Raw genomic sequence first — 115,343 nt, 5'->3', positions numbered from 1 at the left:
GAGTCAGCATCATTTAATTTACCAAACATCAGCAACGAAATGCTCCGAAACCTCGAAGAGTACGGGCAGGAAGAGATCGACGAACTAGAAGAGCTCATCTCTACTGGAGCGACGACGGCGGAGACAGTCGAGCAGCTTGAGCTCGAAGTCGAAACCCTGAAAGGTTTGGAGAACTTGGCCTTGGCTGTGCTCAGTTCCGGCCAAGACACGAAGTGGCAGCAATTGGATCGCATTCTGGATGATGATCTAATGATGGATGCCGATGGACATCGCCGAAAGCTGATCATCTTCACTGAACCCAAAGACACGCTCGAGTACCTGAGACAGAGGGTGACCGCACGATTGGGCCGTCCAGAAGCAGTAGAGGTGATCCACGGCGGCGTAACACGAGAAGAACGACGAAAAGTTGTCGAGCGCTTTATGCAGGATCGCGATTTGTTGGTACTAATCGCCAATGACGCCGCTGGAGAAGGTGTGAATCTTCAACGGGGGCACCTGATGGTGAACTATGACCTGCCTTGGAATCCAAACAAGATTGAACAGCGTTTCGGCCGGATCCATCGTATCGGGCAAACTGAGGTTTGCCATCTTTGGAACCTCGTGGCCAATGACACCCGAGAGGGGGAGGTCTATGCCCGCCTGCTTGAAAAGCTCGAAGCCGCGCGAGAGGCTTTAGGTGGTCGCGTGTATGATGTTCTTGGTGAGCTATTTGAAGAGCGAGCCTTGAAAGACCTACTGTTCGAAGCGATCCAATACGGAGAGCAGGAAGAAGTCAAAGCTCGTCTATTCGAGACCGTCGATGGAGCTGTCGATCAAAGCCATTTGCTACACTTACTTCAGCAGCGGCAACTTACTAACGATACAATGCCGGAAGCCCGCGTTCAGGAGCTTCGCCTCCAGATGGAACTTGCCGAAGCGCAACGACTTCAACCACACCACGTTCAGAGCTTTTTCATTGAGTCCTTCCGACAACTTGGGGGGCAAATAAAGAGCCGTGAAGAAGGTCGCTGGGAGATATCCCATGTTCCTTTGGCGGTCAGAGAGCGGGATCGGCAGATCGGAATTGGCGCCCCATTACAAAAGAAATACGAACGGATCTGCTTTGAGAAAGACAAAATAAATCAGCAGCCTGTAGCCGCATTTGTGTATCCCGGGCATCCATTGCTTGAAGCAGTGATCAGCCTTGTTCGGGAACAGAACGAACACTTGATGAAACAAGGCGCCGTGCTTGTTGATGATACAGACGATGGCGCTGAGGTGTCGGCATTATTCCTGCTGGAACACAGCGTACAAGACGGTCGTATTACAAGCTCAGGAAACCCAAACGTTCTGTCGCAACGGCTACAGTTTGCTTCAATTGGAAAAGAAGACGTGGTCACGAACGCCGGGATAGCCCCGCACTTGAACCTCCGCGCAGCTAAGCCAGAAGAAATCGAACTGGCGAAGGACGCACTGAATGCCGACTGGCTAAGAAATGACCTTGAAAAAAGGGTTGTTCAGTTCGCTACCATCGAAATGGCACAAGACCACCTAGCTGAGGTTCGCAAGCGCCGAATTCCTGAAATCGAAAAAGTTGAACATGAAGTGAAGGCCCGGCTAAAGAAAGAGATAAACTACTGGGATTCGAGAGCATTCGAACTTCAGGAAGAAGAGAAAGCCGGGAAGAAGACACGCCTCAACTGGAAAAACGCTCAACGGAGGGCGGAAGACCTGGCTGAACGTCTCAAACGGCGTTTGCAAATTATTGAACAGGAGCGGTTCATCTCTGCTCAACCGCCAAGGATCCGGGGCGGAATGATCGTCGTACCTCGAGGCATGTTGTCTGAAATAAGCCATGGAGATTCGCCAACGGCAACGCCAACCGGTTTCTCTGAAGACCCAGTAGCTCGGCGAGAAATCGAACTCAAAGCCATGAACGCTGTAATGTCTGCGGAAATCGCTTTAGGCAATGAGCCGCAGGATGTCTCTGCCCAAAAGATCGGTTACGATATCGCGTCCTACGATCCCAAGACAGACCACATGCGTTTTATCGAGGTCAAAGGCCGTATCGATAGTGCCGACACTATAATGATCACTCGGCAAGAACTAATCACATCCCTGAATGAGCCAAAGAAATTCATTCTTGCCATTGTACAAATTGGTGATGGAGTTGTATCCGAACCACAGTACCTTCATGGTCCACTTGATACGCGCGAACCACCCTTCGAACAGAACGCCATTCAGTTCAAAATCAAGCATCTTCTCGAGCGGACGGAGGTGCCTTCTTGAAACTAGGCTATACTGAATTTTCCTTTGGTTATGCGTTCACCGAGAATTTGGTCCGTTCCACGGCGACTGGGCCTGCCGGAGCTCCAGTTTTTCCAAATCTAGTACAGGAGGCTCAGCTCGGATATGATGTTTCGATTGATTTGCCTGGTTTCCCCCTCTTTTTCCAATTCAAGCTGCCTGAGTTGATGGTTCGTGACACAGCAAAAGAGATTTCTGACTACGCGTTGCCGCGGCTGACCACACCGTTCTTTCGAATGCCTTTGATGCGAAGAGATCTTTCCAATCAGCACCAGTTGCTCATAGATCTAGAAAATGGTTCCCCCGGCTCCGTTTTCTACGTGACGCCCGTCATGCAGGATCAAGTTCAATTTAACACTGCTTATTGCGCACAAAGCGTCCACCAATCCTGCTTCTTTTTCTCTCCAACGGACATAGGCCCCTTGCCGGACGACCGGAAACACTCGATTGCGTATCAGCAAAATCCGAAGCTTGCGTGGTTCTGTTCCGAACCTAAGCCAGCAAAACCTCTCGACTATAGAGACATCTCAGGAAGGCTACGTGAACTTTTCTCGGATTCGAAGCAGACTGCTGACTTGAATGAGGCTGCCAGCAAAGCGAAGCAGCTCGTTTATAAATATCTCCCCGCCGGTATGCGGAACCAAGAAGACGCAATCAGGGCAAGGCTAGGTTTTTTGCGCTCCGCACTGCCTGAACAGCCAGATTTAGACGAGGACAGTATGGCGGTTTCCGACACATTGGTAGTAACAAGAGAACTTGCCCGTATCGGGTTGGGCGTTGACATGGTCATAGCGCAGCCGCGAGCGGAAAAACCCGACGAAAGCTGACGTTCTCATGGACCAAAACTACAAGAAAAAACTGATCGAAGTTGCTATCCCGCTTGAGGCGATCAATGCAGCGTCGGCGCGGGAGAAGTCCATCCGGCATGGGCATCCCTCGACGCTCCATCTGTGGTGGGCACGGCGGCCACTGGCGGCATGCCGGGCGGTGCTGTTTGCGCAACTGGTGGACGACCCGTCGAGCCATCCGGACAAGTTCCCAACGGAAGAAGCCGTGGAAACCGAGCGCAAGCGGCTGTTCCAAATCATCGAGGACCTGGTGAAGTGGGAGAACTCGACTAACGAAGAGGTGCTGGAACGGGCCCGTGCTGAAATCCGCGCCAGCTGTGACGGTGAACTGCCTCCGGTCTATGACCCGTTCTCCGGTGGCGGGTCGATCCCGCTGGAGGCGCAGCGGCTGGGCCTGCCTGCCTATGGGTCCGACCTGAACCCGGTTGCGGTGATGATTGGCAAGGCGATGATCGAGATACCGCCGAAGTTCAAGGACATGGAGCCGATCCATCCGGGAATGAAGGAGCGCAACCACTACCGTAACTCTGAGGGGTTGGCGGAGGACGTGAAGTACTATGGCGAGTGGATGCGTGAAAAGGCGTTTGAACGCATCGGGCACCTCTATCCGAAGGTTGACTTGCCGCAGGAGCACGGTGGCGGACAGGCAACTGTAATCGCCTGGATTTGGGCGCGCACGGTGCCAAGCCCGGACCCGGCCTTCGCCAATGTTCATGTACCGATTGCCTCTAGTTTCTTGCTTGGCTCCAAATCTGGTAAGGAAGCTTGGATCGAGCCGATAATCGACCGTGTAAGTAAAACTATTACTTACACGGTACGTCGGGGCGGCACGAAGGAAGAAATCAAGAACGCACGGGCTGGCACGAAATCTGCCCGCGCGAACTTTAGGTGCCTAATGTCGGGGGCGGCGATAACCTCGGATTACGTACGAGCCCAAGCCCAAGCCGGACAAATGGGCCAAGTGTTGATCGCAATAGCAGCCGAAGGCAAAGGTGGTCGTTACTACGCAGCGCCAAATCAACAGCATGAAATCTGCGCATCGGTCAAAGACTATCAGAATGAAGCAACGGACTTCCGAGAAACCCACTTAATGGGCCCCACTCCTGCCAGATTGACCGGAGGAACATGCCATGCGTTTGGATTGGAGAATTGGGGTAAACTCTTTACAGATCGCCAAGTCATTTCACTCAAAAATCTTACTTCTCTTCTGCCTGAAGTACGAGCGCAAGTTCTTTCTGACGCTCTATCGCAGGGCAGAAACGATGATCACATAGATCTTGCGGCAGGGGGAACGGATGCCTCAGCATACGCGGATGCGGTCTGCGTGTTCCTTGCCTTTGCGATCAACCGATCCGCGGATAGAGGATCGACTATATGTTCTTGGGACTCGTCTCCCAAGATGGAGGCTCTTCGGAACACATTTGCGCGCCAAGCGCTGCCAATGACTTGGGATTTTGCCGAAGGAAATCCGTTTTCCAGCGCGACTGGCAACTTTTTAGCTAATGTAGAGTGGGTCTACAAGGTTGTTGCACGTTTTCATCCGGGAAACTCGGGTGAAGAAGTCCAGTTCGACGCGCAGTCTGTTGAGATGCCGATTGGAGCCGTAATCTCAACAGACCCACCATACTATGACAATATTGGCTATGCGGACTTGTCTGACTTTTTCTTTTGTTGGATGCGCGTGTCTCTAAAACCATTTTTTCCTGATTTGTTTGGTGTTCTTGCTACTCCAAAAGCGGAAGAGCTGGTCGCAACGGCGTTCCGCCATGGTGGGCGGGAGGCTGCTGAAGCATTTTTCTTAGAAGGGATGGGGCGCGCAATTAAAAATATGTCAAATCAATCATCTAGCGACTCCCCCGCGACGATTTACTATGCATTTAAACAAAGTGAAGTAGCAGCGGAGGGCGTAAGTTCGACAGGCTGGGCAACATTCTTGGAAGCTATCGTGCAGGCCGGTTACGCGGTTGTCGGAACTTGGCCGATGCGCACCGAAATGGCAAATCGAATGGTGGCATCGGGAACGAACGCACTTGCAAATTCGGTTGTTTTGGTATGCCGCAAAAAGGAGGAGACAGCGGAGACAATTACTCGGGCTGAGTTCATCCGAGCATTGAAACGGGAATTGCCGCCCGCTATTGAAGAACTCCAAGCCGCCAACGTCTCCCCCGCCGACATGCCGCAATCAGCCATCGGTCCCGGCATGGGCGTGTTCTCGCGCTACAAGGCAGTGCTCGGGGCCGATGACAGCCCGATGACGGTCAAGACCGCGTTGCAACTGATCAATGCCGAGCTCGACGAGTTCCTGAACGACTTACATGGCGAATTTGACGCTGACACCCGATTTGCAGCGACCTGGTTCGAGCAACACGGCGCCGATGAGGGTGACTACGGCGCGGCTGATAACCTTGCCCGCGCTCGAGGCATTTCGGTCGAGAGCGTCAAACATGCCGGGATCGTCGACAGCTCTGCCGGCAAGGTCCGCATTCTCAAGCGAGAGGAGCTTGAAGATGGTTGGGATCCCGCCACTGACGACCATCCCACGATCTGGGAAGGCTGTCAGCACCTGATCCGGGTCATGGAAAATGAGGGAGAATACGCTGCTGCGGTTCTTCTGAAGAAGATTGGCAGCGATAAGGCCGAGGCGGTCAAGGATCTGGCCTATTACCTCTATGATGTCTGTTCGAACAAGCGACAGGACGCCAAAGAGGCGACCCATTACAACGCCTTGATCTCCGGCTGGACCGAGCTGACACGCCTGGCCGCCACTATCCACGATACCGATATGAATCGCCAATCGGCGATGGACCTCTGAGGACGAGCACATGGCAAAAAGCAATCGCCAGTATGTATTCGAAGGTATGGAGCACATGCAAAACGGGCTTCAGCCCTATGTCATGCGTTCATTGGAAGCTGGAATGGGCAAAGGATGGCCGCAAGAAGTGATCGCCAAGTTCCCGCACTGGCGCCCCCAGGGTAACAGGAAGTTCAGCCTAGACACCCAAAAGCTGCTCCAGATCATGGATCGTTGCTGGAACGAGGCATTCCGTTCGACATTGGACAAGGGACACCGTTCGATTGTTATCGAACTAACCGATGTTCGGAACAAGCTCGCGCATGATGAGAAGTTCTCCTACGACGACACGGAACGTGCGTTGGACAATATGCGCAGGCTTCTGGAAGCAGTGAGCGCGGGAGAGTCGGCGGCTGAAATCAGCAAGATGCGCGACAGTATCCTGCGGACGAAGTTTACAGAGATGGCGCGTTCCGAAGAGCGCAAGCAGTCGAGTGCGACAGCGATCTCAACCGAAACTGTTGCAGGCTTGCTGCCCTGGCGCGAGGTCGTTGAGCCTCATCAGGATGTTGCGACCGGTGAGTTCCAACAGGCCGAGTTTGCGGCTGATCTGGCCAAAGTGCATAACGGCAGCGCGCCTCCGGAATATCGCGATCCAAAGGAGTTCTATGGGCGGACTTACCTAACGGACGGATTAAGCACCTTGATCAAAGGAGCAGCCAAACGCCTTTCCGGAAAAGGGGGCGATCCTGTCGTCGAACTGCAAACCAACTTCGGCGGAGGCAAAACCCACTCGATGCTGGCTTTGTATCACATGGCCGGCGAAACACCTGCTCAGGACCTTCCTGGCTTGGACCAGCTTTTGTCCAAGGATGGCCAAAGCGTTCCAGAGAAAATCAACCGGGCCGTTCTCGTTGGGACCTCACGTGGTCCACATGACGTCGTCAAGCTCGAGGACGGTCAAGAGATCCGTACGACCTGGGGAGAACTGGCTTGGCAGCTGGGCGGAAAGAAAGCGTTTGACTTGGTTGCCGATCAGGACGCGAGCGGAATTGCCCCTGGCTCTGAGAAGCTGGAAGAGATTTTCAGGATGTGCGCCCCCAGTTTGATCTTGATCGATGAGTGGGTCGCCTATTTGCGGCAAATCTACAAAATCGAGGGCCTACCATCTGGCTCATTCGACGCAAACTTGTCATTCGTTCAAGCTCTAACAGAAGCAGTCAAAGCATCGCCCAACACTCTTTTGGTTGCGTCGCTCCCGGCCTCACAAATTGAGGTTGGCGGCGAAGGTGGTCAGGAAGCTCTGACCCGTCTCAAGCAAACATTCAGTCGGGTCGAAAGTTCATGGCGGCCGGCGTCGCAGGAGGAAAGCTATGAGATTGTGCGGCGGCGGCTGTTCAAAGAAATTCCTGGAGACAAATACAGACACCGGGACAACACGCTGAAGCAATTTGCCAAACTCTATCGGGAAAACCCGAACGAATTCCCCCAAGGCTGTGCTGATGAAGATTACCGTCGCAAGTTGGAGAAAGCGTACCCTATACACCCCGATCTGTTTGATCACTTGTACACGGCGTGGGGAACACTGGAAAAGTTTCAGCGCACCCGCGGCGTGCTTCGATTGATGGCTCAAGTCATCCATGAGCTTTGGATGTCCGACGACAGATCGGTGATGATAATGCCGGGCAGTGTGGCGATTGGGTCTGCCCGAGTAGAACCGGAGTTACTGCACTACCTCGATGTGTCATGGCAGTCGATCATCGCTGGTGACATCGATGGGATTAATTCAACTCCATACAAAATCGATCAGGCCGCTCCTAACTTGAACCGATATTCAGCTACACGCAGGGTGGCGCGTACAGTATTCATGGGCACTGCACCTCTCAGTGGGCAAGAAAATCAGGGAATAGACGACAAGCACATCAATCTGGGTGTTGTTCAGCCCGGCGAGAGGGTCGCGATTTTCGGAGATGCTCTCCGCCGCCTGACGAACCAGGCAAAGTTCATGCATAGCGATCTTGGCAGGCACTGGTTTTCAATGTCCGCAAGTTTGAACAGGGTCGCTGCGGACAGAGCCGGGCAGTTCGAGGACGCCTTGATCGACGTCGAAATTGACAAAGCACTGGCAACGTACATCAACGGTATTGCCGACAGAGGGCACTTCGATGCCGTACAGGTTGCACCAGATGGGTCGGGCTCTGTACCGGACGAAGCGGGAGGTGTTCGTGCCGTCGTTCTGGGCGTAAAACACCCGCACAATGGTCGCGATACTTCAGATGCTATGGTCGAAATCAAGGACGTGCTCCTTCAAAAGGGCACAACGCCTAGGGTTTATCGAAATACTCTTGTTTTCATCACAGCAGAAAATCGCCAGCTGGAAAACTTGAAGGATGCGTTTCGTACATCACTTGCTTGGGACGGAATCGTTCGCGATGCAGAAACGGGCCGTTTAAACCTGAGAACCAGCGATATTGCTTTGGCTAAAGAAAAAGCAAAAGAAGCCAGTGATACGGCTAAAACCCGTTTGAAGGACACTTGGTGCTATCTTGTCTACCCGTATCAGGAGGCAGCACCGGCTGACGTTGAATTTGCTTCCGCAAAAGTGGCCGCTCAGGATGGTGTGCTTTCCAGGGCAAGTAAAAAGCTCGTTAGCGACGAAGCGCTGCTGCCCGAGATTGGTCCAGAGCGGCTGAACAGAGAGCTAGAAAAGAACATATGGCATGAAAATGATCACCTAAAGCTGAAGGACCTTTGGGAATACTCGAACCGGTATATCTACTTGCCGCGTTTGAGAGGTCGAGAAACAATGACAAAAGCTGTGCAAGCGGCGGTTGGAGCGATTGTGCCGGGTCCTTTTGCATATGCAGAAGGATGGGATGACTCCAGCGGAAGCTATGTTGGCCTTTCTATCGAGGGTGCGTCTTTAACAGTCGTGAGCATTGATCAGCATTCTGTCATTGTGAGACCTGAGGTAGCCGAAGCACATCGCCAGCAGCCACAACCTTCTGACCCTGACATAGTTGATCCAAAACCCGGAACCCTACCGGATGACTCAGGGCAACCCAGACCACCTGGACTTGTAGACACACCGAACGCTCCGAAAAACGACCGCGACCCAACGCGGTTTGTGGGAACCGTGATGTTATCTGCCGAACGACCCGCCCGCGACATGCATCAAATCGTCGAAGCAATTGTTGAACAGCTTACAACTCTCCAAGGTGCTGAGGTATCATTGAAGCTAGAGATTGACGCTGAAGTTGAATCCGGGCTGGATCGCTCAAAGGTTCGAACGCTCTTGGAAAACGCGAATACAATTGGTTTTATTGACAAAAAGGTCGAGTGAGCACCTCCTGTTTTCTATACTACTAAGAGGCTTGAGACTCAAACCCGGTACTCATTGCCAAAGCGGATCGGTCTACACGCCAGTTTCACGCCTTCCGGCTTCATTCGTCTTGTAGCATCGAGCCCGCTTTGGGGCGGAGAAGTACAGACAATACTCGGCGGTGAATACGATCTAGATCGTAATCGGTTAGTTCTAAACCCTCAGTCATCCGCGCTTTGAATGATTGAAAGTCTCCGCGGGTAATCTCGTCACGGTTTTTGTCTTCTCCGGCAAGTAGCTGCGCGAGTTTTTCCTTTCGGAAGTCCAGCAGAAAACGGGAAAACCGAGCGTTCAATTCGGAGTATTGAGGGGACTCCTCGATAGGCGATTTGTTTTTCATCAATTCGGTATCCGATAGCCATGGAACTGCCCGAACGGTTATGCTGGGCAAGTACAACATTCTGGTCAGCTTTTGCGTGTGACGCGTATGAGACGATTTGGTTCCATGGCCACAGTCTTGAGATTTTCTGGTCTTGGTCAATAGCGCGAACGTTATCGATGGTCGCCCAACGCAGCACAATCTCAAAACTCCACAGGAATCTTTTTTATTTTATTTCAAGTCCTTAAGAATCTGTGGGCATTAAAGACCGTTCAAATGGGCGCAAAAACCAACCTTATGGGCTATTTATGCCCACCCACACAGGAACACGCTGAAATTCACGACATCAGCCACATTTTGAATGACCGCAGCTGCGGCAGGTCATGCAGCCCTCGATCATCACCATATCGTACTGGCCGCAGGATGGGCAGGCTTTGCCACGTGGTGCGTCCATGTTGACGACCTGCGCTTGGGGGTCGGATTTGAGCGCCATGCCCTCGCCCTCAAGAAAGCCAATATTGATCATGTGCTGTTCGATCACGCCACCAATTGCGGCCAAGATCGACGGGATATACTTGCCCTGAACCCAAGCACCACCGCGCGGGTCAAACACGGCCTTCAGTTCTTCGACCACAAAAGACACATCCCCACCCCGGCGGAACACGGCCGAGATCATGCGGGTCAGCGCCAGCGTCCAGGCGTAATGCTCCATATTCTTCGAGTTGATGAACACTTCGAACGGACGGCGACGGCCACCAATGACAATGTCATTGATCGTCAAGTAGATCGCGTGTTCGCTGTCGGGCCACTTCAGTTTGTAGGTCGACCCTTCCAGAGATTGTGGGCGATCCAGCGGCTCCGACATGTAGATCACGTCGCCACCGTCAATTTCATGCGGTGCGCTTGCACTTTCACCCGGCGCTTTGTCTTCGCTTTCTGACACGGTCAGGACGGACCCCGTCACATCGTTCGGACGATAGGTCGTGCACCCTTTGCACCCCTGATCCCAGGCCTGCATGTAGACATCTCTGAAAGCGTCAAAGCTGATGTCTTCGGGGCAGTTGATCGTCTTCGAGATCGAGCTGTCGATCCATTTCTGAGCCGCCGCTTGCATCTTAACGTGATCGGAGGGGGACAGCGTCTGCGCGTTGACGAAATAGTCTGGCAGTTCCTTGTCGCCAAATTTGTCGCGCCACATCTGCACGGCGTAGTCCACGACCTCTTCTTCAGTGCGCGAGCCATCCTTTTGCAGGACCTTCCGCGTATAGGCATAGGCAAAGACTGGTTCGATCCCTGACGACACATTCCCTGCATAGAGAGAAATCGTACCGGTCGGAGCAATCGAAGTCAGCAAAGCATTGCGGATGCCGTGTTCGCGGATCGCATCGCGCACGTCATCATCCATCTGCTGCATCGTGCCGCTTTCCAGGTATTTCTCGGCATCAAACAAGGGGAACGCCCCTTTTTCCTTCGCCAAGTCGACCGACGCCAGATACGCGGCGCGCGCAATCGCTTTCAACCAGAGCTCGGTCTGACGCGCGCCCTCGTCCGATCCATAGCGCAGACCCAGCATCAGCAGAGCATCCGCCAGTCCGGTCACGCCCAGCCCGATACGGCGCTTGGCCTGCGCCTCGGCGGCCTGTTCCGGCAGCGGGAACTTCGACGCGTCGACAACGTTGTCCATCATGCGGACGGCTGTCGCGACCAGCTCTTGCAGGGCAGCCTCATTCAGATGGGCCGCATCTTCGAACGGCTCTGCCACAAGACGGGCAAGGTTGATCGAACCCAGCAGGCACGCGCCATAAGGCGGCAAAGGCTGCTCGCCACACGGGTTTGTCGCCGCGATGGTTTCGGCATAGCTGAGGTTGTTGGCTTTGTTGATCCGGTCGATGAAAATCACACCCGGTTCGGCATAGTCATAGGTGGCCTGCATGATCTTGTTCCACAGATCACGCGCTTGAACTGTGTGGTAAACCTTGTCGTCGAACACCAGCTCCCACGGGCCATCGGCTTTGACAGCTTCCATAAAGGGATCGGTGACCAGCACAGACATGTTGAACATGCGCAGGCGTGCAGGGTCGGACTTAGCCGTGATGAACTGTTCGATATCCGGGTGGTCACAGCGCATGGTCGCCATCATCGCACCCCGGCGCGAACCTGCGGACATGATGGTGCGGCACATCGCGTCCCATACATCCATAAAGCTCAGAGGCCCGGATGCATCCGCCGCGACCCCATGCACATCCGCTCCGCGCGGGCGAATGGTCGAGAAATCATAGCCGATCCCCCCACCCTGCTGCATGGTCAGCGCGGCCTCTTTCAGCATATCGAAGATACCGCCCATGCTGTCCGGCACCGTGCCCATGACAAAGCAGTTAAACAGCGTCACACGTCGCGCAGTGCCTGCGCCAGCGGTGATACGGCCAGCAGGCAGGTATTTGAAATCTTCCAGCGCTTCGAAGAACTTCTGCTCCCAATGCGCCGGGTCTTTTTCGACCTGCGCAAGATCGCGAGCGATACGCCGCCAGCTGTCCTCAACCGTTTGGTCAATGGGAGTGCCATCGGCCTGTTTGAAACGATATTTCATGTTCCAGATCTGCTCGGCGATGGGGGCGGCAAAGCGGCTCATTGGTGATTCCCTGTTCTGAAAGAGGTATCCAGATTATCCCAGATCACACCTTAACCACAACACCTTGATGACAGGCTTTCTTGAGCTACAATGTATAGACGGTCTTGGGACGACTCTGTGGGAAAGCTGTGGATAAGTACATAAACCTCATAAAACTCTCCGTCGGATCGGAAAGCGTCGACACGCTGATGGAATGGCAGGATAGCCGCAAACCGCTTTATGAAGACGGCTTGCCGCGCCACGTCACCCGCATGTGGCCCAAGCGCGAGGCCGAGATTCTGAACGGCGGATCAATCTATTGGGTGATCAAGGGCGTCGTGCAATGTCGCCAAAAGATCCTGCGGCTGGACGAAGTGCGCGGCGAGGACGGTATCCGCCGCTGCGCCATCGTGCTGGACCCTGAGGTGCACCGCACACAGAACGCTCTGAAACGCCCGTTCCAAGGGTGGCGATACCTTAAACCCGAAGATACGCCTGCCGATCTTCCCGAAGGACGGGCCGAGGATGATTCTCTGCCCGACGATCTGAATCGCGCGTTGGCGGACATCGGCGTGCTGTAATCAGCTCAGCCGGTCAAGCAATTCGGAAAGAACCTCTTTTTCACCCACACCATAGCTGGCAACCCGACTACGCCACAGCGTGGCCTGTGATTGCAGGATCAGGCCGTCCGACAGGATTTTTAGGTGGTTTGCGCGCAATGTCTCACCTGTCGAGGTGATATCGGCAATCGCCTCGGCGGTTTCGTTCATCACAGTGCCTTCGGTTGCGCCCTGGCTGTCGACCAGAGTGTAATCTGCAACCCCAGCGTCCGTCAGAAACTCGCGCACCAATCGGTGGTATTTGGTCGCAATCCGCAACCGGTGCCCGTGGGTTTTGCGAAACGCTGCCGCCGCAGCATCGAGATCGTCCAGGGTTTCGACATCGACCCAACAGGCAGGGGTCGCAATGATCAGATCCGCTTTGCCGAAGCCCAACTCGGAGACTTCTTCAATCTGCTGTTCCCACCGTGGCAATTTTTCGTGCACCAGATCTGTTCCGGTGACACCCATATGAATGCGGCCAGCTGCCAGTTCGCGGGGGATTTCCCCGGCAGACAGCAGGATCAGCGAGACTCCGTCGATCCCTTCAACCTTACCGGCATATTCGCGGTCTGATCCGCTGCGCGACAATGTGATGCCGCGCTTTTCGAACCACGAAAAGGTCTTATCCATCAATCGGCCCTTCGAGGGCACGCCCAGTTTCAAGCTCATTGCGCGGCCTCCTCGATTTCCAGCATCAGGTCCGGGCGCAGTACGCCGCCAACAGCTGGAATTTCTGCCCCGTTGCCCAGTTGTCGCGTCAGCGCATCGTAACGCCCGCCGGTGGCAATCGGAGGCAAATCGGGGCGACCTTCGGCATAAAACCCAAAGACAAACCCGTCGTAATACTCCATCGACGTACGCCCATAGGCAGCCTCGAAATCCAACCGGCTCACGTCAACACCACGCGCCTGCAGGGCAGCAATTCTTGCCTCGAGCCTGTCCAGCGCCGGGGTGATCTGAGGCAGGTCAACGGCCACATCCCGCAACTGCTCCAAAGCAAAGGGCATGGTTTCCCGAACGGTCAGCAGAGATTCCAGGCCTGCAAGCTCGTTGTCCGAAATTGGCGGCGTCTCACGATCTTCGCGCAACGCGTCGATGCGGGCCTCAATCTCGGCAGCGCGGCGTTTTCCGATCATAGGAACGTCAAACCCCATCGGGTCTGCAGCCTCCAAAAGCATTGTGCGGTGATCCGGCTCGGGCTTTCGTCCGGCGAACCGGTCCAGCAAGACGCGGAACCGACGTGGACGCCACAGGTGGCGCATCAGCGCGGCCTTGCGCCGATCCGTAGTGCGCAGCCCCTGAACAGCCGCCGTCAGGACGCCGATGTCACCGGTTGCCGCGCGCAGGGGCAGCCCCCGCAATTGCAGGGCAAACAGGGAAAACACCTCTGCATCGGCCCCGGCGGGATCATTGCGATCGAAAACTTCATATCCGACCTGAATGTATTCGTTGGATCGATCCGGGTCATGCTCTTGCCGACGAAACACTTCACCTGAATAGGTATAGCGCGCGGGTTCAGCCCCTTCGGTCATGTGCATCTGCACCACCGGAAGGGTGAAATCCGGGCGCAGCATCTGTTCGCCACGCAACGCATCCGAAGTCACGTAAGCACGCGCGCGGATGTCTTCGCCATAAAGGTCCAGCAACGTTTCAGCCGGTTGCAGCAGGGGCGTATCCACAACCTGCGCCCCGGCGGCTTCGAACCGGACACGCATCATCGCGGCGCGGGCCTGTATCTGGGAACGATTGGGCATCGGTCAGTCCTGACTGTCCAGAATCTCGCGCACTTTGGCGACCAGATCACCACGTGACACTTCGAACTGGCTGGGGCGTTCTTTCCATTCCTCGAGCGTGGCGCTTTCGGCAATCTTCGCGCCCAGGATCAGATCCTTGATCTGCACGATCCCATTGGCTTTCTCGTCACCGCCCTCGATCACTGCAATCGGAGAGTTCCGTTTATCCGCATATTTCAGCTGATTACCGAAGTTCTTGGGGTTGCCCAAATAGACCTCGGCCCGAATACCGGCATTGCGCAGTTCCGCCACCATCGCCTGATAGTCGGCCATCCGGTCGCGATCCATAACGGTCACGACTACAGGACCCGTGGCTTGCGCGGCTATCCTGCCTTTTTCGCGCAGGGCAGCCAGCAGACGGTCGACACCGATGGAGACGCCGGTCGCCGGAACTTCCTGCCCGGTGAAGCGTTTGACCAGATCGTCATAGCGACCACCACCCGAGACCGATCCGAATTGCCGCTTGCGGCCTTTCTCATCGAAAATCTCAAAGGTCAGCTCGGCCTCATATACCGGCCCGGTATAATAACCCAGGCCGCGCACGACCGAAGGGTCAATCTCGATCCGGTCCGCGCCGTACCCGCCCGCATCCAACAGGGTTCCGATCTGTTCCAACTCGGCGATCCCATCCGCACCGATCTTGCTGTCGCCTACGGCGGCGCGCAGGTTGGCCAATGTTCCGGCGGTTTCGGCGGCCTTGGAGGTCAGAAACGCGATCACCGGCTCAGCCTGATCCTCGCTGAGGCCAACGCCGTCGATAAAAGCGCCAGAGGCGTCCAGACGGCCTTTGGTCAGCAGCTCTCGCACGCCCTGCTCGCCAACTTTGTCGAACTTGTCGATGGTGCGCAGAACGTTGTCGCGGGCAGCGACGTCTTCGCCAAGCCCCATGGCCTCAAGCACGCCATTCAGAACCTTGCGGTTGTTGACCCGCACCAGATAGTCGCCGCGCGGAATGCCCACGGTCTCCAACGTATCAGACAGCATCGCGCAAATCTCGGCGTCTGCGGCCATCGAGGCCGTACCCACCGTATCCGCATCGCATTGATAAAACTGACGATACCGCCCCGGCCCCGGCTTTTCGTTCCGCCAGACCGGCCCCATCGCATAGCGGCGATAAGGCGTTGGCAGATCGTTGCGGTGCTGCGCATAGACGCGGGCCAACGGCGCGGTCAGATCATAACGCAAGGCCATCCAGTCGCCCTTGTCATTCTCGTCGACTTCCTGCCACGCAAAGACGCCTTCATTCGGGCGATCTACGTCGGGCAGGAATTTGCCCAGCGCCTCGACAGTCTCAACCGCACTGCTTTCCAGGGCGTCAAAACCGTAGCGATGATAGACATCCGCAATAGCCCGCAGCATCTCGGTGCGCTGCGTGACTTCCTGGCCGAAATAGTCGCGGAACCCTTTTGGCGTAATTGCCTTGGGGCGGGGCTGTTTCTTGGGCTTGGCCATGTGGGGCGTCCTTGGGAGTTTCCTTGTTCCGCGCGCGGTCTATCCCATGGCCTGCATCGGGGCAAGGCGCGCTTTCGCTGGCCATGCGCTGTCCGGGTCGCTATGACCGGCCTAAGACACAGGAGTCCCCCATGCAGCATCTGGAAGAGCAGATCGCCCATCTTGCCCGTACGGTCGAAGACCTCAACTCGGTCGTCACCCGCCAACAGGACGAGATTGATCGTTTGACACGCCGTGTCGAAATGCTGATGCGCCGCGAAGGTGAACGGTCGCAGGAAGGCTCGGGCGGGATCGTTCTGGGCGACGAACGCCCGCCGCATTATTGAGGTTTGACTGATGGCGAAAGATGTGAACGGTGACCTCTGCGTCTGGATTTCCACAACAGTAAACAACATCAACGCAATTCAAGCGGTTCTCCGAAAGGAGTACGGAGACTGGCGTTTAAAGCAAACTCCGGAATTGGTTGAGTGGTCAAAGAGGATGGTGCGCGAGTCGGATCTCGGCTGGAAGCGTGGGGAAATTCTGACCAAAGAACAGGTTGGCGATATCTGGTATTACAATACACATCCAGAATATGAAGTACCGCCGTTTTTTTCCGGGGGTGGATATCCTTTGGTTTCCGAATCCGCCAAAGCTGTTCTGGAACAGTATGATCTTGGGGAGACCGTCTTTCACGCCTTAACTTTGATGGATTCAGCTGAAACGCGCCTTTCAACGCCCGAACCGTATTATTTGTTGAATGTGGGCAACATGCGGTCGATGGGTAACTACGAGGCGCTTGGGCCGGAGGGTGGGGTAAACACACCTCTTGTCAGTATCGCGAATGGTGCTGTCTATCTGCCAAGCCACCACCACGAAGACGAACTCGTCGTTGTTCCGGGCGCCTTGGATGGCCCAGATATCTGGCTGGACCCCATAGTCCCGTCTCTGTTGTTTCTATCCGATCGTCTTGTCACCGGCCTCAAGGAGGCTGGGATGGACAAGGGCTGGGGGCTTGTGCGCTGCGCTGTGGGCACGCTCTAACGTGCCTAAAACGAACGTGGGTCACAAACCCAGCGACGTTTTCACCGCCGTGTCGACCACGCCGCCCAAAAGGGCATCCTTATCCGCGGCGCATCCTTCCGACAGCGCCGCTATGAAGGCTTCGCGCAATTGGGCCTTTTCCTCATCTGTGGCCGCATGTTCTTCGATATTGATCTGGCGATTATGAAGAGATAGCGCCGTCATTTTTGCGACTACAGTCACAACAAATTCTTCGTCACCATCCGCCTCTTCAGCAATTGAGGCGCAGGTATAGTGCATCACAGGCAATGCGTCCTGCACCATCTGTTCAGCAGCCTCATCGGCAGATACCACGCACGGAGCCGCTAGAATTGCGGCGCAAACTGACATTCCAAGTTTGTTAAGCTGCATCACCATCACTTCCAGTTATGTCCAATAATGGCTCCGGCCACGCCACCAATCGCCGCGCCTTTTCCGTCACCGACAATCGCACCAACGCCCGCGCCGATCAGCGCGCCTTCGATGGTTTTCTTTTTCTTCTTGTCGTCTGCCATCGCGACCGAGGCTGCAACCAAAGCCAGCGATGCCGTCGCTCCAAACAAAACTCTTCTGAAATTGAGACCTGCAATTGTCATATCAACACCCTCCTGCGGCATGACCCAAAGACATCTCTGTCGGGTCAGCCTAGCGGGGTGCTAACTGTCTGGCAACAAAGAGAGGTCAGATCTCTTCGACGGACAGAATACCTTCCAGCGATTTTATCGCGCCTTTGATCTGCGGGTTGATCGGAAACTCAGCGCCGAGGTCCATTTCGACATCACCTGGCAGGCTTGGGTCCAGTAACAACAATTGGATCGGACCGCGCGCCGCGCCTTTGGCGGCAGTTGCGGCATCCTCAAGGACCTTTGCTACGGTTGGCACCGCTTGCGCTGCGTCAACAAAGATACGCAGGCCCGTCGCCCCGGCTTCTGCCACAACGGAATCCGCCGGGCCTACCGAGCGCCCCAGCAGCTTGAGTTGGTCAGCTTCCATCGTCGCCTCGACGGTCAGCACCACCTGTGCTCCGGTTTCCAGATACTCGCGTGACTTTTCGAGCGTTTCTGAAAACAGCGTTACTTCATATGCACCTGTCGGGTCGGACAACTGGGCAAAGGCGAACCGGTTGCCGCGTGCGGACTTTCGCTCTTGCCGTCCGGCAACAACTCCGGCCATTTTAGCGATCAAAGGGCCCGAACGCGCCTTTTCGGTCACTTCGTCCAACGTCAGAACCTGCTTACGCCTTAACGCGGGCATGTAGTCATCCAACGGGTGGCCTGACAAATAGAAACCAATAGCCTTAAATTCTTCGCTCAAACGTTCCGCCGGCAGCCAGTCTGGCGAAGGCGACAGGCGCGGTTCGGGCAGATCGTCTCCGGCTTCACCAAACAACGACACCTGGTTCGAGTTCTTCTGGTCATGGATTGCCGCCGAATATTGCACCAACGGATCGAGACTTTCGAACACGCGACGGCGGTTTTTGTCGAGCTGATCGAAGGCCCCTGCCCGCGCCATCATCTCCAGCGGGCGCTTGCCGACCCTCTTCAGATCAACCTTGCGGGCAAAGTCGAACAGGTTCACGAACGGCTTGCTTTCGCGCCCCGCGACCACAAGGTTCATCGCCTCGACGCCCACGTTCTTTAGTGCCCCCAATGCATAGACAAGATGGCCGTCGACCACATCGAAAGTCGACAGCGAGCGGTTTACGCAAGGCGGCACATAAGGCAATTCCAGCCCTTTGCGCACCTCCTCGAAGTATACAGCCAGCTTGTCGGTCAGGTGGATATCGCAATTCATGACACCGGCCATAAACTCGACCGGGTGGTTCGCCTTCAGCCAGCCTGTCTGGTAACTGACCACGGCATAGGCGGCTGCGTGGGATTTGTTGAAGCCGTAGTTGGCGAATTTTTCCAGCAAGTCGAAGACTTCGCTGGCCTTCTTGGCATCGACTCCATTCTCGCCCGCACCCTTTTCGAATTTCGGGCGCTCGGCATCCATCGCTTCTTTAATTTTCTTACCCATCGCGCGGCGCAGCAGGTCGGCACCACCAAGGCTGTACCCAGCCATAACCTGCGCGATCTGCATCACCTGTTCCTGATAGACGATGATGCCCTGGGTTTCCTCAAGGATATGGTCGATCAAGGGGTGTACGGATTCAATCTTGCGAAGCCCGTTCTTCACCTCGCAATAGGTCGGGATGTTCTCCATCGGACCGGGACGATAGAGCGCCACTAGGGCAACAATATCTTCGATACAGGTCGGCTTCATGCGCTTGAGCGCATCCATCATGCCCGAGGATTCCACCTGAAACACCGCTACCGTCTTGGCCGCGGAATAGAGTTTGTACGTTGCCTCATCATCCAGAGGGATGGCGTTGATCTGGTTCTCGGCCCCGTCGGCAGGCTCATAAAGCTCGGTTCCGTCGGCGGCGACGTGCAATGGACGGTTGGATTTGAAGATCAGATCCATCGCATTCTGGATCACAGTTAGCGTCTTCAGACCAAGAAAGTCGAACTTTACCAGCCCGGCCTGTTCCACCCATTTCATGTTGAACTGAGTGGCCGGCATGTCGGATCGCGGGTCCTGATACAGCGGCACAAGCGCGTCCAATGGACGATCCCCGATCACCACGCCTGCCGCGTGGGTCGAAGCGTTTCGCAGCAACCCCTCGACCTGCTGACCGTAAGTCAGCAGGCGGTCCACAACCTCCTCGTTACGCGCCTCTTCCCGTAGCCGGGGTTCGTCCTTCAACGCCTTTTCGATGGAAACGGGTTTGACGCCTTCCACCGGGATCATCTTGGACAGGCGATCCACCTGCCCGTATGGCATCTGCAGCACGCGACCAATATCCCGCACCGCAGCTTTCGACAGTAACGCGCCAAAGGTGATGATCTGCCCCACCTTGTCGCGACCGTATTTCTGCTGCACGTAACGGATCACCTCTTCCCGGCGATCCATGCAGAAGTCGATATCGAAGTCCGGCATCGAAACCCGTTCCGGGTTCAGGAACCGTTCGAAAAGCAGCGAATAGCGCAGCGGATCAAGGTCAGTAATCGTTAGCGCATAGGCCACCAGAGACCCCGCGCCCGAGCCACGACCTGGCCCCACCGGGATATCCTGATCCTTGGACCACTGAATAAAATCGGCAACAATCAGGAAGTAACCGGGGAATCCCATGCCTTCGATGATATCGAGTTCGAAGTCCAAGCGTTCCTGATATTCCTGTGGCGTTACCGCGTGCGGGATCACTGCCAGACGTTTTTGCAAACCATCATTCGCAATACGACGCAGTTCGGCAACCTCGTCATCAGCGAATTTCGGCAGGATCGGATCGCGGCGATAGGCCATGAACGCACAGCGTTTGGCAATCTCGACCGTATTCTCAATGGCCTCGGGCAAGTCGGCGAACAAGGTCGCCATCTCCTGCTGCGACTTGAAATAGTGCTGCGCGGTCAGGCGGCGGCGGCCTTCTTGCTGATCGACATAGGCCCCCTCCGAGATGCAAATCAGCGCATCGTGCGCTTCGTACATATCTGTGGTCGGGAAATAGACGTCATTGGTGGCGACTAGAGGAAGGTTTTTGGCATAGGCCATTTCCACATGGCCACGCTCGGTCAGACGTTCTGCCTCTGGCTGACCACCCTCACCCGGATGACGCTGGAGTTCGATATAGAGGCGATCGGGGAACATCGCTGACAACCGGTCCACCAAGGCCTCAGCTGCGGGGCGTTGACCCTGCTGCAACAACATCCCAACCGGTCCATCCGGCCCACCGGACAGGCAGATCAACCCGTCAGATCGTTCCGCAAGCTCTTCCAGAGTCACCTGCGGCAACTGCCCACCCTTGTCGACGTAAAGACACGAGCTGAGCTTCATCAGGTTCTCATACCCGACCTCGGACTGGGCAAGCAAAACCACCGGTGCGGGTGTTTTGGGCTTTTCGCCCGGTTGCGCCTGCACATAGGTCAGATCAACCTGACAACCCATGATCGGCTGCACACCGGCCCCGCTGGCGGTGACCGAAAATTCCAAAGCCGAGAACATGCTGTTGGTGTCCGTCACAGCGACGGCGGGCATCTCCATCTTCTCGCACAGACCCGGCAGCTTTTTCAGCCGCACGGCGCCTTCCAGAAGGGAATATTCGGTGTGAACACGAAGGTGAATGAATCGAGGAGTACTGCTCATGACCGCCACGCTATCCCAGCCGCGCGCCCAGCAAAAGCAGGAACCTTGGCTTTGGATTGCCAAAAAGATGGGCTTTGATTATTCGGCTTTTCCAGAAGGTGCTTCGGAGCCCGGCAGTAGCCAAAGACAAAAAACGCTTTAGTTTCAATCCAGTGATCTCTAAACGAAGATAACAATCATGCAGCGTCGGTGCTCAATGGTGTATCACATAGGTAGTTTTTCTTGCCAGACAACCTGCGCTGTTTCTAACATCAGATGGCAAGCTATCCGCCCGCTACTCTTTCTACGTCGCATCGAAGGGGGGCACGCAAGGGCGCAACCGGGTAAGGCGACGGGTTTCTCGAATGAATATCACGTTTCTTCTGAACGGAGAGACAGTGGAACTGGCGGATGTCGATCCGACAGCGACCCTGCTGGATTGGCTGCGTGAGGATCGCGGCCTGACCGGCACCAAGGAAGGCTGCAACGAAGGCGATTGCGGGGCATGCACTGTCATGGTGACGGATGAAAGTGGCCACAAGGCGCTGAATTCCTGCATCCTGTTTCTGCCTCAACTGCACGGAAAAGCGGTTCGCACGGTCGAAGGTGCCAGTGGCCCCAACGGCGAGGCGCACCCAGCCCAGCAGGCGATGGTTGATCTGCACGGCTCGCAATGTGGCTTCTGCACCCCCGGTTTCGTTATGTCGATGGTGGCAAGTCATGCAAATGGCGCGACGGATCACGACACCCAGCTTGCTGGCAACCTGTGCCGATGCACCGGCTACGCGCCGATCATTCGCGCCGCCAAGGCTGCCGAAGAAGTTCCCGTGCCGGTTTGGGTGAAAGACAAGCCAGTCGCGACGCGGGTCACATCGCAGATGTTGCCGGATTCATCGGATGAATTGGCCAAAATCTATGCGGAACACCCGGACGCCACTCTGGTCGCCGGCGCGACGGACGTCGGGCTTTGGGTGACCAAGCAACTGCGAGACCTCGACCCAGTGATTTTTCTGAACCGCTGCGATGATCTGAAAGAGATCACGCTCACAGATGACGAGGTTCGGTTCGGCGCGATGGTCGATATGAACCGGATGGGCGAAGCACTGGCGGACCTGCACCCGTCTTACGCCGAGATGATCCGCCGTTACGCCAGCGTTCAGGTGCGGCACGCGGCCACCGTGGGCGGAAATATCGCAAACGGCTCGCCCATCGGAGACAACCCGCCTGCACTGATCGCCCTGGGCGCAACGCTACATCTGCGCAAGGGCGACGAACGTCGCTCGGTCGCATTGGAGGATTTCTTTATCGACTACGGCAAACAAGACCGGACACCTGGCGAGTTTGTCGAATCCGTGAGCTTTCCGCGTCAGGCGGATCGTTTGAGGGCCTACAAACTCAGCAAACGGTTCGATCAGGATATCTCAGCCGTGTGTGGGTGTTTCAACATCACCGTATCGGACGGAATGGTTGCTGATGCGCGTATTGCCTTTGGTGGTATGGCCGGCACTCCAAAACGGGCTTCAAATGTCGAAGCCGCGCTGGTTGGCAAGCCATGGACGCATGAGACTGTTCGGTCCGCTATTCCGGCCTTCGATAGTGATTTCACCCCGATGACGGACATGCGCGCCTCGGCCAACTATCGGCTGCAGACCGCCAAAGCGATGCTCGAACGGTACTTCCTTGAGGATCAGGGCGAAGTGACAAATGTATTGGAGGTGTCCGCATGAGCGTGACCAAACCCCTCCCCCATGACGCGGCGCCACTACATGTCGCGGGAACCGCACGGTATGTGGATGACATTCCGACGCCTAAAGGGTCGTTGCATCTGGCCTTTGGAATTAGCCCGATAGCCAAGGGTAAGATAACCACGATGGACCTGTCGGCGGTGAAAGCAGCCGAAGGTGTCGTCATGGTTATGACAGCCGACGATCTGCCGTTTGCCAATGACGTCTCACCGTCGATCCATGATGAACCTCTGCTGTCTGATGGTAAGGTTCACTATATCGGGCAACCCGTTTTCCTCGTTATCGCGACCAGCCACCTTGCCGCGCGGAAAGCGGCGCGTTTGGGCCAGATCGATTATGCCGAAGAGACCCCGATCCTGACGGTTGAAGAGGCGCTTGCCGCGGACAGCCGGTTCGAGGACGGCCCGCGCATCTACGCCAAGGGCGATGCGGATGCGGCCATTGCGGGTTCGGCGCATGTGATCGAAGGTGGATTCGAGCTTGGCGGTCAGGAGCATTTCTATCTGGAAGGTCAGGCTGCACTGGCCGTGCCCAATGAGGGCGCGGATATGTTGGTGCATAGCTCGACCCAACACCCGACCGAGATTCAGCACAAAGTAGCGGACGCTCTGGGTGTTCCGATGCACGCGGTTCGCGTTGAAACGCGCCGTATGGGCGGCGGCTTTGGCGGCAAGGAAAGTCAGGGCAACGCTTTGGCTGTTTCCTGCGCTATCGCGGCACGTGCAACCGGCAAAGCCTGCAAGATGCGCTATGACCGCGATGATGACATGATCATAACCGGCAAGCGCCACGCGTTCCGGATTGCATATAAGGCCGGTTTTGATGAGAACGGCCACATCCAAGGCGTTTCCTTCCTGCATCATGCGATTTGTGGTTGGGCGCAGGATCTGTCCTTGCCGGTCGCGGACCGTGCGATGTTGCATTCGGACAATGCCTATCTGTTGCCGAATGCCCGGATCGAAAGCCACCGGCTGAAGACTAACACTCAATCCGCTACCGCCTATCGCGGGTTCGGCGGACCTCAGGGTATGGTCGGGATCGAACGCGTGATGGATCACGCCGCGTATGAACTGGGCATGGACCCGGTCGAGTTGCGTCGCCGGAACTATTATGAGGCAGCGCATGTTGTTGCGGATCCCGTGGTCGCTGAAAAGCCGCTGGGCCATCCTGACCCGCACGAAGACCTGACCAGCCGAGGTGCAGTGGAAATGGGCGACGCGCCAGTGCGTCCGTTGCCCGCAGGCGGCAATACCACGCCGTACGGGATGGAGGTCAGCGATTTCGAATTGCACGGCATGACCGCCAAGTTGCTACAATCCAGCGACTACACCGCACGCAAGGCTGCCATTGAGAAGTGGAACGCCGAGAACAGCGTGATCAAGAAAGGCATCGGCTTTTCTCCGGTTAAGTTCGGCATTTCGTTTACGTTGACCCACCTGAACCAGGCGGGCGCGTTGGTGCATGTGTATCAGGACGGCTCGGTCCACCTGAACCACGGCGGCACCGAGATGGGGCAAGGTCTTTTCCAAAAGGTCGCGCAAGTGGCCGCGTCCCGCTTTGGTATTCCGTTGGAGATGGTGAAAATCACCGCGACCGATACAGCCAAAGTGCCTAACACATCTGCCACGGCCGCGTCCTCGGGCAGTGACCTGAACGGCATGGCGGTCAAAGCGGCCTGCGACACGATCCGCGACCGGATGGCCGACTATCTGGCGCATCGACATCAGGCCGATCCCTCGACAGTGACGTTTTCGGATGGCTACGTCTCAGTTGGCGAAGAGCGCTATACATTCTCAGAAGCCGCTGCGCTGGTTTATCAGGGCCGGGTCAGCCTGTCTGCGACCGGGTTCTATAAGACACCCAAGATCGAATGGGACCGGATCAAAGGCCGGGGGCGTCCGTTCTTTTATTTCGCCTACGGCGCATCGATCACCGAAGTCGCGATCGATACACTGACCGGCGAGAACCGCATTTTGCGGACGGATATCCTGCATGATGCAGGCGCGTCGCTGAACCCGGCGCTGGATATTGGGCAGGTCGAAGGCGCATACGTACAGGGTGCCGGTTGGCTAACAACCGAAGAGCTGATTTGGGATGGCAAAGGGAACCTGCGCACGCATGCGCCGTCGACCTACAAGATCCCCGCTTGCTCGGACCGGCCTGACGTTTTCAATGTCGCGCTCTGGAGCGGTGAAAACCGCGAGGACACGATCTATCGTTCAAAAGCGGTCGGAGAGCCGCCGTTCATGCTGGGTATTTCCGCGTGGCTTGCCCTGTCGAATGCGGTGGCGGCGTGCGGTGACAACTACCCGGCACTGGATGCACCCGCCACGGCTGAAGAAGTCTGGAAGGGTGTCCAGCGGGTAAAGGGAGAGACCTGATGGGATTTGATCGAGAGGCTTTGAGGGAGGCGGTCAAAACCCACGGCAAGGTGACCCGGGTGGTTATCGCCGGGATCAAGGGGTCATCCCCCCGTGAAGTTGGCGCTGCAATGCTGGTTTGGGAGGACGGGCAGTCGGGCACAATCGGCGGCGGCACGTTGGAGTATCAGGCGTCTGAAGCAGCCCGATCCCAAGCAGCGCCCATGCGCCAAACGCACCACGCGCTCGGCCCGGATATGGGCCAGTGTTGTGGCGGTGCAGTAACTCTGCTGAGTGAAATCTATGACCTTGAGGCCGTCGACCGGCTGGATGATGCAGTCATTGCGCGCTCGGCTTCGGGCGGTGAGATGCCGCTTTCGGTCAAGCGACTGTTGTCGCAGGCCCGTGGTCAGGGCGTCGCGCCCGAACCGCAGCTGATTGACGACTGGATGGTCGAGCCCGTTCACGAACCCGCGCGCAATCTGTGGATATGGGGTGCTGGTCACGTTGGCCGGGCTCTGGTCGATGTCCTGTCACCGCTGCCCGATCTGTCGATCACCTGGGTCGATACCGGGCCTGAGCGTTTTCCCCAAGCGGTGCCCGCAGGCGTAACCGTCGTTCCAGCAACGAAACCGGCTGAACTGGTACGCCATGCGCCGCGCGATGCTGAACACCTTGTGCTGACTTATTCACACAATCTGGACCTGGAACTGTGCAACAGGTTGCTTTTGCACGATTTCCGCTTTGCGGGCCTGATTGGCTCGGCTACGAAATGGGCGCGGTTCCGATCCCGGCTGGCCGCTTTGGGACATGCGCCCGAGCGGATTGGCCGGATTACCTGCCCAATCGGAGATCCAGCCTTGGGCAAACACCCGCAGATGATCGCAGTTGGTGTCGCGGCGCAGATCCTGCGCCCTGCCCGGCAAAACGAAATAAAGAAGGACCTGAGCGCGTGACCACTCCACTTCTAAGCTTACAAGGGCTGACTAAAGCCTATCCCGGCGTCGTGGCCAATGATCAGGTGTCCTTTGACATCGGTGAGGGTGAGGTACACGCCTTGCTTGGCGAAAACGGCGCCGGCAAATCCACGTTGGTCAAAATGATCTACGGTTTGGTAAAGCCCGACAGCGGCACCATGCTGCTGCGCGGACAAGCCTTCGCGCCACCCGAACCCCGTGCCGCACGGGCGGACGGGATCGCGATGGTGTTCCAGCACTTCTCGTTGTTCGACGCATTGAACGTGGCCGAAAACATCGCCTTGGGGATGGAAAACCCGCCAGCCATGGGCGATCTGGCTGCGCGTATTCGCGAAGTTTCGGAAACTTACGGTCTGCCACTGGATCCTTATCGCACTGTCGGTGATCTGTCCGCGGGTGAGCGTCAGCGGGTCGAAATCATCCGTTGTCTGCTGCAGGACCCCAAGCTTCTGATCATGGACGAGCCGACATCGGTTCTGACACCCCAGGAAGTCGATATTCTGTTTGAAACGCTGAACAAATTACGGTCCGAGGGTACCTCGATCCTGTATATCTCGCACAAGTTGGAGGAAATCCGCACGCTGTGCGACCACGCCACGATCCTGCGTTTGGGTAAAAATGTCGGCGAATGCATTCCCGCTGAGACCTCAGCGCGCGACATGGCCGAGATGATGGTGGGTTCGACCCTGCAAACGCCCGAGCGTTCGGGGCGTGAGTTCGGTGAGGTCGCCCTGGATGTCAGCGGTTTGTCAGTTTCATCACCATCTGAATTCGGTACTGCGTTGAAGAATGTCCACATGACCGTCCGCAAGGGCGAGGTTCTGGGCGTTGGCGGTGTCGCTGGCAACGGACAGGACGAATTGCTGGGCGTTCTGTCAGGTGAAATCATCACAGCGCCCGACGCGATTAAGTTCAACGGCCAGCCAATCGGCAAGCTGGGACCGACCGCACGTCGCAAGCTGGGTGTTCTGACCGCTCCGGAAGAGCGGTTGGGACATGCGGCCGCCCCTGACATGAGCCTGACCGAAAACGCGTTGCTGACTGGTTCGGTCCGGGAAGGACTTGAGAACAACGGGTTTCTCAAATGGGCAGAAACCAAGAGCTTTGCGGAAAAGATCATTAGTGCTTTTGACGTCCGAACGCCCGGACCTGAAAACGCTGCGCGATCCTTGTCAGGCGGTAACCTGCAGAAATTCGTCATAGGACGCGAGGTCCTGCAAAACCCTGACGTGCTTGTTGTGAACCAACCAACATGGGGCGTGGATGCAGCCGCCGCGGCGTCCATTCGCCAAGCCATTCTGGATTTGGCGGCAAAAGGCACAGCGGTCATCTGCATATCTCAGGATCTGGATGAGCTGATGGAAATCTCGGACAGCTTTGCGGCGCTCAATGAAGGTCGGCTTAGCGCTCCGCGCACGACCACAGGTCTGACGGTCGACGAAATTGGCCTGATGATGGGCGGCGCGCATGGCATGGAGGTGGCCCATGTCTAAGACATATCAAAAAAGAAGTGAAAACAGGGGGATGAGCGGATGATTGTGTTGGAGAAACGGCCGCAGCCGTCCAAAGCGTGGTCTTACGCGACCCCTTTGGTGGCCGTGTTGGCAACCATGGTTTTCGGCGGCATCCTGTTCGCCATTCTGGGCAAGAACCCGATCCAAGCCATTGGCACCATCTTTTGGGAGCCTTTGTTCGGTGAATTCTCGTTCTACTATCGCCCGCAATTGCTGGTGAAAGGTGCTCCGCTAGTTCTGATCGCAATTGGTCTGTCTTTGGGTTTCCGTGCCGGCATTTGGAATATCGGAGCCGAAGGCCAATACATCATGGGCGCTATCTTTGGCGCAGGTACAGGTCTGGCCTTTTATCCGCTGGATGCCTGGTATGTCTTCCCGATCATGGTGATCGCCGGTGCATTTGGCGGTTGGATATGGGCAATGATTCCGGCCTTCCTGAAGGTGCGCTTTGGTACCAATGAAATCCTTGTCTCACTGATGCTGGTCTATGTGGCCGAGCAGTTTCTGGCCTCTGTTTCGCTGGGGTTGCTGAAAAACCCGGAGGGCCACGGTTTTCCCGGTTCACGCAATTTACAAGCTTACGACAGCGCACATAACGCCGAGCTGATCGCGGGATCGGGTATGCACTTGGGTGTTGTTGCGGCCTTTATTGCGGTAATCTTCGCCTATGTTCTGCTGAACCGACACATGCTGGGTTTTCACATTCGACTGACCGGAGAAGCACCCCGCGCGGCAAAGTTCGCCGGTGTGAACCCCGCACGGTTGATCCTGTTTTGCCTCGGTATGGCTGGTGCTTTGGCCGGATTGGCGGGCATGTTCGAAGTGTCCGGTCCCGCCGGCGTGGTCAGCATCGATTTCAATGTAGGATATGGTTTTACCGCGATCATCGTGGCCTTCTTGGGACGCTTGCATCCGCTGGGCATCTTGCTGGCCGGTGGCCTGATGGCACTGACCTATATCGGCGGCGAGATCGCTCAGTCTCAACTGGGCCTGCCTGCGGCCGCTATTCAGGTGTTTCAGGGAATGTTGCTGTTCTTCCTGCTCGCCTTCGACCTTTTGACCAACTACCGCATCCGTGCGGCCCGTAGCGAGGTAGCCTGAATCATGGACCTTTCAGCAATCAACCCAGTCCTTCTGGTGGCATCATTAATGGTCGCTGCAACCCCCTTGCTACTGGCCGCGATCGGAGAGCTGGTCGTCGAGAAAGCCGGTGTTCTTAACCTTGGCGTCGAAGGCATGATGATCGTCGGCGCAATCAGCGGATTTGCGATCTCGGTCGAGACAGGCTCACCCTGGCTGGGCTTCATTGCGGCTGCCATTGGTGGCGCGGTGCTGTCGCTGCTGTTTGTCCTCCTGACACAGGTCGCGCTTGCCAATCAGGTCGCCAGTGGCCTTGCCCTGACGCTGTTCGGCCTCGGTTTCAGCGCTCTGCTTGGGCAAAGTTATGTGGGTATCAAGCCGCCCAGCATGGGGGACATTCACATCCCTCTGATCAGCGACATACCGGTGATCGGCCCAATCCTGTTCCAGCATGACCCGATCCTGTATGTCGGTATTGCTCTGACCGCAGCCGTCTGGGCCACGTTGAAATACACTCGTGTCGGTCTGATCCTGCGCGCAGTGGGTGAAAACCACGACGCCGCACACGCCCTGGGCTACAAGGTTATCAAGATCCGTATCCTGGCGATCTTGTTCGGTGGCGCCTGCGCTGGCCTCGGTGGAGCCTATATCAGCCTGATCCGCGTTCCGCAGTGGACCGAGGGCATGACCGCCGGTGTTGGATGGATCGCTCTTGCGCTGGTGGTCTTTGCCAGCTGGAAACCATGGCGTGCATTGCTGGGTGCTTATTTGTTTGGCGGAATCACGGTGTTGCAGCTTAATCTGCAGGCAGCGGGCGTTGCCATCCCAGTCGAGTATCTGGCAATGTCGCCCTACATCATCACGATCCTTGTGCTTGTGATCCTTTCGGCCGACAAGAGCAGCGCACCTGCCTCACTGGGCCGGACCTTCCACGCCTCGCACTAGACGGGGCCAATTGAACCAACTTGGGGAGTAACCACATGAAATTCACTTCACTTCTTGCCAGCGCCGCGATGGTGCTGGGTCTGGCGACCGGCGCGGTCGCACAGGACAAAACAAAAGTAGGCTTTGTCTATGTCGGCCCGGTGGGCGACGGCGGCTGGACCTATGAACACGACAAAGGCCGTCTGGCGGTTGAGAAAGAATTCGGCGACAAAGTCGAGACCGTGTTTGTTGAATCCGTTCCCGAAGGCCCGGACGCGGAACGTGTGATGACCCAGATGGCACTGGAGGGTGCTGACCTGATCTTTACCACCTCGTTCGGGTATATGGACCCGACCATCAACGTGGCCAAGAAATTCCCGAATGTGAAGTTCGAGCACGCGACCGGCTACAAAACCGCCCCAAACGTGTCCGTCTATTCGGCCCGCTTCTACGAAGGCCGCGCCGTTCAGGGCCACATCGCGGGTAAAATGACCGAGTCGAACATCATCGGCTACATCGGGTCCTACCCGATCCCCGAAGTGATCCGCGGCATCAACTCGGCCTACATCCACGCCAAAAAGGTGAACCCGGATGTCGAGTTCAAGATCATCTGGGCCTACACTTGGTTCGACCCGGCGAAAGAGGCTGACGCTGCTTCCGTTCTGATCGAACAGGGCGCGGACGTGATCCTTCAACACACCGACTCGACGGCGCCGCAGGCAGCTGCGCAAGAGGCAGGCAACGTGATCACCTTCGGTCAGGCCTCGGACATGAGCGAATATGCCCCCAAGCCGCGCGTATCGTCGATCATCGACAACTGGGCGCCCTACTACATCGCACGCACCCAAGCGGTCATGGATGGGTCGTGGGAAACCGTGAACACATGGGACGGCATCAAGGAAGGCATGGTTGAGATCGGTGAGATCTCGGACGCCGTTCCAGCCGACATCAAAGAAGAAGCACTGGCGATGAAAGCCGCCATGGCCGCGGGTGAATACCACCCCTTCACCGGTCCGCTGAAAAAGCAGGACGGTAGCGACTGGCTGGCTGAAGGCGAAACCGCCGATGACGGCACGCTGGCCGGCATGAACTTCTATGTCGAAGGTTTGGAAGGCGAAATCCCGCAGTAAACCTTTACACGAACACGTTGAGGGGCTGGCCATTAGGCTGGCCCTTCTTCGTTTCTATGCGAGCACCTCGCCTAACCTTAACTAAATACTGTCTTGACGAGTGCCGGCACGACGGACCTGATGGGGTTAATGTTATACCTGTCTCAACACGAAACGTAAAAATCCCATGGAGATCAAAGCGCAAGACCACAGCCGCTGGTGGATACTCGGCGCAATGGGCGCCATCTTGGGTGTTATTCTGCTGGACGAAACGGTCGTCAGCGTCGCGCTTCCGACCATCCGGGATGAGCTTGGCCTGTCTCTGCTGGAAGCGCATTGGGTGGTGAATATCTATCTGCTGGTGTTGGCTTGTTTTGCGGGCGCAGCAGGACGATTGGGCGATGTTCTGGGCATTCGTGTTTTGCTCAGTGCGGGTTTATTGGTTTTCGGCTTATCCTCTGCGCTGGGAGGGTTTGCCGAAAGCGGATTTGAACTGCTAACAGCGCGCGCCGCACAGGGCATCGGTGCAGCACTGATTTTTCCGCTGTCGCTGGTGGTTCTGATCCAGTCTTTTGACGAAAAGGAACGCGGGCTGGCACTTGGTTTATATGGCGGGATCGGGACAGTGTTCCTGTCAATGGGTCCGCTGGTTGGAGGCGTTCTGACCGAATATCTGTCTTGGCGCTGGATCTTCTGGGTCAACCCCCCAATCGTGCTTGTGGTCGCTCTGGTCGCATGGGTTTTCTGGCGGGACCCGCCACACCAACGGGAGCGCGAGTTCGACCTGAAAGGGCTAATTCTACTGGTGACGGGGTTGGCGGCTATTGTGTTCGGTGTCATGGAGGGCCCGGACAGAGGCTGGGCACAGCCCGAAGTTCTTATGGCCCTGTCAGCGGGTCTTATTTTTTTGGTGTTATTTGTCCGCGTCGAACAGAGGGCAACATCGCCTCTGATTGCCATCTCCCTTTTTGCCGGCCCCGGGTTTGCTGCTTCAAACATGATCCTGTTCACCGCACAATTCGGCAAGATTACTCTGTTCGTGTTCGGCGCATCCTACTTTCAATCAAAGCTCGGGTTTTCACCGCTGACTGCTGGTGTCGCCCTGTTGCCGATTGCTTTTCCGCAGATTTTCATTGCCCCGATGGCGGGGAAAATTGCTGATAAATTTGGCTCTCGCGGCCCTTCTCTGACAGGTACAGCGCTGGGTGCGATTGCCATACTTATTGTCGCACTGGGAATGCATTTAGACGTCGCCGCGCTGATCTATGCTGGCTACTTCCTTTGGGGTTGTTGCGTGCCGTTTCTGTTTGTCCCCCCAAGGCGGGCCATCATGTCAACGGTACCACAAGCTCTGCACGGACAGGCAAGTGGCATCTCGATGACACTTCAGCTGCTGGGCGGTACGGTCGGGATGGCCCTGGGCAGTTCGGTTTTTGCCATAACCGGCTCGTTCACTCTGGTTTTCTGTTTTGTTGCGGCGTTCGCTGTCTGCGTTCTCGCGTTTGCTTACGCGTCCCTCGCCTTAGATAACAAACCCGGCCGCCCAGCGGTTTAAACCTCACACTGGCCGGATCTGAAATCAAAACGCGTGAATGGCTCAATGCCCGGTCAGCACCAACGTATTCACCGGCATCAGGATCAGACGCAGGCGCAAGCCCGCCGCGTGGACAACACCGATCGTGTCTATCACATGCAAGGCGGCGGTGTGCCAGAATCCCAGGTCTTCATGTTCCAGCCGTTCGTGGTTGTCGGTGTAGACATTCGCCAGACAATTGCTACCGGGCGGTATGTCATCGGCCATGTTTTTGTACAACGGCTCCATATAAACCAGAATCGAACCGGGTACCTTGTTGGCCTGCACATCGCGCAACTCATCCGAAGGGCGTATCTGACCTGACGGGATGACATCCTGCACCTCAACCACAACCATCGGGATCACGGTGAAGGGCTTGGTCATGCAGCCTAGCTCTCCGATCATGCCCGGCTTGATGACCTGAGCGGCCATCTGGTTGAATGCAGCCTGAAACCGGTTATGGCCCGAGCTTGACGGAACCAGAATGCCCGCAGGCCGCAGCAAGGGGCTGACATAGTCGCCCACCTGAAGGCCGAATTGTTCAACCCGACCGGTCACACCTGCGCTTACGACTGTTTTGTCCAGCTCGGTCAGCGCGGCGTCCAACTGGGCGTTGGCGCTGGCCAGTTGGGCCGGGATCAGTTCTTCGATCTGCTGCACCACGGCGGCACGGCGGGATCGCGATGCGGTAAGCTGCGCTTCACGCTCGGCAACAAGGTTTTCCAACCGGTCGATTTCGGCCAATCGTACGGCGCTGGAGCCTTCGTCCCGCAGGGTGGTGTTACGCTCCAAATCCTCAAGCGATTGATCCAATGCAGCGCGCGCGCCTGCGATGCCTGCGTCGGCCTCGGCCAGATCGGTTTCCGCCACTTTCAGCGAGGCCTGAACTTGCGCGATCTGCGCATGCGCGGCCTCAACCTGTGCGGTTTGGGTGAAATCCTCGATCCGGAAAATCGGCTGGCCCGCAGTGACCTGCTGGTTATTGGTGACATAAACCTCGGACACGCGACCGCCGAGCTGTGGAAGGATCGTGACCGTGCGGAAATATGACGCCGCCGTTTTGCTTGCAGGATGGAAGTAGAACAGCGTGGTGATCACCGTCAGCGCAAGAATGGCACAGGTGGTCAGGCCCCAGCGCAGTTCATACCACATGGTGAACAGTGTGATTTCATGGCCTATACGTTTGCCCTGTACGTAACGGCGGAACAGGTAATCCGGCAACACGGTGACCAGCGCGCACATCAGTGTCTCAAGCATCTCTTACTGCCCCTGCTGCGCGGTCGGTTGCGATGGGGCCGCAGGGGCAGGAACATCGTTGCCTTGATCGCCCAAGGATCGGATCGCGTCAGCAATGGCGCGCAAGGGGGCGGCGACATCCGGGAATTGGAACCCGGCCACCAGAATGGCCGCCACCCAGAACAGACCATTGTGGGTAAACAGAGCCAACAGCGCCAATATCCCCACAAGCTGAAACTGAGGGTGGTTGGATTCATGCGCGATTTTTTCCGGGATGGAGTGCAGGGTGAAATAGCCAACGCCAATCAGCACGATCACCAGAACGGTAAAAATAAACATGAAGGTTAGCAAAAAGTCACTGCCATCCGCCTGCGTGACGTAAGAGGGGATATGCCCCGTGGCCATTGGGTGTAGCTCTGCCGGTATCACGTTTTTCTCCGATTCCGATGTTGGCCGCACTAAAGACAGGCCAATCTCTATGGTTCAAGTTTACATTGCGGAAATTACGCCTCTTTTCCAATAGTGTTACGCATGCGAAGCTTAGCGCATGAATGAAAGCAGATCTCAAATCCACCCGTTTTGGGGTGATCCCGGGGCGGAGTTACTGACATGATCGATTTCCTGGTCATCGGCGGCGGCATCGCCGGGTTAAGCGCAGGTGCGCGTTTGTCTGAACATGGACATGTCGTCGTGCTCGAAGGCGAAGACGCGCTGGGATATCACACCTCTGGCCGGTCGGCGGCGTTGTTCGAAAAGGGGTATGGACCACCTTCCGTGAAGACCCTGAATGCAGCGAGCGAAGCTTATCTGAGGTCGAATGGCTATCTGTCGCCGCGCGGGTTGATGCTGATCGCCGGGCATGATCAACGAGACGCGTTTCTTCAGGATCAAGCTGACCTTCGTCTGTCAGAAATCTCGGTTGACGAGGCCATTTCGCGGGTTCCGATACTGAATCCACAGACTGTTGGGTTTGCCGCCGCCAGCAACGTTGCTTTTGACATTGATACCGACCGGATGATGCAAGATTTCGCACGTGTGATCCGGGCCAACGGTGGCTTGGTTCTGACCCGTCAGAAGGTCAACGGCATCATCAAAGCCCGACACTGGCTTGTCGAAGCGGCAGAAACCTTCGAGGCCCGAGCCCTTGTGAATGCCGCAGGCGCGTGGGTGGATGAGATCGCCATGATGGCTGGCGTTACACCGATCGGCATAGAACCGCGCCGGCGATCTGTGGCCCGTATTCCCGCCCCTGCCGGTCATGACGTGACCGGTTGGCCTTTGATGTTGGGCGCTGGCGAAGGCTGGTATGCGAAACCGGATGCCGGAAAGCTGATCGTTTCCCCTTGCGAGGCTGATCCGACCTTTCCCCATGATGCCTATGCGGACGACATGGTGTTGGCCGAGGGTCTGGCGCGGTACGAAGCGATGGTGACCGAGTCGGTCACAAGGGTCGAGGCGAACTGGGCCGGGCTTCGCAGCTTTGCGCCGGATGGTACGCTGGTCTTAGGACCCGACCCTGCCGAACCCACGTTTATCTGGTCGGCAGCGCAAGGTGGTTATGGATTTCAAACGGCACCGGCGGCCTCACAGCTGGTGGCAGATTTGACGACTGGTGCTCGTTCAGAATTGGAGGCGGCGAGCGTTTCCGCCCTAAGGCCAGAAAGGTTACGTGGATGACGAAACGCAAACTTCCCGCAAATGCCAGCGTGGCGACGGTATCCGATGGGCAAAAATTGGTCGCTCCGGCGGCCAGCAGGAATGCCGACGCGCTGTGTGATTTGCTGGCTCAGTTCGCCCCTGTGTCCGGTCGCGCGCTGGAACTGGCCAGTGGTACAGGGCAGCACGTCGTGGCTTTTGCAATTCGACTGCCCGGTCTGGATTGGCAACCCAGTGAGGTTGAACCTGAACGACGCGCTTCAATCGACGCGTATGCCGAAGGCGTAGAAAACATAGCCCCGGCGATAGAGCTCGATGCGGTCCAACCCGGTTGGCATTCTGTTCACGGGGCAAATGACCTGATCCTCTTGATCAACTTGCTGCATCTGATCAGCTGGTCGGAGGTGGAAGCCTTGGTGACCGAGGCCGCGCTGGCTCTGAACCCGGGCGGTCGGCTAATCCTCTACGGGCCATTCATGCGCTCCGGCCAGTTGACCAGTAACGGAGACCAGAACTTTCATGCTGCGCTGAGCCAACAAGACCCGGACATCGGATACAAGGATGACGCCGACATTCTGGGCCTGCTGCGTCGAGTTCAACTGAGTTTAATTGGTGCTGTTGAAATGCCGGCAAACAACCTGGCATTTGTCGCTGAAAGACCTGCAGTCTGATCAAGATCAAAGTCAGGCAGCTTCCATAAACATATTCACAAGGTGATATGTTTAAAGGAAGCCCACAAATGAACTGGCAAGACAAGCTCTCGGATACGCGCAACAATCTGCGCAACCTCAACGCTGCAATCCCTGATACCGCCCGTGCCTTCGGTGCGCTGGGAAAAACCGTCAAAGAAGGCGGTTCGCTGGATTACAAAACCAAAGAGCTGATCGCTTTGGGTATGTCCATCGCCGCCCGCTGCGAACCTTGCATAACGCTACACACCGAAGCTCTGATCAATGCCGGAGCAAGCCGCGAAGAAGTGTCAGACGTTCTGGCCATGGCCATTCAAATGGGCGGAGGACCGTCGATGATGTACGCGGCCAAGGCGTTGGAATGCTTTGACGAGCTATCAGTATGAAGAAAGGCCCCGGAGATCTCCGGGGCCTTTGCTTAGTCAGCCGTCCTTGCGGATGGTTTCGTTTTTCGGATCATAGGGGCTGTCGCATGTTACGACCGCATCCCACAATTTGTCCTGAAGCTTGACCTTCAGCTTGGTGCCTTCGACCGCCAGATCGGGCTTCACATAGCCCATGCCGATGGATTTCTCGAAGGCCACCGAATAACCGCCCGAGGTCAGACGACCGACGCGTTCACCTTCCGGCGTATACAGCACTTCACGGCCCCACGGATCGGCATCCTCCGGTCCGTCGATCAGCAGCGTGCAGCATTTCACGCGTACGCCAGTCTCTTCCAGCTTGGCCTTGCCATAGAAGTCCTTGGACAGGTCGACAAAGCGCGGCAGGTCGGCTTCCAGCGGGGTCGCGTCGCGGCCCAGCTCGGTGCCGAAGGCGCGATAGGATTTCTCCTGACGCAGCCAGTTCTGGGCGCGGGCACCGACCAGCTTCATACCGTGTTTCTCACCAGCTTTTTCCAGCAGGTCGAACAGGTAGTTCTGCATCTCGATCGGGTGGTGAAGTTCCCAACCCAGCTCACCGGTATAGGCCACGCGGATCGCGTTGACCGGGCACATGCCCAGTTCGATCTGACGGGCCGACAGCCATGGGAAGCGCTTGTTGGACAGTGCGGTTTCCGGATCGGCGTCTTTGATGACCTCTTTCAGAACGTCCCGCGATTTGGGTCCGGCGATGGCAAAAACGCCCCACTGAGTGGTCACGTCCTGGATCTCGATGTAACCGAACTCCTCCATCTTGTCCTCGGCCGCCTTGCGCAGGTAATCGGCGTCGTACTCAGTCCAGGCCCCGGCAGAGACAATGTAGTAGTTGTTCTCGCCGTTACGGACGATGGTGTATTCGGTGCGGGTGGTACCGTGCGAGGTCAGTGCGTAAGTCAGGTTGATACGACCGACCTTGGGCAGCTTGTTGCAGGTGAACCAATCCAGGAACTGGGTCGCACCGGGGCCTTTGACGACATGCTTTGTGAAGGCCGATGCGTCGATCAGGCCAACGCCTTCGCGGATCGCCTTGGCTTCGTCAACGGCATGCTGCCACCAGCCGCCGCGGCGGAACGAGCGGGCATCATGGTCGAAGTTTTCGGGTGCATCCAGCGGACCGAAATAGTTCGGACGCTCCCAGCCGTTAACCCAGCCAAACTGTGCGCCACGCGCTTTCTGACGGTCATAGGCCGGAACAGTCCGCAGCGGGCGGCAGGCAGCGCGTTCTTCATCGGGGTGGTGCAGGATATAGACGTGCTCATAGCACTCTTCATTCTTGCGTGCCGCAAACTCGGTGGTCATCCAGTTCGACGAGTAACGTTTGGGGTCCAGCGAAGCCATGTCGATCTCGGCTTCGCCGTCGACCATCATCTGCGCCAGATAATAGCCGGTGCCGCCTGCGGCGGTGATACCGAACGAAAATCCCTCGGCCAGCCACATGTTGCGCAAGCCAGGCGCGGGACCAACCAGCGGGTTGCCGTCGGGCGTGTAGCAGATCGGGCCGTTAAAATCGTCTTTCAGGCCGGATTCGGCACAGGACGGCACGCGCTCGGCCATTGCCATATACTGGTCTGCAATTCGGTCGAGATCGAGCGGGAACAGATCAGCACGGAAGCTGTCCGGTACACCATGTTCGAACTGCGCCGGCGCGCCATGTTCATAGATGCCAAGTATCCATCCGCCGCGTTCCTCGCGTGCATAAGATTCGTTGTCGGCATCACGGACAACTGGGTGTTCGGGGTTGCCCGCTTCACGCCATTTGACCAGCTCAGGGTCTTTGTCCATGACGATAAAGGTATGCTCGACTGGGATCGCGGGCATCTTGATGCCCAGCATCTTGGCCGTGCGCTGCGCGTGGTTGCCCGATGCGGTCACGACATGCTCGGCGGTAATCACAACTTGCTCGTCAGACGGGATGAGGTTACCGCCCTTCTCGACCATTTTGGTGCAGGTGACTTCCCAGTGAGTGCCGTTCCAATGGAAGGCATCGGCCTGCATTTTGCGCACGATGTCGACACCGCGCTGACGGGCGCCCTTGGCCATCGCCTGCGTTACGTCAGCGGGGTTAATATAACCGTCTTCGGTGTGATAGATCGCACCCTTCAGATCTGAAGTCTCGATCAGTGGCCAGCGTTCCTTGATTTGATCAGGGGTCAGCCATTCATATGCGACATCACAAGTCTCAGCCGTCGACGCATAGAGCATGTATTCATCCATGCGCTCTTGCGTCTGTGCCATGCGCAGATTGCCAACTACGGCAAAGCCCGCGTTCAAACCGGTTTCTTCCTCAAGCTGCTTGTAGAAGTCGACCGAGTACTTGTGGATGTGTGTCGTTGCATAGGACATGTTGAACAGCGGCAACAGCCCTGCTGCGTGCCATGTCGAGCCGGAAGTCAGCTCGTCCCGCTCAATCAACATCACATCGTCCCAGCCTGCCTTGGCCAAGTGATATGCAATCGAAGCGCCGACGGCACCACCGCCAACGACCAGTGCTTTGACTTGGGTTTTCATTACCGGGCGTCTCCCCTTGAATTCAGTTGACACCATATGGCGCATTTGAATGCCCCGGCGCGACATTCATCCGACCAGTGATATAAAGAAAACGACCCGTGCATGGCGCAGAGCGTCGATTTTTCAGGTGAAAGGTTTCAGTTGCCCCCGACAGAGCACCGTTTGCTACTGCCCAACGTTGCACAGGATGATTTGCCCAAACCACCCTTCCTGACTTTAACCTCACCCGATGGAGCAACCTGAGGCTGGGGTTCCTCCGCTTTTGCATCGGCGTGGGCCACTTTGCCCATCAATCCCTTAATGAACCCGCCGATACCACCTGTGCTGGCCACTTCGGTTTCCGCCTCGCTCAGCGCAGATTCAAGCAGCAAGTTCTGGGTGCGAATGTAAGATAATTGCGACAGTTCCTGATTTTCGAAGACTTCGCCGTTGGTGATGTCCATGACGCCTTCAGAGTTGAAGCCCGAACTACTTAGCGTGTTCGCCACCAAAGCCGCCGCATCCAGATTTTCCAGCTTTTCCTGACCCAACCTTAGCTGCGCGATTTGCATCGTTTCGTAAAGATCGTGCATTTCATCCGCTATTTCGGGCTGCCGGATCAGGGGAACTTCGATTCCCTTGCCGACAATCAGGGCCGGATGCGGCAGCAACGCGTTCAAGCCTGCGTAATCGACGCGGCCAAGAAACTCTCGGATCGTCGCATCGCTGGCATCTGCATGAAGGCGGATTACAACCTCTTGATCAAAGCCGATACGGCCTGTGAACGCGCGATAGTTGGTCTTTTTGGTATCATCCAGCAAATTTCCGGTTGTTTCGATGAAAGCGACGCCGTCAATCATCGCATACCCTTGTTCGGCCTTCATCCCATCCAGAAACGCATCCTGCGCACTCAGCGCTAATCCGGCCAAAGTGTTTCGTGCTGCTTGTGGTTTGAGGGTGATATCAAGCCAGATCAGTTCACCTTCTTTTGCGTAAACAGTGCCTGTCTCATCCAGCTTTCGAAGCGCGCCGTCTTTGCCGGCAGCGTTGAGCTGCAGCAATTCGGCTGGCCCGCTGATCGAACTGACAAGGGGCACTGGCCGCAACTCTGAAAGAACTCTGGAAACTGCCTTGGTGTCGGGCTCGGTCAGGGCATATTGCGTCCAACCCTCTGGAGGGGTCGGAAGAAAGGACTTTGCACCGGCATTCCATAGCTTTTGACGTTCTCGCGCCGCTTGTTTCACTTCCCGCTCTTTTTGGCTTTGATCGAACCGCACCGAGATGGTTTCAAAATATCCGCTAAGCGAAAGCGTACCGTCCGATTTTTTGTCTTGCTGAAAGTAATCTAGGCCCGCAACGACCAGACCAACTATCAACGCAAACCCAATGAACCTTAGCGCGCCCATTATGACCTCAAATTCAATTACTGCTTGTTTTCGCAATGGATAGCCGCAGAATTGGGCACCCTTGTGGCTCTGAGGCGGAATTCCCAAGGATGCGCCGTTTCTACGTGTTCGACAGGATCTTTCCGGGGTTCATGATGTTATCGGGGTCCAGTGCCTTTTTGATGGCAGTCATATACGTGACCGCTGGTCCAAGCTCTTTGACCAGGTAGGGCTGTTTGCCCTGTCCGATCCCATGTTCGCCCGTGCACGTGCCTTCCATCGAAATAGCCAGATCATTCAGCCAACCGACGAATTCGTCAGCTTTGCTGATTTCGTCCGCGTTTTCCATGTCGATCAGAAGCAAGGAATGAAAGTTGCCATCCCCGACATGCCCAACCACCGGGGCCATAAGTCCTAGCTCACGCGCTTTGTCCTGAGTCGCTGTGACGCACTCTGCCAAACGCGAGATCGGGACGCAGACATCCGTGGAAATTCCCCGCGCGCCCGGACGCAGTTGCAAGGAAGCCCAGTACATATCATGCCGGGCCTGCCAGAGTTTATTGCGTTCCTCAGTCGTTGAGGTCGCCGCAAAATCGGTGCCACCGAACTCTTCCGCGATCTGGTTGAAGGTTTCGGACTGTTCGACCGCACCGTTTTCCGATCCGTGGAACTCGAGCAAGAGCAATGGCGTTTCCGGCAGGCTCAGCCCGGAATAGGCATTAGCGGCCTGGACCGACATTTCATCCAGCAGCTCAATCCGCGCCACCGGAACACCATATTGGATCGTCATCATGACAGCCTGACAGGCCGCATCCACAGACGGAAATGAACAACGGGCCGAGGTGATCGCCTCGGGGATGCCCTGTAGGCGCAGGGTAAGTTCGGTGATGATTCCCAGCGTCCCTTCGGCCCCGATCAGCAGTCGGGTCAGGTCGTAACCCGCCGAGGATTTCTTGGCCCGGTGCCCGGTTCGGATGATCTGCCCATCCGGCATGACCACCTCAAGACTAAGGACATTGTCCTTCATCGTGCCATAGCGAACCGCGTTGGTCCCGGACGCCCGCGTCGCCGCCATTCCACCCAACGAGGCATTCGCGCCGGGGTCGATCGGAAAGAACAGGCCCTGATCCCGCAAATGGGTATTCAGGTCTTCGCGCGTCACACCCGGCTGTACGACGCAATCCAGATCACCCGGGTTCACAGCCAGCACCTTATTCATCTGCGTCAGGTCAACCGAGATACCACCAGCAGGGGCGTTCACGTGACCCTCCAACGATGTACCCGTACCAAATGCAATCACCGGTACCTTGTGCGTGGCGCAGGTTTTGACGATCTCGGAGACCTCTTCCGTGGAATGCGGAAAAACCACAGCATCCGGGGATTGGTTTTCGATCCAGGTGGTCGTGTGACCATGTTGTTCGCGGATTGCCTGACCGGTTTGCAACCGGTCTCCAAACTTTTGCTTCAGGATGCCGACAGCTGCCTCGATCCCCACTTCATTTCGCGGCAAAGCAACTGCCTGCACCATGGTCTTCCCCTTTGAAACGCCGGGCTATTCGCCCAGCGCAATTCCTTCACGACGCGGATCAGCACCGCCGACCAGCACATCCCCGATCTCAATCGCATGCAGGCCCGATGTCAGGTCGCGCGGGTTCACTTCAAAACCCAGCTCAATCAACGCATCCGAGAACCCTTCGGCAGCGGTTCCTTCTTCCACGTCATAGGTGCCAAAACGGTTGACGAGGTGCGGTAGCGACAGGGCCTGTTGCACATCCATGTCCCAATCCGCCCAGGCGATGATCGACTTGGCAACATAGCCGATGATACGGCTGCCGCCCGGCGATCCGATGGCCAGAACAGGCGCGCCGTCCTGCATCACAATTGTCGGGCTCATCGACGAGCGCGGACGTTTGCCTGGCTCCAACCGGTTGGCAATTGGAACGCCGTCACTGTGCGTTTTGAACGAGAAATCCGTCAATTCGTTGTTTAGCAAAAACCCGTTTGTCATCAGCCGTGAACCGAACCCGTTCTCAATCGTCGTCGTCATCGACAAAACGTTGCCATACTGATCAACGATCGATATATGCGAGGTCGAGGGTAACTCGATCGAGACATCGTCGGCCCAATTCGACGCATGATCGAACTCGGGGTTACCCGGTGCGACCTCTGTCAGGGCGGCTTCTCCGCCTAACAGAGAGCCACGGTCGGACAGATAAGATGGATCAACCAAGCCCTGCGTTGGCATGGGAACAAAATCATGATCGGCCATGTAGCGACCACGGTCGGCAAAAGCCAGACGAGAGGCATCACCGATCAGGCGCCATGCATTGGTGTCTTCGGGGCCCATTGCAGCCAGATCATAGCCGTCCAGCATGCCCAGAATCTGACCGACGGTCAGCGCGCCTGACGATGGCGGGCCCATGCCGCAGACCTCATAGGCGCGATAGGTTGCGCACACTGGTTCACGCTCGATCACCTGATACAGCGCCAGATCAATTCCCGACAAAACGCCCGGGTTGCCTTCGGCGTTGCGTACGGTGCTGACGATGCCAGCGGCAACCTCACCGCCGTAGAAACCGGCCGAGCCTTCCTCGGCCAAAATACGCAGAGTTTCGGCATATTCCGGGTTGGTCAGGCGTTGCCCCTGCTCAAGTGGCTTACCGTCGGGCAAGAAATATTCTGCGGTTGCAGGAAAGCGCGACAGGCGTTCGGCATCCTTTTCGACCAGGCCAGCAAGGCGCGGAGATACCAGAAAACCGTCGTCCGCCAGAGCGATGCCATCGGTAAACAGGCTTGGCCACGGACTGCGCCCCCATCGCCGATGCGCCTCTTCCAGCAGGGCCGGTGTCCCGGGTGTGCCCACCGACAATCCGCCGACAACCGCATCAAAGAACTTCAGCGGTTCGCCGTTTTCGTCATGGAACAGCCTGTGGTTCGCCTCAAGCGGGGCCGTTTCACGCCCATCCAATGTCGTCAGCTTGCCCGATGCAGCGTCATACCAAACCAAAAATGCACCGCCACCAAGGCCCGACGATTGCGGTTCGACCAACCCCAGCACAACCTGAACGGCGACCATTGCATCAGCCGCCGACCCGCCAGCGCGCAAAACCTTTGCGCCTGCTTCAACCGCCAATGGATTCGCAGCAGCGACCATCCAGTTTTCAGATGTGACCGGCTGCCCTGCCATCTTGGCCTCAAGCGCAGCGATCACCTCTTCGGTCAGGCCTTGCACCTGCCCCTCGGACGCGCCTTCGGGCGCAACGGCATCCGCCGTTTCCTGAGCAGTCAATGGTCCTGCCAGCACAACCGCCGACAGCAAAACTCCCGAAATCAGACTTCGTTTCATCGTATCCTCCTGAAAATATGCGTGTGTAAATTGGCACCGCCCGCATCAAAACACGGGAAACACCTGATCAAAGCATTGCGGGGACTACCTGATCCGGTGGGCGGTGACCGTCTTCGAAGGTCTTGATATTAATAATAACTTTCTCACCCATTTCGATCCGACCCTCTAACGTGGCCGACCCCATGTGGGGCAGCAGAACAACGTTCGGCAACTGTCGCAATCTTGGATTCACATCCGTCCCGTGCTCATAAACATCCAGGCCCGCGCCGGCGATTTCGCCCGAGCGTATCCGGCGTGTCAGAGCGTTTTCGTCGATCACCTCACCCCTTGATGTATTCACGATAACGGCTGTCGGCTTCATCAATTTCAGCCGCCGCGCATTCATCAAATGGAAGGTAGACGGTGTCGACGGGCAATGGACCGAAATCACATCCATCCGCGCCACCATCTGATCGAGGCTTTCCCAATAGGTCGCCTCCATCTCTTGCTCGGTTTCGGGGCGAAGTCTGCGGCGGTTATGGTAGTGCACCTGCATCCCAAAAGCACAGGCACGGCGGGCCACGGCCTGACCGATACGTCCCATGCCCAAAATGCCCAAACGCCGCCCTCCGATACGCCCGCCCAACAAGGCATTCGGCGCCCACCCGGTCCAATCGCCTTTTTGCATGACAGACAGACCCTCGGGAATTCGACGGGTCACAGCGAGAATCAGTGCCATGGTCATATCAGCGGTATCGTCGGTCAGCACGCCCGGGGTGTTCGACACCAGAATGCCCCTCTGACGCGCGGTCGAGACATCGATATTGTCGACCCCCGCCCCGTAATTCGCGATCAAGCGCAGGTTTTCACCCGCCTGCCCCAAAAGGCCACCGTCGATCGTATCGGTTACGGTTGGCACCAGAACATCGGCGGTTTTCACGGCCTCCACCAGTTCTTCACGGGTCATCGGGTTGTCATCGTCGCGCAATTGCACATCGAACAATTCGCTCAACCGGGTTTCAACCGCCTCGGGCAACCGTCGCGTAACGACAACACTCAGACGTTCTCTTGACACCTCTGCACTCCCACTGCTTTGCAAACCTTCGCGCGCCATGTCATCGTGGCGCAGGATAAGGCGGGGCACAAGAACCCCATAGGCATTGAGTCGACCTTTTTTTGAAGCAAGATCAACAGGCACAAGAGCAGACAGTAAGTGAGTGGTTTTCTACCCGTAAAACGCCCTGTTTCGGCGGCATTCGCTGTTTTCCTGACGGTGTTTGGTGGCTTGGCTGCCAGCGCGCAGGACAAGCGTGGCCAAGTCACCAACCTGCCCCTTCCACGGTTCGTTTCGATGAAAGCTGCTGAGGGCAATGTGCGCCGCGGCCCATCCCTGACTCACCGAATCGATTGGGTTTTCAAACGGCGCGGCATGCCACTGCAGATAACGGCAGAATACGGAAACTGGCGCAGAGTTCAGGACCGCGACGGAGCAGGAGGATGGGTGCACTATGCCCTGTTGTCCGGTGTTCGAACTGTGTTGGTCGACGCCGAATTGCTGACCGTTTACACAAGCCCCGATGCAAATGCGCCGATCAGCGCACAGTTTGAAACGGGCGTTGTGGCGCGCCTGGGAAGTTGTTCGCTGGACTGGTGCCAGATTTCTGCGGGCGGGTATCGCGGCTGGGCACAGAAAACGAACCTCTGGGGCGTCGACCCAGCCGAAATCCGAGAATAACCTAGTCGGATCGGGGTGTGCGCGCGATGAAATCGCAGGTCAACTTGACCAGTTCCGGACCAACGTCTTCTTGCAAAAAATGTCCCGCATTCGGCAAGATGACATGAGGCTGCCCCACAGCCCCCGGGCACATTTTCTGGAACACAGAATCAATCCCCGCCATGACCTGATCATCGGCCCCGAAAGCTGTGAGGACAGGCGTCTTTAGCCCTCGGATCACCTCCCACGCCTGCCGGTTCGGACCCGAGGACGGATCATCAGGCGTCGCTGGCACCAGCATGGGAAACTGCCGCGCCCCGGCTTTGTAGCTTTCATCTGGAAAAGGTGCATCATAGGCCGCGATAACGTCTTCTGACAGGGGCGAAACAGTTCCGCCTTTCAGAATTCCACCGGCCGGAAATACCGGGACCTCTTGGCTAAACCTGCGCCAGTTCTCGAACGCCTCGCCCATTGGCTGATCGCCGGTCGGCAGCGCCGTGTTGGCAATGACGATACGCGCGAACCTGTCGGGCATCTCTGCCCATAACCGCAGCCCGATCAACCCGCCCCAGTCCTGGCAAACCAGAGTGATGTTGCGCAGGTCCACCTTGCGCAGCCAATCACCCATCCAAGCCACGTGGCGTTCATAAGTGTAGTCACTTCGTTCAGTTGGTTTGTCGGATCGTCCGAACCCAATCAGGTCTGGCGCAACCGCGCGATGTCCCTGCGCGACGAATCCCGCAATCATGTGGCGGTAAAGGTAGGACCAGCTTGGCTCGCCATGCATCATCAATACGGGATCAGCCTCGGCTGGCCCTTCATCCACATAATGCATCCGCAACTGGCCGCCTTCGGTGTCATCCACCTGCGCGTAATTCGGTGCAAACGGGTATTCTGAGAGCCCGTCAAACCGGGTGTCTGGAGTACGTAGAAACTTCATTCTCTTCCCTTTCAGAGTTTCCAATCTTAGCGCCCTGCCATCAATGCGCGCATCCAGCTCTTCGCAAAACACTGGATTTCAAAACCCCGCCGTAAGATCAGGCCAATGGGCTACTCATTCCGCATACATTCTGCAGTGCTTTCCGACGACCCGATCTCAGCAAGATCGAACACCTTACCTATGAAAACAAGCCACTCTCAGATCTTCGATTAGCGCCTTCAGATTTTTTTTAATCCGCACTCATTTTTTTACCCGAAAGGTCTTGAACCCACCGATCAACAATCGTAGACAGCGCCTCACCGTTGGGGTGTAGCCAAGTGGTAAGGCAACTGTTTTTGGTACAGTGTACCGTAGGTTCGAATCCTACCACCCCAGCCACTTTCCATGAAAAATTCAATAAAATCAGTGAATCGGTTTAAAATCGATGCTGGCACGATTGCCCGGCTGTCGCGTGATTGCCAAACAGCTAACGTGAACCAAAGCCCCTTTGGGCAAACGAAAAAACAATCAAACCGGCTCTCGATCTCGTTTCTGTCCGAGCGAAGCAAGACTCACGTCCCTCCACACTTGCATTGGGGATCCCTGCTCCAGTGCCCGGGGAAGGAGAAAAGAAAATTTTCATCGAGCCTACAACGCCCTCAACGCTGGGAGCCATCCACGCCATTTCACGAGAGATTGTTCGAAGCCAATTCGAATTGTTACTCAGCAACTTCTCTGATCCAGCCTTCGTTGCTGAAGCACAAATCTCGCACCTGCGCGCCGAGCTCGAACACTTTCAAATCGAGGTACGGGGCAGAGACTTATCGCGCCCTGTTCGGATCGCAAGGGAAGTTGCAGCAAAGATTGGAGGGCAGGCTGTGCATCCTATGGATGCCGGGGCAGCAAGGCAATTTGCGACAACCCTTAGCCGGCGAAAAAAGAAAGATGTGTCCGCAATTGAATAATCTGAGTGACGCTAATTTAGTGTGGCATTGAGCCGTTAGAGACATATTCAGTTAAAACTGCTCGACTGCCACTCTGCCAGATCCCGGTTAGCCACCAGGCAAAGGCTTCAGAAAACTTTGTGCCGCGGCCAAATTCACCGCCATATTGGCTTTGTTCGAGCCAAAGCTGTGGGTCGGCTTTGGACGCCTTTGCGGTTTTATGTAGTTTCTCCCATTGGGGGTCATTCGGGGCGATTTCGGAGCCATCTTCACGAACACCTACGCACATCCGGCACCAGAATGCTTCGGCCAACGCGAGCCCATTTACCGAAGAGCCAGACGCAGTTGCTGCGCGGAGCGACGGTAGTAGGAACCCGGGATGTCGCGCCGACCCGTCAAATGCGACCCGACGTGTTGTATCGTGAATAGCAGTGTTGGCAAATCGCCTCTTAACCAACCCGAGGTACTCTTTTGCTGTCGTCCCGGGAACAGCTTCGACATGAGGCAAAATCTCTTCTGTCTGAACTTTTCCGAAAAACGCTACGATGTCCGGGTCCTGCATGCAGTCTGAAATCGTGGGCACATTCAGAATCTCCCCGACATTTGCGAGCAGTTGGTGACCTCCATTCAATATGCGCAGTTTCATCGCTTCGTAGCTGTGGACGTCCTGCGTCAGTGTTACTCCGACCTCTTCGAGGGGCGGTCGCCCGGCGCAGAAATCGTCCTCAATCACCCATTGGCGAAAGTTCTCATGCGTGACTGGTACGCGGTCGTCGACGCCCAGTGTGCGGCATTGCAATACGACCTGCTCGGTCGTTGCGGGCACGATGCAGTCAACCATCGAGTTTGGGAACGCGCCATTCTGATCGATCCAATCGGCCAGATCCGGGTCGGATAGACGCGCCAAACCAACAACACAGTTTCGCAAAATCCCACCGTTGCCTTGAAGGTTATCGCAGCTGAGTGCGGTAAAGGGCTTCAAGCCATTTGTGCGCCGTTGCCTGAGCGCCGCGACTATAGCGCCGAAAGCCGTACGCGGCTGGTTTGGGTTCTCGGCATCGTGCAGAATATCTGCGTGATCCGTATCGAACGCGTCAGTGTTGGCGTCCGGAAAGTACCCGCCTTCGGTTACAGTCAGCGACACAATCCGAATGGCAGGGTCGGCCATCGTCCGGATAAGCGCGGCATTGTCGTCTTCGATCGGCAAGTAGTCGATCATCGGACCAATCACTTCGGCGGACATTCCTTTTGGGTCCAGTTCGATCAGCGTTGTCAGGCAGTCCTGCGCCAGCAGTCGTTCTCGCATGTCGGCGTCATAGCTTCGGACACCGGCCCCGATGATTGCCCAGTCATGGGCCTGGCCCAACTGCATCAACTGGTGAACATACCAAGCCTGATGCGCGCGATGAAAATTGCCAAGTCCGATATGGACAATGCCGGGCGTCAGATCCGAACACTCATACACCGGGGTTCTGACCGTCGCAGGCAGGTCTGAAAGGGTATTTCGCCGTAACCATATCGGAGGGTTTGCATTCGCCACAGGATCCATCAGCTCATCCAGTTTCCGCCGTCGACATTGTAGGTTTGTGCGACGATGTACTTGGCATCGTCAGAAGCCAGAAACACGGCCATCCCGGTCAGATCTTCGGCGCGGCCCATTCGGCCATAAGGAACTGCTGCAGCCACTTCGCGTTTCTTCTGACCCAGTGGTTTGCCTTCGTGCTTTGCGAAAAACGCATCAACACCATCCCAGTGCTCGCCATCGACAACACCAGGTGCAATGGCGTTTACGTTGATCCCGTGAGAGATCAGGTTCAGCCCGGCCGATTGGGTCAAGGATATGATCGCGGCTTTGCTGGCACAGTACACGGCGACCAACGGCTCGCCCCTGCGCCCGGCCTGCGACGCCATGTTGATGATCCGACCATTGTTTCCGTGATCAATCATGTGGCGCGCAACAGCCTGCATCGTAAACAGCGCGCCGGCAACGTTGATGTCAAAAACGCGATTGTAGTCAGCGCGCTCAATTTCAACGATTGGAGCGGCGGAGAAGATGGCCGCATTGTTGATCAGAACGTCAATTGGGCCAAAATGTGCCGCCGTTCGAGCAACGGCGTCTTCAATGCTTTGTTGGCTGGTCACGTCCATCTCGACGGCCAACGCGGCTGCGCCGATCTCAGTTGCAGCGCTCTGTGCGCGCTGCATGTCTATATCGGCGATGGCGACGCGTGCGCCCTCAGCCACATAAGCCTTGGCAAACGCCAGTCCAATGCCTCTCGCTGCCCCGGTGATCAGGGCGGTTTTGCCTGCCAGGCGCGTCATTCGATCCGCAAGCCTTTCGCGTCAAACCGGTGGATGACATCCGGTCGTGGTGTCAGATGGATTCGGTCACCGTGGCGAAAGTTAACCTCGCCATCTGCACGGACGGTGATGGTCTCGGCCAACCCTGTTTCGTGGACGTGGAAGAAAGTGTCCGAACCAAGGTGCTCAGAAACGCTTACGACGCCGGACCAGTCTCCTTCAGATTCAGACACCGCAATGTGTTCAGGGCGAATTCCGATGGTTTGGGCACCGAGCTTTTCCGCCTCTGGGCCTTCGATGAAGTTCATCTTGGGCGAACCGATGAAGCCTGCAACAAACAGGTTGCGCGGCGTACGGTACAGCTCCAACGGGCTGCCAACCTGTTCGATCACACCTGCCTGAAGCACAACGATCTTGTCGGCCATAGTCATGGCCTCGACCTGGTCGTGGGTGACGTAGATCATCGTAGTCGCCAGACGCTCGTGCAGTTCGCTGATTTCCAGCCGCATGCCAACGCGCAAGGCGGCGTCCAGGTTCGACAGCGGTTCATCAAATAGGAACGCAGCCGGTTCGCGTACAATGGCCCGACCGATGGCCACCCTTTGACGTTGCCCGCCAGACAATTGGCCGGGACGACGATCCAGGTAGTCGGTCAGGTTCAGAACGCTCGCCGCACCTTCAACCCGCTTGTCGATCTCAGCCTGATCCAGTTTCGCCATGCGCAGCGGAAATGCGATGTTCTTGCGAACGGTCATGTGCGGATACAAGGCGTAGGATTGGAACACCATCGCCAGCCCGCGTTTGGCAGGCGGCACGTCTGTTGCGTCGGCGCCGTCAATGTCGATGGAGCCAGAAGTCATGTCTTCCAGTCCCGCAATCAGGCGCAGCAAAGTGGACTTGCCGCAACCCGAGGGGCCGACAAATACGGTGAACTCGCCATCTTCGATGGTCAGATCCAGCGGGGGAATGACCTCTACGTCGCCGAAGCTTTTGGTCACGGACTTGAGTTGTATACGTCCCATACGAAGTCTTCCTTATTTCACAGCGCCGAAAGTCAGGCCGCGGACAAGTTGTTTCTGGCTGAACCAGCCAAGGATCAGGATGGGTGCAATCGCCATGGTCGAGGCCGCGCTAAGCTTGGCAAAGAACAGGCCTTCGGGGCTGGAATAGCTGGCGATGAATGCAGTGAGTGGGGCCGCGTCGACGGCCGTCAGGTTTAGGGTCCAGAACGCCTCGTTCCAGGCTAAGATAAAGTTCAACAGAACGGTCGATGCGATGCCGGGGATGGCCATGGGTGTCAGGATATAAAGGATTTCCTCTTTCAGCGTCGCACCGTCCATCCTTGCCGCTTCAAGGATTTCCCCCGGAATTTCGCGGAAATAGGTGTAGAGCATCCAGACGATGATCGGCAGGTTGATCAGCATCAGCACCACGACCAGCCCGCCGCGACTGTCCAGCAAACCCAGCTGAATGAACAGCAAGTAAATCGGGTACAGAACACCAACTGCGGGCAACATCTTTGTGGACAGCATCCACAACAGAATGTCCTTGGTGCGTCTGGACGGAACAAACGCCATCGCCCAGGCTGCGGGTATCGCGACGATTACACCCAAAAGTGTTGATCCGCCTGCGATGATGACTGAATTCCACAGGAATCGCATATAGTCAGAGCGTTCCTGCACGATGGCGTAATTTTCGAGCGTCCAGTCGAAGTTGAGGAAGATCGGTGGGCTTGCAATCGCCTGTGCCTCGGTCTTGAAGCTGGTCAGGATCGTCCAGAGGATCGGGAAAAAGATCAGCAGACCTACGGCCCAGGCAAGGGCGGTGTTTAGTGTTTTGCGTTGTGTCGTGACGGTGCGGGCCATGGTTTGTCTCCTCACGCGTCCAGGTTTTTGCCAACGATGCGCATCAGGAAGATGGCAACGATATTGGCAAGGATGATTGCATAGACACCACCGGCTGATCCGAGGCCAACGTTCTGGCTTTCCAACACGCGCTGGAAGATCATGTAGGTCAGTGTACGGGTGCCGAAGGCGCCGCCGGTGGTCACGAAAATCTCGGCGAAGATCGACAGTAGAAAAATCGTCTGAATCAGGATCACAATCGTAATGGCGCGACCAAGATGCGGCAGAATGATGTGATAGAAGCGTTTTAGCACCGGCGCGCCGTCCATCTCGGCCGCTTCCAGCTGTTCACTGTCCAGAGACTGGATAGCCGTCAGCAGGATCAGCGTCGCAAAGGGAAGCCACTGCCAGGAAACGATCATAACGATCGAGGTCATCGAAGCCTCGGACAGCCACGAAATCGGCTCGGCCCCGAAAAAGCGCCATAGATGGGCCAGCAAACCGTTCACCGGGTCCATGAACATGTTCTTCCAGACCAGCGCTGATACGGTCGGCATGACAAAGAATGGCGCGATCACAAGGATGCGGACAACGCCCTGCCCCCACATGGGCTGATCCAGCAGCATGGCCAGCAGAATGCCCAGAATGACCGTAATCACCAGCACGCCGCCAACGATTACTAATGTTGCTTGGACCGCGGGCCAGAAGGAACTGGAGGATACGAAACGAACGTAGTTGTCGAACCCGACCCAACCCAGATCGCCTCCACGCAGCGGAAGGTACTTCTTGAAAGAAAAATACAGCGTCATCGTCAGAGGCACGAGCATCCAGCCAAGCAGCAGGACCACTGCGGGTGCCATCATCAGGCGGGCAACTGATCGAGAATGTTGAGTAGCCATAACGCAAACCCTCTCTGTTCAGGCGTAACTCAGCCTGCGAGAAAAACGCGAATTGTGGAAGGGTTGAACGGGGGGGCAGACCTCTGCCCACCCGTTGGGAGGATGCCTCAGTAACCGGCGGCTTCCATTTCTTCAGCTGTGAAAGCCTGCGCTTTGGCAAGTGCCTCCTCAACCGTTTGCTGTCCGGCATATACCGCCGAGAACTCCTGGCTCACCTGTGTGGCGATGCCTGCGAATTCCGGGATTGCGGCGAACTGGATGCCAACGTACGGGACGGGTTTCACCGTCGGGCTGTTCGGATCAGCTGACAGGATTGAGTCCAGTGTCATCTTGGCGAACGGAACCTTTTGGTATTCCGGATTCTCGTACAGAGACGTACGTGCACCCGGGGGAACGTTTGCCCATCCTTCGCTTTCGGCCACTAGCTCAATGTAGTCCTTTGAGGTCGCCCATTCGATGAATTGCTTGGCAGCATCTTCTTGCTGTGTGCCAGCAGGAATAGCCAGTGCCCACGCCCAAAGCCAGTTGGACCGCTTGCCCAATCCTGTGTCAGGTGCCAGCGCAAATCCTACGTGATCCGCGACCGTAGAGTCGTCAGGGTTGGTTACGAAAGACGCCGCAACTGTCGCGTCGATCCACATGCCGCATTTGCCCTGCTGGAACAGCGACAGGTTTTCGTTAAACCCATTGGTGGCATAGCCGGCAGGACCGGATTCGTTCATCATTTCAACGTAGAAATTCAGTGTATCTGCCCACTCGGGCTGATCGAACTGAGGCTTCCATTCTTCGTCGAACCAGCGGGCACCGAATGAATTGGACATCGCAGTGATAAAGGCTCCACCTTCACCCCAACCGGCTTTGCCACGAAGGCAGATGCCGTTGATCTCGGCGTCGCGGTCGGTCATCGCGGCGGCGGCCTCTTTGATGAACTGCCAGGACGGCGCCTCAGGCATTTCCATGCCCGCCTTTTCCATAAGGTCAGTGCGGTACATGATCATCGAGCTTTCACCATAGAACGGTGCCGCGAAAAGCGTTCCGTCATGGCTCAACCCACCTGCCATCGCTGGCAGAATGTCACCAACGTCATATTCTTCGGACAGGCCATCCAGCGGCACCAGCCAGCCATTCGCGCCCCAGATCGGCGTCTCATACATGCCGATTGTCATGATGTCGAACGTACCGCCTTTGGTCGTGATGTCGGTCGTTACGCGCTGACGCAGCACGTTTTCTTCCAACGTCACCCATTCGACGTCAATGCCGGTCGCCTCGGTGAATTTATCGGTATAGCCCTGCATCCGGATCATGTCGCCGTTGTTTACGGTCGCTATTGTTAAGGTATCCGCATGGGCTGCTGCCGTCGCGACGAGTGTCATTGCAGTCGCCGCACGAAGTGCGTTTCTCAAATACATCCCTGTCCTCCCTGAGCTTGGATGTCGTACAGAGAACGTAATGCAAAAATTGTCGCGGCGTCAATGAAAACTTTACGCGCGTTAATTTTTAAGATTAGGCGGAATCCCTCAATACCAGCCTTGCAGGGAACAACGTTTCCGACCGCGTTTCAAATTTCCCTCCACTTTCAATGAGTTCGAACAGAGTTTCGACGCTACGCCCGGCAACGTTGTCGTAATCATGGGCAGCCGTGGTCAGAGAGGGGCACGTAAATTTTGCGAAGGGATGATCGTCATTTGAAGCCAGACGCAGCGCGCAATCATCCTTTCGACCGACCCGAATCCCTTGCTCGTAGCAGGCCGCCAGAAAGCCGATTGCCAGCCGGTCATTGCTGCACAGGACCGAGTTAGTTCGCAACTCATTTTCCGCCAGAACTTTCAGGGCACCCGTGTGACCGATCTCTTCAAACGCCCAGCCCTTACCGTCGACTTTGATGATATGCGGCTCGAACCCGAGACGTTCCATGACTTCAACATAGGCTTTTCGGCGTTTATTGGCGTTCGGGTTTGCAGGTGTTCGCATTTCGAAGAAGGACGGGGGCTCGCCCGTCCGGATCATGTATTCCACGGTTTGCGACACAAAGCTGAAATTGTCCGACCCGATAAACGCGGCACCCAGACCATCAAGGTTACTGTCGAACAATACGGTCGGCACATTGGCGCAGAACCTCTCGATCACTGATTGGTCTGAGGTCCGCCCCAATGGCGCCAACAAAACCCCGGCAGGCTTCATGGATTGCAGCCCGTCCAGAATGTCGTTTTCCAGTTTTTGTTCACCATGAGAGCTAAAGAGGGACGGGCGATACCCCGCCGCGATACAGCTTTGTTCCAAATAGCGCGCGATTTCAGCAAAGAACGGATCAGCCAGATAGGGCACGACGATGCCGATATTCTTGGTCAGCTTCCGGTTCTGGTTCACCGCATAAATATTGGGGCGATAGTCGAACCGCTCTAACGCCTCTTCGATACGGGCCCGTGTTGTCGGGCGAACGCTGTCGGGATCGTGAAAGTACTTGGATACCGTAGGCCGCGAGATGCCACTGAGGGCTGCGAACTCTTCCATATTTTTTATTTTGGTCATGTCAGTCTGCCTGCGGATCTGAGCCGCCTTGATCTTATCATATTTTTACATATTCTTTGCGCGCGCTAAAAAATCAATAGCCATGCAAGGTTCGGGCGTTTCTGCGGGCAAGGGGATTGAATGTTTCTCGGGATTGATATCGGAACGTCAGCGGTCAAACTTGTCTGTGCGGATACCGATCGAATTCTTGCAACGTCTTCAATAGACATAAAGACTTCCTCGCCACAGCCTGGTTGGTCAGAGCAGCACCCGGATATTTGGTGGCAGGCGACGCGCGATGCATTGAGCCAACTTGCAAAACAAGTCACGCTGTCTGAGGTGCAGGCCGTCGGGTTGTCCGGTCAGATGCATGGGGCCGTTTTGCTGGATCGCGATCTGCGCCCGATCCGTCCGGCGATCCTGTGGAATGACAGCAGAGCGGTACGTGAATGCGATGAACTGCGCGCAGCCCAACCGCAGATTGGTCATATCGCTGGCGTTCTCCCTTTGCCGGGTTTCACGGCACCCAAAATCGCCTGGTTGAAACAACATGAGCCGGCACACTATGCTCGACTTGCTCATATCCTGCTGCCCAAGGATTACATCGGGTTATGCTTGCATGGAGAGTTGGCAACCGACACTTCCGATGCAGCCGGTACAATGTGGCTCGATCAGGCATCGCGAAAATGGCATGTCGGAGTTGCCGAAGCCACAGATGTCGCGCCCGATTGGCTGCCGCAGGTTTTCGACGGTCACGTCGTCGTCGGAACCGTGACGGTGCAAGCCGCAGCTGAAACCGGGCTGAAACCTGGCGTGCCCGTCGTTGCCGGAGGCGGAGACGCGGCAACCGGGGCGGTATCTCTGGGCGCCACCGAACCGGGACGTGGGTTCATTTCACTGGGGACGTCCGGCCAGTTGTTCGTGGCGGACCGTCGGTTCAAGCCCAATCCTGAACACTATGTGCATGCTTTTGCGCACACATTGCCCGACCGTTGGTATCAAATGGCCGCTATGCTGAACGGCGCAAGGCCGATTTCATGGATTGGTGGTCAATTGGAGCTGTCCGCTGCCGAAGTTGTTGCGCTTGCTGAAACGGTCAGCGGTGATCGCGGGCCGATTTTCCTGCCGTATTTGACGGGTGAACGCAGCCCACTTGGGGATCCACATATTCGCGCCTGTTTCTTTGGTCTTGAGGATTCGACAACGCGCGCGGATCTCTGCCGTTCCGTAGTCGAAGCAATTGCTTTTTGTTTTGCTGACGCCGCGCAGAGCTTCGGAGACACGATAGACAATCTCCCGGAACTGGCAGCAATTGGAGGAGGCAGTCAATCGGATCTCCTGCTGGGCCTGATCGCTACAGTGACGGGCAAGCCCATTTTGCGTTCGGAAGGCGCGAGTTCCGGTCCGGCCTATGGCGCTGCCCGTCTGGCAGCCTGTGGCAATGGTGCTTTGGGCAAAGCCGATCTAGCGCTTCAGCCACCAACAACGGATCGGTTCGAGCCCGCTGACATGGCCGCGCTCTTCCAGCGGTTGAGGCGATTTCGCAGGCTCTATTCTGCAGTGAACACTATCTATTAGGCGCAGGACCCATTGATTTCCATTGGGCTTCGTGTGTCCCGGTTCGAACACCGAGCGGTGAACATGTCTGATCTTTTCTCTCTAACGGATGCGCAGATGGTGCGTCTTGTGCCCCTCTTCCCTAAGTCCCAAGGTACGTCGCACGTCGATAACCCGCCTGTGCTGATTGGATTCCCGGACCGGACAGGCGTGACACTGGAACGGGCGATGCTGCTACTCGGAGGGATGCCTTGCGCTATTCGGACGCTGCTAGCCGCTGTGCATCTCTAGCGAGCAAAGGTGGAATTGAGCATTTTGCCGTCGGGTCTAAGCCGGGGACACGCGTAGCCGCAGGTTGCTGGCGTCTGAAGAGACCAACGTTGACCCCGTAGAGTTCGGCAACCTGTCTCATACTGTTGTTATGCCAAAGTTGAAAATACCAAGAAATGTTCTGTGGTTGATGAGTACCCTCTCGATTACTTTCACGCCTATCATATCTGATTTTTTTCGCGACTTCATAAACCTCTGAACACTCAGGGTTTGCGGTCGCATTCATTGTTTGTCGATCCATGCGATCTCGTTGATTTACTGAGAGATTTTCAAACCATTCGAACAGCCGCATCACGGCTCAACATCAGCGAGAACGCCGTACCGACCATAATTTCAAAAAGGGAGAAATGCGCCTGCCACCGAGGGTGGCGAAATGCCGCTTTACCGCAGGGTCCAAACTCTCGCTATGCAGCGCAATTTCCTCGCCTGAACTTCTGGTTTATTCCGCCAGAGCTTGGCATGCGCACCAAACTGGCGAATTTGAGCGACACAAAACTAACGATGTGCAGTGATAGACACCAACTGTGCACCTTTGAGCCTAACGGTACGAGTTTTCCACACACATGTTTGCGGAAAGGAGTAAGCGCATGCTTGATACATACAACATTCGCACCGCTGATATGCCGGGCGAGATGCAGATCTTGCTCGATCAATATCCACGCGACAGCTGGGAAGCACACCCTGGCTTCACCGAGAAAACCCGCCATTGGCTGGGTGCCCATCTGATGTTTCGGCGCCTTGCCCGGCTGGTTCGCTCCGATGCAGAAAGCTATCTTGAAAAGGACCTGTCCCCCGAAGAGTACGCCGCGCGCCTGTCCTATTATGGAAACGCGCTTGTTGGAAACTTGCACGGCCATCACGGTTGGGAAGATCATAGCTACTTCCCCGAGCTTTCTGCCGCGGATTCCCGCTTTGACGCCGGACTGAAGGTTTTGGAAAAGGACCATGCCGACCTCGATCTGGTCCTTGACCAATACACAAGGACGGCCAATCGTGTGATCAAGCTCATCCAATTGGATGAGGCTCAGGCCCGATCCGAAGTCGGATCTCTGCGCGACACCTCAGAAGCCATCGAGGCCTTTCTGAAACGGCACCTGAGCGATGAGGAAGACCTTGCCGTCCCAATCATCCTTCACCACCGGCTAAGAGGTTAAAGCCAAGCATGACCGATCAATCCAAACAGGAAGATCAGGCCAATGCCGCAGAGCGCGGCGCACAAGGAGAGTTCGTGCGCGGCGTCAGCGGTTTTCGGCATGCGATCGGCGACCCGGAGTTTCCGGCCGAGCCTGGGCGATATCACCTGTTTGTCGCCCTCAATTGCCCGTGGTGCCATCGGGTGACGCTAGCGCGCAACATATTGGGACTGCAGGATAGCATTTCGATGGATGTGGCCTTTCCCAATCGCACCACAGAAGACGACCCAGAGGGTCCGAACAACTGGCAGTTCGCGCCCGAGCTTGTTGCGTCGGCAACTGGGGCGACGTTGCCTGAATGCACCTTGGAAACCGCAACGGGACAAGTGTTCAGGCTGGTTCGCGACATTTACCGTGTGGAAGGATCAGACGAGCGTTCAGTTCCGATCCTCTATGACAAAAAGACCAGCCGCATCGTCAACAACGAAAGCGCTGAGATCATCCGTATGTTGAATGAAAATGCGGCGCTGCTGAGCAGTTCGAGCAATGAAACCAGCCGGCCAAACCTTTACCCGGATGATCCAGCGATCCGGACTGAAATTGACGAATTGAACCAGCAAATCTTTGTCGCCATCAACAACGGGGCCTACAAAGCCGGGTTTTCGTCTGATCAAAACGTCTATGCCGCCAGTTTCGGGACTTACTTCAAAACATTGGCGCAGTTGGAAAATCGGTTGGCCAGCGATGGCAGACCTTTTCTGACCGGGGACCGATTTACAGAAGCCGATCTGCGGCTTTTCCCGACACTCTACCGCCATGACCCGGTTTACTACCTGCGCATGAAGCTGAATGGCGCCAAGATTCTTGACTACCCTCACCTCTGGCGCTGGCTTTGTCGCGTCCATGATCTGCCCGGGGTAGCAGCAAGCAGTTCACTGGATCACTGTCAGCAAGGGTACTTCGGCCGAAGCTGGAATGGTGTTATTCCCGCAGGCCCGTTTGTTCCCATGGCGTATCCCAAAGCTTATGGGCATCCGGAACTGGCAGATCAACGTGTAACCCCGTCGGTCATTTCCAAGACGAATGTTTAAAGCGCCGAAGCCGCGAAATTAGTATAAACTGGCTCGGATGTTACCAACCGAACGAGGGGTATCGCTATGGGAATTCGGCAGACTAAAGGACGCAAACGGCTTTATGATAGTGTTCTCGACACCGTAGGTGACACACCCTGTATCCGGATCAACAGGATCGCCCCATCACATGTCACGGTCTATGTGAAATTCGAGGCTTTCAATCCCGCGGGTTCGGTCAAGGATCGCCTCGCGCTGAACATTATCGAGGCGGCGGAACGTGACGGGCGGCTAAAACCCGGCCAAACCGTTGTCGAGGCCACTTCCGGCAACACCGGTATCGGCCTTGCGATGGTGTGTGCGGCCAAAGGGTATCCCCTGGTGCTGACCATGGCCGACAGCTTCTCGGTCGAGCGTCGCAAGCTGATGCGCTTTCTCGGCGCAAAGGTCGTGCTGACGCCGCGGGCCCAAAAGGGCTTTGGCATGTATATCAAGGCCAAGGAATTAGCCGAACAGAATGGATGGTTTCTGGCCAGCCAGTTCGAGACGTCAGCGAATGCCGACATTCACGAGAACACCACTGCTCGAGAAATCATGGCAGATTTCGAAGGTGAGCGGCTGGACTATTGGGTCACCGGCTATGGCACCGGCGGGACCGTTTCCGGTGTCGCACGCGTTCTTCGGGCAGAGCGCCCCGACACAAAAATCATCCTGACAGAACCCGCCAACGCAGCGATTGTGTCATCGGGTTACACAAACACCCGCAACGAGGGTCACCAACCCACCGAAAGCCATCCGAATTTTGAGCCACATCCGATCCAAGGTTGGACCCCAGACTTTATCCCATGGGTTCTGCAAGAGGCGATCGACAAGGATTACTATGATGAATTGATCCCTGTCCCCGGTGCCGAGGGGATTGAATGGTCCAGACGGCTGGCGTCGGAAGAAGGGATTTTTACGGGAATATCTGGTGGCTCGACGCTTGCTGTTGCTATGAAAGTGGCCGAGCAAGCCCCGCAGGGTTCAGTTCTGCTGGTGATGTTGCCGGACACGGGCGAGCGCTATCTATCCACACCACTTTTCGACGGAATCGAAGAAGATATGACCGAAGACGAGCGCGTGATTTCGATGTCGACACCTTCGGCACAGATGGCCGCTGAATAGGCAAAGCACACTTCATCTGGACGCTTCTATGACTATGGCATTCGGGACGGTCTGCGCCCCGAATGCGCTTTTCGCAGCGCGCTCACAACCTTCGGAACACGCAGGTCAGACTGTAGTTGAACCCGCGCAAAAAATCGTCACCGGAATGAATTCCCATTGTTAAATCAATTGTATATGTCGGGACGTTTCGCCAATTTTCGGGTTTGAAGCTTGACTCGACAACCCTCCCTTCGTGCATGATGGACGAATAAGCATCGTATTTTAGCTGCTTTTTCGAACGGTCTAAGTTCTCAGGAGGCGGACGATGGAAGCAATTGTTAACGGCATTAACTCTATTCTTTGGAACTACGTCCTGATCTACGGGTTGCTCGGCGTCGGCATATTTTTCACCATTCGTCTGGGTGCGCTGCAGTTTCTACATTTCGGCGAGATGATCCGCGTCCTTACCTCGTCCAAATCCACTGACAAACGCGGAATTACACCGTTTCAGGCACTGACCGTTAGTCTGGCGTCACGCGTTGGCACCGGAAACCTGGCCGGTGTCGCCGTGGCTTTGACCCTGGGTGGCCCCGGCGCAATTTTCTGGATGTGGATCGTAGCCCTGGTCGGGATGGCCACAGCCTATTCCGAAAGCACTCTTGCGCAACTTTACAAGGTCACGTCTTCGAACGGGCGGTTCCGTGGCGGTCCTGCTTTTTACATGGCCAATGCCCTGAACGCGCCTTGGGCCGGTGTGATCTTTTCGATCTGCCTGATCGTCAGTTTCGGCCTGGTTTTTGTCGCCGTCCAATCCAACTCAATCGCTGAGGCGTTCGAAGGCGCGTTCGGGTTGAACAAATTGATTGCTGGTCTGGCGCTGGCGGCTGCCGCTGCTGTGGTCATCTTTGGCGGCATCCGAACCATTGCGCGATTTGCCGAAATCGTCGTGCCGCTCATGGCCGGGCTTTACCTGTTGCTGGCCTGTGTTGTCGTTGTCCTGAACCTGCCACAGGTGCCTGCAATGCTGTGGTCTATCGTTGCAGGGGCTTTTGGCCTTCAGGAAGCCGCAGGCGGCGTCACAGGTGGCGTGATGGCAGCAGCGCTCAATGGTATAAAGCGCGGGTTGTTTTCAAACGAAGCTGGCATGGGCTCGGCCCCCAATATCGCGGCTGTTGCCACACCGGCTCCGCACCACCCGTCGAGCCAGGGTTTGGTTCAGGCGTTTGGCTGTTTCGTGGATACGATACTGGTCGCCACCGCGACAGCATTGCTGATCCTGCTGTCTGGCGCCATCGAACCAGACGGGGCCACCGGTATGCGTCTAACTCAGGATGCGGCAGCGGTCCATCTGGGTGAGATCGGCCGCCATTTTATCGCAATCGCAATCGTGTTTTTTGGCTTTACGTCGATATTGGGCAATTACTCATACGCAGAAAACGCCATGACGTTTCTGAAGCTGGAAGGCAAAGTGCCTATCTACATCTTGCGCCTGGGTTGTCTTGCCATGGTCGTCTGGGGCGCGGTGCAAGCGGTCAGCACAGTGTTCAATTTTGCAGATGCAGCCATGGGCGTAATGGCAACCATCAACCTGGTCGCCATCGTGCTGCTGTCGGGCACAGTGTACAAACTGACCGTGGACTATTTCACGCAGCGCAGACAGAATCTTGAGCCCCGCTTTGTGGCAAGCAAATTCCCTGAATTTGACAAAGGCGTGGATCACTCAGTCTGGACGGAGGAGGCATATGCCGAGACCCAGCGTGATTGAAACCGGTGAGTTGCAGGTCATTTTGGATGACATCGCCGATCGCGTTGCCGGCATGTCGGAACGCGGGAAGGTCGCCCAATATATTCCCGAACTTGCCAGCGTTGACCTGAACCAGTTCGGCATCGCTGTCGCACCCATTGACGGCGCGCCTGTTTCGGCCGGAAATGCGGACACGCTGTTTTCCATTCAAAGCATTTCCAAGGTTTTTTCGCTGACAGAGGCCCTGCAACATGTGGGCGCGACCCTTTGGCAACGTGTGGGGCGCGAACCTTCCGGCGATCCGTTTAATTCAATCGTCCAGCTCGAACATGAACGTGGAATTCCCAGAAACCCGTTTATTAACCCCGGCGCCATCGTCGTGGCCGACGTTCTGCTAGAAGACCGAAGCTCTGATGAGGCGGTCAATGATGTACTGAACCTTTGCCGGACGCTCGCAGAGGATGCGTCCATTCAAGTGGATAAAGCCGTTGCAGACTCCGAGATGCGGACAGGGTCCAGAAACAGGGCACTTGCGCATTTCATGAAAGCCGAGGGAAACCTAAAAGCGCCAGTCGAAGATGTTCTGTCGCTGTATTTCCGCCAATGCAGCATCGCCATGTCGTGCCGTCAATTGGCGGTTGCGGGCCGATATCTGGCCGCCGCGGGGCAGAACCCGGCAGATGCTTCAACCGTTCTGTCCGCGCAACGCGCCCGCAGAGTGACTGCGCTGATGATGATGTGCGGATCTTATGACGCCTCGGGCGAGTTTGCATTCCGCGTTGGACTTCCTGCCAAAAGCGGTGTCGGCGGTGGCATCCTGTGTATCGTACCAGGCATCGCAGCGGTCACAGCATGGAGCCCGGGACTGGACGCAAAAGGCAACTCTCATTTGGCTAGCATTGCATTTCAGGAACTGGTCCGCGCGACCGGATGGTCGGTGTTCGGGCCAAGTGTTTGACTGCCGAAACACACAGTTCACTCACGCCGCTTCTCTCGAATATTTCGCGTGGTTTTGCGCAACCTTCTGGGGTTCCTCCTGTCAGCCGCTAAGACACGTGGCATCCGGCCGGCGTGTGACTGACTTTCCCAAGAAATCTAGAGGTTACCTCCATCCGGCTTTTGCAGCGTAGCGTTTCAACAGCAAATATAATAATGTTTCAATATGACAAACAGCCTGCGCCGTGGAGTCGGTATTCTGAAGGGGAGATTGGAATGAAATTGCAGTGTGTTTTTGTGTTGTCGATGGGCTTTGCTGCCTTATCGGCTGAAGCGCAGGAAAACCCAATTCAACACGATGCGGAATTCTATATCCTTCAAGCACAGCTTGGATCGCAATGGGCCCAAGACGACGCAGCCGTTGACCAAGCATTAGCTGCGTTTCGGGAAGGTAACGGTGGAAACCCTCCAAATATCGTCAGTGTGCTGATCGATGACTTGGGCTTTGGGGATATGGGCATCCCAGAGCTGAATGCAGTACGCGGGTATGAAACACCGAACATTAATGACTTCTCGGATCAGGCCATGCGGATGGTTCGGATGTACACCGAACCATCGTGCACGCCGACGCGCGTGGCACAAATGACCGGACGCCTGCCTGTCCGTATGGGTATGGGGAACACACAAGTTGATATTGCCGGAGAAGGCCTGCCGGGTGGCGAAATTACACTCGCTGAAGTGCTTAAGCAGGCCGGCTACTCCACGAGTCATGTTGGCAAATGGCATATGGGTGACATTTCAGAAAGCTGGGCAATGAATCAGGGGTTTGACTATGCCCAGCATGCGATTCATCAGCAGGGGCAGTTAACCATATTCCACGATGACGCGATTAAGGAGCAGGTTTCCGTAGCCATCAACGATTATGACGACAAGTATACTGTCGACAAGTGGTTCCGCCCCGACGCCTCGGCCATGATGACCGTGATTGAAGGCGAGGCCGGGGGTCCCATCCGCGAAATTAGGATGAAACCCGGCGAACGTTGGAACGCGGCCAAGTATGACGAGATGAACCAAGCCTTCCAAGACAAGACCATGGAAGAACTAGAGCGCTTGGCTGGTGGCGAGGATCAGTTCTTCCTGCAATACTGGCCGATGATCCCACTGGACAACACACGGACCGGCCGGACCGGACCAAAAAGCGCAAATGGCGGCCTTTATGTCGACAAAATGCAGCTACTTGACCAATGGCTTGGAGATCTCTTTGCCAAGATTGACGAGCTTGGATTGGCTGAGAACACCATCGTTATTGTAATGGGCGACAACGGCCATTTTACCAAATATTCACCGCAATCTGGGTTCACACCGATGATCTTCCGTGGCGGCAAGGCCGACACCACTGAAGGTGGCGTACGAGTTGACGCCTTTATCCGATGGCCCGGCATGATCGAAGCGGACGGGCTGCTCAACAGTATCATCCACGTCTCGGACCTTTATACCACCTTGTCGCGCTTTGCCGGTGCTGATGAGTTCATACCGCGCGACCGCCTGATTGACGGAGTGGATCAATCCGCTGCGCTACTTTTCGACGATGAATCCAAATCGCGTCGCGATCACGTGATCATCTATTCGGACAAAAAACCCGAGGCGATCGTCAAGGATCAGCTCAAACTCATCTTGCCGCCTCCGGGCAAGAACCCGATCGCGGCCAAGTTCTTTGACCTCTATCGAGATACTCGTGAAGAATTTTCAGTCTCGACCGAGGTTGGCGCATGGGGCGGCCAGGAATTTGTGCGCATCTTGGGTCGTCACATGGCACGAAAGGAAAAATTCCCGGATGTGCCTCCAGCATATGGCGCGCCCTACGAGGGGATCGAAAACACCCGCCCCGAAACCCAGCTAGCCGTCGACGCGTTTCTCATAAAACGCGCGGCACCACAGCAATAATCCCTGACCGCCCGCAGTTTTGCCGCAGGCGGCCTATTGGAACCCGAAAATAGGATAACCATATGGCAGGAAACATCATTTTCGCTCTGGGTTTAGTCGTTTCACTGGGTATCGGGTTCGTCTATTTCCGCGATCTTGGCGACATTTCGCAAATGGTGCTTAAGGTTAAACGCAAAAACATGATCCGGTTTATCCGACACGAATACCGCCTGATCGCAGTGGGGTTGAGCGGATTTGCCGTCGCTACGCTTGCGCATTTCATTCTGGGCGGCGGCCCGTTCTGGCTGTGGCTGATTGCGGCGCTGCTAGTTTTGGTTTTGTATGGATTTCCCTATGTGTGGGTCCATCTGGGGCTGAGGAACCAACTCAACACTGCGGCCTTCTTTCCTATTGCCGAGGCGCAAAAATTCATCGGCCCGACCGCGCCGGTCATCGTTATTGAAAACAATGGTCACGCCCGCGCGCATCCCGATGCGCAAATCATGCGACCCCACTTGGCCGGCAATGCTGACGGGCTGGGTGGCGAAGATATCGTCATGACCTTTTGCGCGATGGCCAACCTTGGGCAAGGCTATGCCCCACGCATCGAGGGCAACCGACTGGATCTTGAAGTTCTGGCCCAACACGGCAACAACCTGATCCTGCGGGACAACGAAACCGGGGAACCCATCCAGCAGATCTATGGGTTTCGCGAGACGGATCGCGATACTGGCGCGGATGGGCCCGCCTGCCCTGTGCGCCCCGAAGCAAAGATGCAGCCCTGGCCCACGTATCGGATGACGTTCCGCGGATTTCAAAAAGCGTTTCCCGATGGCGAGGTGTATCTGAACAAGCCCTCGCCGAACCCGTTTTTGCGGCTGCTGGATATGGTGACGGAGATAACATTTGGCTGGGGGATCGCGCGCCAGCATCAGGAAGATGCGCCCGTCATGGACAACATGGACAGTTCGGACAATCGGCTTCCGAACAAGACCTATGTCTGGGGCATCACGATCGGCAACGACGCTGCCTGCTGGACCGATGATTTCGTGGTCGAGAATGACTGGATCGTAAACGCAAATGTCGGTGGGCGTGACGTGGTTGTCAGTCTGGACCCAAAGTACGAAAGCCTCGGCGTTTGGTACAATGACAGAGGTCAGCCCATCACCCGCTGCGATTTCTGGGGAATGTCGGATCAGGGAAAATTGCAACGCGTCGAGACCCTGCGTGCCGGTGTTTTCTGGCATGTCTGGTCCGAGTTCTTTCCGGAAACCGATATCAACCGTGTCGGACCGCGCGTTCAACAGTCTGGCGAAGCCGCTGAATGAGTGAGCAATCAGATCAGATTGCCAAATTGGAACAAACGGAGGATCAAAATGGTCTTTAAGAGGGAAATAACAACCGCTGCGTGGGCCGTGGCGGTCTGGATACCAATGACAACTGCCGCTGTGGCGCAGCAATCCGATTGGTCCTATGAGGCAACAATATACCTGTTCATGCCTGAAACAGAGGTTACGCAAGAAACGGCCCGCGGCACTGTTGATGGAACGCTGAGTTTCTCTGACGCGCTAGAAAATCTCGATCTGGCCTTCATGGGCGTCCTTGGTGCATCAAACGGGCGCTGGTCACTATTGGCCGACTATAACTACGTGGACGTCTCTTTCAGCAATGACACGCCCGGTCCGGCAAGTTCTGGTCTTGAAACCTCTCTCACAACGCAATTTTTCAGCGGTTATGTAGGTTACCGGGCTTATACTACAGATACGTCCTACGTGGACCTGGTCGGCGGTTTCCGCTGGTTTCGGACGCAGACCGATTTCACCGTCCTTCCCGGAGCAGCCCCGGGCCGGTCCGTCAGTGTCGATGAAAGCTGGACAGACCCGGTCATCGGCGTTCGAGCCCGCGTCGCATTCAACGACAGGTGGTCCGGCACTGGCTTTTTTGATTACGGCGGCTTCAGCAGCGACAGCGAAACATGGCAGGTCTTGCTGACTGCGGATTATGAAATCAACGACAGGTGGGTGATCCGCGGCGGTTATCGCTATATCTCTTTCGATCACGAGATTGACGGCAACGATTTCACGTTCGAACAGTCCGGCCCCATGATTGGTGCGACTTATCGGTTCTGAGGGGCTCTTTTAGCCCTTCAAACCTTACCCTATCCAAAGTCACTTAAACATCGGGGTGATCATGACCGCGTAGTTGTCGGCCAGCATGGCGGCGTCTTCGCGGTTGAATTTGACTGACGAGAGCATACGCAGGTCGACTTGCGTGGGCCCGTCAAATAGCTTTGCAACATCGACGTTCATGTGCAGGTCCACATCGCCCTCAACAACGATATCCGGTGGCAACTGGATATCGACCTCGCGCGCGTTTTCCGAAAACCCAACGTGATAGACCAACGGCGAGACCTCTTCGCCAATCCGCAGCGTTCCTTCCATCACGACGAATTTATAGCCGACCTCCCAATTCCATGCCATTTGACTGTTGGGATCAAGATCCCCGCGCGCTTGGATCGAGCCATTGGCTTCTGGGTCTACGCCGATCATGAAACGGATGTGCTCAATGCTGCTCAAGGGAATGTCGTTCAGCCTGATCGAATGGGTTGTTTCCGGATTGTCGAACCGGAGCAGATGATAGCTGTCAGGCTCAGCAAACAGCGCTCCATCTTGCGAGAGGGTCAGGTTGCTGAGGTAGAGCCGGAAGTCACGAACCCTGAACGTGCCGCGCCCGGCGGGGTTTTCGTACACGAACTCATCAAACACCAACGGATGATCACCCATCTTCGCATGAAAGGTCAAAGTAATCGTCGTAGTGCGCTGAGGACCAAGGGCAAAGAACAGCGCTCCGCCAACGAACAACAGTATCGCAAGCGCCGTCATCCAAATACGCATCAGCCGTCTCCTTCGAACGGATTGGAAAACTGTGTGTTTGTCAGAAAACCCTCATCCGTCAGCGTGTTCAGGAACGCGATGATGGACTGCACCTCGTCGGGCGTCATACGCAGGCCCACAGTGCCCTGCCCGGCCTCTGGCGCATTGTCGGCCTCAAGGATCAAAGGGCTGAGCGTATCGCTGACGACAATCCCGTCATTGTAGTGATCCATGACCTCTTCCAATGTCTCGAACCGGCCATCATGCATGTAGGGCGCGGTTACTGCGATGTTGCGCAGTGTCGGCACTTTGAAGAAGCCCTTGTGCGCCGGATTGCCGGTCACGGCCATCAGGCCATCCGGCAGGTCGTCATCGGAATCCAGCCCATTGTTTGAAAACCCATCCAATGCGTCCCGAAACCCGGAAGTCAAAAACTGGCTGTGGCAGTCGATGCAGTTCCCACCACGTAATGAAACCTTGGTGTCCGGATGCGCCATGAATAGTTTGCGCCCGTGTTCTTCCTGCGCGGTCAAACGCACTTCGCCACGCAGAAACCTGTCGTATTTTGAAGCCGACGAAATCAGCATTCGCATGAAGGTCGACAATGCCCGGGCCACGTTTTCGGCGCTGACTTCCCCGTATGCCTTGCGGAACATCCGCCGATAGTCGCGGGATGCCTGCAATTCTGTGACAAGCTCTCCTAGGTCCTGATCCATCTCGTCCGGGTGTTGAATCGGCATCAATGCCTGCGCTTCCAACGACGTTGCGCGACCGTCCCAGAAGAACCGCTCTTGGCCCCAAAGAAGGTTGGTCAAACTCATGGAGCTGAACTCCAGCTCTCCGCCCGACAATGCGGGCGACTTTGCCAGACCATCAGTGAAGGCAAGAGCCTGCATATGGCATGTCGCGCAGGACACCTGATTGTTGCCGGACAGGATAGGGTCGTAGAACAGGTGGCGCCCAAGGGCAAAGGCCTCTTCCGTCAGCGGGTTGTCCGGCGGCACAGCAAAGCGTCCGAAAACAAAAGGCGCCGAGAAGCCAGCAATCGGCGTCGCCGTCGGCCTGCGTGCCCGGTCCCAGAAAACCCACGCCGTCGCCGCGATCACCACGGCGACGGCCGCTGTCAAAAACACCCGAAGCATAACGCCCCCAGAGCATTAGTGGTGGTGCACAAAACCCGAACCGAACAGCCCTTCAACGTTGTCCACGCCTTTGTTGTAGCGCTCCTTGAAATTGACCTCGGCGATACGTTCGCCGGTCTCAAGATCATGGATCGTGATCGTGTGTGCGTTCAGGTCGGCAATAAAATCCACATCCGTTGGGTCGTCATCAGCGGCGTTGCCCAGATTGAGCAGGTTATTTTGAACGGCGATCAGGTCTCGGCCCGAAGCGGACGTGAAAAAGATCATGTGATGTGCACCCGGATCAGCAACTATGTCCGGCCCGCTGGACACAAGCTCGGGCAGTGCGGCCATTTCATAGCGCTTCACAACACCCGGTAATCCATGAGAGATGAACAGTTCATCTTCAGTGCCATAGAACTCGAGCGGAACAGCGGTTTCATTGGCCACGCCACTATATATGACTTCGGCTTCACCAAAGGTTTTGGAACCGGCGTCATAGGGGATTTTCCAGGTCTCGAACCCGAACATCGTGTTGGCCAGAATGGCCGGTTCAATGTCAGCGTGCATGTCAGGCCGCGCGAACAGCACCTCGACCGGTGAAGACGGAAAATTCAACGGCTTTTCGTTTTCCACAACGATGTTCTGAATGGGTTCAAGCGTGTTGAGGTCTATGATCGTCAACACATTTCCAACGCCAGTCGTCATATCGGGATGTATCGTCGAGGTGACCACCATGCGGTCGTCGAACGCAGATATCCCGTGTGGGTACATGATATATGGCTCACCTTCGCCGACTTGGCTTTTGCGTGCTTCGATAATTTTGACCACCTCATTTGTCTGAGTGTCGAAAACACCGACCGAGCCGCCATCATCGCCCCCAGTGCCACCCATGAAGGTTACGAACATATACTCCTGCCCGTTCGACGTGGCCCACATAATGTCCTCGCCAACGATCTGCCCTTGGGTATCCAGACAGGTAAAGCCTTCGATCACAGGCGTTCCGCTGGAATCGCGGGACAGCCCGATCTCGGCCAGGCTGCAGGACGGGTCCAACCCGGTCGAATAGAGACGCCCGTTCGGGCTGTAGTAGAGGTGATGCAATGGATGCTGAATATCCGGCTGTTCAACTTCGCTCAGTAGCTCTCCGAACTGGTCGGATTCCGGATCCAGCTCAACAATCGCGATGCTGTGATTTGTATCCAACGTCGGCAAACCGCGCAGCAGAACCATGCCCTGACTTTCCTCGCGGGTCTGAGACTGCGCCGGCGTTAGGCCAACCATCAACAGCCCCGCACCGAAAAGTACGCTTTGCGCAAGCAATTTGAATTTCATAATTTCCCCCCTTGCGATGAAACTTCTAAAAATGTTTTTGAAATTCACTTTACGTAGCGTCATATCACATTCAGGAAACTGCATCAAATTGGGGTGCAATCGACCAAAGAAACGCCGCCCCGAACGGGACGGCGCAAGCTGAATACCTGCAGGTCGACTTCTTTATGACGCTTGGACGGCCTTCATAAAGCGGTCGCGGATCACAACTGGGTCCATCGTGATTACCGGCATCTTGGCATTGCCGCTTTCGCACTTGCTGACGATGATTGTCATTTGGGCGCTGTCGAGCGCTGCCTGCAATGCGGCTCCAGTGTCTTCAGCCTGGCACTCGACCACATTCTCGCAGCCACATGCCTGCGCCACGGCTGCCAGCGACGTCTTCTTACCTGCATAAGTCGGCTGATCCCCGGTCGACCCATAAGATCCGTTATCGACGATCAGCAGAATGTAGTTGTCAGCCACGTTATTGGCGATGGTCGGCAAGGTTCCGAGGTTGGTCAGGATAGACCCGTCGCCATCGATTACGATGACCGGCTTTGGTTGCGACAAGGCCAGACCCAGACCAATACTTGAGGCCAGACCCATAGTGCCCAGCATGTAGAAATTGGTAGGTTGGTCGTCGATTGCATGCATCTCCTGACTGGGGATGCCGATGTTGCAGACAACCAATTGATCCCGCAGGATTGGTGCAATTTCTTTCAGGATTTCAGAACGGATCATTGGTCGCCATAGCCTCCCCAGAAATTGGCGTCGGTCAGGATCGCAACCGGCTTGTTGCACATAAAGGTGTATTTCAGGATCGCATCCAGCTCCTCGACATCCGATTGATGATGGAAGTGGTAGGTCGGGATGTTCATCTGTGCCAGAAGCGCCTTGGTATGCACTGCCATTTCGACTTGGCAGGCGACGGGTTCGCGCAGCTCTCCACGATATGAGATCAGCATGGGCAAAGGCATCCGGTAATACTGGATCAGCGTCGCCAACGTGTTGATGGTTACGCCGATGGCAGTGTTCTGCATGATTATCGCGGGGCGTTTGCCACCCATCCAGGCACCGGCACACAGGCCCATGCCTTCATCCTCTTTGTTCGATGGGATATGATAGATGCCGTCACGCGCGTCGATTTCGTCGATGACTCCGGCCAATTGCTTGCATGGAACCGTGGTGACGAATGAGATGTCGTTGGCCACCAAATCGTCGGTGATCTTTTTGTCTATGTTCATGTCCGATATGTTAGTCCTGTATGGGGCGCAGTTAGCGCGATTGACGGGTTACAGCCCGCGGTGCACGTGCACGGCGCAAGACGCATGACGGACGACGCGTGAGGCGGTCGATCCCAGAAAATAATCGCTGACACCCGGTTCATGCGAACCGATGACGATGCAGTCAAATTTGTTTTGTGTCGCAAAGTCGATCACCGTGCGGGCCGTGTGACCTTTGACAATCTCGGCCTGAACGCCCTCAAGCCCCGAAACTTTTTCCCGCAACAAGGTGCGTGCCGCGCGAAAGCCTTCGGCGACGACATCCTTGTCGAGATAGGCACTGACAGAACCCTGAGGCATCTCGTAGACATGCAGGGCCACAATCTCGGCCCTTTCAGCCGATAAGGCCTTGGCGATTTCCAAAGTGTGCGGTGAAATCCCATGATCCAACGCCATTGGGACGAGAATTTTTTTGTACATGAATACCTCCGTTTCTGCCTGGACTAGATCCAGGGTGCGAGGATGATTTTGGGTGCGGCCACGGCACCTTTCCGCAAATCGCGAAAGGCGTCGGCAGCTTCAGACAAGGTCCGTTCCTCTATCCAGTCCAACGAACCCAAACGGCCATTGAATATCGCCTGCGCGGTCTTTCGGAAATCATCGGCAGTATAAGTATAGGTGCCGATAAACGTGATCTCCTGCAACGTCATACGACGTATATCCAAACCGCCCGTATCCTCACCCAACCCAACATGCACGATAACGCCGCCCGGTTGAACCTTTTCGGAAGCGGCCGCGCGGGTTGCAGAATACCCCACTGCGTCAACAACCAATGAGAACGTATCATCCGTGGCTTCGACCACATTAAAAGAGTTCAAACTTTGCAGATAGGCGCGCCGCACGTCATTCGGCTCAACGATGACAACATCATCGAAGTCAGCTGCCGCCAGTGCCAAAGCTGCGGCCACACCAATCGCGCCGCCGCCTATCACCAACGCATCACGCGCCATTCCCTGATGCAGCGCCTCAAGCCCCAACCGAACCGCGTGCCAGCTAACGGCCAATGGCTCTGCCAGGGCGGCCTGCTGAAAGGATACGTGGTCCGGCACCTCAACCAGATTTGCATCCGGCATTGCAATATATTGAGCAAAAGCCCCTTCACGCGGTGGCATCGAGATGATCTGCCGGCTGGGACACAGGTTTTCCCGCCCAGACTCACACGCCGGGCAGACACCGCAGTTGACCAAAGGATTGATCGTTACGCGCGTACCGTCGCGTGGACCTCCAACAATCGTCCCTGCGGCCTCGTGGCCCAGAATAAGTGGTGCAGGTCGGCGTGCGTCGTGACCCAAATAGGCGTGCATATCCGAGCCGCAAATCCCGACAGCCTCGACCCGGATCAGTTGCTCACCTATGTCGGGCGCTGCATCTGGTACGTCCTCATAGGTCAAATGCTCAACACCCTGATAAACAAGCGCTTTCATTTCGCGGTAAACCCTCCATCGACCATCAAAACTTGCCCTGTGACGTAGTCGGATGCCCGTGAGCACAAGAACAGGATCGGCCCATCGATATCCTCCATCTGCCCGTTTCGGTTCATGCAGGTTTGCGCCGCGTTACGGGTTGCCCGGTCGGGGTCATCGAACACAGCCTGCGTCAGTTCGGTCGGGAAAAACCCTGGCCCGATGGCGTTTGCAGTGATGCCGTCAGCGGACCAAGCCTCGGCCATGGCCCGCGTCAGTTGCCCGACCCCGGCCTTGCTGGCCCCATAAGCAATACCGCCCGGAAAAGCACGCATGGTCTGAAGCGAGGCGAAATTCACGATCCGCCCCCACCCCCGGGCTTTCATCGCAGGAACCATTGCCTGGCTTAGGAAGAACGGCGCGCTCAGGTTCAGCTCAAGCGTCTTGTCCCAGCCTTCGGTGGTCACGTCATCTGCCACTTCGCGCGTGTTGATACCCGCCGCATGCACGATGATGTCCGGCGCGCCAAAACTGGCTGCGACTTCCTCGGCGAGCGATGCCACGCGCGACCGATCGGCCACGTCGGCAACAACTGTGGCCACGCTGTCGCCCCCTTCAGCTTGCAATTCTGCCAATGCTTCCGGTCGACGGGCGACGCCGACGACGCACGCACCCGCTGAGGCCAACACAAGCGCTGCACGACGCCCAAGGCCCGAGCTTGCGCCGGTCACGCAAGCGACACGCCCGGTCAGATCAAACAACGCGCGCGGATCATTCATCGGCAGTCAGGTTGAACTGTTCGTCAGGGAAGTATTTGGCAAGGCGCACGTCCGCAGCCCGCGCATGCCCTTCCATACCCTCCAACCGGGAAATGCGAGCGGTCGCCTCGGCAATGGATTTCGAGCCTTCGCGTGTAGCGCGCTGCCATGTGACGATCTTCATGTACTTATGGACGCTCAAGCCACCGGTATAGCTGGCCGCGCCGGATGTCGGCAGAACGTGGTTCGTACCGGTCGCCTTGTCACCGTAGGACACTGTGGTTTCTTCACCCAGAAACAGCGATCCATAGCAGGTCAGCCGACCCAGCCACCAATCCAGATCCTCGGCCTGAACGGTCAGGTGTTCGGGCGCATAATCGTCCGAACAGGCCGCCATTTCTTCACGATCTGAACAGACGATGACCTCGGCATAGTCGCGCCACGCAGCAAAGGCGTTTTCCCGGTTGAGTTCAGGCAGATCCTCGATCAGCGCTGGCACCAGCTCCATGACTTTTTGCGCAAGGTCCCGGTCATCCGTCACCAGCCAAACCGGAGAGTTATAGCCGTGTTCCGCCTGGCTCACCAAGTCGGTGGCCACCACTTGCGCATCTGCGGAACCGTCCGCAAGGATCAGGCTGTCCGTCGGCCCGGCAATCATGTCGATGCCAACTTTGCCATAAAGAATGCGCTTTGCCTCGGCCACAAACTGATTGCCTGGACCCACAAGAATATTGGCGCGCGGCAGGCCAAACAAACCGTAGGTCATCGCGGCCACGCCCTGAACGCCACCCATGGCCAGAATGCTGTCTGCACCGCAGATATGCGCCGCATAGACAATCGCAGGCGCCACGCCTTCACCCGGGCGCGGCGGCGAACAGGCTGTAATGTGGCGGCACCCAGCAACCTTGGCGGTGGTGACCGTCATGATCGCGCTGGCAATATGGCTATAGCGCCCGCCGGGCACATAGCAGCCAGCCGCGTCCACAGGGATGGCCTTTTGGCCAGCGATAAAGCCCGGGACAATTTCCATCTCAACGTCAGACACCGTGGACTTCTGCGTTTCGGCGAATCGGCGAACATTGTCGTGAGCAAACCGAATATCCGCCTTGAGCCTTTCGGGGACAAGCGCGCAGGCGGCCTCGATCTCTTCGGCAGTCATCAAAACGTTGCCGTCAAACTTGTCGAATTTGACCGCATATTCCAGCGCTTTGGCATCCCCGCCAGCCTCAATGTCGGCAAGGATTGTCTTCACGGTGTCATGCACTTCCGTGGCATGAGATTGAGCCGTCAGGGTCGCCTTTTTCAGATAGTCGCGAGGCATATTCAGTAGGTCCTATTGGTAGATTTCAGGAAGCAAGGTGGTCGAAACCGCCGGAACGTAAGCAATCAGAAGAACTACGATCAGCATTGTTAATACGAATGGTATAGCACGGGCCGCAATCTTCAGAATGGACTCACCCGTAATGCCAGATACGACGAACAGGTTCAGGCCAAGCGGTGGCGTGATAAACCCGACACCCAGCGCGGTAATCATCATGATGCAGAACTGAATTTCGTTCATTCCGATGTTATCGGCCAACGGTTTAAGGATCGGGGCGAGTATCACGATGTTGGGGGTCGTTTCCATAACGCAGCCCGCAGCAATCAGGATACCGATCATCAGCAGGATCAGCAGGTACGGATCGTCGGTCAGCGAAGTGATCGAGGCGACGAACCCTTGCGGCACGCCCATGATCGCCAGCGCCTCGGCCAAGGGGGCTGAAAAGGCAATGATCGGCAGGATCACCCCGTTCACCTTGGCTGAGCTGACCAACATCGACGGAAAGTCGGCCAGTGTCAGGGTGCGCATGATGAAACCCATGATGATGGTGACAACCACGGCGGTAGCGCCCGCCTCGGTTGGGGTCAGGCGACCCGAGAAGATGCCATAGAAGATAATCCCGGGCACAATAAAGGCGTACCAGCCGGATTTCAGGGCCTTGCCCAAATTGGCCAGCCACTCGCCCATCGTCATCAAGCCGCCACCCTCATAAGCGTAAAGACGGTTCATGATGATGTTGGTGATCAGGATCGAAACCAGAATGGCCAGACCGGGAATCAGGGCAGCCAGGAACAGGGTCGACGCGGAAATCCCCAGCACCAGACCGATGATGATGTAGGCAATCGACGGTGGGATCAGGATGCCGGTACAGGCCCCGGCCGCGACCAAGGCGCAGGCGTAGGGGCGCGGATATCCACTTTCGACCAGCCGGTTGATGGTCATGCGACCGACAGCGGCCGCGCCAGCGGCATCCGAACCCGAAATGGCGGCGAACATGCCGCAAACCAGAACGGTGGCCGAGCCAAACCCGCCTTTGGCGAAGCAAGTCAGCGCCTCAGCCACATCCAGAAATTTACGTGACAAACCTGTACGGACCAGCACGTCACCTGTCAGGATAAACAGCGGCACGGCGGTCAGGGCAAAGGCGTCGATCCCGGTAAACAGGCTCTCGCCCACCAGACTCAGCGGTAGATCGCCCGACATGACTAACATTACGATCGCGGCAGAACCAATCGCTGCCCAAACCGGAACAGCCATGGCGATCAGAACAACGAACAGAATGACGGGCAGGTAGAAATCCCAGCCCAGTTCTACGGTTTGATTGAGAGTATTCCAGAGCATCTCAAATCCCCTCAGTCAAACAGCTTGTCACCTTCGAAGACGGGCGTGCCGTCGCGAAGGGATTTGAAGTCACGCATAAACGATTGGATCAGGCGCCAGATCATCAGCGCGAATCCGGTCGGCACTGCCATCAGGAACCAGACCTTCGACACCCGGAGGCCGTCAGTCACTGATCCAAACTTGGCCGAGACGTGAACCGCCTCGTACGACCAGTAAAGCGCGATCACAGCGACTGCGAACATCACCAGATCGCCGAAGATGTACAGTAGGGCCTTGGGACGCGGCCCGAGGTAGTGCATGACGACATCAATCCGGATATGCGCCCGCTCTTTGACCGCCGCCGCAGCGCCGATCCAGGCCAAATAGATGAAGGAATACCGGACGATTTCTTCCCCCCAGATCGAGGAATAGGCGAATATCTCGCGTCGCAGAACCTCGATGGCCATGGTGATGACCAGCATCACGTAGAACACCAGCAGCAGCCAGCGCTCGGCGTTGCGATCTATGTTTTGGAGTAAGGTCATCGGTTCCCTCGGCGACAGAACAGTCAGGCGCGGCCTTCTGTTTTGGGCCCTTTCAGGCCTGACTGCTGTTGAGTGATTGCGGACGCCAAAAAGACGTCCGCCGGTTTAGGTCATGCGTCGTGGACGTAGTATTTTCCTTGTGTCCCGGCCGCCTCGACCAGTTTCTCAAAGGCGTCCATCGACCCGGCCAGCTCTGTCTTGAACGGATCCCAATCGGCGTTTTGGTAGCCCCCAACGCTTTCCCACTCGGCCAGTTGATCCACGTTAAGCGAATGGAACTCCACTCCGGCCTTGTTCAGTTCGGCCATGGCAAAGGCACGGGCCGAGGGAACTTTGGAAAGGTTCTGATGACTGGTCATTTCCGAACCCCACATGATGCCTTCCTGAACGTCCGGCGGCATCGAATTGAACCATTCGAGGTTACACGAATAAACCTGGCTGTCCGGAACGGCCTGCGTAAAGGTCACGTGGCTGAGGATGTCCTTGAAGCCAAACACATACAGCGCTCCGACCGATGGATCGAGCGCATCCGCGACACCCTGTTTGATCGCCGAGGGGGTTTCACCCCAAGCAACAGGTGTCGGGTTTGCACCGACCATGCGGTAGTACTGCTGCAGCATTTTCGAGCCGGGTACGCGGAACTTCACGCCGCTCATGTCACCCGGCGTGATGATTGCATTACCGCCCTGACGCACGGCAACAACGCGCGGGTCGATCACCACATAGAACAGGGCCTTGAAGCCAGCGGCCTCGACTTTCGGGTGAACTTCGTTCTGCCATGTGTCGGAATGCACAAGGTTGGTGAACCGTTGGTTCGAACCGCACAGATACGGCATGTTGATAAGATCAACGGTCGATGCGAAAGGTGCGAAGTTGGACAGCGAATGCTGCGCCGCCTGAATGGTTCCGCCCTGCACTTTCTGCACCAATGCACCACCGGCACCCAGCTGACCACCAGGCGCAAGCTTGACGTACACCTTGCCGTTCGTCGCGTTCTGGATGTTTTCTTTCAGATCAAGCTGCATGATAGGATAGCTGCGTGACGCGCCCAGTACATATGCGGTCGCGACCGTCATGACATGGTCCGCTGCCTTTTCACGCTCACTTTCTTCTTTGGCTGTCTGCGCCACAGCCTCGGACGACCAAAGGACGCCGCCTGCACCTGCGACCAGCGCTGCAGTGAATGACCCACTGGCGCTCAGCTTTAGGAAATTACGGCGTTCGACGGACGCCAGTTCATTTCTGTCGTTTTTCATTTAGTGCCCTCCCAAGCAAAAAATTCAGCCACCCTTTTTTGCATCGCGGACAGCTTCCCTTTTTAGAATTGCGACAACGAACAGGATCGATGCCGCGAACAGAACCAACATCTCTCCGACGTCACCAAGAAAGGCGCTGTTTGCAAAAGCCCCCAGCGCCACGTTCGCAAAATAGATGGCAAACACGAGTGCGGACGCAGCAAGAAACATCTCTTGGACTCCCTTTTCAGATTCGGCCCAACGCCATTTGTAAGCGCTTACATTCAAAATGCAAGCGCTTACATATCCACTTCCCTCTGGCGGCAGTTGAGTTTAGAGTTATTGGCAAAAGCAAATTGTGAGTTTGGAAATGGAGAAACCTCGGTCGGCGCCGACACTGGATGATGTGGCAAAAATGGCCGACGTTTCGACGGCTACTGTGTCGCGTTGCCTCAACAGCCCGGACCGAGTGGTCGAAGCGACCCGCAAACGCGTCCTTTCGGCAGTTGATGCGCTGGGGTACACGCCAAACTTTGCGGCGCGCGTAATGGCCGCCAAGCGGTCGTTCACCATCGGGGCGATCATACCGACCATGGAAAACGCGATCTTCGCGCGTGGACTTCAATCCTTTCAGGAAGAGTTGCACCAGCGCGGTTATACGCTGCTGGTCTCAAGTTCAGCTTACAAACCTGAAATCGAAGAAGAGCAAATCAGGACCCTGATTGCACGAGGGGCCGACGGGCTGCTGCTGATCGGACATGACCGCGATCCCAAGATCTACGACTTTCTGAGCCAGCGGAAAATTCCGGCATTGATCGCATGGTCCTATTTGCCGGACTCCAAGTTGCCTTCCGTCGGATTTGACAATCGCGCGGCCATGTTCGACCTCGCCAGCCATGTTATTGAAATGGGGCATACACAGATCGGCGTGATCTCGGGTCTCGTAGACGGGAATGATCGCGCCCGGCTCAGGGTTCAGGGCATCCGGGATGCGATATCTGATAGCGGGCTCGCGGCCAACAATCTGACTCTTGTCGAAACATCCTATGAGATCGAAAACGGTGCCAAAGCCTTCCGCGACCTGATGAACGCTGACCCGCCGCCGACTGCAATCTTGTGTGGAAACGATGTGTTGGCCGCAGGTGCCTTGCGACAGGCCCAAGAGATGGGGTTGGACGTACCTGGCGATGTATCGATCACGGGTTTTGACGATATCGAACTGGCCAGAATTGTTTCCCCGGCCCTGACGACCGTGCATGTGCCACATCGTGAAATGGGGCGCAAAGCGGCCCTGCAACTGGTGGAGATGGTCGAGAACCAAACCGCCGGGACTGGCGAACAACTGGCGACGAGAATTGTAAATCGACCGTCGCTTGGTAAGCCTGCGCCGGGCTAAGCCGCCTCCCCCTCCATCGTGCGGAAGTCGTTTTTTAGCCAAGGATGCTTGGCGCACATTGGGCGCGTGAAATGTTGCCGGATCAGTTTCACCATAACTTTCTGGATCAGTTCCGAGGTCGTCACGGGATACACTTCGGTCGTGAACAGCGACACGGTTCGCACGAAGTTTCTACCGGGAAACGGCATGGCTTTGACACTGTTATGGAACCGCTGGGTCCGATGAAAACAGGCGGCCGTCGTGATCGCCCAACCGCTACCCTGGGCCACCAAACCGATGATCGACTGGTTGCATTCCAGTTCGAACCTGTTCGGCAAGCTGAACTTGCTACGCGCCAGCTGGATCTCGATTTGCTTCCCGATCACGTAGTCCCGAGAATATCGCAACAGGGGTAGATCCGCGTCCGGGTGAAACAACTCTTCGGGCGACCCTTCAAAACTGTTGGGAAGCACGACCAAAAACGGGTCGCGCATCAACGGGTACTCGATCAACCCTTCGGTACGTCCCGGTGGTCGGGTGGCAACACCCACATCCAATTTATGTTCCTGTAGCTTGGAGAGGATTTCGTGGCTGGGACGCGTATAGTGACGAAAATTGCAACGCGGCAATGCCTGCGCCAGAAACCGGACCATATCAGGCGCGATCTGGTTGTCGAAATCGTCAATAAGGGCCAATCGCAGGTCGGTCGCATGTTGCCAATTGCCCGTTCGGATTTCGGCCTCGCCGCGTTTCAGAACAGTCAAACCGTCGCGGACATATCGCGCAAAGACTTCGCCCGCGGGCGTCAGGCCCATGGGTCTGCGCCCATGATCGACCAGCTCGATACCAAGCGTGTTTTCCAAGCTGCGCAGGTGGTTCGAGACCGTGCTGATCGACAAACCCGTTTCGGACGCGACCTGTTGGATCGATCCGGATTTGGCGATCAATTGGAAGATTTCCAACCATCTCAGGCTCAGCGATTTGGACATGGGTGCCAATCATTGTTTCGATTTGCTCGAAACTAGCCAAGCAAAGATTTACTCTTGCGGCAATGCCAAAGTTCCAGTTACGCCTTCATCCGGTCAAAGCCCGGGTCATATGGGCACGACGGAATGACCGTTGCGCGCACACGCTGACCGCAACTGTCCAGATCCATTTCACATCCGATATCCGCGTAGGCGGGATCGACAAATGCATGCGCCAGATTCAACTCGGTGCGGTGCCCCCATTCGCCCGATGTGACGGTTCCAACCACCTTATCCCCCTGCATCAATGACGCTCCAGGATGTGCAGGACCGAAGGTTGAGGAAACCTGAAGCACGACAAACTTCTTGCGAAGCTTCTCCAATTGCCGATTTAACAAAGCGTTCCGCCCGACAAAATCTCCCTTATTCATTCGGACGAACCTGTCCAATCCTGTTTCATAGGGATCGAACTCGGTGATCAGGTCTGCTTTCCAATGAAGAAAGCTCTTCTCCATCCGCATCGATTCAACCGCCCGTGCCCCGAACACCTTCAACCCGTGCGCCTCACCTGCTTGCCGTAACGCCAGATAGGCCGCGTAGAGCGAGGCGTTGGGCACGTGGATTTCATAGGCCAATTCACCCGAAAAGCTGAGGTTCATGACCGTAGCCGGAGCGATGCCAACGAAGCACTCGCGCACATTGAGCCACGGGAAAGCCTCAGCCGACCAATCCCCTCGGGCGCAGGCCGACAAGACGTTTCGCGCCTTCGGGCCAGCGAGCACCAATATGGTTTGGTCATTTGTCAAACTGCGCAGATGAACGTCTTCATCGCGTCGCATGTGCTGGCGTAGCCAATCCATGTCATGAAATTCGCTTGCTGCGGCTGAGCCATACCAGACGCGCGCCTCCCCCCTATCGCTGGCTGGTAGATTGGCGATCGTAGCCTCGGCTTTGATCATACCATGATGGTTCAGCAGGTACCCTAGCCCAACACGCACCTCGCACCGGGTCACAAGCCCGCAGAACATCCGGTCCAGAAAAGCATGCCGGTCATTTCCAGTGATTTCGATCCGATTGAACCCGTTCACCTCGGCCAGTCCAACACCCGATTGCACATTCCGAACCTCAGTGGCGATCACGTCAAATGTTTCGTCAAAACCGAAACTATGCGTCGGCGTGAATTCCGGCGAAGGTTTGATGTAATCCACCCTCTCCCACCCGTTGACCACTGTGAACTCGGCCCCCTCCGCCGCCAGCACCGGCGTCAGAGGTGTGGTTTTGGCCGGACGCCCTGCAGGGCGATGTTCATGCGGAAAGTGGAACCGAAATTCGTTCTGATAGTCCTCGATAGCCTTAAGCGCGGTCAATTCGACGTTTGCATGACCCGTGAACCGCCGGGGATCGAGGCACCACGTATCGTAACACGCCTCGCCGTGCACAATCTGTTGGGCCAGCAGCCACCCATGCCCACCGCCTTCGCCTAGCCCAGCGCGCAGACCGATGATACAAAACGCGTTGCGTTTGCCAGGGATCGGTCCCACCAGCGGAGCCCCGTCGATCGTGTAAGTAATCGGCCCATTGACCACCGTGTGAATACCAACCTCCATCAGCGCGGGCATCCGCGCGAATGCGCCTTCCAACACGTCCGTCACGCGGTCCAAATCATCGGGGCAAAGGGCATTCACAAAGTTCGGATCAATCCCGTCCATACCCCAGGTCTTGCAGTCCTGTTCGTAAAACCCGAGCAACAGGCCGTTCTTTTCTTGCCGGCAATAATAGTCACTGATCGGACAACGCAGCAGAGGCATCCGATGCCCCGCGTCGCGGATCGCCTGTATCTCTTCGGTCAGGAAGTACTGGTGCTCCATCGACGAAACAGGATGATGAACGCCCATCATGGCACCGACTTCGTTGACGCGATATCCGCAGGCGTTGACCACGATGTCGCAATCGATGTCGCCGTGCTCTGTCTGCACAGTCCAGGTGTCGTCGGCGTGCTGCACCAGACCCGTCACCGGCGTATTTCGATAAACTTCTGCGCCTGCCTTGCGTGCCCGGCGCGCCAAGGCCTGACACAACTGAGCAGGATCAATATCCCCGTCCAGCGGGTCCCACAGCCCGCCAATCAGGTTGTCGGTCGAAATCAAAGGGTGGCGGCGGGCACATTCGTCCGCGTCAATCACCTCGAAATGCACATCCATACCCCGTGCCATGGATGCAAAGTGGCGATAGCCCTGCATCTGGCCCTCGGTATTGGCCAGGCGTATTCCGCCATCCCCGTAGTGGTAGTTGATCGGATAATCCGGATCGTCGGCTAACTCCTTGTACAATTGGATCGAGTGCGTTTTCAGGCCCACCATCGTCTGGTTCATGCCAAAGTTCGTCACTTGCGCGGCCGAATGCCACGTCGTGCCCGAGGTCAATTCGTTCCGTTCGACCAGCACCACATCGGTCCACCCCTCTTGCGTCAAGTGATAAAGGGTCGAACATCCGGCGATGCCGCCGCCGATCACAACGACTTTGGTACGCGACTTCATTGGCTTTGCTCCGTAAGATTTCGTCCAAGTCTTGCGGAAGAAAAGGCTGGGGCGACAACTGCGCAAATGCGGGTGCAGGAAAATCGAAACTGCGATTTCGGATTCCGAAAAAGGCAATTCGCCTTTGATGCCGGGATGTTCCGCCCATTACGGTGCAGGAAAGTGAAAAAAAGGAATTGGACCGGATGTCATCAGAGGGTTCTAAACGCAGCGGCCGAAAAGCGCGGCATGCCCAGCGAGCAGCCAAACCGGTCGTAGACCCCTGCCCACCCGGCCAGAAGGGCGGCGCTTATAAACCTCTGAGCCAACGCGAGATCGAACAGATATACGATACAGCACTGCAACTGTTGGAACGTTTGGGCATGGGAAACGTGCCAGACAGATTAGCGGCAGACCTCAAAGCCGCAGGTGCGCAGGCGGGTCAGCAAGACCGGGTGCTGTTCCCGCGTGAAATGGTTCAGCGCGCAATCGATACAGCCCCCAAGAGTTTCGTGTTTCATGGCCGGGACGAAAACCGCTCGATCGAGGTTGGCGGCGACCGCGTGTATTTCGGCACGGGTGGCGCCGCCGTTCAAACGCTGGACATCGATAGCGGCCTTTATCGCCCCTCTACCTTGGCGGATTTGCACGACTTCACCCGATTGCAGGACACGCTGGCCAATGTCAGCTGGTTCACCCGATGCTGCGTGGCCACAGATGTACCTGATGTATTCGATCTGGACGTCAACACCGCCTATGCGCTGGTGCGCAATACGACCAAACCAGTGGCAACATCGTTTACTCTGGCCGAACATGTCGGCCCCATTGTCGAGTTGCTGGATATCGTCGCCGGAGGGCCGGGTGAATTCGCCAAACGCCCCTTTCTGAAAGCTCATGTCAGCCCAGTGATTTCGCCACTGCGGTATGGGGAGGATGCGGTTGATGTCGTCTATGAATGCGTCGCCCACAGCATTCCCATGTCGTGCATCACGGCCGCGCAGGCCGGTGCCACGGCCCCGGCGACTTTGGCCGGGTTTTTGGCGCAATCGCTGGCCGAGACATTGGCCAGCCTTGTCATGGTCTACGCTATCAGACCCGGATTTCCGATGGTGTTTTCCAATTGGCCTTTCATCGTAGACCTCAGGACCGGGTCTTTTGCCGGCGGCAGCGGAGAGACGGCTGTTTTGAACGCGGCCTCGGCGCAACTCACGAACTGGCTGGGCCTGCCCTCGGGCGTCGCCGCATCGATGACTGACGCAAAGGCCATCGACGCGCAATACGGCGTTGAAAAAGGCATGACGTCGCTTGCTGCGGCCTTGGCCGGGGGCAACTTAATCTATGAAAGCTCGGGCATGACCGCATCCTTATTAGGCGCAAGCTTCGAGGGGTTTGTGTTGGACAACGAAATGCACTCACACACTTATCGGGCGCTGCGCGGGATTGAGGTGAGCGAGGAAAACCTGGGTTTTGACGCCATCTGCCAATCGGTCCTGGGGGACGGGCATTTCTTGGGAAGTGAACAGACCTACGCAGCCATGGAGCGGGATTACTTTTACCCTGAACTCGCCGATCGACAGGAGCCCCGCACGTGGCAAAACGATGGTGCGAAAGACGCATGGTCATCTGCCCGGCATCACGCCAAAGAAGTTCTGGCCAGCCATCACCCAGAATATTTGAGCGCCGAACAGGATGCCGAAATCCGGAAACGTTTCCGCATTCTGATATAAAAACCACAGAGCATTCCCAACACTTCATTGGGCCGCTAGGGTCCAATGGGAATTGCGTGAAGGATAAGGCCATGACCGATTCATTTTTTCAGCCGGTATCGGCGATGGAGCTGGCCCGGTTTGCCGGCATCCCCTCGTTCATGCGTTTGCCCAGCCTGGACCTGGATCACGAACGGATTTTGGATGTTCAGGTCGGTCTCATCGGCATCCCGTGGGATGGCGGCACTACCAATCGTCCTGGCGCGCGGCATGGTCCGCGACAATTGCGGGACTATTCCACGATGATCCGCGCGATGAACCCAGTCACAGGCGTCGCGCCGTTCTCAATGGTCAATTGCGCCGATCTTGGCGACGTTGCGCCCAATCCGGTTGATATCGAAGATACTCTGAACCGGGTTACGGATTTCTACTCAAACCTACAGGCAAAAGGCATTGTTCCGCTAACCGCTGGCGGGGACCACCTGACCACCCTGCCCGTTTTGCGTGCGCTTGCCGCCGCAGGCCCCGTCGGCCTGATCCAGTTCGATAGTCACACAGACCTGTTCGACAGCTATTTTGGGGGCCATAAGTTCACCCACGGCACTCCGTTTCGGCGCGCGGTAGAAGAAGGACTGGTCGACCCCAAACGCTTTGTTCAAGTTGGCATCCGGGGCACCGCCTACAACACCGAAGACATCGAATGGGGCGAGGCACAGGGTATTCGCATCATCCGTATCGAGGAACTGTTTGATCGGGGCATCGACGACGTGATGGCCGAGGTGCGCGGTATCGTTGGGCAAGCACCAACTTATTGCACCTATGACATTGATTTTGTTGACCCAACCTACGCCCCTGGCACCGGAACGCCCGAGATCGGGGGACCAAACAGTTTTCAGGCGCAGCAGGTCATCCGCCAGATGTCTGGTGTGAACCTGATTGGCGCTGATCTGGTCGAAGTATCGCCCCCATTCGATCCGAACGGAGGCACCGCGTGGCTGGGCATTTCGCTGATGTTCGAACTGCTCTGTGTATTGGCCCAGGCTGTTGACGCACGGCGCTAGCTGGCGTTTTCGGCGATCATTGAAATCATTTCGAACATCACCGCAGCTGCCGTTAGCGCGGTGATGTTGTTCGGGCTGTCCTTGGTTGGCATCATGCAAACGACGTCCCCGCCCACAATGTTCAACCCGCGCGCGGCACGCAGAATGCCGACAGCCTCGTCAATATCGAAACCCTTCTCGCCCGGTTCCAGATTGGACACGGCAGGCGCGACAGTGGGATCAAGGCAATCCAGATCGAACGTGATATAGACCGGTCGGTCCCCCAGCACTTCTTTGGTCTGAGCCACGACGTCTTCCAGCCCTCGTTGACGGAATTCGCGCATAGTGACGATGTTGTAGCCATAGTCGTAGGACGGCTGCAGCCAGTCCAAGCTTCGCGGATGGCCCCTAAGTCCGATTTGCATGGATCGCGTGGGGTCTACCTGCCCCTGATCCGCCAGATACGCGCCCCAATGAGCCGCCGACTTCTTGGCCCCCAGGAAATGATCGACCTTGGTGAACACGTCCGTATGCGCGTCCAGATGCAGAAAGCTGACAGGCTCTCCACCAGCCAGTTTACCGCGACCCAGCGCTTGCACGATCCCGCCAGTGATGGAGTGGTCGCCGCCAATCGACACCGGGCGCGCACCGGCTGCATCGATGTCTTTGTAAAAAGCCGTAATCCGTTCGATGCAGTCTTCGTTATCGTTTGCCCGCGGAAATGGAACGTCGCCTACATCTGCAATCTTCGCACAATTCCACGGATCAATTTCAAACACCGAATGTACCCGCCGCTGTACGGCCGAGACATGCCGCAAAGCACGCGGGCCCAAATGCTGATCCCGCTCGGTTGTGCCGTTGCCTGCCGAATGCGGCACTCCGACCAAAGCGATGTCCTGCCCTTCGGGACCTTGATTGGGGCACCGAAATAGGGTCGGTATCCCCCACCAATATAGATTGTCCATCATAGACTGTTCGTAAAGGTCGGTCATCTGCGTCTCCGGTGAAAGAAAAACACCCCCGATGTGAACCGGGGGCGTTTGCGTTCAGAGTTTTTCGTCTTCTCGGCGGAAGGCACCTTGAACAATACGGTCCATGACCATGGCCAGGAACAGGATGGCGAACCCACCCAGCAGACCCGGACCTTTGGCAGCGTATTGCAGCGCTTCAAGGATTTCCTTGCCCAGACCTCCACCGCCGATCAGCGAGATAATCACCACCATCGACAAGCACATCAGGATAGTCTGGTTCACGCCGGTCATGATCGACGGCAGGGCAAGCGGGATCTCAACATCTTTGAGCAACTGCCATTTCGATGCCCCGAAGGCCACGGCAGCCTCTTTGATGCTTTCCGGAACCCCGCGCATCCCCAGCGCGGTCAAGCGAATGACTGGCGGCATACCAAAGATGATTGTCGCCAGAATGCCCGGCGGGTTGCCTGTGCCAAAGAAAGCGATGATTGGGATCAAGTAGACAAACGCCGGCAATGTCTGCATCAGATCCAACACCGGCTCGGCCGCCCGGTAGGCGCGCTTGGATTTGCCGAACCAGATGCCCAGCGGAATGCCAAAAACCACGCATAACAGCACCGCCGCGCCCACCAATGCCACGGTTTCCATCGCCACATCCCAATACCCCAGAAGCGCGATATAGGCCAACGAAGACGCGGTGAAGATTGCCACCCTTGGCCCTGCCGCGCGCCACGCGGTCACACAGATCACCAACATCACAACCGGCCACGGGGAACCGATCAATGCCACCGTCAACGCATCCAGAACAGATCGCACACCCGCAACGATACCATCGAATACATCCCCGCCGGCTGCGGCGGCTGCATCTATTTGCGCCTCCATCCAGCTTGCCAGGTTTGAGAACAACGTTCCGTTGCCTTCGCCCAATATCATCGCGGAGACTTCCTGCTCGGGGAATGCATCCAACAATGGAAGTGAGGCGTTTACGGTGAATTTGTACACGATCAGCGGGCCAATTGCGGCCACCAAAACAGCACCCAGAACAGTGTTGCGGGTCGAGCGGCCGCTTTCGGTGCTGGCAGGATCTGTCCGCCAATTCGAGTACTGCTTTTCGTACACGCGGTCCGCATAAAAACCTTGCGCAAGCTTGAAAACCAGAAGCATCAACAGGCCCGTAACCATGATGCCCACGGCTTCGGACTGAGCGGCAGCGGCTTTTTCAAAACTGGAATCCGCCGCCTTCTGGATATTAGTCGCCAGTTTGTTGAACCGGTCTATATCTGCCTTTTCGGTCGCCGCAGCCGCGCGCTCCAACAATTCGTTCGCGCGAGTTTGCTGACGCTCGGCCCGTTCGGCCAAATCAGCGCCAGGATTGCCCCAGGCACCGCGACCGATCTGAACCCACGCGATGATTTCCAGGATCAGGAAAGTCCAGAACATCCCCCAAATCGCACGTGAGGCTGACCAGAACGGCCCCAGAACAGCCGCCCAGATGTTGAACGTGTTTGGAATGCCACTGGTCGCATCATGGATTTTGTGAAAAGCGTTGACGTAATAATCGCCGTTTGGTCCCGCAAACTCATGGATTGAACGGTCCAATGCGTCGCGATCGACTTCGATATCCGAGGCGGCCGTGACTTTTACTTCCGTGGTTGCATCAGTCATTTTTGCCCCCCTGAATTCCGCGCAGCAAACGCGGTTTAGTGACCACGCCTACATCAGCGCCAGCATCGGTAATGATGACCGGCAGGTCCGTATTGACGGCAAGGTCGATCAACTGGTCCAAATCCGCCCCTTCATCCGCGCGTGGTGCGCCCTCAGTCGAGCCGGAATAGCTGTCGATTGGTTCCATGATCGAATGCGCTTTGACCAGTTTGAGTTTGGAAATGCCCTGTACGAACTCACGCACATAGTCATCCGCCGGGTTCATGACGATATCTTCGGGCGTGCCAATCTGAACTATGACGCCGTCTTTCATGATGGCGATCCGGTGCCCGATACGGATGGCCTCGTCCAGGTCGTGGGTGATGAACAGCGTCGTCTTTTGCAGCTGCGCCACAAGCGCCTTGAACTGATCTTGCAGTTGCAACCGGATCAACGGATCTAACGCCGAGAACGGCTCGTCCATCAACAAAATCTCGGGGTCCGAGGCCAGCGCACGGGCGATCCCCACACGTTGCTGCATCCCACCCGACAACTCTTTGGGCAGGCGATCCTCGTAGCCTGTCAGGTCTACCAACCCCAGTGCATGATCTGAAACTGCCCAGCGTTTCGACTTGGACACTTTGCGGATTTCCAGCGGATAGGCGACGTTATCGCGAACCGATCGGTGTGGCATCAGTGCCATGTGCTGAAACACCATCCCGATTTGCATGGCCCGAATGCGACGCAGCTCGGCCTCGGAAATCTTGGAGACATCCTGCCCCAGAATTTCGATCTTTCCGGCGGTCGGTTCGATCAGGCGATTAACGTGTCGTACCAGCGTCGATTTGCCAGAGCCTGACAGGCCCATGATGCAGAAAATCTCGCCCCTTGGCACTTCGAAGGACGCGCCTTGCACGCCAACGACACAATTGAATCTTTCCAGAACTTCAGGCTTTCCGATGCCTTCATTCCGGACGGCTTCCATGGCTTCTTCGGCTTTTGCGCCAAAGATTTTCCAGACATCCGTCAGTTTAACGACTGTTTCGGTCATTTTTGTCCCTTTGGTGCAAAACAGGCCGCCGGGGCTGTCCCGACGGCCTGCCAGAGTTTCAGTTCCGGTCGGCGTCAATCAATTTGACATCCAGCCCAGAACGGCATCTTCGTTCGCACCGACCCATTCCTCGGCATAGGCCAAAGGTTCTTTACCTTCGATCACCAATGCATATGTCATTGCCGAAACCGTATCGGTATCCAGTTTCATATTGGCCAGCATAGTTGCCACTTCGGGGTATTCGTCCTCAAGCGACTTTGCGAAGTGCAAGTGCAGATACGCTAGGTCCCAGGCAACGCCGGCCTCGGATTTTTCCAGCCAGTCCGGGTCATCTGTGGGCTGCAACACGTTCCATTTGGCCGCATCATAAGCCGGTTCTTCAAGGATCTGCATGTCATGCAGGGCAAACACATAGTGCGGCGTGTAGCAGAACCCGACCCACGGCTCGCCCGCTTTGATTGCATTGTCGAGATTCGCGTAAGCCACTGTCTCATCGATTTCTGTCAGTTCAAAAACTTGGTCATAACCGTAGGATTTGGCCCGAATTTTTTCGACGTTGGTCGACGCCCATCCCGGCGCACCGATCCATAGTTCACCCTGCCCGTCACCGTTGCTGTCAAACAGCGCAGCATTGTCGGGGTTTGTCAGGTCTTCAATGGACGTAATGCCATGTGCTTCCGCTGTTGCCTTGTCGACGCACATACCTTGGAAGGCTTCAACTCCGTTTGCGTTGAACGTAACCGTTCCCTTATCTTTTACGTAGGTATCATGCAGGTTTTGCTGGTTGGGCATCCAAACTTCAGGGTGTACGTGCATGGCGCCGGAGTCCATCGCCTCGAATACAATCGGGTTGGTGCCATTCTGAAGTTCAACCTCAAGACCGAGGTTCTGTTCGATCGCAACTTTCAAAATATGTGCCGTCGCATTTACCGAAGGCCAGTTCGGCACGCCGATCACGATATCAGCAGCAAGGGCGGGTCCAGCGATCACAGCGGATGCGCCTCCCAGTAACGTGGCTAATTTTTTCATTTGTGTCTCCTTGTTGGACGTCTGCGGCGCTGTTTTTCTATGCCCGAGGGCCGTGGTGCACCGTGCAAACAAAGTCGGAAAGCCGATGCTTTCCCATTTTTGGGTCAGCCGCACGATGCGCCGACCCGGCAAGAAAAATTGAAACATGGTGACGCGTCACCCATCAAGCGTTACGTCCAAGAAGCACTCAAATTCGATATTATCATAGAAATGTTTCGGCTTTGTCGAAAATTGGCCGTGAACTCGTACTCTGCCATCAGGCAGCGCCCAGTTCCAGAATGTAAGCGACCGCTTCCTCGGTCAGATGCTTGAACCGCGCATGATCACTGACATAGAGGCAGACCTGGCGCTGATCGGGCAAATCCGCAATTTCGCGAAACGCCGTCGCCTCGGGCATGAAACTGGCAACCGATTGCGGCAATACCGTTACCCAATCCCCGGTCTTGACCATTGTGATTAGAGAATGCGTGTTGTGAACAGTAACATCCGCCTGCGCTTCGGATGCCCGGAACTTGGGCGATTGAATCAGATCGCACAGCGCGTTTCGAATAAACGGAAGTGTCAGGACTTCGTCAATTGTTGGCGTATTTGGCTGTCGTATCAAACGGTGATCAGAGGTGCATACCAGCCCAAACCTGTCTTCGAACAACGGAAGCGACCGAACTCCGTTCAGTGCGTGCTGACCTGAGGCGATGCCAATATCCGCTTTTCCCTCAACCAGCGCGTCCAAAACCTGCTGAGTATCTGTGTCGCGCAATTCGACTTTTACGCCGGGAAAGCGCTTTGTGACATAGGCCAGAACCTTAGGGAAAATCAGCGCTGCAACCGATGGAACGGACGCGATGCGCAGCAACCCGTGCTCTGCTTTTGCTGCGGCCATGATATCCAAGACGGCTTGATCGAACTGGCGGACTTGTTTCAATGCCACCTCGAAGACCTGCAATCCCAAAGGCGACAGTTGGTTCTTTCGCTCACCTTCAAACAGCTTTTTGCCCAGTTCATCTTCAAACTGCTTGAGGGTCATAGACACCGCCGACTGGGTCCGGCCCAGCCGGTCGGCCGCCTCGATTAGGTTGCCGGTTTGGGCGACAGTGCAAAAGCATCGCAGGGTCTCGATCTTGATCGCCAAGCTTCACCTTTTCTGAAGTTTGCTCAATTTATTTGAGTTTGACTGATATCTACTCAAAAAGCCATTCTGCGCCAGACCAATTTTCATGACTCTGGGGCGCATCGTGACAAAACTGAACCTGATTGCCGGCGAATGGCTGGCGGGCGAGACCGAAATTGAAAACCGCAATCCTTCGGATCTGAGCGATTTGGTTGGCATGTTTGCTCAGGCCAGCGCCGATCAGCTTGAGGCCACATTGGATCAGGCGCGTGTTGCACAGGCAGAATGGGAAGCCTACGGTCCCGAGCGCAAGCAAGCAGTTCTGATGAACATCGGCAACGAGTTGATGTCGCGCGCCGAAGAGCTAGGCACCCTGCTGGCCCGCGAAGAAGGCAAGCCGCTGGCCGAAGGCAAGGGCGAGGTTTACCGCGCCGGTCAGTTCTTTACCTATTACGCAGCCGAATGCCTGCGCCAGATCGGTGAGAACGCCGACAGCGTCCGCCCCGGTGTTGAAATTGACGTCCGCCGCGAGGCCGTGGGCGTCGTAGCCATCATTAGCCCTTGGAACTTCCCGACCGCAACCGCGTCGTGGAAGATTGCTCCGGCACTGTGCTATGGCAACGCCGTTGTCTGGAAGCCCGCGAACATCACGCCGGCCTCTGCCGTAGCCCTGACCGAGATCATCGAACGTCAGGACATTCCAAAAGGCCTGTTCAGCCTTGTCATGGGGTCGGGCCGCTCGATCGGTCAGCGTTTGGTTGAAAGCCCCAAGGTCAACGCGATTTCCTTCACCGGTTCCGTTCCAGTTGGCAAAGGTATAGCCGCCGCTGCGATCCAGAACCTGACCAAAGTTCAGATGGAGATGGGATCGAAAAACGCGCTGGCCGTCATGGACGACGCCGATCTCGATCTCGCGGTCACGCTGGCACTGGGCGGAGCCTTTGGCGGAACAGGTCAGAAATGTACCGCGTCCTCGCGGCTTGTAGTTCATGCCGGTGTGCATGATGCGTTTGTCGAAAAGCTTGTGGCCGGTGCCCAGGCGATGAAAGTTGGCCACGCTTTGGAAGAGGGCGTTCAGATGGGGCCGGTCGTCAGCGAACAGCAGCTGGGCGAAAACCTCGCCTATGTCGATCTCGGCAAATCTGAGGGCGCAGAACTGGCCTGCGGTGGTCAGCGGCTTGAGATGCCGCATGACGGGTTCTACATGTCCCCCGGCGTTTTCCTGAACACCAACAACGATATGCGGATCAACCGCGAAGAGATGTTCGCCCCGCTGACCAGCGTCATCAAGGTCGGCAGCTATGAAGAAGCGCTGAGCGTGGTGAACGACACCAATTTCGGGCTGACGTCGGGAATCGTGACGCAAAGCCTCGCCCGCGCGACCCATTTCCGCCGCAACGCGCGCACTGGTGTTGTGACCGTAAACCTTCCGACTGCGGGCACCGACTATCACGTGCCCTTCGGCGGCCGCGGTGACAGTTCTTACGGTCCACGCGAACAGGGCAAGGCAGCGGCTGAGTTCTATACCACGGTCAAAACCGCTTACATCAGCGCGGGAACGCCGGTCTGATGCGCATCGACGGGCTGCAATACGCCAATTGGTCTGAGAAGATCTTCCGCCAACTGCGCGAAGGGGGCGTGGATGCGATCCACGTCACCATCTCATATCACGAGAACTTTCGCGAAACGGTTCTGAACTTTGAAAAGTGGAACCGCTGGTTTGAGCAATTTCCAGACCTGATCATGAAAGGCCGTTGGGCCAGCGACATCGACATCGCCCGGGAAACCGGGCGGACGGCCGTGTTCTTTGGGTTCCAGAACCCGTCGCCCATCGAAGATGATATCGGGCTGGTGGAAATCCTGCACGATCTGGGCGCGCGCTTCATGCAGCTGACCTATAACAACCAGTCTCTTCTGGCGACCGGTTGTTACGAGGCCGAAGACACCGGCATCACCCGTATGGGCAAACAGGTTATCAAAGAGATGAACCGTGTTGGGCTTGTCGTAGACATGAGCCATTCGGCGGATCGTTCGACCATAGAAGCGGCCGAGATCTCCGAACGTCCCATTGCCATCACCCACGCCAATCCGCACGAGTGGTCCCCTGCCCTGCGCAACAAGCGCGACGCGGTGATCCGCGCGGTCACGGAAAACGGTGGGATGTTGGGCTTTTCGGTCTACCCTCATCACCTGAAGGACAAGTCCGACTGCACGCTGGAGAGCTTTTGCGAAATGATTGCCCGTACGGCTGACAAATACGGCGCACAAAATCTGGGGATCGGCACCGACCTGTGTCAGGATCAACCCGACAGCATTGTCGAGTGGATGCGCGTTGGTCGCTGGACCAAGGAAATCGACTACGGCGAAGGTTCAGCCAGCAATCCCGGCTTTCCGCCGATGCCCAGCTGGTTCGAGGATAATCGCCACTTCGGCAATATCGAAACCGGGCTGCGCAACGTTGGCATGAACGCCGAAGAAATCTCGGGCATCATGGGCGGCAACTGGTACCGCTTTTTCGATCAGAACTTTGGACCACAAACCGCATGAACCACGTCAGTACTGATATTCCGCGACGCGATCCTGCGCAGGTTATGCGCCTGTCGCGGCTGGGCTCGCTGCATCAGTGCAGACTCAGCTTTATGCGACAACTGACCCGACGTATGGCGCGCGAGAACTGGGCCTTTACGCGTCCTGTTTTTGAGATCGACGAAAACGGCGTCGGCCACGCAGTCTACACGGCGCAAGGTCCGGATCGCGCCTATTCGCTGGTTGCGTTCGCCCATGACCTGCCGCCCGAACAACGGTCGGACCGGGTGATCGCTGAGGCGTGGGACGCCACTTTCGCATTATTCGATGGCATCCCAACGAAGCAGGACATCCAACGCCTGTCAGAAAACGTTCCATTGCAAGAGGCAGGGCGCGTAAGCGAAAGCGAGTTGTCCCTGTCTCGTGCCAACCGGTCCGTGCGTTTGTGGAAACACGTGGTTGACAGGTTGGCTGCCGGACAACAGCCCGACTTGGAGCAAATCCATAAAGTCGGTTACCTGATGCGGACGACGGCCGTTTACGGATCGGGCAAGTTCGGCGCCGCGGATCGCGAGAAGATTGCGAACCGGCCAGAACTGCACGCACCCTTTCAGGCGGAAATGATGTCGGTCTACCTGACGCGAACATTTGTCCGCGATCTGGTGCAACATATGGCCCTCGCCAAGGGCGGCATGCAGTCGGCTGAACTGAACCCCGAGATTGCACAGTGGCTGGGCATCGGAAACTCAACCGGATTGGGGATGGCTCCGTTCATCGTCAATCACCCGGTATTGTTCAACAACTGGATCATGGCGCGCGAAGAGGCGTTGGCACGTGTTCGGTCTCTGCAATCAGCGTCAGAGGACGAAGCCCGACACTTTCGGGACATCTATGATCGCAGCAAGTTATCGATGTCGTGGTGGCGATCCGAGCATCCGGTTCAGATTGAGAAGATTGCCTCACTGAATGCCGATCTAACAGCCATTTCCGGCTATCTGGACGAAAATGACCTGACGCAGGACCGCCCGTGGGATCGGCTCATCCGCTGGTCGGAAACCACACTTGGCGAAGAAGGGCAGGAACTGCTCGCGTCGCTTATTCTGGAACCCTATGGCGAGCTGGTGGATGGCCTGACCGGATGTATGGCTGACGGGAATGCTCAGGCACAGCTTATTGATGGAGGCATGACTGTCGATCAGCTCCGTGCCGCGATCCACGACCGCTTTGGCTGGGCACTGGATATGGATTGGTCGGCCGAGGCGAACTGCGCGCGCGCCTGGTACGTGTCCGAAGAAAAGCTGGAACCGCGACTTGGTGAACGGTTCGAGGAACCGATTGCCGAATATGAACAGCCCCTCGCCCCGGCACGAGATGCCGCGCTGGCCTACGCGGACCTTGCGAGTTGGCAAGACGACAAGCCCGTAGCCGAGTTCCTTCTGCGCCATCCCGAGCACCGCCACACGGTGCGGCGCGCGCAGATCGGCGTTGTAGCCCCGTATGGCGAGCTTCGCGACAACACGATAAGCGCAGACGTCATGCCCATCGATATGCTCCGGGCCAAGCTGTCGTTTTTCGGTGCCACGCATTTTGATCCGCGCTCGGACCGCTGGGTCCGTATCTGCATGTACGCTGGCGCGCCTTACCCTGAAGACCTGAATACCAGCACCGCAGATCTGTGGGTCTATCCGGAGCTATCTTCATGAACGTCTCGCTAAATGAGATCGAAGCCACCGCAAAGCGCGCGGCGCGTGGTGCCGGATATAGCTGGGGGCTGGCCGAGGAAGCCGCGAAAGCAACGCGCTGGCTGTGCGCGCGGGGGCAAAACGGCACCAGTGCTCTTGCTCAATTGTTGCAACTGGAATTGACGCGCGCACCTAAACAACACACCCCGGCCGATCTGAGCGGAGAATGGCAGAGTGATAGCGAGCTTTGCCCTTTGGTAACTGGCGCATTGCTGTCAGATTGTGCGCACCAACTGAACTCAGCCCCGATTGAGATAAAGAACGTAGCTGTGCCTGCCTTGCTGCTTCCATTCGCGGCAAATGCGGCGCGCGTGTTACAGACCTGCGTGAGTGTTGACTGTGACCGTGCACAGGTAGAAACCGACGGATTTGACCTGTCCCTGAACGCCCCACTTTCGGATAGGGCACAACAGGTTTCGGTGCAAATCGGTGGCCAACTGACCGCACCAGTCCACCGTCGAACACGGGCGGAACCTGATCCAACTGATTGGAACATTCTGAACCGGTTCGCCCACCGCACATACGCCCCCGCCACCGAGGAATCCCGCCTGCGCGGGGCCGGAGCGGGCTTATCCGACAACGATTAAAGAGGCCCCAATGATCGAAACCCGTACCCTGAGCCTTGAGCAGATCGAAGATCTGGCCTTCCGCGCGCTTGTCGCCGCAGGAACATCCGAAGCCAACGCCCGGCCATTGGCCGTTGCGACCGCTGCAACCGAGGCAGATGGGGTCGCCAGCCACGGCCTGGCATACATCCCGATCTATTGCGAGCACGTGCAATGTCGGAAAGTGGACGGAACAGCCCAACCGGAACTGTCGCGCCCACGCCCCGGCGCAGTGAACGTGGACGCAGCAACCGGCTTTGCCCATTCCGCAATTGATATGGGTTTTGAGGCCCTTATCCCAGCCGCGCGCGAACAGGGGATCGCTGCACTGTCTATCCGCAACAGCTATAACTGCGGTGTCCTTGGCTACCATACATACCGGTTGGCGCAGGCCGGATTGGTGGGATTGGGGTTCACCAACGCTCCGGCCTCGATCGCGCCTTCGGGCGGCGCAAAACCAGTCGTCGGCACCAACCCTTTCTCGATCGCCGCGCCCGGCGCAGATGGCCAGCCCGCCCTGCTGATCGACCAAAGCGCCAGCACGATTGCCAAAAGCGAGGTCATGAAACACGCCCGCGAAGGCAAATCGATCCCGGTTGGCTGGGCTTTGGACGCAGATGGCAACCCGACCACGGACCCGAATGTCGGCCTTAAGGGGTCGATGGCACCGTCAGGCGGTTACAAAGGCGTCGGTGTTGCCCTGCTGACCGAGGTACTGGCCGCAGCCCTGACCGGCGCGACCCTTGGCATTAACGCCTCGCCTTTTTCCGGCACCGCCGGTGGCCCCCCCAAGACCGGGCAGTTCTTCATTGCGATCGACCCGACCGCCACCTCTGGCGATGCGTTTACTTCGGGGATCAGCGAATTGGTCGGCGCAATCCGTGCACAGAACGGAGCGCATCTGCCCGGCGATGGGCGCGGCGGCAAGCGCAGGCAGGCACAGACCGACGGCGTTGCAGTAAATGCGGCCACGCTGGATAAGATTGAGGCAATCATAGCCTAACTATTCTGCCCAGGCCTGTCAGGTCGCCAGCGAACGGGTCGTTTGTCTGGCGACACATTCCAAATCACAGCGGATGCTGAAATGCTTGGGGTCATCCGACGTAATAAAGTCGGTGAATTTCTCACCGGCCAGTGCTCCGATGGTTTCTGCGGGAATGCGGATGGTTGTAAGGCCCGGCTCGACGTCAGCTGAGCCCTTGAAATCTCCGATACCAATTATCGACAGATCATCGGGAACGCTTAAACCAAGCTTTTGGGCAGCAAACAGCGCCCCCTGCGCAATGACGTCATTGCCGCACAGCAATGCCGTCGGACGTTTCGGCGTCGTCAAAAGGGCCATGGCCGCCTGCTTGGCCTGAGAAACACTGTACGGCGCTTGGGTTTCATGCTCATCAGGTACGGAAACCCCCTGTTCGCCCAATGCGTCATGCACTGCGGAAAGGCGGTGCTGCGCGCGGTCGTTCCCCTGAGTTTCGGGAAAGATCAACCCGATGTCACGGTGCCCCAAATCTAGCAGGTGTTCGGCCGCCAATCGTCCGGCCAGGTGGTTGTCCGCACCAACGCAAGGCAGGGGTGATTCTTCTGAGTAATTCCAGATCGCCAGCGCGGGAATCTTTTGCTGTGTGATCAAGCGGTTGGTGGCATCGGAATGTTCCAACCCGACCAGCGCCACGCCGTCCACACGATGTTCAAGAAACTTGCGAACCATCGCGTATTCCCGATCCAGGTCATACCCATGCGACGCCAGCAACAGGCTGAACCCTGCCTGGTCGATCGAATCCGAAAAGGCCTGAATAACCTCGGAAAAAATTGCGTGGTTGATTGTGGGCACGACAAGGCCAATTGTTCCCGACCGTTTTCCATGCATCGTTTGGGCCGCGCGGTTGCGGATGTATCCCAAGCGCTGCACTGCTTTGTTGATCTTTTTGCGAGTCGCCGGGTTGACCAGATCGGGGTGATTGAAGGTACGTGAAACCGTAGATGGCGACACCTTTGCAGCCTTTGCAACGGCCACAATATCCACCTTACTCTTTTGAAAATTAGCCATAATTTTACCCTACCCGGTCAAATTTATGAAAACATTTGCAATACTATTTTCATCCCCTAACCTGATTTGTCAACAAAGGTAAAAGTGCGAACGGACGGGTTGGGAGGCCCAGGATGGAATTCATTTACTACTTCGGAGATGTGTTCACGCCGATGTCGTTCCTGCTGCTTTTGGGCGGCACGATCGGAGGGCTGATCCTGGGCGCGACCCCCGGCCTTTCACCAACGATGGCGGTGGCCCTGTTGATCCCGTTCACCTTCCAACTTGAGGCCGCGCAAGGCCTGATCCTGCTGGGGGCGGCCTATACTTCAACTGTGGCTGGCGGAGCCGTCAGTGCCATCTTGCTGAAGATCCCTGGCGCTCCGGCGAATATCGCCACCACTCTGGATGGCCACACGATGGCCCAAAAAGGCGAAGGTGCCCGCGCCTTGCAGCTGTCTTTTCTGGCATCGGCCGTGGGCGGAATTTTTGGTGTTCTGCTGCTGATCTTCCTGACGCCCGTTTTGGCGCAATGGGCGCTTGCCTTTGGACCATCGCATCTGTTCTGGCTGGCCATTCTGGGGGTGACGGTCATCGGAACACTTGATTCCGCCTCAGTGGTCAAGGGGCTGCTGTCCGGTTGCATCGGGTTGTGGCTGGCGACCATCGGGTTCGACGACATCATGGGTGCACAACGCTTTATCTTTCACCCTGCACTGGGCGGCGGCATAAACATTATTGCCGCGTTGATTGGCCTGTTTGCGATCCCACAGGTGCTGACCATGTTTGCCAAAGGGCGCCACAACACAGGTGCCGAAGTGATCGAAGTGCAGCGCCATTCAATCATGGCGGCGTTCAAGGAACTGTTCAGCCGCGCCCGTGCGCTAAGCATCGGCACGCTGACGGGCTCGATCATCGGCCTGATCCCCGGTGTCGGTGGGCAGATCGCGGGCCTTGTCGCCTATGACCAGACCAAGAAGTTCTCGTCGGAAAAAGAAAAGTTCGGCACCGGCCATTCCGAGGGCGTCATCGCCGCGGAATCCGCCAACAACGCAATGGTTGGCCCTTCGCTTGTCCCGCTGCTGACGCTGTCCATCCCCGGCAGCCCGACCGCGGCTGTGTTGTTGGGCGGGTTGCTGATCCACGGAATTTTCCCGGGCTCGGACCTGTTTGACAATCACCCCGATGTCGCTTGGACCTTCATCAACTCGATGCTGATTGGCCAGGTGCTGATGTGTATCTTCGGACTCTATATTGCAGGGCTTGCGGCCCGTGTTGCTCAGGTTCCGCAATCCGTCATGGCCGCCATCGTTCTGGCCTTGTCGGTCTTTGGCGCATACTCGGTTCAAGGTTCGATGGGCGACGTCTACGTGATGGCGTGCCTCGGAATCGGGATGTTCTTTTTGGAACGCTTCGGTTTCTCGGCTGCGCCGCTGGTACTGGGTCTGATCCTCGGGCCAATCGCCGAGGCCAACTTCATCCAGGGTGGAATGATCGCTGACGCGACCGTGGGCAAGGCGTCGTACTTCATGACCGGAGGGCTGAACCTGTTCCTGATTGCCGTCGTACTGGCCTCGATCGCCTATTCGGTCTGGATGGAACTGCGCAGCCGCCGCTACACCACCAAAGAGGAGGCACAGGCATGAACCGCTCACAGCACGTATTCGGGTCAGGTCTGGTCTTTGCCGTTGGTCTGTGGGTCGCATGGGTCAGTTACACGCAACAACCCGCCGAAGCGTTCCTGTTCCCACGCCTCATAGCGACGGTCTTTGTGGTTCTGGCCGGATGGACATTTGGCAAAGCGGTCATGGGTCTGTCCAAGGTCGGAAACGGCGTGACGCGGACGATGTTCGTGAACATGCTGCCGGGTCTGATCATCACGCTGATCTATGTTTTCTGGGCGGCGAAGACGCTGGGGTTCTACACCGCAACAACCATCGCCTTTTTTACCCTGCTGTCGATCTACGACCCCGCCCCCCATTCCGAAGTCAAAACCTGGATCAAACGCGGGATCATCACGGCGGTCTTTGTGGCGGTGATGTACGGGCTCTTTGCCATGCTTTTGAACGTCTACACACCAAGAGAAATTCTGTTCTGAACACGCAAATGCGCGGATGAACTAAATCAGGGAGGAAACGCAAAATGAAACGATTGATTGCAGGGGCAGCAATGGCTCTGACGGGCCTGACGGGCGCGGCAATGGCCGAGGAATATCCCGAACGGCCGATCATGATGATGGTCAGTTACGGGGCCGGAGGCGCGACCGATTTTCAGGCCCGGATCGTCACGATGACATCTGGAAACGAGGATGCGCTGGGAATGCCCATCGCCATCATCAACAAGCCTGGTGCCGGTGGGCGCGTTGGCTGGAACTGGTTCGCAACTCAGGCCGATCCAGATGGCTATACGCTGGGTGCGTACAACGTTCCTCATTTCATCGCCCAGTCGATCAAGGGTGGCGTCGAATATTCGACCGACAGCTTTGAACCCATCGCGAACTGGGGCGCAGACCCGGCCGTGTTCGTGGTTGGTGCCGACAGTGAGTTCAACTCGATGGATGACGTTGTCGCCTATGCCAAGGAAAACCCGGGCAAGCTGACGGTATCCGGCGCGGGCCTTTTTGTGGGCCACCACATCGCGGCACTGCAGATCGACAAGGCAGCCGGGACCAAGATGGCCTACATCCCGACCAAAGGTGGCGGAGCAGCAGCCATGAAGGCCGTCATCGCTGGTGAAGTCATGGGCGGCATCAACAACCTGTCCGATGCGTTCCGCGCGCAAGAGGCGGGCAATGTGAAGATCCTCGGCGTTGCTGATCTTGAGCGCAATGCGTTTCTGCCGGATGTTCCGACGATGATGGAACAGGGGTTGGACGTGGACAACTCCTCGGTCAATTTCCGGGGTGTAATGGTGCCCAAGGGAACACCTCCTGAGGTGATTGAAAAATTGGCCGCAACCGTGCCCGAGATGTTCGCCAATTCTCGCGTTTCCAAGAAGATGGAGGCGGGTGGCTCGCCCATGCACATCATGACACGTGACGAAGTGATCGAGATGTGGGCGCAGCGCCAGCAAACGCTGAACGAATTGCTGGCTGGTCTTTAACCGACCCCAATCGGGGCGGGCAGAACCCGCCCCGGACAACCAATCGAGGACCAAAATGAACGCTCCAAACGACATAGCCCCCGAAATCGCCGAAGTGGACCGGATCGTGGCACAGGCACGCAAGGCTCAGGCTGCCTATGAGGCAACTGGCAGTCAGGCGCTCTATGACAAGGCGGCGCTGGCGGCAGGTTGGGCGATCATGGAACCCGCACGCAATCAGGCACTGGCAGAACTGGCGGTTGAAACCACCGGACTGGGCAATGTCCCCGACAAGATTACCAAGAACCATCGCAAAACTCTGGGTCTTCTGCGCGACATTGCCGAGGCAAAGACATATGGCATCATCAGCGACGATCCTGAAACAGGGATCACAGAAATCGCCCGTGCGATCGGCGTCGTAGGCGCGGTGGTTCCTTCGACCAATCCGGCCGCAACACCGGCCAACAACATCATTAATGCTCTCAAAGGTGGCAATGCTATCGTCGTCGCCCCCTCGCCCAAGGGCGTGGCATCCTGTGAGAAGCTGCTAAGCTTCATCCACGCGGAGTTTGACAAGCTGGGTCTGGATCGGGATCTGGTTCAGATGATCCCCGCACCGGGATCAAAATCCAAAACCCAACGGCTGATGGAGACCTCGGATCGGGTGATCTGCACCGGCAGTCAGAACAACGTTCACCGCGCTCAGTCCTGCGGCACACCGGCTGTCGCGGTTGGTGCAGGCAATGTCATCGTGATTGTCGATGAAACCGCCGATCTGTCGGCGGCGGCAGCCAAGATCACGGCGTCAAAGTGTTTTGATAATGCGACTTCGTGCTCGTCCGAAAACGCAGTTGTGGTGGTAGACGCGGTCTATGATGACTTTGTCGCAGCAATGGCCGCCGAAGGTGGCGCGCTGGTCCCCGCATCCGATGCCGCAGGTATCATTGCGCGTCTCTGGCCGGACGGGCACCTCAACCGATCCGCGATCGCTCAGGACGCCGACAAGATGCTTGATGCGTTGGGGATGGCAGACAAAGCACCCGAAGGCACAAAGTTTCTGGCGGTAGAGACCGATGGGATCGGTCCCGATCATCCCCTGTCCGGAGAAAAGCTGAGCCGCGTTCTGGCGCTGTACCGGACGTCGGACTATGCGGCTGCCAAGGCCACAGCAGCGCGCGTCCTGGCCTATCAGGGAGCCGGACATTCGGTCGGCATTCACACCAGCGACGACGCACGCGCCATTGAGCTGGGCCGAGAGTTACCCACCTGCCGGGTTATCGTGAACCAGGCCCATACCTTTGCCACGGGCGGCAGCTTCACCAACGGAATGCCTTTCTCTCTGTCTATGGGATGCGGCAGTTGGGGCGGAAACTCTATCGATACCAACCTGCATTGGCGGCACTTCGTCCAGACCACCAAAATTGTGCGTGAAATAGCCCCACGCGAACCCGCGCTCGAGGACGTATTCGGCGCGTATTGGAGGGAGGCTGGCCAATGATGGAACCGCCCAAAGGAACGGTCCGCGATTGGCTGGACCTAAGAGCCGATCAGGGCGGAACCGGGTTTGTGTTTCCCGATGGCGCACAGGATCTGAGCTGGGCTGAATTGCGCGGCTCGGCCAAAAACGTCGCAAGCATGTTGACCAGCCTTGGGGCGCAAAAAGGCGAAAGCGTCGCCCTTGTCTATCCCAATTGCCGCGAGGCTCTTATCGCCTTGTTCGGCGTACTCTATGGCGGATTCCGGGCAACCATGATCAATCTCGTCGCTGGCGACAGTGCCGTAGCCTACGCACTTGAACACAGCGGCGCGCGCTTTGCCTTCGTGCACCCGGATCAAGCAGAGTTGTTTGGCCGAACAGCCGACCGTTCCGTGACCAAGCTTTTGCAGATCGCCGGTGGTGGTGACGCGGATACAGAGCTTTACGACCTGACGCCAGAAGATCATGCCCTTCTCATGTACACTTCGGGCACGACCGGTCGACCAAAGGGCGTTGTTCATACCCATTCCAGCCTTTTGGCAGGCGGCTGGACCACCGTCGTCGCACATGAACTGACCGACAGGGATTGCGGTTTCTGCGTCCTGCCGATCTATCACATCAACGGTCTTTGTGTGACTGTGATGGGTACGCTCGTTTCGGGTGGGTCCCTGGCTATGTGCGAACGGTTTTCGGCCAGCCGGTTCTGGGAAAATCTTGGAAATACCAGTGCTACGTGGTTTTCGGTTGTGCCCACCATCATCTCTCATCTGCTGCAATCCGACACCAATCCGGACAGCCAAACCCGTCAGCGGTTGCGGTTCGGGCGCTCTGCCTCATCCGCGCTGGCACCGGACGTACAACGGGCTTTCGAAGAACGATTCGACGTTCCCATCGTCGAAACCATGGGGCTTACCGAAACCGCCGCGCAGATCCTGTCGAACCCACTTCCGCCAGGCGTGCGAAAGATCGGCTCACCAGGCGTTGCATATGGAAACGATGCCGCGATCCGAGATGCGAACCAGCAGCCCGTTCCGCACGGAACCGAGGGTGAGCTGGTCATACGCGGCCCGAACGTGATGCTTGAATACCTTAAGGATCCGGATGCGACCGCAGGCACGTTTACTGCCGATGGATGGCTTCGCACCGGCGATCTGGCGCGTATGGATGAGGATGGATACGTCTATGTCACGGGCCGCTTGAAAGAGCTGATCATCAAGGGCGGCGAGAACATCGCCCCGCGTGAAATCGACGAGGCGCTTTATTCCCACCCCGACGTTGTCGAAGCCGCAGCCTTTGCACGCCCCTGCCGCAGCTATGGCGAAACCGTCGAGGCCGCTGTCAAAATCCGGGAAGGGTCCGAGCTGACGCCGCTGACCCTGTTGGAGATTTGCGAGACCAAGCTGGGTCGGTTTAAATCCCCTGACGAGGTTCACATCCTGAATGATCTGCCAAAGGGGCCATCGGGTAAAATTCAGCGCAACCGAATACTCGAAATCGTCGACGCTCGGACCTGAGCGTCGACGGGAACATGACCGCTGGCGTGTTGAGCGGTGCTAAGTCTTGCGCCGTTTCGGCACAGCGTCTCCGCCCTTGCCCGCTTTCGCGGCTGAAACGCGGGCGCGGTTCTTCTTGCTGCTGGGTTTACCCTTGGGTGGCGGCGGGCCTTTGGTGGGTTTGCCGACGAGCTTTACGCTTCCGTCTTTGTTCTTGTTAGCGGGCGTTTTGTGGGTTTTCTTTTTTGCGCTCGTTGCCGTGAATTTAACATCCGGCTCGCTGAGTGACGAGTCGCGGTGCGGTGTCGAGCCATGTTCTTTTGATCGGGTCTGTTTGAAACCGCGTTCCGCTGCTTTTTTGGGCTTGCGATCTTCGGGCTTGGGTTTGCGGTTACGGGGCGTCGGGGCATCGTTCCAATCAACCGGGGTGGTGTCCCCTTTGCGAGGGCGCGGTTTACCCTTGGGTGGGCGGTTGGACCTTGGGCGCTCAAACGCTGGCACGTCAGGCGCGCCATCCAAGCGCACAACGTCTTTCGAACCTTCGATTTTCATACCCGGTCCAACGGCCGCCAGAAAGCCCGCAACACTGGCTTCGCGGATCTCGACGTAAGACACATCATCGGCAATCCGGATCGCGCCAATATCGTCTTTGGTCAGATCACCGGCCTTGCAGATCATCGGCAGCAAATGGCGCGGCGAAGCATTTTGGTTGCGACCTTCAGACAAGGAAAACCAAACGCTCGGACCAAAAGCGGCGCGGGGTTTGGGGCGGTCCGCCGTAACCGGGGCCAACTCTTCCGGTGCTGAATGGCGCAATTTATACTGACGTAGATACGCTGCTGCTATTTGCTCAGGGGTAAATTTTTCAACCAGGTGCCGAACCGCGTCCTGTTCGCTTTCGGTAACTTCGACTTGCCAGTCATCAGAGGCGAGCATCCGCGTCTGATCTCGCTCGTTCACCTCATCCGAAGACGGGGCGTCGCCCCAATCCGCCGTGAGCTTTGCGAACTTCAGAATACGCTCAGCCTTTTTCCGCGATGACGGTTCGACCACCAGGGCGCTGACGCCCTTTCGCCCTGCCCGGCCCGTGCGTCCAGAGCGATGCAATAGCGTCTCGTGACTGTTGGGCAGCTCGGCGTGGATCACCAGATCGAGGTTCGGCAAATCAATCCCGCGCGCCGCGACATCTGTCGCCACACATACCCTCGCACGCCCATCGCGCATCGACTGCAACGCGTTGGAGCGTTCACTCTGCGTCAGCTCACCAGACAGTGCCACCACCGAAAACCCGCGGTTGGAAAGCCGCGTGGTCAGCCGCGACACCATCGCGCGGGTGTTACAGAAAACGATAGCATTTGGGGCTTCGTAATACCTCAGTGCATTGATGATCGCGTTATCCCCGTCCCGCGGCGCCACCATCATCGCACGATATTCGATATCAGCATGTTGGGTTTTCTCGCTGACCGTGCTCACCCGCTCGGCATCGCGCTGATAGCGCGTTGCCAGGCTAGCAATGGCGCGCGGGACTGTAGCCGAGAACAGCAACGTTTGCCGCTCCGCCGGGGTTTCATCCAGGATGAACTCAAGATCCTCGCGAAATCCAAGGTCCAGCATTTCATCGGCTTCGTCCAGAACCACAGCCCGGATCGCGGTCAGATCAATGGAACCACGCATGATATGATCGCGCAGGCGACCCGGCGTTGCGACAACAATATGCGCCCCACGCGCCAGAGCCCGGCGTTCATCACGCATATCCATGCCACCAACACACGAGGCCAGAAACGCACCAGCATCCGAGTACAGCCAGCTCAGCTCGCGCTTGACCTGCATGGCCAGTTCCCGCGTTGGCGCAACCACCAAAGCCAACGGCGCGCCGGACGCCCCGAACGTCTCATCTTCGCCCAGCAACTGTGGTGCGATCGCCAACCCGAACCCGATGGTTTTTCCCGATCCGGTTTGCGCCGACACCAACATATCGCGCCCTTCCAGCTCGGGCTGTGTCACGGCCTGCTGGACTTGTGTCAAAGTATCGTAACCCTTGCGGGCAAGCGCATCTGCGATGGTCTGTTTCACGGTGGTGTTCTTTGTATCAGCCGGGGGATACGTGCCTTGCGGTATTGCAATCAGCGCATCTTCCAAGGTTAAAGACCGCCTCTTAACGGGAGTCGCTGGCAATGTATAGCCGTGTCTTTTGTGGTGACCGAAGTAAAAAACCGCCGGTCACGTAGGTATCTTTTGATGAACTTGTCTGCAGTTTCAGCCAACTGTCAAAAGCCGATGCGAAACCAATACTTTACCAGATAAAGTGGTGCCCGGGGGCGGAATCGAACCACCGACACGAGGATTTTCAATCAGTCTGGGAATCCCCACATCCCGCCACAAGTTGCCTCATCCAACCACATTAACTCGTTGACCTTGTTGGATATCTCGCCTGCATACCGCCACATCAGGTCAAATGACGCCACACCCAACCACACGGGTGGCTGTCACCCATAAGCTACCCTAACTTAGTATCCATGCCGCTCAATCGGTTGTGCCTTGAAGCCGAATCAATCTGCCGGTTTGACCGTTGAGACATTCACCCAGAGAGAGCCAGCCAGGCGATTAGCGTCAGCAATAGCACCACCATGAAGAATGTCGCCAACAACATGAACGAATGAATTGCGTTTGCGACGGCAGGATGGAGAAGCAAGAGCATTCCACCTAAGATCAAGACAAATAGAGCGAGAAAGGACCACATCACATGTTTGCCTGGTTAGACTGTTTTGTTACCTCACTAAGAGGCAAGTCAGTGTGTCGCGCTGTTTGATCTCCAGCACGGACAAGTAGTTCGATTAAGGGGCACAGGTTGTTATCGGCATTTATTTATTCGTTCCAGATGCCAGCGCATGCCAGTTGGCCATCTCACCACCAAAGGAATTCCACCATTCACGAAGGTCGTTGATAGCCCGCAATCCCTCACGGACCGCATCAATTTGGGGAGCGAAAGAGGCCTGCGTATCCAAACGCGGCGTATCTATGACAATTCCCAAAGATTGCCCTGCAGGACGAAGATACGCCCCAAGCGCTTTCAGAGAATCTGGTGCCGGAGCGCGTGCAGCGAGAGTTCCCCATCCGCCTAGCATCAGCTTCGCTGACGCCGAGGGTGCGTTCATGTCACGGGTCTGAACCGACACGCGTGGCCTGGGAATGCCAGCGTAATCGCGTAGCATCGCCTTCGAGACAAAATAGATCGTCCGGGATCCAGTGGGTCGAACACCGTTTCCGTTGGGGTTGTGCTTGATCACTACTTCCGGGAAATGCTGGCGAGCAAATTCCTCGTACTCGGCGAAAAAGGCGGCGCTTGCGCTGTTTGGCTCCGGGTCGTACGGGGTTTCCGCCTGAGCTATGGCAGCATCAAGAAGGGCGAGATCAGGACCAGTCAGTGCTGGCCGGAGACTCTCGTAACTCACTTGATGATCGAAGGCCGTCGTATGGCGACTTCCCCGAAGATAAATCTCCGGTGCCAGTAATACGGACGCCGCGCGCACTCCTGACGCGATAAGCGTTGAGACACTTGCACGATACCGCTCTGGCTGTGCATCACCGGAGCGGGTAACACTGTATCCGGCATCAATCTTGTTCTCGACCAAGAGGATTGAGCCGTCGGCATGTGTGATCTCAAGATCGGTGCTTCCGCCATGATCGGAAGAGCGATGCTGGGTCTGGGTGGACAACGCAATTATGCTATTCGTTGTGCTTTCACCAACGACTGTAAGGAAAGTCCTAGCAAAACCCGGGTTGTTCTTAAGTGCGCGAGCAAACAACGCGTCGGTTTGACGTTCGTAAATGCGAGTCATTTTTGAGTATCCTTTGCTTCAGAACCGCTTTTCCATCGACGCAATAGAGCGTTGCTATTGCGCTCACGGGCAGCGTGCCAATCCGCCTGCAAGCGCGAAGTCTGCTCCTGCAAAAGGTCAATCTTCTCTTGAAGAGCTTCTTTGATGAGGCCGTTGTGCAGGCAGCACTCAATCCAGGTTGCGTTGCTGCGATCGGGGAAATTGAGTTCGTACAAAGGCGGCAAATTTCTTGCCCATACAGTATCGAACTTTGCTGTGGCAAGGTTATGAGAGGGAGCCCAAGGGCAAGATGCTATGAGCTGATTTGCTCTCTTCGACACATTCGTAACTGCCCAATCTTGAGTTAGCCAGTAGCGGAGATATGGCGCGGAAGCTGGAGTGTATGACAAAAGGAACGGGTCCGACAATTCAGCGCCCGGGGCGCAAACCGGGTCGTAATCGAATACCCAACTCGGAGCTCTTTCAATCTCATCGGTAACTTTTATGCTGCCGTCACTATTGGATGGGATCGTTACCCGCCAGAAATCGCCATTCCTCGAACGAATGTGAGGAAAAACAGGCCCGCCATCATCAGCACGGGCGGTAGGTAAAGCACGTTCAAGGGCGAGATCGTAACCGCCAATGACGTGGTGCGTACCTCCGAATTCATGGGCGTCATCAAAGCGGACTTCTACACGGGGACGCGACTCGAACGCTCCCATAAAACCACGCCGGCCATCCGGCACAATGCAGAGCCTGATTTCGCGAATCCAGTATAACTCGCCGGATACAGCTTTTTTCCCTGGCGCATCCTCGGGGATATTGTAGTGCCGCTTACCGCCCATTTCTCCGGTGACCCCGGCTCCCGGACATAGGTATTTTCCACTGGCTAGATGATCTCCATCAAGGGGGCGTAGCAAAGCTTCAGGAGCCAAATGAAAAACTTCGGGCCTTGCGAAAAGATAGGGCACGTTCAGAAATGGAACTGATGGGAATGGAAACATCGTTTCCGGCTCTCCGCATTCGCCGAACATATAGCCCAATAGTTCCTCAACGCTTTCCATATTGGAGTTTTCGGTTGCCACGAGCTGGTCGCTAAACATTTCCCATTCACAACTCATGCGTTGAATGGCATCGAACGTGTCCCCCAAACGGTTACTGTCACCAAGATCCGAGCAAAGGGCCTTGACCAGAATTGCCAGCGTCTCTGACGGACGATCATCGGGAGGCGCCACACCGGCCTGCCTAGTTTTACGTGACCAGAGCGACAACTCGCGCAACATTGCAAGCTTCCAATCATCCGGGTCCGTTCCACAATGCTCAGCAGCAACGGTTATGCCCACTAAATAGGGCTCTAATGCTTTCTGAGGCGTACTCTTCTTTTCGTACTTTTTCATCAGATCCTGAGTTGCTGGATCCTCGCTATTCCGAAGAGTCCAATTGCTCAAACGAAATTCTCGCCGATTGGAATGGTTTCTCTGCAAGCGGGCACAGACGGTGTCTTGAAATTCTTCCTTTCTCATACCCTCTTTCTTGGCTGTCTTCCAAGCACGCGTTAGGTGAAATGCTGCCTTCAACCTGTCGCGTGGCCCAAGCTTAATGCCCGAGTGAACAGCTTCATGATGCAAGGTGTTGAGACGCTCGACATCGGCTTCGCGCTGTAACAGCCTGCGCCGTTCTTTATCCAGTTCTTCCATAGAAACCTCTCAATACTGCGATCTGTAACGCCGACCACTAGGGCCATCATGCACGGGCATTACGGTTACGATCTGCGCGGCGCTATCACTCCAGATAAGCGCATATCGACCAAGCCGATCGTCGATGTTTAGTGCCGCCGCACGCCGACGACTGACACGCAAGAGTCGGCAGTTTCCTCCAATCGGCTTATCAACATCCGCGTATGTAAGAAGCGCGTTCATAAAGCGCTTTGTAATGCCACGCTGGGCTGACCGCCGGTTGCTATGTTCCGAGTGTCTCATCGGGTCCTCCGTATCAATTGATCGAAAGATGCCCTGTTCCAGGCGACAGTTCGAGACAGAATCTGACTTCTGTCATTTTTTTTTCAGTATATTTGGTAAACCTTTTTCTGTATTTTTTTCTGCATTATTTTCACAGGACACCGCTGATCCAGTAATGCAGGTAACTTTACGACGAGGTGCAATGCTTAGACGACGGTGGTTCCACCTAGGTCCGCTCAATGGATCTGCGGTGTTAAGCGGTGGTAACTTCCCTGCCCCAAGAAACGGAACGCAACATATACGGCATGGGCGAAAACTCAGCGCATCAACAAGCAATGGAGCCACGCGGTTAGACAGCAACAAGCCGTCACATCACGCCGCCACACTCAACCATGCGGGTGGCTGTCACCCATAAGCTACCCTAACTTAGTATCCATGCCGCTCAATCGGTTGTGCCTTGAAGCCGAATCAATCTGCCGGATTGATCCGTTGGAAAGATAGCTGGATCGCGATCAATCTAAACTCTCGTACGATTACGACGCCCGCCTGAAAACGCATCAAGTAAACATCGGAAATCGATAATCGATAGGGACCTAGCTTAACTTGACCTAGAAACGCATTACCATCGAAGCCCCATATTCTCGAGCCGCGCAGCACCCAACAGACGGCGAATTTCGCTTGCTGTGCCTGCTTTCAAGACGAACTGCTCATTTTCCGGAGAGCTCGCCGATATTAATTTGACAGCGCCAATGCCACAGAAGTTTCGACACACGCCATTTTCCAACACCGCTTCGATACCGGCATAAACAAACCGGCGCGGAATTCTTGCCCCTTCAATGAGCGGAATATCCTCACACATTGCTGAAGCAACGAGCGCGCCAGCGGAGCGCCTCTTGAAGGCCGTCGGCTGCGTGCCAGTGCTACTTGGCTTTAGGCTTCTTTTGAAACGTGACATTGGCTTGACCGGAGTACTCTCAACGGAGGTGATGGTGCTAAAAAACTCATTTAGGGCACAAGTATGATGGTCCTTCGAGGCACCCGAAAGAGTGGCCGTGTGACGCTCAAGCGAAGTTGGCGCGGGCCCATCCCCCAGGCCACCTGCAAGGTTAGTCAGCTGCCCTCCTTCATGGATACGACCATGGTGTCGAATAAGCTCAGTCTCACGGTGAAGCGCCGCGCCATCCGTCCTATGAACGCTATCAATTCCGTAAGTCACCTTCTTTCCCTCAGAATAGATGCTGCGGATCGCACGTCGCTTGAGAGGGTTCATCTCGTCTTCACCCCGTCCGCTCAACGCTTCGGGCACGTGAGCGAAGATACGCGGCCCTTTTCCCTTGCCAACGTAGAAGGGTGAGCGGTCGGGACGCATTAATACATAGACATAGTAGTCATCAGTGAAGTCGCGCAAAAACGAGCGGGTCTCAGACTCAGTGCCCAAAAATAATAGCTCTGAACTCCTCATCATATCTCTCTTCCGCCCGAATTAGTGTCGGTGAAACTCTTTCCTTTTGGTCTTTGCCAGCTTGCGCGCACCTCGCTTTCAGCGACTTGGATTCGCTCTCGCAATGCCTGCCGGTAGCGCTCAAACGCATCGGTCGTAGCAATGCATTGCTGTCTCAACGCCGACTCAAGCCGTCCATCCATAATGGCGCTGTAAACACTGTCGGCGGCCGAATTGGGCTCGAAGCGAGATGGTTGTTCAGGCAGATCATCCGGCCTTTTCCAAGTCGCTGGAGTGACGTCGATACCGGTGGCAACGCCGCTCAAGACCTCTCTGAGAATTGCGGGGCTAACTTCGTACCAGTTGAAATACGCGTGGTCTGTATCTGCTCGATATTCAGCGGTTTCATACGCCATCTGAAGCGATGGGCACTTAATGAGCTTCACCACCTCGTCATCAAGCACGAGCTTCGGTGATCGATCTGCTCCATCAGCAAACGGATTCTCGAACGTCACACGCTGTCCTGGTTCTCCTTCAATAAGCCCCTCAAAAATGGATCTGAACTCAATGAGTGGACCAATTTTCTTACCACCAGCGAGCGGCCCCAAAGCGAGACGGATGTCGAGATAGACTTCAAAAGTCATCGCAAAGCTATCTCCATACTCAGTTTGCACCTCATCAACGAAAGGCTCTGCGATTGACATCCTTGCTACGCTTAATGAAGGAACTGCCGGCGCTTCGCCTCTATAGATGGGATTTCCAACAAGGCCCGACTCAATCCCGTAGCCATCTGACACCCAGAAACCTGTGTCGAACCGACCGTCATCGACATTATACCGTACCTGTATCTTGTTTAGATCGCGGTAATATGCTTCTAGGCCAGTGTCGAAGACAACTGCGGCCGACATGCTCTGAATGAGGTCAGCGAGCACCTCCCAGCGCTCGGTGTCCCAATCGGGAACGGGCGCCGCAATCGATCCGAAACTGCAACCTTCGAAGAGTCGAGCGAGGATCATCTCCTCGGTCGCACTGGAAAGGTTAGCTACGGCTTTCGCCAGATCGAAGTACTTGTCCGGTTTCTTGGCGACGTCTCGCTTGCGCTTGTCATTGGCGTTTTCCGGGAGCCGGTACGTGTACAGTCGCTTGCTGGAGTCGGTGCTGTTGTTTCCTCCAAGGCCAACCTCTCGCGCGACGACTGCTGGAGAAATGCCTTCTTCATTTTTCAGCTCTTCGAGCAACTGATCAAATTGACGAGCGACACGTTGTTGATCCGCCCAGCTAAAGATCGCACCTGCCTTCAAGGCATCCTTGAGACGTCCAGCCTTCTGCACTTCTGGCTTAGGTTGATTGCGCGCGCGCCGCTTTCCCTGAGTTTCAGAGAGTTCAATGATATTGCTCATGACTTCCTCCAATTCGGACGTTGGCACCTGCTGCGACGCCCTTGCTCATGGTAGATCGTGACTACGCTGCTGTGACGATCGCTCCAGATAGCAACCAAATTTCTGACGCGGTCGATTTCCTGGGGAGGAACCCCTTCCCGGAGCAAGCGGTCGATGCCCTGACGGCTGATGCTCAAACGCCGGCAATCGTCCCGAACCAACCGGTCCTTGTCATAGTACTTCATAAGAATTCCAACGGCTTTTGATCGGACACCACGCTGTCGACAACGGCGGTCCGCGTGACGAGACATTCTGATTGATTGGGTCATGGTGGCTCTCCTTTTCGCAACCCAATATTAGCTCACGTGTGTTCCCAAGCATTCTCAAAAAAGGAATTCTTGTCAAAACTTTTAGGAATTTTACTTTCCTATATTTAGGAATAATTGAAAGCTAGTTTTAGAAATTTTCGATGGAACGTGTCATATCGCGCATCCCAAGATGTCACGGCAATCGCCGAAGACTCTTTCCATGCCGAGAATCAAGTGGGCGCTGCTCCAAGCTTGAATGAGCTTCCGCTAGTTATCTGCGCACGTTTTTTCCTCGACGGCCCTCCACATACCGCCACAACACACCACATCTGCGCCGAAGACAACCTACTGTTTTTGTGTAATATTCTTGCTTGATACCCATGAGATCAGATGTCTGTCAGATTATATGTCTTGTATGAAAAAGAAGCTCACATCCCGCTACGTCGACACCGTGACCGCACCTGGCCCGAAGCGTCTTGAAGTATACGACCAGACGCTATCTGGGTTTGGCCTGCGCGTGTCTCCAGCCGGTCGCAAAACATGGTTCTGCTCAACGCGGGTCGACCGTCGTGTCCGACGGTTAACGATCGGCACCTACCCTGCCCTGTCACTCGCTGATGCCCGTCAGAAAGCCCAAGAGCAACTGCGCAACGCACAGCTTGGCCTCGGACCAACAACGCAAGCAGACACGTTGGGTGACGTGGTTCCGCAGTTCGTCGAGCTTTACGCAAAGCCACGCAACCGAGGCTGGCGCACCCAAGAGCGATTGTTGATGCACCATTGGAAGCCCCTGTTTGATACCCCCATCGACCAGATCAAGCGGGCTGATGCCGTGCGTGTTCTTGACGGCATTGTCGCCAGCGCATCGACCGGCTCGGCGAACAACGCAATGGCCGTGTTCAAGAAGCTCATGAACTGGTGTGTCGATCGCGGCATGATTGACGCCAATCCGATCGCGGGATTGAAGACACCGCGAAAACCCGTCGCTCGTGACCGCGTTTTGTCCGACCGCGAACTTGAGGCTGTTTGGAACGCTGCCGACAAAGATGCTTATCCATTCGGTCCACTCGTGCATGTTCTCATCCTGACTGCTCAACGCCGGGCGGAGGTTGGCGAGATGCGGTGGTCAGAGATCGATTTCGACACCGCAACTTGGACGATCCCCGCTGAACGCGCCAAGAACGGCATCACGCACGACGTGCCACTGCCGCCCGCAGTCCTCGACATCCTTCATAGCTTGCCGCGATTTGTAGGTTCCGACTTTGTGTTCACCACAACAGGCACAACGCCTGTCTCTGGCTTTGGCCGCCTGAAAGAACGCATAGACGGCGAAGTTGGGTTCGGTGATTGGTGGTTTCACGATCTGCGCCGCACCGCAGCCTCAGGCATGGCACGCATCGGCATCGCCCCGCATGTGATCGAAAAAGTGCTCAACCACAAAACTGGTGTCATCTCTGGTGTCGCCGCTGTCTATAACCGTTATTCTTATGCCGACGAAAAGCGCGAGGCATTAGAGCAATGGGCGACACAGATCAAAGCGATCAAAGCAACGAAGTCTTCTCAGTCGTTCGCACCCAAGATCTTCTCGAAACACTACGCGTAACTGCGTCTTCGGAAGTCTTTGATGCCTTCCGCAATGAACTCAATGAGCATGCTTCGCGCTGGCAACGCATAATTCGAACGACACCACTTCCCCTTCCAGGGTCACCATTCGATGCCACGACGAGCCAGCGCATTATTTGGCTGGAACGGAATGTGATCAATCCCGGTGACAAACTGCTCAATGCACTTAGAGAGGAAAACTACGCGTATTTTTCTCCATGGACTGCAGAGCACGAAATTGGCCTGCCTCCAGTTGAAGGTGCGCTCATAGAGCAAAATCAGCGCCTTTTAGAATATGCCAAGGAACTTCACTCCTGGCTCAAGTACTACCAGAACGAACGGGAAGGGCTTTACTCAGAGCTGAAGTACGAAATCGTCGGTGAGATCATTGATCTAGTTAGACATCACTTTCCCACAAAAAAACTCTCCCGAGGCACTTTCGTTCCCAAACATGGACAAGGTGGGGATACCGTGCAGTTTTTGCGCGATACCTATTTTGACTGTCCGTCTTCAGAGTTTTTCGGAGAGCTGAGGCGTTTTCGTAACGGAGGCTCTGGTTCGATTTCTGTTTGAGTT

94 protein-coding genes, 1 tRNA gene and 1 pseudogene (1 of these 96 running past the window's edge) are annotated in these 115,343 nt (G+C 56.4%); 47 read left to right on the top strand and 49 right to left on the bottom strand.

The features are described from left to right. The 4 genes in view from AC2FI8_RS09215 to AC2FI8_RS09200 are tightly spaced (at most 10 nt apart) and all read left to right on the top strand, a layout consistent with a single transcriptional unit that may run on beyond the window. Positions 1-2,268, top strand: partial view of a DUF8742 domain-containing protein gene (locus AC2FI8_RS09215; protein ID WP_496778652.1) — the 3' portion only. Its footprint begins 1,242 nt before the window's first position; 2,268 of the gene's 3,510 nt are visible here — the last part of the coding sequence; its start codon lies beyond the left edge, outside the window; its stop codon occupies positions 2,266-2,268. Beyond that, complete coding sequence (locus AC2FI8_RS09210; protein WP_496778650.1) at positions 2,265-3,113, top strand: hypothetical protein; 849 nt, start codon at positions 2,265-2,267, stop codon at positions 3,111-3,113. Before AC2FI8_RS09215 ends, AC2FI8_RS09210 begins: the two co-directional genes overlap by 4 nt. 7 nt (positions 3,114-3,120) lie before the next feature. Beyond that, complete coding sequence (locus AC2FI8_RS09205; protein WP_496778648.1) at positions 3,121-5,946, top strand: DUF1156 domain-containing protein; 2,826 nt, start codon at positions 3,121-3,123, stop codon at positions 5,944-5,946. Positions 5,947-5,956: 10 nt separating this feature from the next. Beyond that, positions 5,957-9,268, top strand: a complete 3,312-nt coding sequence (locus AC2FI8_RS09200) for a DUF499 family protein (protein WP_496778646.1) — start codon at positions 5,957-5,959, stop codon at positions 9,266-9,268. Between the two features lie 100 nt (positions 9,269-9,368). On the opposite strand, the gene AC2FI8_RS09195 is transcribed toward AC2FI8_RS09200, so the two are convergent. Beyond that, positions 9,369-9,647 (bottom strand): hypothetical protein, encoded by a 279-nt coding sequence (locus tag AC2FI8_RS09195; RefSeq protein WP_496778644.1) that lies wholly within the window; start codon positions 9,645-9,647, stop codon positions 9,369-9,371. A gap of 325 nt (positions 9,648-9,972) precedes the next feature. After that, entirely contained in the window at positions 9,973-12,255 is a 2,283-nt protein-coding gene (locus AC2FI8_RS09190) for an adenosylcobalamin-dependent ribonucleoside-diphosphate reductase (RefSeq protein ID WP_496778642.1), read from the bottom strand. A gap of 128 nt (positions 12,256-12,383) precedes the next feature. Between AC2FI8_RS09190 and AC2FI8_RS09185 the strand changes: the two genes are divergently transcribed. Then, positions 12,384-12,815, top strand: a complete 432-nt coding sequence (locus AC2FI8_RS09185; protein WP_496778640.1) for a DUF1489 family protein — start codon at positions 12,384-12,386, stop codon at positions 12,813-12,815. Here the strand turns inward: AC2FI8_RS09185 and hisG are convergent, their stop codons facing one another. Genes hisG through hisS form a run of 3 tightly spaced genes read right to left on the bottom strand, consistent with a single transcriptional unit; the run spans position 12,816 to position 16,081 of the window. Next, entirely contained in the window at positions 12,816-13,505 is a 690-nt protein-coding gene (hisG, locus tag AC2FI8_RS09180; RefSeq protein ID WP_058275488.1) for an ATP phosphoribosyltransferase, read from the bottom strand. It lies immediately after the preceding gene. Continuing rightward, complete coding sequence (locus tag AC2FI8_RS09175) at positions 13,502-14,590, bottom strand: ATP phosphoribosyltransferase regulatory subunit (protein ID WP_496778638.1); 1,089 nt, start codon at positions 14,588-14,590, stop codon at positions 13,502-13,504. The genes hisG and AC2FI8_RS09175 overlap by 4 nt, the downstream gene beginning before the upstream one ends. A gap of 3 nt (positions 14,591-14,593) precedes the next feature. Next, entirely contained in the window at positions 14,594-16,081 is a 1,488-nt protein-coding gene (hisS, locus tag AC2FI8_RS09170; protein WP_496778636.1) for a histidine--tRNA ligase, read from the bottom strand. A gap of 131 nt (positions 16,082-16,212) precedes the next feature. Here hisS and AC2FI8_RS09165 point away from each other — a divergent pair, with 131 nt between their 5' ends. Together AC2FI8_RS09165 and AC2FI8_RS09160 are read left to right on the top strand one after the other, a co-directional pair. After that, positions 16,213-16,407 (top strand): SlyX family protein, encoded by a 195-nt coding sequence (locus AC2FI8_RS09165; protein WP_108859244.1) that lies wholly within the window; start codon positions 16,213-16,215, stop codon positions 16,405-16,407. Positions 16,408-16,417: 10 nt separating this feature from the next. Next, on the top strand, positions 16,418-17,104 hold the full coding sequence (locus tag AC2FI8_RS09160) for a hypothetical protein (protein WP_496778633.1): 687 nt from the start codon (positions 16,418-16,420) through the stop codon (positions 17,102-17,104). 21 nt (positions 17,105-17,125) lie between these two features. On the opposite strand, the gene AC2FI8_RS09155 is transcribed toward AC2FI8_RS09160, so the two are convergent. The 3 genes from AC2FI8_RS09155 to dnaE all read right to left on the bottom strand — a co-directional run bounded on the left by AC2FI8_RS09155 (position 17,126) and on the right by dnaE (position 21,304). Next, complete coding sequence (locus tag AC2FI8_RS09155; RefSeq protein ID WP_496738248.1) at positions 17,126-17,494, bottom strand: hypothetical protein; 369 nt, start codon at positions 17,492-17,494, stop codon at positions 17,126-17,128. A gap of 5 nt (positions 17,495-17,499) precedes the next feature. Further along, the gene (locus AC2FI8_RS09150; protein ID WP_496738249.1) at positions 17,500-17,718 is read right to left on the bottom strand and encodes a YMGG-like glycine zipper-containing protein; all 219 of its coding nucleotides are present in this window, start codon (positions 17,716-17,718) and stop codon (positions 17,500-17,502) included. Positions 17,719-17,803: 85 nt separating this feature from the next. Then, positions 17,804-21,304: a DNA polymerase III subunit alpha gene (dnaE, locus tag AC2FI8_RS09145; protein ID WP_496778631.1), complete on the bottom strand. Its 3,501-nt coding sequence runs from the start codon at positions 21,302-21,304 to the stop codon at positions 17,804-17,806. Between dnaE and AC2FI8_RS09140 the strand changes: the two genes are divergently transcribed. The 9 genes from AC2FI8_RS09140 to AC2FI8_RS09100 all read left to right on the top strand — a co-directional run bounded on the left by AC2FI8_RS09140 (position 21,303) and on the right by AC2FI8_RS09100 (position 32,547). Next, the gene (locus AC2FI8_RS09140) at positions 21,303-21,446 is read left to right on the top strand and encodes a hypothetical protein (RefSeq protein WP_496778629.1); all 144 of its coding nucleotides are present in this window, start codon (positions 21,303-21,305) and stop codon (positions 21,444-21,446) included. The genes dnaE and AC2FI8_RS09140 overlap by 2 nt on opposite strands. A gap of 202 nt (positions 21,447-21,648) precedes the next feature. Then, positions 21,649-23,010, top strand: coding sequence for a xanthine dehydrogenase small subunit (gene xdhA / locus AC2FI8_RS09135; RefSeq protein WP_496778627.1), 1,362 nt, complete (start codon positions 21,649-21,651; stop codon positions 23,008-23,010). Further along, positions 23,007-25,409, top strand: coding sequence for a xanthine dehydrogenase molybdopterin binding subunit (gene xdhB, locus AC2FI8_RS09130; protein ID WP_496778625.1), 2,403 nt, complete (start codon positions 23,007-23,009; stop codon positions 25,407-25,409). Before xdhA ends, xdhB begins: the two co-directional genes overlap by 4 nt. Then, positions 25,409-26,344 carry a xanthine dehydrogenase accessory protein XdhC gene (xdhC, locus tag AC2FI8_RS09125; RefSeq protein ID WP_496778623.1) on the top strand — a complete coding sequence of 312 codons (936 nt, stop codon included), beginning with the start codon at positions 25,409-25,411 and terminating at the stop codon, positions 26,342-26,344. Before xdhB ends, xdhC begins: the two co-directional genes overlap by 1 nt. Then, entirely contained in the window at positions 26,341-27,858 is a 1,518-nt protein-coding gene (locus tag AC2FI8_RS09120) for an ABC transporter ATP-binding protein (RefSeq protein ID WP_496770368.1), read from the top strand. Before xdhC ends, AC2FI8_RS09120 begins: the two co-directional genes overlap by 4 nt. 39 nt (positions 27,859-27,897) lie before the next feature. Next, entirely contained in the window at positions 27,898-28,980 is a 1,083-nt protein-coding gene (locus AC2FI8_RS09115; RefSeq protein ID WP_496725549.1) for an ABC transporter permease, read from the top strand. 3 nt (positions 28,981-28,983) lie between these two features. Further along, entirely contained in the window at positions 28,984-29,904 is a 921-nt protein-coding gene (locus AC2FI8_RS09110) for an ABC transporter permease (protein ID WP_496725548.1), read from the top strand. Between the two features lie 35 nt (positions 29,905-29,939). Next, on the top strand, positions 29,940-31,013 hold the full coding sequence (locus AC2FI8_RS09105) for a BMP family ABC transporter substrate-binding protein (protein ID WP_496725547.1): 1,074 nt from the start codon (positions 29,940-29,942) through the stop codon (positions 31,011-31,013). Between the two features lie 166 nt (positions 31,014-31,179). Further along, complete coding sequence (locus tag AC2FI8_RS09100; RefSeq protein WP_496778621.1) at positions 31,180-32,547, top strand: MFS transporter; 1,368 nt, start codon at positions 31,180-31,182, stop codon at positions 32,545-32,547. A gap of 42 nt (positions 32,548-32,589) precedes the next feature. Here AC2FI8_RS09100 and AC2FI8_RS09095 read toward each other — a convergent pair whose 3' ends face one another. Beyond that, on the bottom strand, positions 32,590-33,822 hold the full coding sequence (locus AC2FI8_RS09095) for an HlyD family secretion protein (protein WP_496770364.1): 1,233 nt from the start codon (positions 33,820-33,822) through the stop codon (positions 32,590-32,592). A 3-nt stretch (positions 33,823-33,825) separates the two neighbouring features. Then, positions 33,826-34,206 (bottom strand): hypothetical protein, encoded by a 381-nt coding sequence (locus AC2FI8_RS09090; protein WP_496770422.1) that lies wholly within the window; start codon positions 34,204-34,206, stop codon positions 33,826-33,828. A 204-nt stretch (positions 34,207-34,410) separates the two neighbouring features. Here AC2FI8_RS09090 and AC2FI8_RS09085 point away from each other — a divergent pair, with 204 nt between their 5' ends. From AC2FI8_RS09085 to AC2FI8_RS09075, 3 genes are all read left to right on the top strand, one after another. Then, positions 34,411-35,478, top strand: a complete 1,068-nt coding sequence (locus AC2FI8_RS09085) for an NAD(P)/FAD-dependent oxidoreductase (RefSeq protein ID WP_496778619.1) — start codon at positions 34,411-34,413, stop codon at positions 35,476-35,478. Continuing rightward, positions 35,475-36,128, top strand: a complete 654-nt coding sequence (locus tag AC2FI8_RS09080) for a DUF938 domain-containing protein (RefSeq protein WP_496725542.1) — start codon at positions 35,475-35,477, stop codon at positions 36,126-36,128. Before AC2FI8_RS09085 ends, AC2FI8_RS09080 begins: the two co-directional genes overlap by 4 nt. A gap of 68 nt (positions 36,129-36,196) precedes the next feature. Then, positions 36,197-36,532, top strand: a complete 336-nt coding sequence (locus AC2FI8_RS09075) for a carboxymuconolactone decarboxylase family protein (RefSeq protein ID WP_058275472.1) — start codon at positions 36,197-36,199, stop codon at positions 36,530-36,532. Between the two features lie 36 nt (positions 36,533-36,568). Here AC2FI8_RS09075 and AC2FI8_RS09070 read toward each other — a convergent pair whose 3' ends face one another. The 5 genes from AC2FI8_RS09070 to AC2FI8_RS09050 all read right to left on the bottom strand — a co-directional run bounded on the left by AC2FI8_RS09070 (position 36,569) and on the right by AC2FI8_RS09050 (position 44,840). Further along, positions 36,569-39,076 carry a GcvT family protein gene (locus AC2FI8_RS09070; protein ID WP_496778617.1) on the bottom strand — a complete coding sequence of 836 codons (2,508 nt, stop codon included), beginning with the start codon at positions 39,074-39,076 and terminating at the stop codon, positions 36,569-36,571. A 137-nt stretch (positions 39,077-39,213) separates the two neighbouring features. Continuing rightward, a complete protein-coding gene (locus AC2FI8_RS09065) occupies positions 39,214-40,461 on the bottom strand; it encodes a hypothetical protein (RefSeq protein ID WP_496778615.1) in 1,248 nt (415 codons plus the stop codon). Between the two features lie 100 nt (positions 40,462-40,561). After that, a complete protein-coding gene (locus AC2FI8_RS09060; protein WP_496778613.1) occupies positions 40,562-41,968 on the bottom strand; it encodes an FAD-binding oxidoreductase in 1,407 nt (468 codons plus the stop codon). 24 nt (positions 41,969-41,992) lie between these two features. Continuing rightward, positions 41,993-43,786, bottom strand: coding sequence for a gamma-glutamyltransferase (gene ggt / locus AC2FI8_RS09055; RefSeq protein WP_496778611.1), 1,794 nt, complete (start codon positions 43,784-43,786; stop codon positions 41,993-41,995). 67 nt (positions 43,787-43,853) lie between these two features. Then, positions 43,854-44,840 carry a 2-hydroxyacid dehydrogenase gene (locus AC2FI8_RS09050; RefSeq protein WP_496725538.1) on the bottom strand — a complete coding sequence of 329 codons (987 nt, stop codon included), beginning with the start codon at positions 44,838-44,840 and terminating at the stop codon, positions 43,854-43,856. Between the two features lie 138 nt (positions 44,841-44,978). Here AC2FI8_RS09050 and AC2FI8_RS09045 point away from each other — a divergent pair, with 138 nt between their 5' ends. Beyond that, positions 44,979-45,500 (top strand): SH3 domain-containing protein, encoded by a 522-nt coding sequence (locus AC2FI8_RS09045; protein ID WP_496778609.1) that lies wholly within the window; start codon positions 44,979-44,981, stop codon positions 45,498-45,500. A 1-nt stretch (position 45,501) separates the two neighbouring features. Here the strand turns inward: AC2FI8_RS09045 and AC2FI8_RS09040 are convergent, their stop codons facing one another. Continuing rightward, positions 45,502-46,419, bottom strand: a complete 918-nt coding sequence (locus AC2FI8_RS09040; RefSeq protein WP_496778607.1) for a haloalkane dehalogenase — start codon at positions 46,417-46,419, stop codon at positions 45,502-45,504. 303 nt (positions 46,420-46,722) lie between these two features. Here AC2FI8_RS09040 and AC2FI8_RS09035 point away from each other — a divergent pair. Beyond that, positions 46,723-46,797 (top strand) — tRNA-Gln (locus tag AC2FI8_RS09035). Positions 46,798-47,009: 212 nt separating this feature from the next. Beyond that, positions 47,010-47,363 (top strand): hypothetical protein, encoded by a 354-nt coding sequence (locus AC2FI8_RS09030; protein ID WP_496768710.1) that lies wholly within the window; start codon positions 47,010-47,012, stop codon positions 47,361-47,363. 16 nt (positions 47,364-47,379) lie between these two features. Here AC2FI8_RS09030 and AC2FI8_RS09025 read toward each other — a convergent pair whose 3' ends face one another. From AC2FI8_RS09025 to AC2FI8_RS08995, 7 genes are all read right to left on the bottom strand, one after another. Next, positions 47,380-48,891, bottom strand: a complete 1,512-nt coding sequence (locus tag AC2FI8_RS09025) for a mannitol dehydrogenase family protein (RefSeq protein ID WP_496778605.1) — start codon at positions 48,889-48,891, stop codon at positions 47,380-47,382. Continuing rightward, on the bottom strand, positions 48,891-49,664 hold the full coding sequence (locus AC2FI8_RS09020) for an L-iditol 2-dehydrogenase (protein WP_496778603.1): 774 nt from the start codon (positions 49,662-49,664) through the stop codon (positions 48,891-48,893). The genes AC2FI8_RS09025 and AC2FI8_RS09020 overlap by 1 nt, the downstream gene beginning before the upstream one ends. Further along, positions 49,661-50,665, bottom strand: a complete 1,005-nt coding sequence (locus tag AC2FI8_RS09015; RefSeq protein ID WP_496738273.1) for an ABC transporter ATP-binding protein — start codon at positions 50,663-50,665, stop codon at positions 49,661-49,663. The genes AC2FI8_RS09020 and AC2FI8_RS09015 overlap by 4 nt, the downstream gene beginning before the upstream one ends. A 12-nt stretch (positions 50,666-50,677) precedes the next feature. Next, positions 50,678-51,508 (bottom strand): carbohydrate ABC transporter permease, encoded by an 831-nt coding sequence (locus AC2FI8_RS09010; RefSeq protein WP_109310934.1) that lies wholly within the window; start codon positions 51,506-51,508, stop codon positions 50,678-50,680. 11 nt (positions 51,509-51,519) lie between these two features. Further along, the gene (locus tag AC2FI8_RS09005) at positions 51,520-52,386 is read right to left on the bottom strand and encodes a carbohydrate ABC transporter permease (RefSeq protein WP_108859810.1); all 867 of its coding nucleotides are present in this window, start codon (positions 52,384-52,386) and stop codon (positions 51,520-51,522) included. Positions 52,387-52,493: 107 nt separating this feature from the next. Further along, positions 52,494-53,795, bottom strand: coding sequence for an ABC transporter substrate-binding protein (locus AC2FI8_RS09000; protein WP_058284088.1), 1,302 nt, complete (start codon positions 53,793-53,795; stop codon positions 52,494-52,496). A gap of 94 nt (positions 53,796-53,889) precedes the next feature. Then, the gene (locus tag AC2FI8_RS08995) at positions 53,890-54,915 is read right to left on the bottom strand and encodes a LacI family DNA-binding transcriptional regulator (protein ID WP_496778601.1); all 1,026 of its coding nucleotides are present in this window, start codon (positions 54,913-54,915) and stop codon (positions 53,890-53,892) included. Positions 54,916-55,035: 120 nt separating this feature from the next. Between AC2FI8_RS08995 and xylB the strand changes: the two genes are divergently transcribed. From xylB to AC2FI8_RS08945, 10 genes and pseudogenes are all read left to right on the top strand, one after another. Next, positions 55,036-56,472: a xylulokinase gene (gene xylB / locus AC2FI8_RS08990; protein WP_496778599.1), complete on the top strand. Its 1,437-nt coding sequence runs from the start codon at positions 55,036-55,038 to the stop codon at positions 56,470-56,472. A gap of 63 nt (positions 56,473-56,535) precedes the next feature. Beyond that, a pseudogene (locus tag AC2FI8_RS08985) lies at positions 56,536-56,664 on the top strand (IS5/IS1182 family transposase); the annotation flags it as partial. Between the two features lie 704 nt (positions 56,665-57,368). After that, positions 57,369-57,935, top strand: a complete 567-nt coding sequence (locus AC2FI8_RS08980; protein WP_496778597.1) for a hemerythrin domain-containing protein — start codon at positions 57,369-57,371, stop codon at positions 57,933-57,935. Between the two features lie 8 nt (positions 57,936-57,943). Beyond that, on the top strand, positions 57,944-59,005 hold the full coding sequence (locus tag AC2FI8_RS08975; protein WP_496778595.1) for a glutathione S-transferase C-terminal domain-containing protein: 1,062 nt from the start codon (positions 57,944-57,946) through the stop codon (positions 59,003-59,005). Between the two features lie 66 nt (positions 59,006-59,071). Then, positions 59,072-60,148: a cysteine synthase A gene (gene cysK, locus AC2FI8_RS08970; RefSeq protein ID WP_496735329.1), complete on the top strand. Its 1,077-nt coding sequence runs from the start codon at positions 59,072-59,074 to the stop codon at positions 60,146-60,148. 304 nt (positions 60,149-60,452) lie between these two features. After that, positions 60,453-61,892: an alanine/glycine:cation symporter family protein gene (locus AC2FI8_RS08965; RefSeq protein WP_496778593.1), complete on the top strand. Its 1,440-nt coding sequence runs from the start codon at positions 60,453-60,455 to the stop codon at positions 61,890-61,892. Beyond that, positions 61,870-62,829 carry a glutaminase gene (locus tag AC2FI8_RS08960; protein ID WP_496778591.1) on the top strand — a complete coding sequence of 320 codons (960 nt, stop codon included), beginning with the start codon at positions 61,870-61,872 and terminating at the stop codon, positions 62,827-62,829. Before AC2FI8_RS08965 ends, AC2FI8_RS08960 begins: the two co-directional genes overlap by 23 nt. A 254-nt stretch (positions 62,830-63,083) precedes the next feature. Further along, positions 63,084-64,751, top strand: a complete 1,668-nt coding sequence (locus tag AC2FI8_RS08955; protein ID WP_282118903.1) for a sulfatase-like hydrolase/transferase — start codon at positions 63,084-63,086, stop codon at positions 64,749-64,751. A 62-nt stretch (positions 64,752-64,813) separates the two neighbouring features. Next, entirely contained in the window at positions 64,814-66,058 is a 1,245-nt protein-coding gene (locus tag AC2FI8_RS08950) for a DUF3179 domain-containing (seleno)protein (protein WP_496778589.1), read from the top strand. A gap of 48 nt (positions 66,059-66,106) precedes the next feature. After that, a complete protein-coding gene (locus AC2FI8_RS08945) occupies positions 66,107-66,859 on the top strand; it encodes an outer membrane protein (protein WP_496778587.1) in 753 nt (250 codons plus the stop codon). Between the two features lie 39 nt (positions 66,860-66,898). Here AC2FI8_RS08945 and AC2FI8_RS08940 read toward each other — a convergent pair whose 3' ends face one another. The 13 genes from AC2FI8_RS08940 to AC2FI8_RS08880 form a co-directional block, all read right to left on the bottom strand. Continuing rightward, positions 66,899-67,624 carry an MbnP family protein gene (locus AC2FI8_RS08940; RefSeq protein WP_282169036.1) on the bottom strand — a complete coding sequence of 242 codons (726 nt, stop codon included), beginning with the start codon at positions 67,622-67,624 and terminating at the stop codon, positions 66,899-66,901. After that, positions 67,624-68,745, bottom strand: a complete 1,122-nt coding sequence (locus AC2FI8_RS08935) for a cytochrome-c peroxidase (RefSeq protein ID WP_496778585.1) — start codon at positions 68,743-68,745, stop codon at positions 67,624-67,626. The genes AC2FI8_RS08940 and AC2FI8_RS08935 overlap by 1 nt, the downstream gene beginning before the upstream one ends. A 15-nt stretch (positions 68,746-68,760) precedes the next feature. Further along, positions 68,761-70,059 carry a hypothetical protein gene (locus AC2FI8_RS08930; RefSeq protein WP_496768737.1) on the bottom strand — a complete coding sequence of 433 codons (1,299 nt, stop codon included), beginning with the start codon at positions 70,057-70,059 and terminating at the stop codon, positions 68,761-68,763. 162 nt (positions 70,060-70,221) lie between these two features. Continuing rightward, positions 70,222-70,779, bottom strand: a complete 558-nt coding sequence (comE, locus tag AC2FI8_RS08925) for a sulfopyruvate decarboxylase subunit beta (protein ID WP_496778583.1) — start codon at positions 70,777-70,779, stop codon at positions 70,222-70,224. Continuing rightward, positions 70,776-71,282, bottom strand: a complete 507-nt coding sequence (locus AC2FI8_RS08920) for a sulfopyruvate decarboxylase subunit alpha (protein ID WP_496768738.1) — start codon at positions 71,280-71,282, stop codon at positions 70,776-70,778. The genes comE and AC2FI8_RS08920 overlap by 4 nt, the downstream gene beginning before the upstream one ends. A gap of 48 nt (positions 71,283-71,330) precedes the next feature. Next, positions 71,331-71,741, bottom strand: coding sequence for a universal stress protein (locus AC2FI8_RS08915; protein WP_496778581.1), 411 nt, complete (start codon positions 71,739-71,741; stop codon positions 71,331-71,333). A gap of 23 nt (positions 71,742-71,764) precedes the next feature. Further along, on the bottom strand, positions 71,765-72,745 hold the full coding sequence (locus AC2FI8_RS08910) for an alcohol dehydrogenase catalytic domain-containing protein (RefSeq protein WP_496778579.1): 981 nt from the start codon (positions 72,743-72,745) through the stop codon (positions 71,765-71,767). Continuing rightward, positions 72,742-73,503 (bottom strand): SDR family NAD(P)-dependent oxidoreductase, encoded by a 762-nt coding sequence (locus tag AC2FI8_RS08905; protein WP_496778577.1) that lies wholly within the window; start codon positions 73,501-73,503, stop codon positions 72,742-72,744. Before AC2FI8_RS08905 ends, AC2FI8_RS08910 begins: the two co-directional genes overlap by 4 nt. Continuing rightward, positions 73,496-74,803, bottom strand: a complete 1,308-nt coding sequence (gene hisD / locus AC2FI8_RS08900) for a histidinol dehydrogenase (RefSeq protein ID WP_496778575.1) — start codon at positions 74,801-74,803, stop codon at positions 73,496-73,498. Before hisD ends, AC2FI8_RS08905 begins: the two co-directional genes overlap by 8 nt. Positions 74,804-74,815: 12 nt before the next feature. Then, positions 74,816-76,144, bottom strand: coding sequence for a TRAP transporter large permease (locus AC2FI8_RS08895; RefSeq protein ID WP_058275421.1), 1,329 nt, complete (start codon positions 76,142-76,144; stop codon positions 74,816-74,818). A gap of 11 nt (positions 76,145-76,155) precedes the next feature. Continuing rightward, positions 76,156-76,668, bottom strand: a complete 513-nt coding sequence (locus tag AC2FI8_RS08890) for a TRAP transporter small permease (RefSeq protein WP_496725514.1) — start codon at positions 76,666-76,668, stop codon at positions 76,156-76,158. Between the two features lie 110 nt (positions 76,669-76,778). Continuing rightward, a complete protein-coding gene (locus AC2FI8_RS08885) occupies positions 76,779-77,924 on the bottom strand; it encodes a TRAP transporter substrate-binding protein (RefSeq protein ID WP_496768743.1) in 1,146 nt (381 codons plus the stop codon). A 24-nt stretch (positions 77,925-77,948) separates the two neighbouring features. Next, complete coding sequence (locus AC2FI8_RS08880; protein ID WP_113789729.1) at positions 77,949-78,134, bottom strand: hypothetical protein; 186 nt, start codon at positions 78,132-78,134, stop codon at positions 77,949-77,951. 139 nt (positions 78,135-78,273) lie between these two features. On the opposite strand from AC2FI8_RS08880, the gene AC2FI8_RS08875 reads away from it, so the two are divergent. Next, entirely contained in the window at positions 78,274-79,299 is a 1,026-nt protein-coding gene (locus AC2FI8_RS08875) for a LacI family DNA-binding transcriptional regulator (RefSeq protein WP_496778573.1), read from the top strand. Here the strand turns inward: AC2FI8_RS08875 and AC2FI8_RS08870 are convergent. Then, on the bottom strand, positions 79,296-80,267 hold the full coding sequence (locus AC2FI8_RS08870; RefSeq protein WP_496707022.1) for a LysR family transcriptional regulator: 972 nt from the start codon (positions 80,265-80,267) through the stop codon (positions 79,296-79,298). The genes AC2FI8_RS08875 and AC2FI8_RS08870 overlap by 4 nt on opposite strands. Positions 80,268-80,344: 77 nt before the next feature. Beyond that, entirely contained in the window at positions 80,345-82,780 is a 2,436-nt protein-coding gene (locus tag AC2FI8_RS08865; RefSeq protein WP_496778571.1) for a GcvT family protein, read from the bottom strand. 185 nt (positions 82,781-82,965) lie between these two features. Here AC2FI8_RS08865 and AC2FI8_RS08860 point away from each other — a divergent pair, with 185 nt between their 5' ends. Next, complete coding sequence (locus AC2FI8_RS08860) at positions 82,966-84,486, top strand: trimethylamine methyltransferase family protein (RefSeq protein ID WP_496778569.1); 1,521 nt, start codon at positions 82,966-82,968, stop codon at positions 84,484-84,486. A gap of 71 nt (positions 84,487-84,557) precedes the next feature. Then, a complete protein-coding gene (locus AC2FI8_RS08855) occupies positions 84,558-85,526 on the top strand; it encodes an agmatinase (protein WP_496778567.1) in 969 nt (322 codons plus the stop codon). Here the strand turns inward: AC2FI8_RS08855 and AC2FI8_RS08850 are convergent. The 5 genes from AC2FI8_RS08850 to AC2FI8_RS08830 form a co-directional block, all read right to left on the bottom strand. Then, the gene (locus AC2FI8_RS08850; RefSeq protein WP_496778565.1) at positions 85,523-86,497 is read right to left on the bottom strand and encodes an arginase family protein; all 975 of its coding nucleotides are present in this window, start codon (positions 86,495-86,497) and stop codon (positions 85,523-85,525) included. The two genes, AC2FI8_RS08855 and AC2FI8_RS08850, sit on opposite strands and share 4 nt — an antisense overlap. A gap of 54 nt (positions 86,498-86,551) precedes the next feature. Next, a complete protein-coding gene (locus tag AC2FI8_RS08845) occupies positions 86,552-88,141 on the bottom strand; it encodes an ABC transporter permease (protein WP_496778563.1) in 1,590 nt (529 codons plus the stop codon). Beyond that, positions 88,134-89,171, bottom strand: coding sequence for a quaternary amine ABC transporter ATP-binding protein (locus AC2FI8_RS08840; RefSeq protein ID WP_113790018.1), 1,038 nt, complete (start codon positions 89,169-89,171; stop codon positions 88,134-88,136). The genes AC2FI8_RS08845 and AC2FI8_RS08840 overlap by 8 nt, the downstream gene beginning before the upstream one ends. A 78-nt stretch (positions 89,172-89,249) precedes the next feature. Further along, on the bottom strand, positions 89,250-90,200 hold the full coding sequence (locus AC2FI8_RS08835; protein WP_496738296.1) for an ABC transporter substrate-binding protein: 951 nt from the start codon (positions 90,198-90,200) through the stop codon (positions 89,250-89,252). A 256-nt stretch (positions 90,201-90,456) separates the two neighbouring features. After that, positions 90,457-91,329, bottom strand: a complete 873-nt coding sequence (locus AC2FI8_RS08830) for a LysR family transcriptional regulator (protein ID WP_496778561.1) — start codon at positions 91,327-91,329, stop codon at positions 90,457-90,459. Between the two features lie 85 nt (positions 91,330-91,414). Here AC2FI8_RS08830 and AC2FI8_RS08825 point away from each other — a divergent pair, with 85 nt between their 5' ends. Genes AC2FI8_RS08825 through AC2FI8_RS08805 form a run of 5 tightly spaced genes read left to right on the top strand, consistent with a single transcriptional unit; the run spans position 91,415 to position 97,184 of the window. Then, on the top strand, positions 91,415-92,878 hold the full coding sequence (locus AC2FI8_RS08825) for an aldehyde dehydrogenase family protein (RefSeq protein WP_496778559.1): 1,464 nt from the start codon (positions 91,415-91,417) through the stop codon (positions 92,876-92,878). Continuing rightward, positions 92,878-93,855: a membrane dipeptidase gene (locus AC2FI8_RS08820; RefSeq protein ID WP_496778557.1), complete on the top strand. Its 978-nt coding sequence runs from the start codon at positions 92,878-92,880 to the stop codon at positions 93,853-93,855. Before AC2FI8_RS08825 ends, AC2FI8_RS08820 begins: the two co-directional genes overlap by 1 nt. Beyond that, complete coding sequence (locus AC2FI8_RS08815; protein WP_496778555.1) at positions 93,852-95,537, top strand: hypothetical protein; 1,686 nt, start codon at positions 93,852-93,854, stop codon at positions 95,535-95,537. The genes AC2FI8_RS08820 and AC2FI8_RS08815 overlap by 4 nt, the downstream gene beginning before the upstream one ends. After that, the gene (locus AC2FI8_RS08810) at positions 95,534-96,163 is read left to right on the top strand and encodes a DUF3726 domain-containing protein (RefSeq protein WP_496778553.1); all 630 of its coding nucleotides are present in this window, start codon (positions 95,534-95,536) and stop codon (positions 96,161-96,163) included. Before AC2FI8_RS08815 ends, AC2FI8_RS08810 begins: the two co-directional genes overlap by 4 nt. Before the next feature lie 10 nt (positions 96,164-96,173). Continuing rightward, positions 96,174-97,184, top strand: a complete 1,011-nt coding sequence (locus AC2FI8_RS08805) for an Ldh family oxidoreductase (RefSeq protein ID WP_496778551.1) — start codon at positions 96,174-96,176, stop codon at positions 97,182-97,184. Positions 97,185-97,202: 18 nt separating this feature from the next. On the opposite strand, the gene AC2FI8_RS08800 is transcribed toward AC2FI8_RS08805, so the two are convergent. Further along, the gene (locus tag AC2FI8_RS08800; RefSeq protein WP_496778549.1) at positions 97,203-98,231 is read right to left on the bottom strand and encodes a LacI family DNA-binding transcriptional regulator; all 1,029 of its coding nucleotides are present in this window, start codon (positions 98,229-98,231) and stop codon (positions 97,203-97,205) included. Positions 98,232-98,344: 113 nt separating this feature from the next. Between AC2FI8_RS08800 and AC2FI8_RS08795 the strand changes: the two genes are divergently transcribed. The 5 genes from AC2FI8_RS08795 to AC2FI8_RS08775 are packed head-to-tail and all read left to right on the top strand — an operon-like array spanning position 98,345 to position 104,282. Next, positions 98,345-99,856: a tripartite tricarboxylate transporter permease gene (locus tag AC2FI8_RS08795; RefSeq protein ID WP_496768769.1), complete on the top strand. Its 1,512-nt coding sequence runs from the start codon at positions 98,345-98,347 to the stop codon at positions 99,854-99,856. Beyond that, positions 99,853-100,308 (top strand): tripartite tricarboxylate transporter TctB family protein, encoded by a 456-nt coding sequence (locus AC2FI8_RS08790; protein ID WP_496696361.1) that lies wholly within the window; start codon positions 99,853-99,855, stop codon positions 100,306-100,308. Before AC2FI8_RS08795 ends, AC2FI8_RS08790 begins: the two co-directional genes overlap by 4 nt. Before the next feature lie 44 nt (positions 100,309-100,352). Then, a complete protein-coding gene (locus AC2FI8_RS08785) occupies positions 100,353-101,312 on the top strand; it encodes a Bug family tripartite tricarboxylate transporter substrate binding protein (protein WP_472723032.1) in 960 nt (319 codons plus the stop codon). Positions 101,313-101,367: 55 nt separating this feature from the next. Next, complete coding sequence (gene sauS, locus AC2FI8_RS08780; RefSeq protein WP_496778547.1) at positions 101,368-102,789, top strand: acylating sulfoacetaldehyde dehydrogenase; 1,422 nt, start codon at positions 101,368-101,370, stop codon at positions 102,787-102,789. After that, positions 102,786-104,282, top strand: a complete 1,497-nt coding sequence (locus AC2FI8_RS08775) for an AMP-binding protein (protein ID WP_496778545.1) — start codon at positions 102,786-102,788, stop codon at positions 104,280-104,282. Before sauS ends, AC2FI8_RS08775 begins: the two co-directional genes overlap by 4 nt. 39 nt (positions 104,283-104,321) lie before the next feature. Here AC2FI8_RS08775 and AC2FI8_RS08770 read toward each other — a convergent pair whose 3' ends face one another. The 5 genes from AC2FI8_RS08770 to AC2FI8_RS08750 form a co-directional block, all read right to left on the bottom strand. Next, on the bottom strand, positions 104,322-106,334 hold the full coding sequence (locus AC2FI8_RS08770; protein WP_496778543.1) for a DEAD/DEAH box helicase: 2,013 nt from the start codon (positions 106,332-106,334) through the stop codon (positions 104,322-104,324). 788 nt (positions 106,335-107,122) lie between these two features. Continuing rightward, positions 107,123-108,100, bottom strand: a complete 978-nt coding sequence (locus AC2FI8_RS08765; RefSeq protein ID WP_496778541.1) for a hypothetical protein — start codon at positions 108,098-108,100, stop codon at positions 107,123-107,125. Then, positions 108,097-109,776 carry a hypothetical protein gene (locus AC2FI8_RS08760; RefSeq protein WP_496778539.1) on the bottom strand — a complete coding sequence of 560 codons (1,680 nt, stop codon included), beginning with the start codon at positions 109,774-109,776 and terminating at the stop codon, positions 108,097-108,099. The genes AC2FI8_RS08765 and AC2FI8_RS08760 overlap by 4 nt, the downstream gene beginning before the upstream one ends. Before the next feature lie 880 nt (positions 109,777-110,656). Further along, a complete protein-coding gene (locus AC2FI8_RS08755; RefSeq protein ID WP_496778537.1) occupies positions 110,657-111,499 on the bottom strand; it encodes a GIY-YIG nuclease family protein in 843 nt (280 codons plus the stop codon). After that, complete coding sequence (locus AC2FI8_RS08750) at positions 111,499-112,878, bottom strand: hypothetical protein (protein WP_496778535.1); 1,380 nt, start codon at positions 112,876-112,878, stop codon at positions 111,499-111,501. Before AC2FI8_RS08750 ends, AC2FI8_RS08755 begins: the two co-directional genes overlap by 1 nt. Before the next feature lie 702 nt (positions 112,879-113,580). Between AC2FI8_RS08750 and AC2FI8_RS08745 the strand changes: the two genes are divergently transcribed. Together AC2FI8_RS08745 and AC2FI8_RS08740 are read left to right on the top strand one after the other, a co-directional pair. Then, positions 113,581-114,768, top strand: coding sequence for a tyrosine-type recombinase/integrase (locus AC2FI8_RS08745; protein WP_496778533.1), 1,188 nt, complete (start codon positions 113,581-113,583; stop codon positions 114,766-114,768). Further along, positions 114,684-115,340: a hypothetical protein gene (locus AC2FI8_RS08740; protein WP_496778531.1), complete on the top strand. Its 657-nt coding sequence runs from the start codon at positions 114,684-114,686 to the stop codon at positions 115,338-115,340. The genes AC2FI8_RS08745 and AC2FI8_RS08740 overlap by 85 nt, the downstream gene beginning before the upstream one ends. The last annotated feature ends 3 nt before the right edge of the window (positions 115,341-115,343 follow it).

Source organism: Ruegeria sp. CDSB029, from assembly GCF_059611125.1.
Note: the sequence above shows the minus strand (reverse complement) of the source record. Positions and strands in the feature narration are given on the sequence as shown.

Bases quoted from the DNA above. Each gene is read 5' to 3' on its own strand.
- AC2FI8_RS09205 (WP_496778648.1), top strand. From the start codon at position 3,121: ATGGACCAAAACTACAAGAAAAAACTGATCGAAGTTGCTATCCCGCTT.
- AC2FI8_RS09200 (WP_496778646.1), top strand. From the start codon at position 5,957: ATGGCAAAAAGCAATCGCCAGTATGTATTCGAAGGTATGGAGCACATG.
- AC2FI8_RS09195 (WP_496778644.1), bottom strand. From the start codon at position 9,647: ATGAAAAACAAATCGCCTATCGAGGAGTCCCCTCAATACTCCGAATTG.
- AC2FI8_RS09190 (WP_496778642.1), bottom strand. From the start codon at position 12,255: ATGAGCCGCTTTGCCGCCCCCATCGCCGAGCAGATCTGGAACATGAAA.
- hisG (WP_058275488.1), bottom strand. From the start codon at position 13,505: ATGAGCTTGAAACTGGGCGTGCCCTCGAAGGGCCGATTGATGGATAAG.
- AC2FI8_RS09175 (WP_496778638.1), bottom strand. From the start codon at position 14,590: ATGCCCAATCGTTCCCAGATACAGGCCCGCGCCGCGATGATGCGTGTC.
- hisS (WP_496778636.1), bottom strand. From the start codon at position 16,081: ATGGCCAAGCCCAAGAAACAGCCCCGCCCCAAGGCAATTACGCCAAAA.
- AC2FI8_RS09165 (WP_108859244.1), top strand. From the start codon at position 16,213: ATGCAGCATCTGGAAGAGCAGATCGCCCATCTTGCCCGTACGGTCGAA.
- AC2FI8_RS09160 (WP_496778633.1), top strand. From the start codon at position 16,418: ATGGCGAAAGATGTGAACGGTGACCTCTGCGTCTGGATTTCCACAACA.
- AC2FI8_RS09155 (WP_496738248.1), bottom strand. From the start codon at position 17,494: ATGCAGCTTAACAAACTTGGAATGTCAGTTTGCGCCGCAATTCTAGCG.
- AC2FI8_RS09150 (WP_496738249.1), bottom strand. From the start codon at position 17,718: ATGACAATTGCAGGTCTCAATTTCAGAAGAGTTTTGTTTGGAGCGACG.
- AC2FI8_RS09140 (WP_496778629.1), top strand. From the start codon at position 21,303: ATGACCGCCACGCTATCCCAGCCGCGCGCCCAGCAAAAGCAGGAACCT.
- dnaE (WP_496778631.1), bottom strand. From the start codon at position 21,304: ATGAGCAGTACTCCTCGATTCATTCACCTTCGTGTTCACACCGAATAT.
- xdhA (WP_496778627.1), top strand. From the start codon at position 21,649: ATGAATATCACGTTTCTTCTGAACGGAGAGACAGTGGAACTGGCGGAT.
- xdhB (WP_496778625.1), top strand. From the start codon at position 23,007: ATGAGCGTGACCAAACCCCTCCCCCATGACGCGGCGCCACTACATGTC.
- xdhC (WP_496778623.1), top strand. From the start codon at position 25,409: ATGGGATTTGATCGAGAGGCTTTGAGGGAGGCGGTCAAAACCCACGGC.
- AC2FI8_RS09115 (WP_496725549.1), top strand. From the start codon at position 27,898: ATGATTGTGTTGGAGAAACGGCCGCAGCCGTCCAAAGCGTGGTCTTAC.
- AC2FI8_RS09110 (WP_496725548.1), top strand. From the start codon at position 28,984: ATGGACCTTTCAGCAATCAACCCAGTCCTTCTGGTGGCATCATTAATG.
- AC2FI8_RS09105 (WP_496725547.1), top strand. From the start codon at position 29,940: ATGAAATTCACTTCACTTCTTGCCAGCGCCGCGATGGTGCTGGGTCTG.
- AC2FI8_RS09100 (WP_496778621.1), top strand. From the start codon at position 31,180: ATGGAGATCAAAGCGCAAGACCACAGCCGCTGGTGGATACTCGGCGCA.
- AC2FI8_RS09095 (WP_496770364.1), bottom strand. From the start codon at position 33,822: ATGCTTGAGACACTGATGTGCGCGCTGGTCACCGTGTTGCCGGATTAC.
- AC2FI8_RS09090 (WP_496770422.1), bottom strand. From the start codon at position 34,206: ATGGCCACGGGGCATATCCCCTCTTACGTCACGCAGGCGGATGGCAGT.
- AC2FI8_RS09085 (WP_496778619.1), top strand. From the start codon at position 34,411: ATGATCGATTTCCTGGTCATCGGCGGCGGCATCGCCGGGTTAAGCGCA.
- AC2FI8_RS09080 (WP_496725542.1), top strand. From the start codon at position 35,475: ATGACGAAACGCAAACTTCCCGCAAATGCCAGCGTGGCGACGGTATCC.
- AC2FI8_RS09075 (WP_058275472.1), top strand. From the start codon at position 36,197: ATGAACTGGCAAGACAAGCTCTCGGATACGCGCAACAATCTGCGCAAC.
- AC2FI8_RS09070 (WP_496778617.1), bottom strand. From the start codon at position 39,076: ATGAAAACCCAAGTCAAAGCACTGGTCGTTGGCGGTGGTGCCGTCGGC.
- AC2FI8_RS09065 (WP_496778615.1), bottom strand. From the start codon at position 40,461: ATGGGCGCGCTAAGGTTCATTGGGTTTGCGTTGATAGTTGGTCTGGTC.
- AC2FI8_RS09060 (WP_496778613.1), bottom strand. From the start codon at position 41,968: ATGGTGCAGGCAGTTGCTTTGCCGCGAAATGAAGTGGGGATCGAGGCA.
- ggt (WP_496778611.1), bottom strand. From the start codon at position 43,786: ATGAAACGAAGTCTGATTTCGGGAGTTTTGCTGTCGGCGGTTGTGCTG.
- AC2FI8_RS09040 (WP_496778607.1), bottom strand. From the start codon at position 46,419: ATGAAGTTTCTACGTACTCCAGACACCCGGTTTGACGGGCTCTCAGAA.
- AC2FI8_RS09025 (WP_496778605.1), bottom strand. From the start codon at position 48,891: ATGGATCCTGTGGCGAATGCAAACCCTCCGATATGGTTACGGCGAAAT.
- AC2FI8_RS09020 (WP_496778603.1), bottom strand. From the start codon at position 49,664: ATGACGCGCCTGGCAGGCAAAACCGCCCTGATCACCGGGGCAGCGAGA.
- AC2FI8_RS09015 (WP_496738273.1), bottom strand. From the start codon at position 50,665: ATGGGACGTATACAACTCAAGTCCGTGACCAAAAGCTTCGGCGACGTA.
- AC2FI8_RS09010 (WP_109310934.1), bottom strand. From the start codon at position 51,508: ATGGCCCGCACCGTCACGACACAACGCAAAACACTAAACACCGCCCTT.
- AC2FI8_RS09005 (WP_108859810.1), bottom strand. From the start codon at position 52,386: ATGGCTACTCAACATTCTCGATCAGTTGCCCGCCTGATGATGGCACCC.
- AC2FI8_RS09000 (WP_058284088.1), bottom strand. From the start codon at position 53,795: ATGTATTTGAGAAACGCACTTCGTGCGGCGACTGCAATGACACTCGTC.
- AC2FI8_RS08995 (WP_496778601.1), bottom strand. From the start codon at position 54,915: ATGACCAAAATAAAAAATATGGAAGAGTTCGCAGCCCTCAGTGGCATC.
- xylB (WP_496778599.1), top strand. From the start codon at position 55,036: ATGTTTCTCGGGATTGATATCGGAACGTCAGCGGTCAAACTTGTCTGT.
- AC2FI8_RS08980 (WP_496778597.1), top strand. From the start codon at position 57,369: ATGCTTGATACATACAACATTCGCACCGCTGATATGCCGGGCGAGATG.
- AC2FI8_RS08975 (WP_496778595.1), top strand. From the start codon at position 57,944: ATGACCGATCAATCCAAACAGGAAGATCAGGCCAATGCCGCAGAGCGC.
- cysK (WP_496735329.1), top strand. From the start codon at position 59,072: ATGGGAATTCGGCAGACTAAAGGACGCAAACGGCTTTATGATAGTGTT.
- AC2FI8_RS08965 (WP_496778593.1), top strand. From the start codon at position 60,453: ATGGAAGCAATTGTTAACGGCATTAACTCTATTCTTTGGAACTACGTC.
- AC2FI8_RS08960 (WP_496778591.1), top strand. From the start codon at position 61,870: ATGCCGAGACCCAGCGTGATTGAAACCGGTGAGTTGCAGGTCATTTTG.
- AC2FI8_RS08955 (WP_282118903.1), top strand. From the start codon at position 63,084: ATGAAATTGCAGTGTGTTTTTGTGTTGTCGATGGGCTTTGCTGCCTTA.
- AC2FI8_RS08950 (WP_496778589.1), top strand. From the start codon at position 64,814: ATGGCAGGAAACATCATTTTCGCTCTGGGTTTAGTCGTTTCACTGGGT.
- AC2FI8_RS08945 (WP_496778587.1), top strand. From the start codon at position 66,107: ATGGTCTTTAAGAGGGAAATAACAACCGCTGCGTGGGCCGTGGCGGTC.
- AC2FI8_RS08940 (WP_282169036.1), bottom strand. From the start codon at position 67,624: ATGCGTATTTGGATGACGGCGCTTGCGATACTGTTGTTCGTTGGCGGA.
- AC2FI8_RS08935 (WP_496778585.1), bottom strand. From the start codon at position 68,745: ATGCTTCGGGTGTTTTTGACAGCGGCCGTCGCCGTGGTGATCGCGGCG.
- AC2FI8_RS08930 (WP_496768737.1), bottom strand. From the start codon at position 70,059: ATGAAATTCAAATTGCTTGCGCAAAGCGTACTTTTCGGTGCGGGGCTG.
- comE (WP_496778583.1), bottom strand. From the start codon at position 70,779: ATGATCCGTTCTGAAATCCTGAAAGAAATTGCACCAATCCTGCGGGAT.
- AC2FI8_RS08920 (WP_496768738.1), bottom strand. From the start codon at position 71,282: ATGAACATAGACAAAAAGATCACCGACGATTTGGTGGCCAACGACATC.
- AC2FI8_RS08915 (WP_496778581.1), bottom strand. From the start codon at position 71,741: ATGTACAAAAAAATTCTCGTCCCAATGGCGTTGGATCATGGGATTTCA.
- AC2FI8_RS08910 (WP_496778579.1), bottom strand. From the start codon at position 72,745: ATGAAAGCGCTTGTTTATCAGGGTGTTGAGCATTTGACCTATGAGGAC.
- AC2FI8_RS08905 (WP_496778577.1), bottom strand. From the start codon at position 73,503: ATGAATGATCCGCGCGCGTTGTTTGATCTGACCGGGCGTGTCGCTTGC.
- hisD (WP_496778575.1), bottom strand. From the start codon at position 74,803: ATGCCTCGCGACTATCTGAAAAAGGCGACCCTGACGGCTCAATCTCAT.
- AC2FI8_RS08895 (WP_058275421.1), bottom strand. From the start codon at position 76,144: ATGCTCTGGAATACTCTCAATCAAACCGTAGAACTGGGCTGGGATTTC.
- AC2FI8_RS08890 (WP_496725514.1), bottom strand. From the start codon at position 76,668: ATGACCTTACTCCAAAACATAGATCGCAACGCCGAGCGCTGGCTGCTG.
- AC2FI8_RS08885 (WP_496768743.1), bottom strand. From the start codon at position 77,924: ATGAAAAACGACAGAAATGAACTGGCGTCCGTCGAACGCCGTAATTTC.
- AC2FI8_RS08880 (WP_113789729.1), bottom strand. From the start codon at position 78,134: ATGTTTCTTGCTGCGTCCGCACTCGTGTTTGCCATCTATTTTGCGAAC.
- AC2FI8_RS08875 (WP_496778573.1), top strand. From the start codon at position 78,274: ATGGAGAAACCTCGGTCGGCGCCGACACTGGATGATGTGGCAAAAATG.
- AC2FI8_RS08870 (WP_496707022.1), bottom strand. From the start codon at position 80,267: ATGTCCAAATCGCTGAGCCTGAGATGGTTGGAAATCTTCCAATTGATC.
- AC2FI8_RS08865 (WP_496778571.1), bottom strand. From the start codon at position 82,780: ATGAAGTCGCGTACCAAAGTCGTTGTGATCGGCGGCGGCATCGCCGGA.
- AC2FI8_RS08860 (WP_496778569.1), top strand. From the start codon at position 82,966: ATGTCATCAGAGGGTTCTAAACGCAGCGGCCGAAAAGCGCGGCATGCC.
- AC2FI8_RS08855 (WP_496778567.1), top strand. From the start codon at position 84,558: ATGACCGATTCATTTTTTCAGCCGGTATCGGCGATGGAGCTGGCCCGG.
- AC2FI8_RS08850 (WP_496778565.1), bottom strand. From the start codon at position 86,497: ATGACCGACCTTTACGAACAGTCTATGATGGACAATCTATATTGGTGG.
- AC2FI8_RS08845 (WP_496778563.1), bottom strand. From the start codon at position 88,141: ATGACTGATGCAACCACGGAAGTAAAAGTCACGGCCGCCTCGGATATC.
- AC2FI8_RS08840 (WP_113790018.1), bottom strand. From the start codon at position 89,171: ATGACCGAAACAGTCGTTAAACTGACGGATGTCTGGAAAATCTTTGGC.
- AC2FI8_RS08835 (WP_496738296.1), bottom strand. From the start codon at position 90,200: ATGAAAAAATTAGCCACGTTACTGGGAGGCGCATCCGCTGTGATCGCT.
- AC2FI8_RS08825 (WP_496778559.1), top strand. From the start codon at position 91,415: ATGACTCTGGGGCGCATCGTGACAAAACTGAACCTGATTGCCGGCGAA.
- AC2FI8_RS08820 (WP_496778557.1), top strand. From the start codon at position 92,878: ATGCGCATCGACGGGCTGCAATACGCCAATTGGTCTGAGAAGATCTTC.
- AC2FI8_RS08815 (WP_496778555.1), top strand. From the start codon at position 93,852: ATGAACCACGTCAGTACTGATATTCCGCGACGCGATCCTGCGCAGGTT.
- AC2FI8_RS08810 (WP_496778553.1), top strand. From the start codon at position 95,534: ATGAACGTCTCGCTAAATGAGATCGAAGCCACCGCAAAGCGCGCGGCG.
- AC2FI8_RS08805 (WP_496778551.1), top strand. From the start codon at position 96,174: ATGATCGAAACCCGTACCCTGAGCCTTGAGCAGATCGAAGATCTGGCC.
- AC2FI8_RS08800 (WP_496778549.1), bottom strand. From the start codon at position 98,231: ATGGCTAATTTTCAAAAGAGTAAGGTGGATATTGTGGCCGTTGCAAAG.
- AC2FI8_RS08795 (WP_496768769.1), top strand. From the start codon at position 98,345: ATGGAATTCATTTACTACTTCGGAGATGTGTTCACGCCGATGTCGTTC.
- AC2FI8_RS08790 (WP_496696361.1), top strand. From the start codon at position 99,853: ATGAACCGCTCACAGCACGTATTCGGGTCAGGTCTGGTCTTTGCCGTT.
- AC2FI8_RS08785 (WP_472723032.1), top strand. From the start codon at position 100,353: ATGAAACGATTGATTGCAGGGGCAGCAATGGCTCTGACGGGCCTGACG.
- sauS (WP_496778547.1), top strand. From the start codon at position 101,368: ATGAACGCTCCAAACGACATAGCCCCCGAAATCGCCGAAGTGGACCGG.
- AC2FI8_RS08775 (WP_496778545.1), top strand. From the start codon at position 102,786: ATGATGGAACCGCCCAAAGGAACGGTCCGCGATTGGCTGGACCTAAGA.
- AC2FI8_RS08765 (WP_496778541.1), bottom strand. From the start codon at position 108,100: ATGACTCGCATTTACGAACGTCAAACCGACGCGTTGTTTGCTCGCGCA.
- AC2FI8_RS08760 (WP_496778539.1), bottom strand. From the start codon at position 109,776: ATGGAAGAACTGGATAAAGAACGGCGCAGGCTGTTACAGCGCGAAGCC.
- AC2FI8_RS08755 (WP_496778537.1), bottom strand. From the start codon at position 111,499: ATGAGGAGTTCAGAGCTATTATTTTTGGGCACTGAGTCTGAGACCCGC.
- AC2FI8_RS08750 (WP_496778535.1), bottom strand. From the start codon at position 112,878: ATGAGCAATATCATTGAACTCTCTGAAACTCAGGGAAAGCGGCGCGCG.
- AC2FI8_RS08745 (WP_496778533.1), top strand. From the start codon at position 113,581: ATGAAAAAGAAGCTCACATCCCGCTACGTCGACACCGTGACCGCACCT.
- AC2FI8_RS08740 (WP_496778531.1), top strand. From the start codon at position 114,684: ATGGGCGACACAGATCAAAGCGATCAAAGCAACGAAGTCTTCTCAGTC.